The 110374-nt window shown below is 64.5% G+C and carries 109 protein-coding genes, 2 tRNA genes and 2 pseudogenes (2 of these 113 cut by a window edge); 52 read left to right on the top strand and 61 right to left on the bottom strand.

The window, feature by feature from the left end:
• Nucleotides 1-523, top strand: partial view of an amino acid kinase family protein gene (locus tag CS1GBM3_RS05430; RefSeq protein WP_072392428.1) — the 3' portion only. It extends 158 nt beyond the left edge of the window; only the last 523 of its 681 coding nucleotides appear in the window; its start codon lies beyond the left edge, outside the window; its stop codon occupies nt 521-523.
• A 17-nt stretch (nt 524-540) separates the two neighbouring features.
• Complete coding sequence (locus tag CS1GBM3_RS05425; RefSeq protein ID WP_072392425.1) at nt 541-1125, top strand: DUF447 domain-containing protein; 585 nt, start codon at nt 541-543, stop codon at nt 1123-1125.
• A 6-nt stretch (nt 1126-1131) separates the two neighbouring features.
• Here the strand turns inward: CS1GBM3_RS05425 and CS1GBM3_RS19745 are convergent, their stop codons facing one another.
• On the bottom strand, nt 1132-1269 hold the full coding sequence (locus CS1GBM3_RS19745) for a hypothetical protein (protein WP_171946427.1): 138 nt from the start codon (nt 1267-1269) through the stop codon (nt 1132-1134).
• Between the two features lie 175 nt (nt 1270-1444).
• A complete protein-coding gene (locus CS1GBM3_RS05420; protein WP_072392422.1) occupies nt 1445-2470 on the bottom strand; it encodes a hydantoinase/oxoprolinase family protein in 1026 nt (341 codons plus the stop codon).
• A 78-nt stretch (nt 2471-2548) separates the two neighbouring features.
• On the opposite strand from CS1GBM3_RS05420, the gene CS1GBM3_RS05415 reads away from it, so the two are divergent.
• Nucleotides 2549-3217 (top strand): HisA/HisF-related TIM barrel protein, encoded by a 669-nt coding sequence (locus CS1GBM3_RS05415; RefSeq protein WP_072392419.1) that lies wholly within the window; start codon nt 2549-2551, stop codon nt 3215-3217.
• Between the two features lie 202 nt (nt 3218-3419).
• Here the strand turns inward: CS1GBM3_RS05415 and fae are convergent, their stop codons facing one another.
• The 7 genes from fae to CS1GBM3_RS05380 all read right to left on the bottom strand — a co-directional run bounded on the left by fae (nt 3420) and on the right by CS1GBM3_RS05380 (nt 10096).
• Entirely contained in the window at nt 3420-3932 is a 513-nt protein-coding gene (gene fae / locus CS1GBM3_RS05410) for a formaldehyde-activating enzyme (RefSeq protein ID WP_072392417.1), read from the bottom strand.
• 224 nt (nt 3933-4156) lie between these two features.
• Nucleotides 4157-5026, bottom strand: coding sequence for a triphosphoribosyl-dephospho-CoA synthase (locus tag CS1GBM3_RS05405; RefSeq protein WP_072392414.1), 870 nt, complete (start codon nt 5024-5026; stop codon nt 4157-4159).
• Nucleotides 5026-5967: an ATP-grasp domain-containing protein gene (locus CS1GBM3_RS05400; RefSeq protein ID WP_072392411.1), complete on the bottom strand. Its 942-nt coding sequence runs from the start codon at nt 5965-5967 to the stop codon at nt 5026-5028. Before CS1GBM3_RS05400 ends, CS1GBM3_RS05405 begins: the two co-directional genes overlap by 1 nt.
• A gap of 90 nt (nt 5968-6057) precedes the next feature.
• Nucleotides 6058-7026 carry a methenyltetrahydromethanopterin cyclohydrolase gene (gene mch, locus CS1GBM3_RS05395; protein ID WP_072392408.1) on the bottom strand — a complete coding sequence of 323 codons (969 nt, stop codon included), beginning with the start codon at nt 7024-7026 and terminating at the stop codon, nt 6058-6060.
• A complete protein-coding gene (locus CS1GBM3_RS05390; RefSeq protein ID WP_072392406.1) occupies nt 7023-8174 on the bottom strand; it encodes an ATP-grasp domain-containing protein in 1152 nt (383 codons plus the stop codon). The genes mch and CS1GBM3_RS05390 overlap by 4 nt, the downstream gene beginning before the upstream one ends.
• Entirely contained in the window at nt 8171-9070 is a 900-nt protein-coding gene (locus CS1GBM3_RS05385) for an NAD(P)-dependent methylenetetrahydromethanopterin dehydrogenase (RefSeq protein WP_072392403.1), read from the bottom strand. Before CS1GBM3_RS05385 ends, CS1GBM3_RS05390 begins: the two co-directional genes overlap by 4 nt.
• Nucleotides 9071-9127: 57 nt before the next feature.
• The gene (locus CS1GBM3_RS05380; RefSeq protein WP_072392400.1) at nt 9128-10096 is read right to left on the bottom strand and encodes a beta-ribofuranosylaminobenzene 5'-phosphate synthase family protein; all 969 of its coding nucleotides are present in this window, start codon (nt 10094-10096) and stop codon (nt 9128-9130) included.
• Nucleotides 10097-10215: 119 nt separating this feature from the next.
• On the opposite strand from CS1GBM3_RS05380, the gene CS1GBM3_RS05375 reads away from it, so the two are divergent.
• Together CS1GBM3_RS05375 and folK are read left to right on the top strand one after the other, a co-directional pair.
• Nucleotides 10216-10590 (top strand): 4a-hydroxytetrahydrobiopterin dehydratase, encoded by a 375-nt coding sequence (locus tag CS1GBM3_RS05375; RefSeq protein ID WP_072392397.1) that lies wholly within the window; start codon nt 10216-10218, stop codon nt 10588-10590.
• Nucleotides 10583-11092, top strand: a complete 510-nt coding sequence (folK, locus tag CS1GBM3_RS05370) for a 2-amino-4-hydroxy-6-hydroxymethyldihydropteridine diphosphokinase (protein WP_072392394.1) — start codon at nt 10583-10585, stop codon at nt 11090-11092. The genes CS1GBM3_RS05375 and folK overlap by 8 nt, the downstream gene beginning before the upstream one ends.
• 55 nt (nt 11093-11147) lie before the next feature.
• Here the strand turns inward: folK and CS1GBM3_RS05365 are convergent, their stop codons facing one another.
• From CS1GBM3_RS05365 to pqqA, 6 genes are all read right to left on the bottom strand, one after another.
• Nucleotides 11148-11522, bottom strand: a complete 375-nt coding sequence (locus CS1GBM3_RS05365) for a c-type cytochrome (protein ID WP_072392391.1) — start codon at nt 11520-11522, stop codon at nt 11148-11150.
• Nucleotides 11523-11694: 172 nt separating this feature from the next.
• Entirely contained in the window at nt 11695-12918 is a 1224-nt protein-coding gene (gene pqqE, locus CS1GBM3_RS05360; protein WP_083567101.1) for a pyrroloquinoline quinone biosynthesis protein PqqE, read from the bottom strand.
• Nucleotides 12919-12926: 8 nt separating this feature from the next.
• Entirely contained in the window at nt 12927-13253 is a 327-nt protein-coding gene (gene pqqD / locus CS1GBM3_RS05355) for a pyrroloquinoline quinone biosynthesis peptide chaperone PqqD (RefSeq protein ID WP_072392388.1), read from the bottom strand.
• Nucleotides 13246-14013, bottom strand: a complete 768-nt coding sequence (pqqC, locus tag CS1GBM3_RS05350; protein ID WP_072392386.1) for a pyrroloquinoline-quinone synthase PqqC — start codon at nt 14011-14013, stop codon at nt 13246-13248. Before pqqC ends, pqqD begins: the two co-directional genes overlap by 8 nt.
• Nucleotides 14010-14942 carry a pyrroloquinoline quinone biosynthesis protein PqqB gene (gene pqqB / locus CS1GBM3_RS05345; RefSeq protein WP_072392383.1) on the bottom strand — a complete coding sequence of 311 codons (933 nt, stop codon included), beginning with the start codon at nt 14940-14942 and terminating at the stop codon, nt 14010-14012. The genes pqqC and pqqB overlap by 4 nt, the downstream gene beginning before the upstream one ends.
• Nucleotides 14943-15108: 166 nt before the next feature.
• A complete protein-coding gene (gene pqqA / locus CS1GBM3_RS05340; RefSeq protein WP_072392380.1) occupies nt 15109-15198 on the bottom strand; it encodes a pyrroloquinoline quinone precursor peptide PqqA in 90 nt (29 codons plus the stop codon).
• 190 nt (nt 15199-15388) lie between these two features.
• Between pqqA and CS1GBM3_RS19455 the strand changes: the two genes are divergently transcribed.
• The 3 genes from CS1GBM3_RS19455 (at nt 15389) to CS1GBM3_RS05330 (ending at nt 19339) form a co-directional block, all read left to right on the top strand.
• The gene (locus tag CS1GBM3_RS19455; RefSeq protein WP_139247799.1) at nt 15389-15652 is read left to right on the top strand and encodes a hypothetical protein; all 264 of its coding nucleotides are present in this window, start codon (nt 15389-15391) and stop codon (nt 15650-15652) included.
• A 62-nt stretch (nt 15653-15714) separates the two neighbouring features.
• Nucleotides 15715-17502 (top strand): diflavin oxidoreductase, encoded by a 1788-nt coding sequence (locus CS1GBM3_RS05335; RefSeq protein WP_083567266.1) that lies wholly within the window; start codon nt 15715-15717, stop codon nt 17500-17502.
• Between the two features lie 118 nt (nt 17503-17620).
• Entirely contained in the window at nt 17621-19339 is a 1719-nt protein-coding gene (locus CS1GBM3_RS05330) for an NADPH-dependent assimilatory sulfite reductase hemoprotein subunit (RefSeq protein ID WP_072392375.1), read from the top strand.
• Nucleotides 19340-19400: 61 nt separating this feature from the next.
• Here the strand turns inward: CS1GBM3_RS05330 and CS1GBM3_RS05325 are convergent, their stop codons facing one another.
• From CS1GBM3_RS05325 to CS1GBM3_RS05305, 5 genes are all read right to left on the bottom strand, one after another.
• Nucleotides 19401-20147, bottom strand: coding sequence for a sulfite exporter TauE/SafE family protein (locus CS1GBM3_RS05325; protein ID WP_072392372.1), 747 nt, complete (start codon nt 20145-20147; stop codon nt 19401-19403).
• Nucleotides 20148-20198: 51 nt separating this feature from the next.
• Nucleotides 20199-21755, bottom strand: a complete 1557-nt coding sequence (locus tag CS1GBM3_RS05320) for a sulfate adenylyltransferase subunit 1 (RefSeq protein WP_072392369.1) — start codon at nt 21753-21755, stop codon at nt 20199-20201.
• Entirely contained in the window at nt 21755-22660 is a 906-nt protein-coding gene (gene cysD / locus CS1GBM3_RS05315; protein WP_072392366.1) for a sulfate adenylyltransferase subunit CysD, read from the bottom strand. The genes CS1GBM3_RS05320 and cysD overlap by 1 nt, the downstream gene beginning before the upstream one ends.
• Entirely contained in the window at nt 22657-23460 is an 804-nt protein-coding gene (locus tag CS1GBM3_RS05310) for a phosphoadenylyl-sulfate reductase (protein WP_083567098.1), read from the bottom strand. The genes cysD and CS1GBM3_RS05310 overlap by 4 nt, the downstream gene beginning before the upstream one ends.
• Before the next feature lie 202 nt (nt 23461-23662).
• Entirely contained in the window at nt 23663-24103 is a 441-nt protein-coding gene (locus CS1GBM3_RS05305; RefSeq protein ID WP_072392363.1) for a VOC family protein, read from the bottom strand.
• A gap of 553 nt (nt 24104-24656) precedes the next feature.
• Here CS1GBM3_RS05305 and CS1GBM3_RS05300 point away from each other — a divergent pair.
• The 4 genes from CS1GBM3_RS05300 (at nt 24657) to CS1GBM3_RS19740 (ending at nt 26650) form a co-directional block, all read left to right on the top strand.
• Nucleotides 24657-25259, top strand: a complete 603-nt coding sequence (locus tag CS1GBM3_RS05300; protein WP_072392360.1) for a cold-shock protein — start codon at nt 24657-24659, stop codon at nt 25257-25259.
• 64 nt (nt 25260-25323) lie between these two features.
• Nucleotides 25324-25842, top strand: coding sequence for a DUF192 domain-containing protein (locus CS1GBM3_RS05295; protein WP_072392357.1), 519 nt, complete (start codon nt 25324-25326; stop codon nt 25840-25842).
• 116 nt (nt 25843-25958) lie between these two features.
• Nucleotides 25959-26035, top strand: a tRNA-Pro gene (locus CS1GBM3_RS05290).
• Nucleotides 26036-26377: 342 nt separating this feature from the next.
• Nucleotides 26378-26650, top strand: a complete 273-nt coding sequence (locus tag CS1GBM3_RS19740; RefSeq protein WP_072392354.1) for a hypothetical protein — start codon at nt 26378-26380, stop codon at nt 26648-26650.
• A gap of 46 nt (nt 26651-26696) precedes the next feature.
• Here the strand turns inward: CS1GBM3_RS19740 and CS1GBM3_RS20040 are convergent.
• Nucleotides 26697-26870 (bottom strand): annotated as a pseudogene (locus CS1GBM3_RS20040) (LLM class flavin-dependent oxidoreductase); the annotation flags it as partial.
• Between the two features lie 223 nt (nt 26871-27093).
• On the opposite strand from CS1GBM3_RS20040, the gene CS1GBM3_RS05280 reads away from it, so the two are divergent.
• From CS1GBM3_RS05280 to mbfA, 3 genes are all read left to right on the top strand, one after another.
• Nucleotides 27094-27441 (top strand): c-type cytochrome, encoded by a 348-nt coding sequence (locus CS1GBM3_RS05280; protein ID WP_072392351.1) that lies wholly within the window; start codon nt 27094-27096, stop codon nt 27439-27441.
• A gap of 48 nt (nt 27442-27489) precedes the next feature.
• Entirely contained in the window at nt 27490-27726 is a 237-nt protein-coding gene (locus tag CS1GBM3_RS05275; RefSeq protein WP_072392348.1) for a YdcH family protein, read from the top strand.
• 71 nt (nt 27727-27797) lie between these two features.
• Entirely contained in the window at nt 27798-28778 is a 981-nt protein-coding gene (mbfA, locus tag CS1GBM3_RS05270) for an iron exporter MbfA (RefSeq protein ID WP_072392345.1), read from the top strand.
• Nucleotides 28779-28812: 34 nt separating this feature from the next.
• On the opposite strand, the gene CS1GBM3_RS05265 is transcribed toward mbfA, so the two are convergent.
• The 4 genes from CS1GBM3_RS05265 to CS1GBM3_RS05250 form a co-directional block, all read right to left on the bottom strand.
• On the bottom strand, nt 28813-30822 hold the full coding sequence (locus CS1GBM3_RS05265; RefSeq protein ID WP_072392342.1) for a protein-L-isoaspartate(D-aspartate) O-methyltransferase: 2010 nt from the start codon (nt 30820-30822) through the stop codon (nt 28813-28815).
• A gap of 17 nt (nt 30823-30839) precedes the next feature.
• Nucleotides 30840-31286, bottom strand: a complete 447-nt coding sequence (locus tag CS1GBM3_RS05260) for a DUF2267 domain-containing protein (RefSeq protein ID WP_072392339.1) — start codon at nt 31284-31286, stop codon at nt 30840-30842.
• 81 nt (nt 31287-31367) lie between these two features.
• Nucleotides 31368-31787 (bottom strand): CBS domain-containing protein, encoded by a 420-nt coding sequence (locus CS1GBM3_RS05255; RefSeq protein WP_072392336.1) that lies wholly within the window; start codon nt 31785-31787, stop codon nt 31368-31370.
• Between the two features lie 472 nt (nt 31788-32259).
• Nucleotides 32260-32709 carry a host attachment protein gene (locus CS1GBM3_RS05250; protein WP_072392333.1) on the bottom strand — a complete coding sequence of 150 codons (450 nt, stop codon included), beginning with the start codon at nt 32707-32709 and terminating at the stop codon, nt 32260-32262.
• 820 nt (nt 32710-33529) lie between these two features.
• On the opposite strand from CS1GBM3_RS05250, the gene CS1GBM3_RS05245 reads away from it, so the two are divergent.
• Complete coding sequence (locus tag CS1GBM3_RS05245; protein ID WP_171946426.1) at nt 33530-36109, top strand: autotransporter outer membrane beta-barrel domain-containing protein; 2580 nt, start codon at nt 33530-33532, stop codon at nt 36107-36109.
• Between the two features lie 34 nt (nt 36110-36143).
• On the opposite strand, the gene CS1GBM3_RS05240 is transcribed toward CS1GBM3_RS05245, so the two are convergent.
• The 4 genes from CS1GBM3_RS05240 to CS1GBM3_RS05225 are packed head-to-tail and all read right to left on the bottom strand — an operon-like array spanning nt 36144 to nt 41671.
• Entirely contained in the window at nt 36144-37154 is a 1011-nt protein-coding gene (locus CS1GBM3_RS05240) for an NAD-dependent epimerase (protein WP_072392328.1), read from the bottom strand.
• 38 nt (nt 37155-37192) lie between these two features.
• Nucleotides 37193-37387, bottom strand: coding sequence for a hypothetical protein (locus CS1GBM3_RS05235; protein WP_072392324.1), 195 nt, complete (start codon nt 37385-37387; stop codon nt 37193-37195).
• Nucleotides 37388-37402: 15 nt separating this feature from the next.
• Complete coding sequence (locus CS1GBM3_RS05230) at nt 37403-40537, bottom strand: efflux RND transporter permease subunit (protein ID WP_072392321.1); 3135 nt, start codon at nt 40535-40537, stop codon at nt 37403-37405.
• Nucleotides 40538-40546: 9 nt separating this feature from the next.
• Nucleotides 40547-41671 carry an efflux RND transporter periplasmic adaptor subunit gene (locus CS1GBM3_RS05225; RefSeq protein WP_072392318.1) on the bottom strand — a complete coding sequence of 375 codons (1125 nt, stop codon included), beginning with the start codon at nt 41669-41671 and terminating at the stop codon, nt 40547-40549.
• Nucleotides 41672-42030: 359 nt separating this feature from the next.
• Here CS1GBM3_RS05225 and CS1GBM3_RS05220 point away from each other — a divergent pair, with 359 nt between their 5' ends.
• The gene (locus CS1GBM3_RS05220; RefSeq protein ID WP_139247798.1) at nt 42031-42297 is read left to right on the top strand and encodes a hypothetical protein; all 267 of its coding nucleotides are present in this window, start codon (nt 42031-42033) and stop codon (nt 42295-42297) included.
• A gap of 9 nt (nt 42298-42306) precedes the next feature.
• Here CS1GBM3_RS05220 and CS1GBM3_RS05215 read toward each other — a convergent pair whose 3' ends face one another.
• The 4 genes from CS1GBM3_RS05215 to CS1GBM3_RS05200 all read right to left on the bottom strand — a co-directional run bounded on the left by CS1GBM3_RS05215 (nt 42307) and on the right by CS1GBM3_RS05200 (nt 45446).
• Nucleotides 42307-43212: a dienelactone hydrolase family protein gene (locus CS1GBM3_RS05215; RefSeq protein ID WP_171946425.1), complete on the bottom strand. Its 906-nt coding sequence runs from the start codon at nt 43210-43212 to the stop codon at nt 42307-42309.
• Nucleotides 43213-43301: 89 nt separating this feature from the next.
• Complete coding sequence (locus CS1GBM3_RS05210) at nt 43302-43526, bottom strand: hypothetical protein (protein WP_139247797.1); 225 nt, start codon at nt 43524-43526, stop codon at nt 43302-43304.
• Nucleotides 43527-43695: 169 nt separating this feature from the next.
• Complete coding sequence (locus CS1GBM3_RS05205) at nt 43696-44454, bottom strand: cyclase family protein (protein ID WP_072392309.1); 759 nt, start codon at nt 44452-44454, stop codon at nt 43696-43698.
• Complete coding sequence (locus tag CS1GBM3_RS05200; protein ID WP_072392306.1) at nt 44451-45446, bottom strand: fumarylacetoacetate hydrolase family protein; 996 nt, start codon at nt 45444-45446, stop codon at nt 44451-44453. The genes CS1GBM3_RS05205 and CS1GBM3_RS05200 overlap by 4 nt, the downstream gene beginning before the upstream one ends.
• A gap of 174 nt (nt 45447-45620) precedes the next feature.
• On the opposite strand from CS1GBM3_RS05200, the gene cobT reads away from it, so the two are divergent.
• The 4 genes from cobT (at nt 45621) to cbiB (ending at nt 49048) form a co-directional block, all read left to right on the top strand.
• A complete protein-coding gene (gene cobT, locus CS1GBM3_RS05195; protein ID WP_072392304.1) occupies nt 45621-46676 on the top strand; it encodes a nicotinate-nucleotide--dimethylbenzimidazole phosphoribosyltransferase in 1056 nt (351 codons plus the stop codon).
• Nucleotides 46673-47269 carry a histidine phosphatase family protein gene (locus CS1GBM3_RS05190; protein ID WP_244534556.1) on the top strand — a complete coding sequence of 199 codons (597 nt, stop codon included), beginning with the start codon at nt 46673-46675 and terminating at the stop codon, nt 47267-47269. Before cobT ends, CS1GBM3_RS05190 begins: the two co-directional genes overlap by 4 nt.
• Nucleotides 47266-47991 carry an adenosylcobinamide-GDP ribazoletransferase gene (locus tag CS1GBM3_RS05185; RefSeq protein WP_072392301.1) on the top strand — a complete coding sequence of 242 codons (726 nt, stop codon included), beginning with the start codon at nt 47266-47268 and terminating at the stop codon, nt 47989-47991. The genes CS1GBM3_RS05190 and CS1GBM3_RS05185 overlap by 4 nt, the downstream gene beginning before the upstream one ends.
• A gap of 70 nt (nt 47992-48061) precedes the next feature.
• Nucleotides 48062-49048, top strand: coding sequence for an adenosylcobinamide-phosphate synthase CbiB (gene cbiB, locus CS1GBM3_RS05180; RefSeq protein ID WP_072392298.1), 987 nt, complete (start codon nt 48062-48064; stop codon nt 49046-49048).
• A gap of 21 nt (nt 49049-49069) precedes the next feature.
• Here cbiB and cobU read toward each other — a convergent pair whose 3' ends face one another.
• Entirely contained in the window at nt 49070-49591 is a 522-nt protein-coding gene (cobU, locus tag CS1GBM3_RS05175; RefSeq protein WP_072392295.1) for a bifunctional adenosylcobinamide kinase/adenosylcobinamide-phosphate guanylyltransferase, read from the bottom strand.
• 173 nt (nt 49592-49764) lie between these two features.
• On the opposite strand from cobU, the gene cobA reads away from it, so the two are divergent.
• The 6 genes from cobA (at nt 49765) to CS1GBM3_RS05145 (ending at nt 52766) form a co-directional block, all read left to right on the top strand.
• The gene (cobA, locus tag CS1GBM3_RS05170) at nt 49765-50553 is read left to right on the top strand and encodes a uroporphyrinogen-III C-methyltransferase (RefSeq protein WP_072392292.1); all 789 of its coding nucleotides are present in this window, start codon (nt 49765-49767) and stop codon (nt 50551-50553) included.
• Nucleotides 50550-51200, top strand: coding sequence for a 5,6-dimethylbenzimidazole synthase (gene bluB / locus CS1GBM3_RS05165; RefSeq protein ID WP_072392289.1), 651 nt, complete (start codon nt 50550-50552; stop codon nt 51198-51200). The genes cobA and bluB overlap by 4 nt, the downstream gene beginning before the upstream one ends.
• 89 nt (nt 51201-51289) lie before the next feature.
• Nucleotides 51290-51595 carry an ETC complex I subunit gene (locus CS1GBM3_RS05160; RefSeq protein ID WP_072392286.1) on the top strand — a complete coding sequence of 102 codons (306 nt, stop codon included), beginning with the start codon at nt 51290-51292 and terminating at the stop codon, nt 51593-51595.
• Nucleotides 51596-51684: 89 nt separating this feature from the next.
• Entirely contained in the window at nt 51685-51930 is a 246-nt protein-coding gene (locus CS1GBM3_RS05155; protein WP_072392284.1) for a (2Fe-2S)-binding protein, read from the top strand.
• A gap of 3 nt (nt 51931-51933) precedes the next feature.
• Nucleotides 51934-52569 carry an Isoquinoline 1-oxidoreductase subunit gene (locus CS1GBM3_RS05150; protein WP_072392281.1) on the top strand — a complete coding sequence of 212 codons (636 nt, stop codon included), beginning with the start codon at nt 51934-51936 and terminating at the stop codon, nt 52567-52569.
• A 120-nt stretch (nt 52570-52689) separates the two neighbouring features.
• Nucleotides 52690-52766 (top strand) — tRNA-Arg (locus CS1GBM3_RS05145).
• A gap of 72 nt (nt 52767-52838) precedes the next feature.
• Here the strand turns inward: CS1GBM3_RS05145 and CS1GBM3_RS05140 are convergent.
• Together CS1GBM3_RS05140 and CS1GBM3_RS05135 are read right to left on the bottom strand one after the other, a co-directional pair.
• Nucleotides 52839-56282 carry a mechanosensitive ion channel domain-containing protein gene (locus tag CS1GBM3_RS05140; protein WP_083567090.1) on the bottom strand — a complete coding sequence of 1148 codons (3444 nt, stop codon included), beginning with the start codon at nt 56280-56282 and terminating at the stop codon, nt 52839-52841.
• Between the two features lie 207 nt (nt 56283-56489).
• Nucleotides 56490-57374: a diacylglycerol/lipid kinase family protein gene (locus tag CS1GBM3_RS05135; RefSeq protein WP_072392275.1), complete on the bottom strand. Its 885-nt coding sequence runs from the start codon at nt 57372-57374 to the stop codon at nt 56490-56492.
• 184 nt (nt 57375-57558) lie between these two features.
• On the opposite strand from CS1GBM3_RS05135, the gene CS1GBM3_RS05130 reads away from it, so the two are divergent.
• A complete protein-coding gene (locus tag CS1GBM3_RS05130; protein ID WP_072392272.1) occupies nt 57559-58290 on the top strand; it encodes a phosphatase PAP2 family protein in 732 nt (243 codons plus the stop codon).
• 19 nt (nt 58291-58309) lie between these two features.
• On the opposite strand, the gene CS1GBM3_RS05125 is transcribed toward CS1GBM3_RS05130, so the two are convergent.
• Nucleotides 58310-59692 carry an L-serine ammonia-lyase gene (locus CS1GBM3_RS05125; protein ID WP_072392269.1) on the bottom strand — a complete coding sequence of 461 codons (1383 nt, stop codon included), beginning with the start codon at nt 59690-59692 and terminating at the stop codon, nt 58310-58312.
• A 105-nt stretch (nt 59693-59797) separates the two neighbouring features.
• Nucleotides 59798-60871, bottom strand: coding sequence for a DUF1963 domain-containing protein (locus CS1GBM3_RS05120; RefSeq protein ID WP_072392266.1), 1074 nt, complete (start codon nt 60869-60871; stop codon nt 59798-59800).
• Between the two features lie 321 nt (nt 60872-61192).
• On the opposite strand from CS1GBM3_RS05120, the gene CS1GBM3_RS05115 reads away from it, so the two are divergent.
• On the top strand, nt 61193-61330 hold the full coding sequence (locus CS1GBM3_RS05115) for an aa3-type cytochrome c oxidase subunit IV (protein WP_139247796.1): 138 nt from the start codon (nt 61193-61195) through the stop codon (nt 61328-61330).
• A gap of 32 nt (nt 61331-61362) precedes the next feature.
• Here the strand turns inward: CS1GBM3_RS05115 and hemN are convergent, their stop codons facing one another.
• Nucleotides 61363-62712, bottom strand: a complete 1350-nt coding sequence (gene hemN, locus CS1GBM3_RS05110; RefSeq protein ID WP_072392263.1) for an oxygen-independent coproporphyrinogen III oxidase — start codon at nt 62710-62712, stop codon at nt 61363-61365.
• A 141-nt stretch (nt 62713-62853) separates the two neighbouring features.
• On the opposite strand from hemN, the gene ccoN reads away from it, so the two are divergent.
• Genes ccoN through ccoS form a run of 8 tightly spaced genes read left to right on the top strand, consistent with a single transcriptional unit; the run spans nt 62854 to nt 70771 of the window.
• On the top strand, nt 62854-64518 hold the full coding sequence (gene ccoN / locus CS1GBM3_RS05105) for a cytochrome-c oxidase, cbb3-type subunit I (protein ID WP_072392261.1): 1665 nt from the start codon (nt 62854-62856) through the stop codon (nt 64516-64518).
• Between the two features lie 15 nt (nt 64519-64533).
• The gene (gene ccoO / locus CS1GBM3_RS05100) at nt 64534-65268 is read left to right on the top strand and encodes a cytochrome-c oxidase, cbb3-type subunit II (protein ID WP_072392258.1); all 735 of its coding nucleotides are present in this window, start codon (nt 64534-64536) and stop codon (nt 65266-65268) included.
• Nucleotides 65269-65280: 12 nt separating this feature from the next.
• Entirely contained in the window at nt 65281-65460 is a 180-nt protein-coding gene (locus CS1GBM3_RS05095) for a cbb3-type cytochrome c oxidase subunit 3 (RefSeq protein WP_072392255.1), read from the top strand.
• Nucleotides 65447-66325 (top strand): cytochrome-c oxidase, cbb3-type subunit III, encoded by an 879-nt coding sequence (gene ccoP / locus CS1GBM3_RS05090; protein ID WP_072392253.1) that lies wholly within the window; start codon nt 65447-65449, stop codon nt 66323-66325. The genes CS1GBM3_RS05095 and ccoP overlap by 14 nt, the downstream gene beginning before the upstream one ends.
• Nucleotides 66326-66367: 42 nt before the next feature.
• Nucleotides 66368-67870: a cytochrome c oxidase accessory protein CcoG gene (gene ccoG, locus CS1GBM3_RS05085; RefSeq protein ID WP_072392250.1), complete on the top strand. Its 1503-nt coding sequence runs from the start codon at nt 66368-66370 to the stop codon at nt 67868-67870.
• Nucleotides 67867-68382, top strand: a complete 516-nt coding sequence (locus CS1GBM3_RS05080) for a FixH family protein (protein WP_083567084.1) — start codon at nt 67867-67869, stop codon at nt 68380-68382. The genes ccoG and CS1GBM3_RS05080 overlap by 4 nt, the downstream gene beginning before the upstream one ends.
• Nucleotides 68367-70589 (top strand): heavy metal translocating P-type ATPase, encoded by a 2223-nt coding sequence (locus CS1GBM3_RS05075; RefSeq protein ID WP_072392244.1) that lies wholly within the window; start codon nt 68367-68369, stop codon nt 70587-70589. Before CS1GBM3_RS05080 ends, CS1GBM3_RS05075 begins: the two co-directional genes overlap by 16 nt.
• A complete protein-coding gene (gene ccoS / locus CS1GBM3_RS05070; protein ID WP_072392241.1) occupies nt 70586-70771 on the top strand; it encodes a cbb3-type cytochrome oxidase assembly protein CcoS in 186 nt (61 codons plus the stop codon). The genes CS1GBM3_RS05075 and ccoS overlap by 4 nt, the downstream gene beginning before the upstream one ends.
• Before the next feature lie 3 nt (nt 70772-70774).
• On the opposite strand, the gene CS1GBM3_RS05065 is transcribed toward ccoS, so the two are convergent.
• Nucleotides 70775-73453: a bifunctional acetate--CoA ligase family protein/GNAT family N-acetyltransferase gene (locus tag CS1GBM3_RS05065; protein ID WP_072392238.1), complete on the bottom strand. Its 2679-nt coding sequence runs from the start codon at nt 73451-73453 to the stop codon at nt 70775-70777.
• A 200-nt stretch (nt 73454-73653) separates the two neighbouring features.
• Nucleotides 73654-74250, bottom strand: a complete 597-nt coding sequence (locus CS1GBM3_RS05060; RefSeq protein WP_072392235.1) for a hypothetical protein — start codon at nt 74248-74250, stop codon at nt 73654-73656.
• 276 nt (nt 74251-74526) lie between these two features.
• Here CS1GBM3_RS05060 and CS1GBM3_RS05055 point away from each other — a divergent pair, with 276 nt between their 5' ends.
• A complete protein-coding gene (locus CS1GBM3_RS05055; RefSeq protein WP_072392232.1) occupies nt 74527-75252 on the top strand; it encodes a response regulator in 726 nt (241 codons plus the stop codon).
• A gap of 7 nt (nt 75253-75259) precedes the next feature.
• Here the strand turns inward: CS1GBM3_RS05055 and CS1GBM3_RS05050 are convergent, their stop codons facing one another.
• Nucleotides 75260-76903, bottom strand: coding sequence for a hybrid sensor histidine kinase/response regulator (locus CS1GBM3_RS05050; protein ID WP_072392229.1), 1644 nt, complete (start codon nt 76901-76903; stop codon nt 75260-75262).
• 131 nt (nt 76904-77034) lie between these two features.
• On the opposite strand from CS1GBM3_RS05050, the gene CS1GBM3_RS05045 reads away from it, so the two are divergent.
• Nucleotides 77035-77406, top strand: coding sequence for a hypothetical protein (locus CS1GBM3_RS05045; RefSeq protein WP_072393710.1), 372 nt, complete (start codon nt 77035-77037; stop codon nt 77404-77406).
• Nucleotides 77407-77432: 26 nt separating this feature from the next.
• Here the strand turns inward: CS1GBM3_RS05045 and CS1GBM3_RS05040 are convergent, their stop codons facing one another.
• From CS1GBM3_RS05040 to CS1GBM3_RS05025, 4 genes are read right to left on the bottom strand one after another with little or no spacing between them, the layout of a single operon-like run.
• The gene (locus CS1GBM3_RS05040; protein ID WP_072392226.1) at nt 77433-77756 is read right to left on the bottom strand and encodes a c-type cytochrome; all 324 of its coding nucleotides are present in this window, start codon (nt 77754-77756) and stop codon (nt 77433-77435) included.
• Nucleotides 77753-78085, bottom strand: a complete 333-nt coding sequence (locus CS1GBM3_RS05035; protein ID WP_083567080.1) for a c-type cytochrome — start codon at nt 78083-78085, stop codon at nt 77753-77755. Before CS1GBM3_RS05035 ends, CS1GBM3_RS05040 begins: the two co-directional genes overlap by 4 nt.
• Before the next feature lie 45 nt (nt 78086-78130).
• Nucleotides 78131-78880: a sulfite exporter TauE/SafE family protein gene (locus CS1GBM3_RS05030; protein ID WP_072392221.1), complete on the bottom strand. Its 750-nt coding sequence runs from the start codon at nt 78878-78880 to the stop codon at nt 78131-78133.
• Nucleotides 78880-79311 carry a DUF805 domain-containing protein gene (locus tag CS1GBM3_RS05025; protein ID WP_072392218.1) on the bottom strand — a complete coding sequence of 144 codons (432 nt, stop codon included), beginning with the start codon at nt 79309-79311 and terminating at the stop codon, nt 78880-78882. Before CS1GBM3_RS05025 ends, CS1GBM3_RS05030 begins: the two co-directional genes overlap by 1 nt.
• Nucleotides 79312-79460: 149 nt before the next feature.
• On the opposite strand from CS1GBM3_RS05025, the gene CS1GBM3_RS05020 reads away from it, so the two are divergent.
• Nucleotides 79461-79763, top strand: coding sequence for a hypothetical protein (locus CS1GBM3_RS05020; protein ID WP_139247795.1), 303 nt, complete (start codon nt 79461-79463; stop codon nt 79761-79763).
• 30 nt (nt 79764-79793) lie between these two features.
• Here the strand turns inward: CS1GBM3_RS05020 and CS1GBM3_RS05015 are convergent, their stop codons facing one another.
• Nucleotides 79794-80312, bottom strand: coding sequence for a hypothetical protein (locus tag CS1GBM3_RS05015; RefSeq protein WP_139247794.1), 519 nt, complete (start codon nt 80310-80312; stop codon nt 79794-79796).
• Between the two features lie 251 nt (nt 80313-80563).
• On the opposite strand from CS1GBM3_RS05015, the gene CS1GBM3_RS05010 reads away from it, so the two are divergent.
• Both CS1GBM3_RS05010 and CS1GBM3_RS05005 read left to right on the top strand, forming a co-directional pair.
• Nucleotides 80564-81256, top strand: coding sequence for a Crp/Fnr family transcriptional regulator (locus CS1GBM3_RS05010; RefSeq protein ID WP_072392209.1), 693 nt, complete (start codon nt 80564-80566; stop codon nt 81254-81256).
• A gap of 277 nt (nt 81257-81533) precedes the next feature.
• A complete protein-coding gene (locus CS1GBM3_RS05005) occupies nt 81534-82163 on the top strand; it encodes a hypothetical protein (RefSeq protein ID WP_244534555.1) in 630 nt (209 codons plus the stop codon).
• A gap of 63 nt (nt 82164-82226) precedes the next feature.
• Here the strand turns inward: CS1GBM3_RS05005 and CS1GBM3_RS05000 are convergent, their stop codons facing one another.
• The 4 genes from CS1GBM3_RS05000 to CS1GBM3_RS04985 form a co-directional block, all read right to left on the bottom strand.
• A complete protein-coding gene (locus CS1GBM3_RS05000) occupies nt 82227-84125 on the bottom strand; it encodes a sulfatase-like hydrolase/transferase (RefSeq protein ID WP_244534554.1) in 1899 nt (632 codons plus the stop codon).
• A gap of 79 nt (nt 84126-84204) precedes the next feature.
• A complete protein-coding gene (locus tag CS1GBM3_RS04995; protein WP_072392206.1) occupies nt 84205-85149 on the bottom strand; it encodes a cation diffusion facilitator family transporter in 945 nt (314 codons plus the stop codon).
• A gap of 57 nt (nt 85150-85206) precedes the next feature.
• Entirely contained in the window at nt 85207-87477 is a 2271-nt protein-coding gene (locus tag CS1GBM3_RS04990) for an NADP-dependent malic enzyme (RefSeq protein ID WP_171946424.1), read from the bottom strand.
• Nucleotides 87478-87680: 203 nt separating this feature from the next.
• Entirely contained in the window at nt 87681-89090 is a 1410-nt protein-coding gene (locus tag CS1GBM3_RS04985; protein ID WP_083567076.1) for a pilus assembly protein, read from the bottom strand.
• Between the two features lie 261 nt (nt 89091-89351).
• Here CS1GBM3_RS04985 and CS1GBM3_RS04980 point away from each other — a divergent pair, with 261 nt between their 5' ends.
• The 7 genes and pseudogenes from CS1GBM3_RS04980 to CS1GBM3_RS04950 all read left to right on the top strand — a co-directional run bounded on the left by CS1GBM3_RS04980 (nt 89352) and on the right by CS1GBM3_RS04950 (nt 97085).
• Nucleotides 89352-90260 (top strand): LysR family transcriptional regulator, encoded by a 909-nt coding sequence (locus CS1GBM3_RS04980; RefSeq protein ID WP_072392203.1) that lies wholly within the window; start codon nt 89352-89354, stop codon nt 90258-90260.
• A gap of 124 nt (nt 90261-90384) precedes the next feature.
• Nucleotides 90385-90858: a formate dehydrogenase subunit gamma gene (locus CS1GBM3_RS04975; protein WP_072392200.1), complete on the top strand. Its 474-nt coding sequence runs from the start codon at nt 90385-90387 to the stop codon at nt 90856-90858.
• Nucleotides 90855-92432 (top strand): formate dehydrogenase beta subunit, encoded by a 1578-nt coding sequence (locus CS1GBM3_RS04970; protein WP_072392197.1) that lies wholly within the window; start codon nt 90855-90857, stop codon nt 92430-92432. The genes CS1GBM3_RS04975 and CS1GBM3_RS04970 overlap by 4 nt, the downstream gene beginning before the upstream one ends.
• 3 nt (nt 92433-92435) lie before the next feature.
• Nucleotides 92436-95318, top strand: coding sequence for a formate dehydrogenase subunit alpha (gene fdhF / locus CS1GBM3_RS04965; RefSeq protein WP_072392195.1), 2883 nt, complete (start codon nt 92436-92438; stop codon nt 95316-95318).
• Nucleotides 95319-95324: 6 nt separating this feature from the next.
• A complete protein-coding gene (gene fdhD, locus CS1GBM3_RS04960) occupies nt 95325-96182 on the top strand; it encodes a formate dehydrogenase accessory sulfurtransferase FdhD (RefSeq protein WP_072392193.1) in 858 nt (285 codons plus the stop codon).
• Nucleotides 96166-96375: pseudogene (locus CS1GBM3_RS04955) on the top strand (formate dehydrogenase subunit delta); the annotation flags it as partial. The gene fdhD and the pseudogene CS1GBM3_RS04955, both read left to right, overlap by 17 nt.
• A 239-nt stretch (nt 96376-96614) precedes the next feature.
• Entirely contained in the window at nt 96615-97085 is a 471-nt protein-coding gene (locus CS1GBM3_RS04950) for a cupredoxin domain-containing protein (protein ID WP_139247793.1), read from the top strand.
• A gap of 13 nt (nt 97086-97098) precedes the next feature.
• On the opposite strand, the gene CS1GBM3_RS04945 is transcribed toward CS1GBM3_RS04950, so the two are convergent.
• From CS1GBM3_RS04945 to adh, 5 genes are all read right to left on the bottom strand, one after another.
• Complete coding sequence (locus tag CS1GBM3_RS04945) at nt 97099-97419, bottom strand: hypothetical protein (RefSeq protein ID WP_072392186.1); 321 nt, start codon at nt 97417-97419, stop codon at nt 97099-97101.
• Between the two features lie 56 nt (nt 97420-97475).
• Complete coding sequence (locus CS1GBM3_RS04940; protein ID WP_072392183.1) at nt 97476-98711, bottom strand: ParA family protein; 1236 nt, start codon at nt 98709-98711, stop codon at nt 97476-97478.
• 93 nt (nt 98712-98804) lie between these two features.
• The gene (locus tag CS1GBM3_RS04935) at nt 98805-99203 is read right to left on the bottom strand and encodes a DUF779 domain-containing protein (protein WP_072392181.1); all 399 of its coding nucleotides are present in this window, start codon (nt 99201-99203) and stop codon (nt 98805-98807) included.
• Nucleotides 99204-99222: 19 nt separating this feature from the next.
• Nucleotides 99223-99825 (bottom strand): cysteine hydrolase family protein, encoded by a 603-nt coding sequence (locus tag CS1GBM3_RS04930; protein WP_072392178.1) that lies wholly within the window; start codon nt 99823-99825, stop codon nt 99223-99225.
• A 233-nt stretch (nt 99826-100058) separates the two neighbouring features.
• Nucleotides 100059-101579: an aldehyde dehydrogenase gene (gene adh, locus CS1GBM3_RS04925; RefSeq protein WP_072392175.1), complete on the bottom strand. Its 1521-nt coding sequence runs from the start codon at nt 101577-101579 to the stop codon at nt 100059-100061.
• A gap of 324 nt (nt 101580-101903) precedes the next feature.
• Here adh and CS1GBM3_RS04920 point away from each other — a divergent pair, with 324 nt between their 5' ends.
• Nucleotides 101904-103442 carry a peptide MFS transporter gene (locus CS1GBM3_RS04920; protein WP_072393692.1) on the top strand — a complete coding sequence of 513 codons (1539 nt, stop codon included), beginning with the start codon at nt 101904-101906 and terminating at the stop codon, nt 103440-103442.
• Nucleotides 103443-103489: 47 nt separating this feature from the next.
• Here the strand turns inward: CS1GBM3_RS04920 and CS1GBM3_RS04915 are convergent, their stop codons facing one another.
• The 3 genes from CS1GBM3_RS04915 to metC form a co-directional block, all read right to left on the bottom strand.
• Complete coding sequence (locus tag CS1GBM3_RS04915) at nt 103490-104695, bottom strand: patatin-like phospholipase family protein (protein ID WP_072392172.1); 1206 nt, start codon at nt 104693-104695, stop codon at nt 103490-103492.
• A complete protein-coding gene (locus CS1GBM3_RS04910; RefSeq protein WP_072392169.1) occupies nt 104695-105327 on the bottom strand; it encodes a TetR/AcrR family transcriptional regulator in 633 nt (210 codons plus the stop codon). The genes CS1GBM3_RS04915 and CS1GBM3_RS04910 overlap by 1 nt, the downstream gene beginning before the upstream one ends.
• 100 nt (nt 105328-105427) lie before the next feature.
• A complete protein-coding gene (gene metC / locus CS1GBM3_RS04905; protein ID WP_072392166.1) occupies nt 105428-106618 on the bottom strand; it encodes a cystathionine beta-lyase in 1191 nt (396 codons plus the stop codon).
• A 322-nt stretch (nt 106619-106940) separates the two neighbouring features.
• Between metC and CS1GBM3_RS04900 the strand changes: the two genes are divergently transcribed.
• Both CS1GBM3_RS04900 and CS1GBM3_RS04895 read left to right on the top strand, forming a co-directional pair.
• Nucleotides 106941-107981, top strand: coding sequence for an amino acid ABC transporter substrate-binding protein (locus tag CS1GBM3_RS04900; RefSeq protein ID WP_072392163.1), 1041 nt, complete (start codon nt 106941-106943; stop codon nt 107979-107981).
• A gap of 40 nt (nt 107982-108021) precedes the next feature.
• Nucleotides 108022-108636, top strand: a complete 615-nt coding sequence (locus tag CS1GBM3_RS04895) for a hypothetical protein (protein ID WP_072392160.1) — start codon at nt 108022-108024, stop codon at nt 108634-108636.
• Between the two features lie 70 nt (nt 108637-108706).
• Here CS1GBM3_RS04895 and CS1GBM3_RS04890 read toward each other — a convergent pair whose 3' ends face one another.
• Both CS1GBM3_RS04890 and CS1GBM3_RS04885 read right to left on the bottom strand, forming a co-directional pair.
• Nucleotides 108707-109633 carry a hypothetical protein gene (locus CS1GBM3_RS04890; protein WP_072392157.1) on the bottom strand — a complete coding sequence of 309 codons (927 nt, stop codon included), beginning with the start codon at nt 109631-109633 and terminating at the stop codon, nt 108707-108709.
• Between the two features lie 74 nt (nt 109634-109707).
• Nucleotides 109708-110374, bottom strand: the final stretch of a protein-coding gene (locus tag CS1GBM3_RS04885; RefSeq protein ID WP_072392154.1) for a VWA domain-containing protein. It continues 1292 nt past the right edge of the window; only the last 667 of its 1959 coding nucleotides appear in the window; its start codon lies beyond the right edge, outside the window; the stop codon is at nt 109708-109710.

Raw genomic sequence — 110374 nt, 5'->3', positions numbered from 1 at the left:
TTTCTCCGATGAGGCCGCGCACGACATGGCGCTGCTGTCCATGCACCAGATGGCGGACGCCATGCTGGCGCTCGAGCCGCGGCTCGTGGGAGCCGAGACGCTGGTCGGCATCGCACGCGCGTGGCATCGTCGGCGCATCCCGATCTGGCTGCCGGCGGCCTTATGCGCCGGGGATCGCCGCATTCCGCGCGATTGGTCGATCACCTCCGACGGCCTCGCTGCCCGCCTCGCAGAGCGGCTGGGCGACGTCGAGCTGGTGCTCGTCAAATCGTGCACCGTCCGGCGCACGATGTCCGCAAAGACCCTGGCGCGGCAAGGCATCGTCGATCCGGTGTTCCCCGTTATCGTCGAGCGGGCGGATCTCGCCTGGCGGGTGCTCGGCCCCGCTGACGATGGTGTGCTAAGCGACATGCTGGATGTGGCGTCCCGCCCCGCGCGTGGGACGGCGCCACGCCGTCGCCGCGCGGCGAGAGCGGCGCCGCGGGCCGCGGCGCGCGATAGGACCGTCGCAAGAACGCGTTAATAGGCTTGGAGACGCGGATGCCCCGCATCGTCGAAACCATCGTGACGACCACGGATGCAGCGGGCACGCCGCACATCGCCCCCCTCGGCCTGATAGAAGACGGCGACGGCTGGATCATCGCGCCCTTCAAGCCCTCGCGCACCCTCGATAATCTCACGGCCAACCCATACGCCGTCGCAAGCCACACGGGCGACGTGCGCGTGATCGCCGGCTGTGTCACCGGCCGTCGCAATTGGCCGACGGTGCCCGCCGATATCGTCAACGGCGTGCGCCTGCGCGATACCGTCTCGCATTGGGAGCTGGCCGTCGAGCGGGTGACCGATGATGCGCAGCGCCCGCGCTTTCATTGCAAAATCGTCCACACCGCGAGCCACGCCGTCTGGAGTGGCTATAACCGGGCGGAGGCGGCGGTGCTGGAACTCGCGGTGCTGTCAACGCGGCTTGCCATGCTGCCGCCGGAAAAAATCGATGCCGAGCTGAAGTACCTCGAGATCGCCATCTCGAAAACGGCCGGTCCCCGCGAGCTTGAGGCCTGGGGCTGGCTCATGGATCGCGTCAACGCTTTCCGTAGCGGCGATGCTGATGCCGCGCGCAAGAAATAGCTGATGTCAGGCGGAGGCGTGCTGCTGCGCGGCTCTGAGGCGGGCGCGATGGCGCGCGAGCAGGAAGGTGGCAAGGGCCACGGCCAGCACGATAAATCCGCCTGGCATGACAATGGCTGCAGCAATTGTGAGCGTCGTTTTCATGGGCCTCCCTCACTGAGGCTAGCTCGCTCATCTTGAGGTGAGTCTACCGAACACGCATGGGGCTTTCTATCCGCAACCACACGTATTGGCGCGTTAAGCCGGTGCAAAGTTCTTTTCGCACCGCACAGCCGCAGAAGAGGAAGAAGCCGAGCCCCGAGCTGTCTTTCGCTGGCCTTTAGCCTTGGTCGAGCAGCAAAGCCACCGCAACGGCCGGCGCGCACCCCGTCGCCCAGGGCACGAGCGCATCGTCCGCGCCGACGAGCGCGCCGAACCGGATCGCCTCGCGCCCAAGCCGGCGTGCGATTTCGCAAATGTCGTCCGCCCCGATCCCCGCCGCGACGACCGGTGCATCCGAAGCCAGCGGCGCGGCGGACAGCACGCGGGCCGCCCCGTCGTGGATCGAGCGCAGCTGCACCTCGCAGATATGCGCCGCAGCCGCACGCCAGTCTTCCGCCGAGCCGTCGCGTGCGTCGCGCCCCAGCATCCGCCCGAGACGTGTCGCGCTCTCGTCGAGTGACTTTCCCTTGCCGTCAGCCGTCGCGTGCTGGTCGACGCCTGAGAGGTCCGCGCCCAGGATGCGGCGCACATCCGCCATCGTCGCAAGATACTCGCGCGCAAGGCCGATAACCCGGCCTTGGAACGGGGCCTCGTTGGCGACGCCCATCACCGCCGTGCGCGTATAGCCCGTATAGACAAGCTCGCCCGTCGCCTGGCGTTCGGCGTCGGTCAGTCCCCGCACGCGAGGCGCACCGCCGGCGATCGGCACGATATCCGCCGTCGTCGATCCGAAATCGATGAGCAAGGCCTCGCGAAGGTGGAGCCCAACGGCCGTTGCGGTGGCGAGGAAGTTGGTCGAGCCGACGTCGGTATGATGCCGCCGTGCTTTGTCCGCCGTGCCGAACCCGCGCGAACCCATCCAGAAGCGCGCCTCACTCCCAAGCGCATCGGAGATCCGCGCGGTCAGCGTCAGCGCCCCCGTCTCGCGATCGGGAAAGAGGTCGGACAGCTCGCCTGTCATGGTGACGGCAAAGCGCTGCGCGTTGCCGAGCAGCGGGCGTGCCTCGGCCAGAGCCGCGTCGAGCTTGTCGAGGCCCTGCCAAAGTGGGCAGGCGATCTGGCGCACCGTGACTGGACGCGCGTCCTCGACCAGTGCCACCTTGAGGTGCGCTCCCCCGACATCGAGGCCTGCCGTCACTACCATGCGTCATCACACTCCAGGGCGCGGGCAGGGCGCCCGCAGTGCCCCTGTGATACATCTCCTGCCAGGAGATGGAAGCGTATGCACGTCATACCGGTTATCGACATTCGCGGTGGCGTCGCGGTGGCGGCTAGTCGCGGCGACCGCGCCCGCTACCGGTCGCTCGAGACGCCGCTCGCCGCATCCGCCGATCCGGTTGCGGTGGCGCTGGGCCTGCGGTCGCTCTTTCCATTCTCAACGCTTTACGTGGCGGATCTCGACGGCATCGAGGGCCGCGGCGCCGATCTCGCGACGCAGCAGCGCGTGTTCGACGCCTGGCCCGGCACCGAGCTTTGGATCGACGACGGGACCACAGACCTAAGGCATCGGGTGATTGGATCAGAAACGTTAAGGTCACTGGTCGACTACGAATCCGCTCGACGGTCCGCCGGCCCTTCAGCTCCGCTCTCCCTCGACTTCCGCGGCGACACGTTCCTCGGCCCGCCGCAGCTGCTCGACGATGCAACGCTTTGGCCCGACCGCGTGATCGTGATGACGCTCGCGCGAGTCGGAAGTGGCGAGGGGCCGGATCTCACGCGCCTGGCGGCGATCGTCGCACGGGCGGGGAACCGTCAAATCTATGCCGCGGGCGGTGTGCGCGATGTCGATGATCTGAAGGCGCTGCGCGATATCGGCGTCGCAGGCGCACTCATCGCCACCGCTCTGCATTCCGGAAAGGTCACCCCGGGCGATCTCGTTACCCTCGCTTGAGAGCGCTCGACACGAAAAGAAAAAGGGCCCGATTGCAAAGCGCAATCGGACCCTGAAGTTTTAGTCCACTTGCGAGTGGATAGTGAAGGTCCACCCGGTAGTGTCAGCCGTTCCAACGGCCAGAGAGTAGTCTTCCCAATCGCTGCAGCAGACCCCCCTTCAAAGGAGGGGCATCATTATCCTGCTGTGGACGGTTTCCGCTTCAAGTCTTCGCACCGAACGGATGCGCGACCGAGTTGCGCTGCGCGGTAGCCTCGGCAGCCGTCGGCTTGCCGGCGATAGCGCGAGCAATGGCCTCCTTGGTAGCGCGGTAGTTGTAGTCCTGGATCTTGGCGTCGTCGGAAGCTTCCCAATGGATGAACACGCCGACGAGAACGTACACGTCGTCAGCCTCGTTCGCCGGGATCACGCCCTCGGCAACCGAGTCCTGCACGGCCTTGGCAACGCCGTACTGAGCCGGGCCGAACATCTGAACGGCCTGACGGGCGTCCTTGATGGTGACCTTGTTGAAAAGGATCGTGTTCGGCTTGCAGGCGAGGTTCGGCGCGATCACGGCGAGCAGCGTCGTGAAGCCGTCCTTGTTGTTGGCGAGCGCGTTGACGAACGCGGTCTCGGCGGCGCTGCCGCGCGGTCCGATCACGAGGTCAATGTGCGCGACTTCGTTGCCGTCGCCGACGAGCGACTCGCCGACCAGTACGCGATTGATCTTGGCCATTAGGGGGTTCCCTTCCTTGATTAAACAAAAACCAACGCGCCCCGAGCGTTCGACGAGCTTCGATTGCTTGGAGCGGCTGCCCGGGGTGTGAAGTGCCGGCTGCAGTGCGAAAAAACTATCCCAGTTGCAGCGAGCGGTGAGTAGATCACCGCACCGGTTGGCCAGATAGTGGCGCTGCGAGCGCCGCCCCTTAATAGCCCTAGGATTATGACTTCGACAAGGGGCTAGGAGCGCCCGGTGGTCGCACTCTGATGAATGAGCATATCAGCAAAAAGCGTGGCCACGACGAAGTCGGCCGTCGTCCCCGGATTGAGGCCCCGAGCCTTGAGGCTGGCGTCGAAGTCAAGCAGCGTCTGGCATGCTTCTGGCCGCGGCGCCGGGTACCAGACTGCCTCAAGATTGCGCGCTTCCTGCTGCACACGCACGGCTACCGCGTCTCCGTGCTTGCGCGCGATGTGACTGTCCGGGAACGAAGCAAGAAGACTCATGTGCAGTGCAGTAATTGCCAAGCTCTCGTTTGCGGCAGTGCGGCGAGCGGCCTCTAGCTCCGGCAGCCCCTTCGCAAAAATGTCGTCGAATCCGGTGATGTAGGCGCGTGCAATCCGGTCACGGACGGCTGCAAGAGCCATGGCCTCGGTCAGCGTCATCGTGGGTGGGCCGGTGACATCGCCTTCCTTAACGCGACCGAGCCCGGCCGGATTGGCGATGACGATAGCCTGAAAAGCCTGATCCGCGTCTGACCGGTCGAGCCCATCGAGCACGGATTGAAGCCGCGTCCGGAGATCGTCTGGACCCTGACGAGCATCGGCTGCTGCGGCGAGCGGAGCGGTGAGCAGCACGATACCGAGATTCGTGTTGAGCCCGGCCGCCGCGACGCTGGCTCCGACCGCGCCGAGAACGCGCGCACCGACTCCCCGCGTGGGATCGGCGATGAAGGGAGCCGCTGCTGCGGCCGCACGTTCGAAGTGGTCGATCTCCATGCCGTGGCCGGCAGCGTGCACATGCACGTTGCCGGGCTTCAGCGCCGAGAGCTCCGCGTGGCACGCAGCGATAAAAGCTTCCTCGATCGCCGTCCGGACGAGCGGAAACCCCATCACACGACGGCCTTCGAGACGGCTGCAAGGAAATCCGAGGCGAGCACGTCGGCGATGTCGGCCGACGTGACGCTCTGCAGACCTTTCCACGCTGGGTTCGAATTGATCTCGAGCACCATGAGCTGTCCGCTCTGATCGCGGATGAGATCGACACCCGCGTAGTCGGCGCCGATGGCAGCGGCCGCGACAAGGGCCATGCGGCTCATCTCATCGCACGGGGCGTGGGCGACGGGCTCGGCACCCTGATGCACATTGGTGATCCAGGTCTTGCCCCGCCGCACCATCGCCGATAGCACGCGCCCAGAGCAGACGAACACGCGCCAGTCCTCGAACAGCGTCGCATCCGGCGCGCGGAGGTAGTGCTGCATATAGTAGACGTCGCCGACGGCTTCGGGCGGCGGTAACTCGTCGGGCGTATGAGCGCGCCGCACGCCGTTGCCTTGGCTGCCGAACAGCGGTTTCAGAACGAACGGCCTCGGATCGGCGGACAGGTGCGCATGCGCGCGCACACGCGTTTCGACCACTCGCGTTGGCGGCGTCGCAAGTCCGGCCTTCTGGAACAGGAATGTCGCCGTCGATTTGTCGACGCATCGTTCGATGGCGCGCGCGTCGTTCCAGACCCGCACGCCGCTTTCGCGCAGCGCATGTAGGATGCCGAGACGGAACGTGATCTGCTCGAGCGTGCCGGTCGAAACCGAGCGCACGAACGCGCCGTCCGGCAGCATTCCATCGAAGCCGGGGATGTCCATGCCGCTTGGACGGGAGGTGTCGAACGCACAGGCGCTGAGCGTCGTCGTTACGACGCTGGCGCCACGCGCCTCCATGGCGCGACGCAGGCGGCGCGCATGCCAATCGCCCGAGCCGTCCTCGACGAACAGCGCGATCCGCGGGCCGCTGGGGCTCGCGTCGCTCAGGTCCGTCGATGTGACCGGCTTGTTCATGCCGTCCGCTACCGTCTCACTTGTTGCTTCACCTCTCCTCATCGTGACGGAGCGTCGCGCGAGCGAGGAGAGTCGAAGTAGAGAAACGTTCTACTTGAAGCTTGCGTCGACGATGTCGGGCGCGAGCCGTCCCGCCTGGAAGCTCGACCCCGTGTCGAGGTTCGAGACCGTCACGAGAGCGGGGCTGAACAGCGAGGCGTCGATCTTGTAGAAGTCGCCGCCGACGCTCGCGAAGATGTCCGCGAAGGGCTCGCCGTAGATCGAGCACGTGTTCGACGGAAGCTTTTCGGCGAGGTCTTTCGCAGCGTCATCCGAGCCGCGCACGAAGAGCTGGATGCGCCCGCCATAGATGATGGCGTCGTTGGTGCGGCCCATCGCCTTGACGAAATCGGGGATCGGCGGCGCGATCGGCGCCACGCCATAGCCGTCGACGATGTTGTTGAGGTCGAAGTGCAGCGAGTGCGCCTTGTGCAGCGCCACCTCGAGCACGCGCGCCGCGATCTGCACCGTGCCGGCAAGGCTGCCCGTCGGCGCGTAGAGAACGGTGAGATCGCTCGTCTTCACGCCGCACGCAGCGGCAACGTTGCTCGCGACGCCCGGCGGCGGCGCGTTGTCGCCCTCGATGACGAGCGCGGCCTTGTGATGGTGATCGACGTAACCGAGCTCCTTGTAGAGCTCCTCGACCCGCGACAGCGCGCGGGCCGGCCCCGAGCCGAGCGCAAAGAAATTGTTGTCACCGGTGATGGTCCAGCCCGCGTACTGGCTGCCGAGGCACGCGACGACCGGGTTCGACGAATGCACGACCACGCCGAGCGGCCAGCGCTCGAGACCGGATGCGGAGGTCAGCGCCACGGTGCCGAGCCCGCCCATGCAGATCTCGCCGAGGCGACGGCCGGCTTCAAGCCCGCCCGGCACCTTCGCGCCAAGGTCGATGCACCGCTCCCCGTCTTTGCCCGTCGTCACCGAGACACGCAGCGCGTCTGCGTTCTTGGCAACCTCATCGACGAGTACGGCCGCGCGCGCGTTGACGCTGGGTGCGAAGCCTGGAGTGCTGCTCATTGTCGAGTTCCTTGTTCGTTTGACGTGTCATACAGCAATGTTTCGAGCATCCCCAAGCGCTCCGCGCAGATGGCCTGGACGGCGTCGAGATCGTGGCCCTCGGCGGTTGCGGTGGCGAGCGGCTGCCCGGCACCGATAACGCTGCCGGGTTGCGGACGGTCGGCGGCCCAGTCCGGCCAGTCCACCGCTCCGGCCGTGAGCGGCCCGCGGTCTGCGTAAAGGAAGGCGGCGGCGCGGGCAACGGGGGGATGCCAATCGGAAGAGAGAAGAGCGGCAGGATCGCCGCCATGGGAGGCCTCGATGTGAGCCTTGAAGAGCGTGCCGGCCGCATCGTCGAACACGTCCACGGTGGCGCCGGGCCGGGGATTGACCTCGAGCAGCAGCGGCTCTCCGGTGTCGACGAGAAAATCGAACGAGATGAGGCCCTTGAGCTTGAGCGCATCGGAAACGGCGAGGCCGGTCTCGATGAGACGCGCTTCGAGATCCTCGTCGAGCAGGAGCGAGCCAGCCGCGCCGCCGTAGCGGAACGGCCGCCGCGGCAGCGGGTTCGTCCACTGACGGCTGGCGGCGAAAGCAGCGCTCTTCTCCGAGACGAGGCCGAGCAGCGAAATCGCCTCGCCTGTCGCTTGGCGTTGAAAGTAGCGCCGCTTGTCCGGGCGCGGCTTTGCGGGACAGCGATGGATGTGCAGCCCGCCGCTGCCGCCGATACGCTTCATGAGCCAGCCCGCGTTGTCGGACGGCGGATCGAGACGCGTCTCGGGATGCGGAATGCCGAGTTCGCCGAGTATCGAGAAGAACTGCTGCGGATCTTTAGCGCCGTGGATAGTTTCTGCGTCGTTGCCGATCAGCGTGAAGTGCTCCGCGAGCTTCGCAACGAGCCGCGGGTTGCACTCGAACCCTGCGCCCAGCACCAGCCCGATCGGCGGCGAAGGGGCTTCAGCGACAAGGCTTTCGAGAGCGGCAAGCAGAGGACGAAAAGTAAAGCCAACCTGCACGCGAGCCGGCAAGCAGCGCGACGCATGCGCAAGTGCAACGGTGTCCTGATCGCCAAAGCAATCGACGACGAGAGGCCGGTATCCGGCCCGCTGCGCGGACGCCGCGAGCGCCCGCGCAGAGAAAGCCGCGATAAGGACAGTCTCGCCCGTCAAGCCACGAGCTGGCGCGCCAGCTCGAACGCGTGACGGAAGTCGAGCATCAGTGGTTCCTTGGCGCCGATCATCTGCTTGAAGAGGCCGGCCTCAGTTTTGTACTTGATGTCGCCGATAGCGAGCGGACCGACGCCGAGCGCATTGCAGCCCGGCAGCGGCTCGCCGTTCATGAACAGGTCCATGCCCTCGACGCCGGCCGGCGGCACGGCGTTGACGTCCGCGACGACGAGCAGGTTGTTCGCAATTTCCTTGTGCTCTTTCGAGATGACCTGCACGCCGGCAGCGGCAGCCGCGAACACGACTTCGGCATTCGCGAGGATCTCGCGCTTCTGCTCCTCGGTCTCGCCTGCGACAGCCTGGAGGTCCACGCCGAAGCGCTCTTTCGAGACGGCGGCAGACTTGATGACGCGATCTACGCCGCGATGCGCGACGAGCTGCACTTCAGCGCCCTCGAGAGCCGAGATGATCGATGAGGCGAAACCGACTACGCCGGTCGCGCCGAACACAGCGACCTTCGTGCCCTTCCAACCGCGGCCGAACTTGAACTTCAAGACGCGCTCGACACAGGCGACCATGGCCGCCGCGGTCGTGAAAGAGCCCGCCGGGTCGGCGAGAACGGAAAGGTGGAACGGAGGCACTTGCGCCTTGCGGGCAGCTTCGAGCATATCGAGCGCCAGGATCGCGTCCTTGCCGCCGATGAAGAAGCCGGTGTGAGAGCCGTAATCCGGCGGACGCGAGAAGATGGCGTCCTGTACCAGCGGCGTTACCTCTTCGAGCGCCACGTTGATATAGGGAACAATGACCTTGTAGCCGGCATCCGCCGCCATGTTCACGTCGAACGGGCTCATGTGCTTCTGCGGCGAAAGCATGTGCAGAATCGGCGTGGCATCACTCATCAGGTCGTCTCCCGTTCACGTATGGCGTAGCCGCTCTTGGTCTCGAAGGCGGTAACCTCAGAAAGTCGCGATCGTGGCGCCGGCATTGCGCCCCCGGACGACCGCGAGTTCGAGGCCCCTCGCTTTAGCGTCTTCGACTAAAGAATGATAGAGGCGGTCTGCCACATCCGGCGAGGGGACAAAAGCAAAGCCGGTAGGGCCCCACGACGTTTGCCCGATGCCGGTGGCACCGAGCTCCGCGGCGCGCTTGAGCAGCTCGCCAACGGCAGGAGACGTCCACGGGCTGCCGCCTTGCGCTGCAGCAAAGTGGCCGCCGACGATGCCCTGGATTTGGGTTAACGCCGCCCCGAAGGCCGCGATGTCCGCCTCCTTGAGGCCAGGGACGAGCTGCATCAGCACAAGACGGCAAAGCCGGTCCGCCAGCGTCTCGGGAAAGGGCGGAAGAGCAGAAAAGGCCTGCGCCTCGCGGTCGCCATGCGCACCCTGGTTTCGAGAATCGAGCACCAGCAGCGCACGCCAGTCTTCCGGGAACGGCGTCTGGATCAGCACCGGCGGCGGCTGGTCGAACGCACCGCGTCCACCGTCGACGATGAACCCGCCGCCCTCGAAGGCGGCCATCCCGATCGCCGAGCGCGCTCCACGTCCGGCAAGATCGCCGACCTGCTGCGGTGTCAGCGACAGCCCTTCGAGGCGCATGAGCGCAAAGCCGATGGCGAGCGCAAGTTGCGTCCCTGATCCCAGCCCGGCGTGGGCGGGGATCGCACGCTCCACCTCGACCTTGTAATGCCCCGTGAGCGCCAGCGCCGCAGTCGTGCGCTCGACGAGGGTGCGAACGCGATCCTGCTCCGGCCCCGAGACGGTGGTCGCTTCGGTCCGCGAGACGATGACGTCAGTTGAAGGTTGATCGAGCGCGAGACCGATCGAGCCGTAGCGGCGTCCCAGCCCGCCGTTGAGGTCGAGAAAGCCCAGGTGCAGGCGCGCGGGCGCGGAAACGCGACAGCCGGTGACCGGGGAAGCTTCGTGCATCGTGCGGAACGTCCTTGGAGGTGCTAGCGGATTGCGTCAGCGGGGGGCGGGGATTAGGGTCGCGCCCAGACGCAGGGGTTGTTGGCCCATTTGTCTACGAAAGGCGAGGAGAGAGCAACATGAGCCCTCGAGAGAAGGCACTTTCCGACGAGGAAGTCACCCAGTGGCTGGCCCAGAATCTCCCGCATTGGCGTCTCGAGAACGGCTGGATCCGCCGTACATACAAGACGTCGGGCTGGAAAAGCACGCTGATGATCATAAACACCGTCGGCCACTTGGCCGAGGCTGCTTGGCACCACCCTGATATCACAGCCTCTTATGCTTGGGTCGAAGTGCGCCTCATCACACACACCGCCAAGGGCGTGACCGAGAAGGACTTCGCGCTGGCCAAGAAGATCGAGGAGGTCATCCATTGGCAGCCGGGCAAGGAGGGCGGCCCGCTCGAAGGCACGCCGTCCGGTGATCAGCGCTTCGCCTACATTAAGTATGATTGATCGCGCGGCGGTTGCGCCGTACGACGCCCTCATAGGGCTCGGCTCGAACATCGGAGACAAGGCGGAGAACATCCGCCAAGCCACCGCCTTGCTTACGCAGCAGGGCGATATTCGTGTCGTCGCCGCCTCCCGCCTTTACCGCACGGCGCCGTGGGGCGTGACGGATCAGGACTGGTTCGTCAACGCCTGCATCGCCGTCGCGACAGGGCTTTCGCCGCAGGCGCTGCTCGCCCGCTGCCAGTCCGTCGAGAACGCGATGAAGCGTGTGCGCCAGGAGCGCTGGGGACCGCGCGTGATTGATGTCGACGTGCTGGTTTACAAAAACGTCTCTCTCGACGATCCCACTCTGACGCTACCGCATCCGCGCATCACGGAGCGCGCCTTCGTGCTCGTGCCGCTCGCCGAGATCGCGCCGGACCTCGTGCTCAATGGCCATCCACTTTCACATTGGCTTTCGCGCGTCGATCTCAGCGAGGTGACGCGCCTCGACGCGCCGAAATGAAAGACGCCGCGGATGGGAGGTCCGCGGCGTCGGAAATTTGAGATGCGCGCAGAGCTTACTGCTTGCACTCGGATTTGATGTAGGCGAGCAGGTTGGCCCTGTCTTCCTCGTTCTTGATGCCGGCCGGGAAGATCATCTTGTTGCCCTTGATGACCGCATCGTCCTTCTCGAACCATTTGAGGAGGTGCTCGTCATCCCACGTGATGTCGGACTCTTTGACAGCCTTCGAGTAGTTGAAATCCTCCAGATGGCCGGCTTTTTGGCCCGCAACGCACTGAAGCGACGGCCCGAGACCGTTCTTCGCATCCGGTCCGATCTGGTGACACGCTGCGCACTTCTTGAATACCGCCTTGCCAGCCTCGGCGTCTTGTGCCGACGCGCTAAAGGGCACGGCCAACACAGCGGCGGCCGCCACAACCCACTTGAGCATCTTCCGATTCCTCCGAATCCTTTTCCAGTCTGGGCTCGCCAGTCGGTCTCCCGAACCTCCTGGCACCCATCGCATACTGGCAAGTTTTGCCTGAACTCGGGGTGAACACGATGCCGCACCCAAGCCCGCCAACCGCCTGCACAGCAACCTGTACTGGAGCGTTCGGTTCCGCTCAAGATACGTTGTGAGTCTCAGGTTTTTTTGCTGCACCGCCCACGCGCCGGTAAATGAACTCCGGTGCGTTAGGATTGTGGCTTTCCACCTCGGCGACCGCCTGCCACTGCGCATGCAGCGGAGAGAGCGAGCAGGCCGGGTCCGTATTCGCGGCGTCTCCCGTCAACGCGAACGCTTGGCAGCGGCATCCGCCGTAGTCGATCTCCTTGCGCGGACAGCTCCGGCAGGGCTCTTTCATCCAGCCCGTGCCGCGGTAAGCGTTGAAGGCCTCGCCGTTGAGCCAGATGTCCGCAAGCGGGCGGTCCTTGATGTTGTCGAACTTGAGCGTCTTGATCGATTCAGCCGCATGGCAGGGCAGCACGCGCCCCGACGGCGTGACGTTGACGATGCCGCGCGCCCAGCCTCCCATGCAGGGTTTCGGGAACTTGGCGTAGTAGTCCGGCACGATGGCGTCGATGACGATGATGCCTTTGTATTTCTCGCGTGCCTCTTCGACCTGCTTGGCTGCCGTAAGGAACGCTTCCTTGGTCGGCATCAGCGACGCGCGGTTGACGAGCGCCCAGGCGTAGTACTGCACGTGCGCGATCTCCACGCGCCCGGCGCCGACCTCGACGGCGAAGTCGATGGTGCGTCCGACGTTGTGAATGTTCTGGCGATGGATCGGCGCGTTGATGGTGAGCGGCAGCCCCAGCTCTTTCACCCAACTCGCGACCTGGATCTTCTTCGCCATGCCGCCCTTGTAGGCGGCGATGCGATCCGCGTTCTCCGGATCGACGTCCTGAATGGAAAGCTGCACATGGTCGAGCCCTACTTCAGCGAGCTTGGCCAATCGCTCACGCGTCAGTGTCACGCCCGCGGTGATGAGGTTGGTATAGAGGCCAACCTCAGCCGCCACCTTGACGATCTCCTCGAGATCCTTGCGCGCCGTCGGCTCGCCGCCCGAAAGATGGATCTGCAGCACGCCGAGCTGTGCCGCCTGCCGCATGACGTCCTGCCACTCGGCCGTCGTAAGCTCGGTGTTGACGCGCTCGAGCTCCACCGGGTTCGAGCAGTAGGGGCACTGCAGCGGGCAACGGTGCGTGAGCTCGCAGAGCATGCCGATCGGCGCCCGCGCGCAGAGCGCGGGATCGGGGCCCGGATCAGCCGCCGGCGCACCGTCCGGCGACCGCGCGCACATCGGCATGGCGGATTCGGTGACGTGGGTCGGTGCGATCTCGTTCATAGTCGCTCCTATCCTGTCTTGGCCTTCATCAGGACGCCCTTGTCGGCAAGGTCCTGGAGCATGGCCAGAATGTCGTTTGTTACAACTTCAAGTGGGGCCTGGTATTCTTGAGACAAGGTTTCCGCGATCGCGTTCACGGAACGTTGTCCGTCCAGGAGCTTGAGCACTTCAACCGCCGTTTCGTCGGGATTGAACACGCGCTCCGGCGCCAGAATGATCCAGCGGCCGCGCCCCGGGTCGTGCCGAAGCTTGATGTGTTTGGGCAGCGCAAGCACTGTTTCCCCGGTGACGATCAACCGGGTGGGCGCGCTGCGGGGCTCGGACGTCTCAACCATTGAGCGTCTCCGGGTTGAAGGCGCCGGGCGGAATCCACCCTGGCGTCACATACGCATGGTGCAGGGCGTCGAGCTGAGCCCAAAGCACGTTGCACTTGAAGCGTACGGCGTCGACGCAAGCCTCCTGCTCGGCCCGCGTCTTGGCGTGCGTCTTAATGTAGGTCAAAGCATAGTCGGCGTCGAATGGCGCCTGCACGAGACGCTTCTTGAAGTACGCCATCACCTTGTCGTCGATGAAGTCGTAGTTCTCGAGCATGCCCGCGATGCGTTCCTTGTGAATCTTGGGCGCGAACAGCTCGGTGAGCGACGAGGCAACGGCCACGACGAGCGGTTCTTCCCGCACGAAGCGAACATAGGCTTCGACAGCGAAGCGCGTGGCCGGAAGCGCGCCCTCCATGCTCTGCACGTAGTCGCGATCGAGACCGAGGCCGTCGGTCAGAACGAGCCAGCGCTCAATGCCGCCGGGGTCGTCGCCATGCCCGTCGTGTTCTAACACGCGGTGGGTCCAGTCGCGTCGCAACTGCCGGTCGAGAACGCGGCTGACAAGGGCAGCATCCTTGCGCGGCACGGCGGATTGATAGCAGTAGCGGTTGAGCGCCCACGCAGCGACCTGGCCCTTGTTGAGCTTGCCGCCGTGCAGCAGCTTATGAAACGGATGCTTGTCATGATAGCGCTCTGCACCCACGGCCTGAATCGCGGCCTCGAACTCCTCCGGGCTCCAAAGGGCGCCCGCATCAGCAGTTGTACGGCGCTCGCTCATACCCTGATCTCCATTCCGTCATAGCCGACCTCCCAGCCGGCGGCTTCCGTCGCGCGGCGCTCGGGCGAGTTGTCGTCGAGCACCGGGTTCGAGTTGTTGATGTGCACGTAGATCTTTCGAGCCACGTTGAGCGGCTCGAACGCCGTGATCGAGCCCTCGGCCCCCGAGATCGAGATATGTCCCATGCGTTGGCCTGTCTTTTTCATGAGGCCCTGCCGGATCATCTCGTCGTCGGTATAGAGTGTGCCGTCGAAGAACACGAGCGGCGCGTCCTTGAGGCGCTCGGCGAGCTCGGCATCGAGGGTCGCGCAGCCCGGTACGTAGAAAAAGTGCTTGCCGGTCTCGGGCGCCGAGATTTTGAGGCCGATCGCATCACCCTCTCGGCTGCCGTAATTATCGGACGCCGCCCCGCTCTCGAGGTAGAGCGCGATCTTGCCGGGCACCGCGAACGCCTCGATGACGAGGCCCGTATCGCCCCCCGCACCATGAATGGCGGTCGCGGATCCGAGGTTGAGTTCGCGCCGTTCCACGACGGAGGGATCGAGCACGTTGAACACGGAGTTATCGGCCAGCGTCGCCAGCACCCGCGACGAGCCATAGACCGTGAACGGCTGCAGCTCGCGCAGGTTGAGCAGCCCCGCGATGAAATCGACGTCGCCGCCTGTCAGCACGGCCGCCTTGATCGGGCTGTTGCGCAGACCACCGTCCGCACGGGCGCCGAGCTCGGGCGTATCGTTGATCTGCTGGCGCAGGTCAGGCGCCGTGTTCAGCAACACCCAGTCGATCCCGTTCGCGGAAACCGCGAGCGAGCACTGCGTGCGGGCCCGGAAGCCCAGCTTTCCAGCTCTGACATCGGCACAGTTGCGGCAACTACAGTTCCATTGAGGAAAGCCGCCGCCAGCAGCTGCCCCCAGGATCCTGATAAGCATGTTTCATTTCGCTTTGACGCGGCGGGCCTCGCCGAAAGCGGCACCGCAGACAGTAATAATGGCCGGAGGCCGTAGAAAACGGTGGCCGGAGGCCGCAAACAGCGACGGCGGCCGAAATGTTCGACCGCCGCGCCAGAATTGCTCAAACGCGTTGCGAGCGGATCGATTAGATGATGTCGATCTCGGCCGGCAGGTACGAAGTAACCTCGAGGCCGACTTCCTGCTCACGAACTGCGGGCTTGATCCAGGTCTTCATGGGTAAATTCCTCCTAAAGCTTCGGCAAGCTGCTTTCCTTGTGGAGCGCCCCGCCGAGGGTCCCCCTGAGCAGTCTTGATTGGACGGCTCAGTCTGCGGATCGAGCCGAGCTTGTCAAGCGCGATCGCCTTGTCCTGACATAACCATAGCGCCCCCCGGATAGTGAAGTAACAGTGCGTCACGAGTTCGTGTGACACGCGCCGAGGAAGGCGTTACCAGAACCCTCATGACGCTCCGCAGTAAACTCCTGAGCGGTCTCCGTCAGGGTTTTGCGGCCGATGGCGGCAATCAGAACCCAAAGTGGAATTATTATCCTAATATACCGTTCACGCAGGGAATAGCGTTGCAATTGCTCGACTACGACCTTAAAGCAATGGAATATTATTCTCCTGTGGTGTATGCCGGGCGCTGGGGTTCCGCGTGGTGGCGTAAACCCCATTTTACCTGGGGGTAAGAGAGACTCTCGCCGGCCGCACGGTCGTCCGGGGAGCCCAGAGGGTAATGGAGGAGTGCGGGGTGACCGCAGTGCCGTTTCTGCCAAAGAACGCGCCGTTTACGGCCGAGGACATCGATGTGCTGAACCAGCTCGTTCAGCGCTCCACGCCGTTGCAGCGTAGCTGGCTGTCGGGCTTCCTGGCCGGCCTCGATGCTGCGCAGGCCCAGGGTGGGGCCGCGATCGCGCCGGTCGCGCAGGCGCCGCGTCCGCGCCAGCCGCTGACCATTCTCTATGGTAGCGAGTCCGGCAACACCGAGGCTCTGGCTATGAAGGCCAAGAAGCTCGCGGCCAAGCTGAGCTTCGATGCCAAGATCGTCGATATGGCGGATGCCGATCTGGCTACCATCACCAAGTCGAAGAACCTGATCGTCTACATCTCGACCTGGGGCGAGGGCGACCCGCCGCAGCGCGCCGCCGATTTCCATGCTGCCCTGATGGCAGATGGCGCCCCGCGCTTCGACGGCGTGCGCTTCGCCGTGCTTGCGCTCGGTGACACGGCCTACGTCAACTTCTGCCAGACAGGCAAACAGATCGACGCCCGTCTCGAGGCGCTGGGCGCAACACGCGTTGCCGACCGCCAGGATCTCGATCTCGATTTCCAGAAGGCCGCTGCCGCTTGGACCGACAAGGCGCTGGAGGTCTTCGCGCCGCCTGCCGACGCGTCCGCGGCGACCGTCGTGCACGTCGACTTCAAGGGCGCGCCCGCGGTCGAAGACGACGAGCCGCGTTATACCTCCGAGAACCCGCTCGAAGCTGAGATCTCGGCGCTGATCAACCTGAACGGCACCGGCTCCACGCGCGAGACCTGGCACGCCGAGTTTGCCTTTGACGACCCGGCTTTCGTCTACAAGCCCGGCGACGCCGTCGGCCTCTATCCCGAGAACGATCCGGACCTAGCCGAGGACATCCTCAAGGCTGTCGGGCTCGCCGGCAACGATGCGCTGAAAGAGAAGCTCGTGAAGAGCTTCGATATCACCACGCTGTCGCGACCGGCTGTCGACAGCTATGCCAAGCTGACAGGTCGCGCGGATATCGCCAAGCTGCTCGAAGGCGACGAGTTCGCGCGCTTTGCGAGCGACCGACAACTCGTCGACTTGTTCGAGAGCTTCCCGGAGAACCTTACGGCCGACCAGTTCGCGAAGCTTTTGCGCCCGCTGCCGGGCCGGCTCTATTCCGTCGCTTCGAGCCTCAAGGCACACCCGGGTGAAGCGCATCTGCTCGTCGGCGCCGTGCGCTGGTCGTCCCACGGGCGCTCGCGCAACGGAGTCACCTCGACCTATCTCGCCGATCGCTGCAAGGTCGGTGGCACCGCGCGCATCTACGTGAAGCCGAACCGCCACTTCAGCCTGCCTGCCGATGCCAACCGGCCGATCATCATGATCGGCGCCGGCACCGGCGTTGCGCCCTACCGCGGCTTCATCGAGGAGCGCGTCGAGACCGGCGCCGCCGGCAAGAGCTGGCTGTTCTTCGGCGAGCGCAATTTCTCGAACGACTTCCTCTACCAGTTGGAATGGCAAGACCACCTCGCCTCCGGCGCGCTGACGCGCATCGATGTCGCCTTCTCACGCGATCAGCCTGAGAAGATCTACGTCCAGCAAAGGCTGTGGGAGCGCCGTGAGGAGCTGCGGAAGTGGCTCGACGAGGGCGCGCACGTCTACGTCTGCGGTGACGAGAAGGGCATGGCCAAGGACGTCGATGCGACGCTGGTCAAGATCCTTGCCGAAACCGCCAAGGGGGACGAGGAGGCGGGCCGCGTGAAGCTCAAGGAGCTCACGAAGACCGGCCGTTACCAACGCGACGTTTACTGACGACGAAGTCTATCTCCCGCGCGCGGGACGAGGGTCAGGCGAGAGGGCAATCTCCCTCTCCCGGTCCTTTCCTCACCCGGCGCAGCAGGGAGAGAAAAAAGACACAAGGCGACCGACCATGACCGACAAACGCGCCCGCAACGAGTTCCTGAAGGAAGAGAGCCACTATCTCCGCGGCACCATCGTCGACGGCCTTTCGCACGTCGAGACCGGAGCCATCTCCGAGGACGATACGCAGCTCATCAAGTTCCACGGCTCCTACATGCAGGACCACCGCGACGTGCGCGGTGAGCGGGCGAAGAAGAAGCTGGAAAAAGCCTACAGCTTCATGATCCGCCTGCGGCTGCCGGGCGGCCTCGTCTCACCCGAGCAATGGCTAAAGCTTGATGACATCGCCGGCACCTACGCCAACGGCACGCTGCGGCTCACGACCCGCGCCACCTTCCAGTATCACGGCGTCATCAAGTCGAACCTGCGGCGCACGATGCAGGCGATCCACGGCGCCTGCCTTGACACCATCGCTGCCTGCGGCGACGTCAACCGCAATGTGATCTGCGCCGGCAATCCGTTTTTCTCGCCGCTGCACGCCGCCTCCGCCGACCTTGCGCGAAAGGTGAGCGATCACCTGCTACCGAAGACCAGCGCTTACCATGAGATCTGGCTCGACGGTGAGAAGGTGGAGGACAAGACGCGCCCGGCCGAACCGGACACTGAACCGCTCTATGGTCGCCACTACCTGCCGCGCAAGTTCAAGACCGTGATCGTCGTGCCGCCGGTGAATGATGGTGACGTCTTGGCGCACGACCTCGGCTACATCGCCATCGCCGACGGGAACGGCGCGCTCGCTGGCTGGAACATCTCAGTCGGCGGCGGCATGGGCATGACACACGGCGACACCAAAACCTTCCCGCGCACTGCCGACCTCCTGGGCTTCTGCGCACCCGAGCAGGCGGTTGACGTGGCCGAGAAGGTGATGCTCGTGCAGCGCGACTGGGGCAACCGCGAGAACCGCGCCAACGCGCGCCTGAAGTACACCATCGAGCGCGTCGGCATCGACAAGTTCCGCGCCGAGGTCGAGAGCCGGCTCGGCTATAAGCTCGGCGCGCCGCGACCTTTCAAATTCACATCCATGGGCGATCCGCTCGGTTGGCATCAGGGCCCAGACAAGAAATGGCACCTCGGGCTCTTTATCGAGAACGGCCGCATCGCCGACAAGCCGGATCATCACTTGCGCACCGCCTTGCGCGAGATCGCCAACTCCGGCGGCGTCACGTTCTCGCTCACCGGCAACCAGAACTTGATCGTCTGCAACGTGGGCACGCGTCAGAAGTCGAAGATCGAAACGATCCTGAAGCAACACGGAATCGACATCGCCATCTCGTCGGGCCTGCGCCGCAACTCGATCTCCTGCGTGGCATTGCCGACCTGCGGCCTTGCGCTGGCTGAGAGCGAGCGCTTCCTGCCCGAGCTGATCACCGCACTTGAGGAGTCGCTCGACAAGGCGGGCCTTAGGAACGACGACATCGTGATCCGCATGACCGGCTGCCCGAACGGCTGCGGCCGACCATACCTCGCCGAGATCGGCTTCGTCGGCCGTGCGCCGGGCCTTTACAACCTGTATCTCGGAGCAGCGTTCGATGGCACACGGTTGAATAAGCTTTACGCGCAGGACGTCGGCAAGGCGCGCATCATCGAGCTCTTGGAGCCGCTGCTGCTGCGCTATGCCAACGAGCGCAACGAAGGCGAGCACTTCGGCGACTTCGTGATCCGCGCCGGCGTCGTGAAGCCGACGCTCGGCGGCAACACGTTCCACGCCGACATCAGCCTCGTGAGCTGATCATAATCTGGAAGGGGTTACACTGCCTCTTCCGGAGTGCTCTATACACGACGCGTCTGCTTCAGCCTGACACGGCATTGATAATGGTGCGCAGGCTCAACAGGACCACCACACCGCCGACCATGGTCATTAGCAGCCTGTCGGGCAGGTGCTTGGCCGCCAGCGCCGCGAACGGCGCTGCTATGACGCCGCCTGCTACGAGGCCCGCGATGATCGTCCAATGGCTGAGGCCGATCGTGAGAATAAACGTCGCCGAAATGGTGAGTGTGACGAAAAATTCGGCGAGGTTCACCGAGCCGATCGCGTAACGCGGCTTGGTGCCCTGACCGAGCAGCGTCGAGGTGACGATAGGTCCCCATCCCCCGCCACCGATCGCGTCCATGAAGCCGCCAACGAATCCCAGGGGTGTCAGATTGTTGGGCGGCTCGTCAACGAATGTCCGCCGCTTGTGCAGGGCCTTCCAGATAATGAAGACGCCGAGCAGTAGGAGATAGCCGCTCACGAAAGGCCTCAGCGCCTCTCCAGGCAGTGACGAGAGCAGCCAGGCGCCAAGTGCCCCGCCGATCATGCCAGGCACGGCAATACGCCAGATGAGCCTGCGGTCAACGTTCCCGATCTTCCAATGGGCGAAGCCCGAGGCGCCTGTCGTAAACGTTTCGGCAGCGTGCACACACGCGCTCGCCGTTGCGGGCGGTACGCCGAAGCTGAGGAGGACCGTAGAGGACGTTATGCCGTAGGCCATGCCTATGGCGCCGTCGATCATCTGGGCCGCGAAGCCGATGGCGACGTAGAGAAGGATGTCATCCATTATGATTGGCAGTGTTTCCGTTATTTGCTGCCAACCGATAGCAGAGAAGACCTAGATCGAATAGTCCGGAGGACTCTCAATCTCGACGTTGATACCGGCCGCCCGCAGGATCAGCGCCACCTCGTTTGCCCGGCGGCGGAACTCGGCCTCCGCCTGCGGCCTGTCGGCGAGGTCGGCGTTGAGGCCGTGCTCGAGCATGGCGCGCGTCAGAATGAACGTGTTTTCATCCGCCGCCGCCGCCTCGGCTTTTGCCGCGACGATGACGCCGCCCGCGACGGAAGCCCCCGTGATCGCGTCGACGAGCATGAAGCTGCCGGTCTCGGGCGCCTCCGCAAACGTGTCGATGGCAGCCGGACGCCCAAGCGCGATGTCACCGATGGCGATGTCGTTGGTCGCGCACGCCTCGGCCGGATGCGTTTCGAGCGTTTCGAGATCGAGCAGCGCCCGGATCTTGAGATTCGAGACGGGCGTGAGGTCGGTGGCCGTGCGCACGAGGTAGGAGCCGCGCGGATCGTAAGGCGTCTCGCTGAGCCACACCATGCGCGTCTCGAGCACGCGCGCCACGACGGGCCGCGTGTCGGCTTTCGAGAGAACGGCGCCGCGCGCCACGTCGATGTCGACGTCGAGCTGGATGGCAACCGCCTGGCCCTGAGCGGCCTGCTCGAGGTCGCCGTCCATGGTCGCGATGCGCAACACCTTCGCGCTACGCTTCGAGAGCGCATCGACGACGGTCTCGCCGACACGAACGCTGCCGCCGCTAACTGTGCCGGCAAGGCCGCGGAAATCGTTGCGGGAGTCGCGCAGCACGGTTTGCACGGGGAAACGGAACGGCCCCGTCGGCTCGGTCACGCGGCTCGGCAGACTCTCGAGATGTTCGAGCAGCGTCGGCCCCGTGTACCATGGCATATGCTCCGAACGGCGCGCGACGCTGTCGCCCGACACGGCGGCCGTAGGGATCACGGTCGCCTCCCAGAATCCGAACCGCCACGAGAAGGTCTCGAAGTCGGCCTCGATCTTGCGGAACGTCGACTCCGACCAGTCGACGAGGTCCATCTTGTTGACCACGAGGATGACGCGCTTCACGCCGACGAGGTCGAGGATCGCCGCGTGCCGCCGCGTCTGCGTCTTGATGCCGTGGCGCGCGTCGATGAGCAGGATGGCGACATCCGCATGCGAGGCGCCCGACGCCATGTTGCGCGTGTACTGCTCGTGGCCGGGGCTGTCGATGACGACGAAGCGACGCGTCGCGGTATCAAAATAGCGCCACGCGATATCGATCGTGATGCCTTGCTCGCGCTCGGCGACGAGGCCGTCCATGAGCAGACTGAAATCCGGGTTGCCGCCGTCGACGGTCTTGCCGCGCTTCAAGGTCTCGCGCTGGTCGTCGTAGAGATCGGTCGCGTCCCAGAGCAGGCGCCCGATGAGGGTCGACTTTCCGTCGTCGACCGAGCCGCAGGTCAAGAGGCGCAGCATGCCGGAAAGCTCGGGCGCGATCTTCGAGAGATCGGCGGTTGCTGTCTGTGAGGTAGTCAGACCCTGGTCTGAGACGACCTTGAAAGGGGCCTTCTTCGTCGTCTTCGCCTTCTGAAGGGCTGTGGGCTGGGACATTAGAAGTACCCTTCCTGCTTTTTCTTCTCCATGGCGCCGGCCTGATCGTGATCGATGAGGCGGCCCTGGCGCTCCGACGTGCGGGCGCCGAGCGTTTCGATGACGACGCTCTCGATGTCGGTGGCGTCGGATTCGACGGCGGCGGTCAGCGGATAGCAGCCGAGCGTGCGGAAGCGTACGCGACGATTGACGACCTCTTCGCCGGGCTTGACCGGCAGGCGGTCGTCGTCACGCATGATGAGCTGGCCGTTGCGCAGGATGGTTGGACGCTCAGCGGCAAAATAGAGCGGCACCACATCGAGCTTCTCGCGCAGGATGTAGCGCCACACGTCGCGCTCGGTCCAGTTCGAGAGCGGGAAGACGCGCACGGTTTCTCCGGCCCCGAGACGGCCGTTCAAAAGATGCCACATCTCGGGGCGTTGCCGGCGCGGATCCCAACGATGTCCTTCGGCGCGGAACGAGAACACACGCTCTTTAGCGCGGCTCGCTTCCTCGTCGCGGCGCGCGCCACCGAACGCAGCATCGAACGCGTATTTGTCGAGGGCCTGCTTGAGCGGCACCGTCTTCATGACGTCGGTGTAGACGGAGGGTGCGTAATCGATCGGGTTGATGCCTTTCGCGGCGCCCTCTTCGTTCGTATGCACAATGAGGTCGAGATCGAAGTCACGCGCCGTCTTGTCGCGAAACGCGATCATGTCGCGGAACTTCCAGCCCGTATCGATGTGCAGTACCGGGAACGGCAGCTTCGCGGGCCAGAACGCTTTGCGCGCGAGATGCAGAAGAACGGTCGAGTCCTTGCCGATTGAATAGAGCAGTACGGGCTTGCGGAACTGCGCCGCCGCTTCCCGGAAGATATGGATGCTCTCGGCTTCGAGCAGGTCGAGATGCGAAATGGGCTGCGTCATGCGTGGGCCTCTTTAGGCTTCGGGCGGTTGTGAAGCCCGCATTCCTTTCCATCGAGATTTTCCCACCACCAGCGGCCCGCGCGGATGTCTTCCCAGGGCTGGATGGCGCGCGTGCACGGCTGGCACCCGATGGAGGGGAAGCCCTGCGCGTGCAGCGGGTTCACGGGAACGTTGTTGGCAGCGATATAGGCTTCGAGCTTCTCGAGGCTCCAGTCGGCGATGGGGTTCAGCTTGATGAGCTGATGCTCCGCATCCCAGACCGCGAACGGAACATGCGCGCGCTCGGCCGACTGCTCGCGGCGTAGGCCCGTGATCCAACCGGCAGCGCCCGCGAGCGCCTTGTTCAAAGGCACCACCTTACGCACGTTGCAGCACGCCTTGCGTGCTTCGACGGACTGGCGAAAGCCCATGATCCCATCGCGGGCGACGAGCGACTCGACGTCCTTCACGTCGGGAAAGACAACGCGGATCTTGAGCCCGTAGCGCAGCTCGCTGGCTTCGATCGTCTCGAGGGTCTCGGGAAAATGCCGGCCAGTGTCGAGCGTAAAGACGTCGAAGCTTCGGCCCGTGGCGGCAATCGCGTGCAGCACGGCTTGATCCTCGAGCCCGAGGCTGGACGAGAAAGTGACCCGTCCCGGGATTGCGTCAGCAATGGCATGAAGCCGGGCTTCGAGGTCGTCGAGCCCGGGAAGTATCGCGTCGAGGTGGCGGGCCAGCGCCTCGCCTGAGTTCTCCGGGGCAGAATGGGTCGCCGCCCCGGCCGCGCGATCGGCGCGCGCCCGAACGTTTGCCTTTATCATGGAGATCCTCCGATAATCGGAAGATAATGAAATGACGTTCTTAGATAAAGGGGATGAGGGAAATAAGAATACAATCGCACTCACTGTTGCCGGAAATAGAGAAAAATTGTTCCATAATCAAGTCTCGTGGAACAGTTTATTGCGGAGCAGCAGATCCTTGTTGCCTCATGCTTTTTCAGGCGGGTATGCGGTTTGCGTCACGCTACCAGGCGCCGGTGTTAGGCATTGATGCCCACGGCTCGACGCGGGGCAGGGCGCCCCCTTTTTGCAGGAGCTCGATCGAAATCAGATCAGGCGAGCGTATGAAAGCCATGCGCCCGTCACGTGGCGGCCGGGCGATGGTGACTCCACCCTCCGCCAGCTTGCTGCACGTCGCGTAGATGTCGTCGACCTCGAACGCCAGGTGGCCGAAGTTGCGGGCCGAGCCATAGTCCTCCGGATCCCAGTTGTAGGTCAGCTCGAGTAGCGGCGCCCATTCTGCGGCTGCCCGTGCCTGATCCAAAGGAGCGGCCAGGAAGACGAGCGTGAAGCGCCCGGCCCGGTTTTCCACCCGCCGGATTTCGACCAGCCCGAGCAGTCCTGAGTAGAAGGCGAGGCTCGCTTCCAGGTCGCGGACGCGAACCATCGTATGCAGGTAGCGCATCTCGCCCTCCTATTGTTGCAGAATAGACACTAAGAACATCCCGGAAACACCAACAGCGCAGCCTTCCAAGTCGGCGGGATCATTCGGATTTCAAGACGACCAAGATTACGCAAGCTTATCCCCAGACCCTCGGAGGGCGAAGCGATCGTCATCAATCCGCAAGCGGAGCATGAGCGAGGGTGTCTAGGACCCGCAGTCTACAAGGGCGAATCACTTGCTCAACCACGACCGGATCTGGGCCAGGAGAGGCCGGAAAATCCGTGCCCTCCATGCTAAGTGTCGAGCCACCCCAGATTTTTTCCGCCGCTTTGGAATACTAAAAATTGGTTAATAGCTTCAAAGATTTAGTGATCACCACTCATGTGGACATGCCTTGCGCTGAGCAGGTCCGAAGGCAGCCGCGAGGGGGCGGGGGCTAGTCTCGATCATCGCAAATGCTATTCTCCGCCCGTTGCCGCAGACACGCACCAGTCGATGTAGAGGGCTGAGACTGAAATGCGGGCCGGGCGACGCATATAAGTTCAACGTAGACCAAGTAAGGCGGGGTAAAATTATGGGGGATACCAAGTTACCTCCGGAGTATCCGGGCGGCGGAGTACTAGCCGAAGGCGATCTTGAGCGCCTGGAAGAGGGCGGCCTCGAAGTATTCGAGATCGCTGGAACCATTAAATGGTTCGATGTCGCCAAGGGATACGGATTTATTGTTCCCGACAATGGCCTGACCGACGTGCTGCTGCACGTCACGTGCCTCCGAGCCGGCGGCTATCAGACCGCCTACGAAGGCGCCCGCATTCACTGCCAGGTCTTGAAGCGGCCGAAGGGCATGCAGGCTTTCCGCATCCTCTCGATGGACGAGTCGACGGCGATCCATCCCTCGCTGTTGCCGCAGCGGACCCACGTCCACGTGCAGCCCGAGAGCGACTGGGAGCGCGTGATCGTGAAGTGGTTCAACCGCGTTCGCGGCTTCGGCTTCCTGACCAAGGGCGAGGGGCATCCGGACATTTTTGTCCATATGGAAACGCTGCGCCGCTTCGGGTTCACCGAGCTGCGTCCGGGCCAGATGGTCCAGGTGCGCTGGGGCATGGGCTCAAAGGGCTGCATGGCCGCCGAGCTGAAGCCCGACGGGACAACTACGGGTATCACTTCGCCCCATTGACGGGCCACTGTCTGACCGGCATCGATATCCGGGAGAGCCCGGGCCGGTCGACAGGGATCCAACAATGAAGGACACGCGCTATTCGGGGAGGGCTGCTGTAGGGGCGGCCCTTCTGCATGTGGCGGCGGCTTGCGCCGTGAGCCTCACGGCGACCGGCACCGCTGTCGCGAAGACTGAGGCGGCCACCTCCGCGCAGGTCGAGCGCTTGCAGCTCGTCACGGCAAACGGCGTCCACGCCCTCGACGTCGAGATTGCCGTGACACCCGAGCAGCAGGCGCTGGGGCTGATGTATCGCACCAGCCTGCCCGACTCGAAGGGCATGCTGTTCACGCACACGACGCCGCGCGAGATCACGATGTGGATGCGCAACACCTACATCCCGCTCGACATGGTGTTCATCCGGGCGGACGGCACCATCCATCGTATCGAGGCGCGCACGGAGCCCCTGTCCGAGCGGATCATTGCCTCCGAAGGCCCGGTTTCCGCCGTGCTCGAGATCGCGGGTGGCGCCGCCGAGCGCATGGGCCTCAAGGCCGGCGACAAGGTTCGGCATCCCGCGTTCGGCTCTGAGGCATCGCCCTGAAAGTCGGGCCGGATGACGCGGCACGAGGCCAGCGCTTGACCCGGAGAGGGCGACGCGGCACATGTTGCGGCCACGGGCAGCATGCTTTGATCGCGTGACCGTCCGTTGGAAAGTTTCGGGGCATAGCTCAGCCTGGTAGAGCGCTTGCTTTGGGAGCAAGAAGTCGCGAGTTCGAATCCCGCTGCCCCGACCATTCATGCGAGACTGCGCTCGCCCGCAACCAGATGCGCCGCCCGAGTTTCCGCCAAGGCGCCGGTCCCATTTCGATTTATTACGCAACGCGTACGCTATTGCCGTCCAAGACACGCGTTTTCGTCGACTTCGGAGCAGAAGCCTTCCGGCGCAATCGCCTGGCAGAGCGCTTTGCCGGCAGCCTGGGTTAGGGCCAAAGCTCATGTTTGGAGCCCAAGATCGCTTGCCCGAAGCTCCATCTTCGCAATGGTTCACTGTGAGCGTATAATGGGGCTCTCACCCGCGGAGTTCGTTCAGCGCAATCCTCCGGCTCCGCAGCGCACATCTTGCTCGGAGTATTGCCATGAGCAACGATCGCCGCTTCGAGGATCAACTGAATAGCTACCTGGATGTCGTGTGCCGGCGCGAGAAGGAGTTCGGCCGGAAGAAATCGCAACTGAGCAGGAAGATCGTAGACGCCAGCACGCGCCACGCAGATGAGAATGCGGAACAGCTCATGGAGCAACTGAGCGAGTCCGAGCTGGTGCATAAGAAGTCGCTCGATACCATCGTCGACCTGATCGACGCACTGCATCCCCACGCGCATCCGGCGGACAAGAAGCGCCCGGAACCGTAGCGATCTTTCGAAGTCGACGCGGCAGGCCCACTGCTGGCTGTAAAGAAAAACGGTTGGGCGGACGCGAGAGGTTCAGGTGCTGCCGCAGCGTGTGGCTCTGATACTCGCGCCGGAAAAGATCGCGTCGCGGCAGCTCCGGCACGACGCGGTCGACGAAGTCTTCCAGCCCCCCGGCAAGCCAGCGAAACATCACATTGAAGCCGTCTGAGCCCTGCGGGATCCGCAGGCCTGCAGACCTTTCCATTTCGTCTCGGTTACGACCGCTGGGCGGGCCTGGACTACTGATCCTGATCAACGCTCGGAAGCGTCAGCAGAGTACTTTCGCACGGTAACGCCGAAGCGGCGTCCCGGAAAGCCGATGCCCTGTCAAACGTCTCGAAAAGAGCGGGCGGACGAGGATTGGGAATCGCCGGCGCGCTAACGCGCAAAAGGGGAGGGCAGCAATGTGGATTTCAAGGGGCCTCGTGCTTTTAGGGCTGTTGATGCTGGCGGCCCCGAGCGTCGCTGGATCCGCGACGCCAAAGCCCGACCCTGAGAAGGGCCGCGCTCTGGCGGAGCGCGTATGCACCGCGTGTCATGTGATTTCGAAGCATCCGGCATCTTCTGTCGCCGCCGACGTTCCGAGCTTTCCTGCCATCGCCAACAAGCCGGGCCAGTCGATGGAGACCATAGCGGGACGTATCGTCATACCGCATCCGCCGATGCCGGCGGTCGCACTGACGCGCGAGGAAATCGTCAATGTTGTCGCCTATATCATGACCTTCAAGGAGCGTTCCGAAACCGGTGAGTGAGAAACCCGCTCCCCAGGTTACAGCCACAGCAGTATATATGGAGCACTAATGTCCAACACACCGCATACCCTCGCCGAAGAGTTCCCTGGCCAGGCAGAGGCCATCCACAAGCTGAAGGTGGCTGATCCGCATTTCGCACGCCTGCTTCAAGAGTACGATGGGGTGAACGACCAGGTGCATCTGGCTGAAACCAACATCCAGCCGATTGATCAATTCGAAGAGGAAAAGCTGCGCAAACGCCGACTTCAGATCAAGGACGAGATTGCAGAAGCCCTCTCGCGCTGAGAGGATTATTGGGCGGCCCCGGCCGGCATGGTGCAGGGAAGTCTCCGGTCTGCCAGGGAAGAGAGCGCTCTATGGTTTCGCTGTTCGCGTCAAGAAAGCGCCGTTTCGCGGACCTTTCGCAAAAGGAGATCTTAGCGCTCGCGATCTCGGCGGAGGAGGAGGATAGCCGGATCTATTCCGCATACGCCTCGAAGCTGAGGCGCGACTATCCGGATAGTGCGGCAATCTTCGACGGGATGGCCGCAGAAGAGGATGAGCACCGCCGCCGGCTCATCGAGCTCTACCGACGTCTGTACGGCGATGTCATCTTTCCCTTGGGCCGGGAGCACGTATCCGACTTTTTCACGCGCAACCCCGTTTGGCTGATCGACAACCTAAGCCTCGACCGCATCCGCCAAGAGGTCTCGGAGATGGAGCAGCAGGCGCAGCATTTCTATGCCCTCGCCGCCGCTCAGGCGACCGATGCGGAAACACGCATGCTTCTCGGTGATCTGGCGCGCGCCGAGACGGTGCACGAAGCTGAAGTGGAAGAGCTTACAAAGGAGCATCTGGGCGGCGGCAAGCGCGAGGCGGAGGATCAGGCCTACCGGCGCCAATTCATCCTGACATGGGTGCAACCCGGCTTGGCCGGCCTGATGGACGGCTCCGTCTCGACGCTGGCACCGATCTTCGCGACGGCATTCGCCACCCAGAATACATGGACCACGTTCCTCGTCGGCCTCTCGGCCTCGGTCGGCGCCGGTATTTCCATGGGCTTCACCGAGGCCGCACATGACGACGGCAAGATCTCGGGCCGTGGATCACCATGGAAACGCGGGCTGGCATCTGGCGTGATGACGACCATCGGCGGACTCGGCCACGCTTTGCCCTACCTGATCCCGAACTTCTGGACGGCAACGGTCATCGCATTGATTGTCGTTTTCATCGAGCTTTGGGCCATCGTCTGGATCCAGAACCGGTACATGGAAACGCCTTTCCTTCGCGCGACGTTTCAAGTGGTGCTGGGCGGATCATTGGTTCTTGCGGCAGGCATCCTGATTGGAGGCGCATAGCGCACGGCTCGCGGAAAAAGCCAAAGCGCACCGCTTAGAGGCCAAAGGGATAGGTATCCGGTAAGCCATCAAGCTGGGCAGTGTCGAACGGCTCGATTGCGCTCGTCCTGTCCACCCAGATGTACTCATCGAATTGGCGTGGGAGAACGGCCTCGAAGTAGTGGCTGGCAAGCTCACTTTCCGGCCGGTAAACGACGCCGATCGCTCGCTCCAGTCGCGGTTTGGCAAGTCGCTCGCACAGATCGTCGCGGCGGCCGCTGCCGCGCAACGGGACAAGAAGGCCGGGTGCATTGGTCAGGTGAAACAATCGCTCGTAGCTTTGTGAATGCGCAGGACGTACGGACATGACCTGCATGGGTTCGTCCCAGGCCGACGACGCTGCAACCGTGCCGTCGTTGGTGCCAAACCCGATATGATACGAGGCGCTATCGAAATGCTCGCGGCAGAGCTGCCCGATGTTATGCTCGCCGCGACGGGCCATTTCTGTCGCAGACGCGTCTCCGATATGCGAATTGTGAGCCCAGACGACAGCCTTCGACGATGGCCCGTGATGGTTCAACAGATTTTGCAGCATCTCGAACATGTGGCTGTCGCGTAGATTCCACGATGATCGCGATCCGTAATACATCGTTCGATAGTAGCGTTCCGCATTGGCGACGAGCCGCGCGTTCTGGGCCGCATCGAAATAGCGCTCGCCGTCTTGGGCGAGATACGCCTGCTCCTTCTCGAAGAGCGTGACGAGCATGTGGGCGACATCGCGCTCGCAGGCACGAAAGCCTTCCGACAGGACGGCGCGTCCATAGGCGGCAGGGTCGGATTCCCAAGGACTGAGGCATCCGTAACGTTCACGGGCGACAGACGCGAGATCCGGGTCGACGGTCTCAAGATAATGGATGACCGATCTTATCGAGCCATAGAGGCTGTAGAGATCCAGGCCATAGACTGCCACGCGGCCGGCTGGAGTAAGCGGCGTGTTGTGATCGTGAAGCCAATCGATAAATCGGCGCGTCTCCTCGTTGCGCCACATCCAGGTCGGGAAGCGTGCGAAAGCGGTCCAATCCGAACGCTTGAGGTGACGATGCCGAACATAGTTGTCAATGCGCGCCGCATCAGGCCAGTCCGCCTCGATGGCCACGAAGGTAAAGCCTTTTCGCTCGATCAACTGTTGGGTGATCCTGGCCCGCATGCGGTAGAATTCCGAGGTGCCATGCGTTGCCTCGCCAATGAGAACGATGCGCGCATCGTCAATGCGTCTCAGGAGCGGCTCGAGATCGGCCTGCTCAAGGGCGACGAAGCTCTCGGCATGCCGGACAATAAGACCCGACGTTGAAATGCTTACGGCGGGACGTGTCTGGATCACCCGTGGTGAACGGGTTTCCCAGTCGCGCTCCCCGCTCTCCCATCCCTCTTTCCCGATGAGCGGAACGAAGCGGACGTCAGCGATGTCCTCGCGTTCGTATTCGTTCTCATCAAGGCGCGTGACGCGGATTAGCTCTTGCGCTCGGGGGTCGCTGCCGACCGGAATGAGCATGCGTCCGCCGATTTTGAGCTGCTGCAGCAGCGATTTAGGAATGTCGGGCGCACCGGCCGAGACCAGAATGGCGTCGAACGGCGCATGGTCGATCCACCCTTCCGTACCATCGGCGTGCCGCACGTGAACGTTTGTGTAGCCCGCGTCCGCGAGATTGCGGGCCGCACACTCGGCAAGCCGGCCGATCCGTTCGACTGTGAAGACCTCATTTGCGATCTCGGCCACGACGGCCGCCGCGTAGCCGGAGCCGGCACCGATCTCCAGAACCGTCTCGTCGCCCTGAAGTGCCAGCGCCTCTACCATGAAGGCCACGATATACGGCTGTGAGATCGTTTGCCCTTGCCCAATCGGCAAAGGACTGTCGGCGTACGCATCGGCCTTCTGATGTTCGGGAACGAAGCGCTCGCGCGGCACCTTGCGCATGGCGGCGAGGACGAGAGGATCGCGAACGCCGCGCGCCTCGATCTGCTCGCGGACGAATCGCTCGCGAAGGGTGTTGTCACCTGACGCCATGGACGCGAGCCCTCCCGCTAGAGCCGCTGCCGAAACGTTCTTGAGCTCACGGGCCACAATTTCTTGATGTCGCCCGGAAGCTGGTCGATGACCTGCGAGATTTCACCGGGGTCGCAATGGTGCGCGACGAGAGCGAACACGTCCTGGACGGCGCGCTCGGGCTGTGGGCGTCGCGGTAGGAGCTTCATCCTGATCTCGTCGAGGAAGGCTTGCCGGGAGCGGATGCGTTCGGGGGTCCGTGAAGGCCGCCAGCCCTCGTAGTAGATCCCGCGAATGATCGTGGGAAGCTGACCGCCAAGCTCGACCGCCTCTTCGGGCGTCAGCCGATCCCGAAGCTGATGCAGCACCACCCGCAGAACGCTGAGCGCCTCGTCCTCGCTTTCAAAATCTGCATTGTCACGGAGCTCTTTAAGCCACTCCTGCGTCTGCTGAACGGTGCGCGCAATCGAAGCTGGAATTGTCATGATGCATCTCCTCTTGACTCACAGACCGAGAAATCTCGGCCTGTGAGTGTTTCTCAAGCAGGGCAAGCATGCAGGACGTTGTTAGCCGTGGTGGGCGGCGACTGCGGTCATGACCTCGCCGGTTAGAGCGCGAGGGCCTGCATGCGAGACGTCACCGACGCTCAAAATACCGACCATCCGTTTGGCGTCGTTGATCACCGCCAGACGGCGCACCTTCTTCTGCTCCATGAGCCGGGCAGCGTCTGTGAGACTTTCATTTTCCTTGCACCAGATGATGCCTTTGGTCATGACATCGCGGGCCGTAAGCTTTGAAGGATCCTTTGAGTTCGCCAACCCGCGACAGGTGATATCGCGATCGGTAACCATTCCAATCAGACGATCGTTTTCGCCGATCGGGATGGCGCCCACATCGTGCTTTTTCATTAGAGCGGCAACTTTTGAAATCGGCGCGTTGGGCTCTGCCCACTCTACGCCTTTGTGCATAGCGTCTTTGACCTTCATGAGACCTACTCCTTCTCAAATGCGCGCGGGGGCGCAGGTCCAGACAAGGAAAGCTGCCAAGAGGGTACTGCGCGCGACCGTGCTCGAAGGACATAAGAACGCACCGTGAGCGCAAAGCGATCCCGGCAACATAAGCCAAAGCTTGAAAAAAATACCCCGAGGTCCACGCAAAACGCATTGACGGCAATCAAGTCAAAAGAACGATCGGATGACTTGCGTCGAGGGCCATGCGCTGCAGCCCTGATCGGCGTTTGTTTGTTGGCGTTTGCACTATTTGTGTGAAGCTGCGGATTTTCGATCCGAAGGGGCGTTAACTTAATCAGGATCAAGGTACGCCAAGGCAGAGCACGTAGCATGTAATTACGGCTCTCTCTTCCCACCCATTCCTCCGAGCCGCTTGACCGGGTGTCTCCCGCATGCCGGTTTTTCAGTCCCGATGTTCCCTCCATCGGGACTGAATTTATTTTAGGATCTATGCACCTTTCGCTTCCGCAAGCCGGCGCGCGATTTCCGTAAGGGGGGCATCCGCGAGATCGAGTCTCAACTCCCGCGTGAGACGGCTCCTGACGGCGTCGGAAAGGAGCGGCCGTAGATCTCCAATCATCTGCGGCGGCGCAACGATGATCAGGTCGTCGTAAGCCTTCTTTGCCAACCCGGCATCGAGAGTGAGCGCAAGCTCCTTCGCGAAATTTTTCTTCTCGGCGCGATGCGGGTCCGATTTCGGCGCGATCGCGTGCCGCCCGGGACCCACTGAGTCGAACGTCCGCGGTAGGGCATCGCGGACCATGTCGCTGGACTTCGCAATGGGATGCTCAATGTCGAGTCCCTCGACGACCGCCAAGCCGCTCTTCTGGCTGGATTGTTCCAGAACGCGGGCGTGGCCCGCATCGGCGACCAGCACCCATGTCTTCTTGCTTTTCATCACGACCTCCACACTCTGAGGCCAGATTCAATACTTCCCCGGTCGGATCGTTCCTTGCGGAAGATCAAGCGCAAGTGCCTCCCAGTGCTGTCCGCCGGCCGCTGTGAACGCGCCTGCAACGTAGGTACGAGAGCGTCTCGCAGCTCACTCGCGTTGGTCGCGAGAGGGTGTTGCGCAATAGCATCTAAGCGCCGCTATTAAGAAACTGGATGAAGGAGGGGCTAGATTATCCGCTAGCTGAGCGTAGTGTCAGCAAAGACTTTATCGTCTTTTGTTCATGCGTGTTGTTATGTGGCGTATCGTGTCGCGGCGTATATTTTCGCGGCTTTGTGCGATCGGCTTAGCCCGTCCGCACTGCCAAAGAGGCATTGGTCTTCTCCTTTCGGTTAAGGCGTTCGCTGCCTTTTGCATCGGCTTAGCCTTTGCAGGCCCGGCGAGCGCGAATGATCCCTGTACAAGCGCCCCGCCAATTCTCACCTGCACAGGCAATCAGGCCGACGGGATTTTTGTTCCCGCTAGCTTCGCAACGCTCAATGTCCATTCGCTGAACCAGCCGATTGCCCCAGCTTCAGACGTACCCGGCATCTATTTCGGAAGGGCCGGCGGTCCGATTGCGATAATCAGCAATACGGGTCCACACGGGATCTCGACGCAAGGGCATACGCTAGGACTCTACGCACCCGGCATTTGGGCGGAGTCTATCCAGGTTCTTGCAGCTATCGGCGATGCCGCGCTTACGAATGGAAACGTTTCCATCGACAGCACCGGGGGCATCCTGACCGACGGGTTCTCCGCGATGGGAATCGCGGCGGAAAGCTTCGTGTCAGTCAAGGCCAGCGGCCAAGCAGACGCGAGCAGCGGCGATATCAGCGTCACGAACAATGGGTCTATCGCGACACAAGGAGATGACTCCTTCGGTATTGGCACCTACACCGTGGCCGAGGCCGTCTCAAGCGCCAGCGATGCCAGCGCGACCAGTGGCGACGTAACCATCACGAGCGCGAGCATCGAAACCCAGAGCACCCGGGCGCACGGCATATCGGCGAACAGCTGGGCTTTCAGCAAGGCCGCTGGATCTGCCGCAGCGACCGCGGGCGATATCGAAATTATCAGCACCGGTACCGTCATCACGCACGGAGAGGGTTCCTACGGCTTGGAGGCTCGACTACTCGCTGAATCCGCAGGCGAGAGCGCAATTGCAACTGGCGGCAACGTGGCGGTGACGAGCGGCGCGGTGAAGGCGACCGGGCCTAAATCGACAGGCATCGTCGTGTATAGCTCCGTGAACAGCGCCACCTCCGGCACCGGTCCCGCCGGATCGACTGGCGGCGATATCGTTGTCACCGCCGGCCCGATAGTAATGGAGGGAGCTGAATCAACCGGACTTTATGTATTTGGTGGCGTCTCAGCGATCTCCGACAACGGAGATGCGACCGCAACCAGCGGCGCGTTGAAGGTAAAGACCGGCGACGTCACGGTTGCGGGCGAGAATGGTGTGGGAATGTTTATTGAGACCTACGCCGACGCATCAGGGGCGGGTACGGCCAGCGCCCAAGCTGGAAATGTCACCATCGACAGTACCGGTTCGATTTCGGCATTGAACACCAACGGGATCGGAATCTTTGCGAGGAGCCTAGCCTTCGGAAGCGGTGCAGAGGCCGGCGACGTCGCCATCAATATCTTGTCCGGCTCCGTGACTGGCGGCTCGGGCTTTGGATACGGCGTCGGCATAGACAATGGTAACGACAATACGATTACCAATCATGGCACGATATCGGCGCTCTCGGGGCTTGCGGTTAGAGGTGCTTTCGGAAACGAAACCCTCGACAATTCGGGCATCATCGTCGGGAACGTCGACCTCGGCGCCGGAGCTAACAGGTTCAACAACAAGGTCGGCGGCACATATCAGTCGGGTGCTTACGCCTACCTCGGCGCGGGAAATACCTTCACCAACGACGGTGACGTGACGCCGGGCGGAACCGGCGCGATCCAGACGTCGCTTCTCTTCGGCGACTTCGTGCAATCGGCAGCGGGAACGTACACGGTTGACGTCGATTGGAGCACGACGAACGCCGACGTGATCGATGTCATGGGAAGCGCCGAGCTTGCCGGAACGGTCGTTGCCGCCCCGATCAACTTCCTGTCCGGCGGAGGGCTGACGCGGCAGTTTCTGATTCTGCAGGCGGCGGGCGGCGCTGTCGACAACGGGATCTCGGTAGCGGACACGGCAGCAGTCGATTACGACGTGGTGTTCGACGCCAACGGGCAGGACGTCTACTTGAAAGTCGCCATCGATTTTCGCGGCAACGGCGCGCTGAATGCCAATCAGACAGCCATCGCCGAGAACATCAATGCCATCCAGACGGCGGGCAACAGCCCCGGCTTTATCCCGGTCGCCACGGCGCTCACCATGCTGCCGACGCAAGCCGCACTGGTGGACGCGCTCGACCAGCTGTCACCCGAGCTCTTCAGCTACGCCAACATCGAGACACTGTTTGCGGCCGAGCAGTTCTCGCAGGACCTTCTGAGCTGTTCCGTCGCGGATGGCAGCGGCGCCGCCTTTATTCGCCAGGGTCAATGCATTTGGGCCCGCGGACGGGCGCGCTTCTTGGATCTCGACGCGACCGCAGACAACGTTGGAGCCGATAGCACGGTGGGGTCGTTCTCGGGCGGCGTGCAGTTGGCGCTGGCAACGGACTGGCGCCTTGCTCTGGCGGCAGGCTATGACAGCATCTCGCTCGACGCAGGGCCCCGGGCTTCCGCCGACGGTGATCGCGCCCACCTCGGCGTGGCCGTCAAATACAACCCTGGCCCACTACTCCTCGCCGCCGCGGCGTCCGGCGGCTGGAGCGCATTCGATACCCGCCGCACGATCGCCTTTGGCGGTTTTAACGACACGGCCACGGGCGACAGTGACGTCAACTACGCGTCCGGGCGGCTCCACGCGGCCGTCCTGCTCGACCAGGGCAGTTGGTACCTGAAGCCTCTGGTCGATGGAACCGTCACCTACATCGATGCCGACGGTGTGGCAGAGCGAGGCGGCAGCGCGGCTTTGACCGTCGGAGGCACGAGCGACACGATATATGCCGTCTCGCCGGCACTCGAAATCGGCGGCGAGATGCGCTTCAGCGAGCTCTCCGTGCTGCGGCCATTCCTGCGCGCCGGCGTCACCTGGCGCGCCGGCGACAGCCTGGATTTGGCGGCGAGCTTTGCAACGGCACCCGCCGGCGTCGGTCCCTTCACCATCGCGACGGCCCTCGACGACGTGCTCGCGGACGTGAGCGCGGGTGTTGATCTCATCAACGCAGGAGGGGCCGTTCTTCGCGTGCAGTACGACGGTCGCTTCGGCGAGGACACAGCCCAGAACAGCGCCAGCCTCAAGGGCAGCGTTCCGTTCTAGGCGTGCGAGGGGCGCGCGTGCGGCTAGCCCTCGTTCACGCAATTCCATAATAGCCTTTGTACCAGGCGACGAAGCGCTGCACGCCGTCCTCGATCGGCGTCTTCGGCTGAAAGCCGATATCCGCCACCAGCGCGTCGATGTCGGCGCAGGTGCGCGGCACGTCGCCCGGCTGCAGCGGCGCCATGACTTTCTCGGCCTTGCGCCCGAGCGCCGTCTCGAGAGTTGCGATGAGATCCATCAGCTCGACTGGCCGGTTGTTGCCGATATTGTAGAGCCGATAAGGTGCGTTCGAGGTGCCGGGATCCGGATCGTCGCCGCTCCAGGCGGGATCAGGCTGCGCGATCCTGTCGAGGGTGCGCACCACGCCCTCCACGATGTCGTCGATGTAGGTGAAGTCGCGCGCGTGCTGGCCGTAGTTGAACACCTCGATCGGCTCGCCCGCCAGAATGCGGCGCGTGAATAGGAACAGCGACATGTCGGGCCGGCCCCACGGCCCGTACACAGTGAAGAAGCGCAGCCCCGTCGTCGGTAGTCCGTAGAGGTGGGAATAGGAGTGGGCCAACAGCTCGTTGGCCTTTTTGGTGGCCGCGTAGAGGCTCAGCGGATGGTCGACGTTGTCGTGCACGCTGAACGGCATGTTGGTGTTGCCACCGTAAACCGACGAGGAGGAGGCATAGACGAGGTGCGCAATGTCATGCTGCCGGCAGCCTTCGAGAATGTGCAGGAAGCCGGTGAGATTGGAATCGACATAGCTGTGCGGATTTTCGAGGCCATATCGAACACCGGCCTGGGCCGCGAGGTGCACGACGCGCTCCGGCTTGTGCACCGCGAACACCTCTTCCATGTCCGCGCGGTCCTTGAGGTCGCATTTGATGAACTGAAAGTTGGGCTGACCTTCGAGCAGCGCTAAACGCGCTCGCTTGAGCGAGACGTCATAGTAGGCGTTGAGATTGTCGAGCCCGACCACGGTATCGCCGCGCGACAGAAGCGCCTGCGCGGTTGCGGCTCCGATGAAGCCGGCCGCGCCTGTAACGAGCACTTTCATGCGTCAAACCAAATCCGTTTCAAGGACACTGCGCCGGCTTACTTCGGCACGCGCCAGCCGCGTAGCCATGCGACGATATTCGTCCAGAACGTGGCGATCGCGACCAGCCCCGTCACCAGCAGGACGGAAATGACGAGCTGGACGACGCCGAAGTTCGCCGAATCCTGCGCCACGAACCATCCGGCGATGATGGCGGCCACGTACATGATCGGTCGAACGAGCCAGTTCAGCATGGTGGGGCACTCTGTCTAGGGACTGGGCGTGACGTCCTTAACCTCGGCATTTCCGCGCCGCCCCTCTGTCAGGCGCTGGAATACCACATAAAGCATTGGAATGAGGAAGATACCGAACAGCGCCGCCGCCAGCATGCCGGCGAGCACGGGCACGCCGACCGCGATCATGCTGTCCGCGCCGGGGCCGTTGGCGATCACCAGGGGAACGAGGCCCATGATGAACGCGAAGCTGGTCATCATGACCGGCCGGAAGCGCAGCCGCGCCCCGTCGACCGCCGACTCGAGCAGCGAGTCGCCTGCCGCGCGCCGCTCGATGGAGAACGCCACGATCAGGATCGCGTTCTTCGCCGCGAGCGCGATCAGCACCACGAGCCCGATCTGTGCGTAGAGGGTGAAGCTCATACCGAGCACCCAAAGTGTCGCGATGGCACCCAACACCGATACGGCCACGGACAGCAGCACAGGTATGGGAATCATCCAGCTCTCATAGAGCGCGACCAAGAACAGATAGGCGAACACCAGCGCCAGGCCGAGCACGATGGTAGTTTGCCCCGCGGATTCGATCTGCTCCAGGGCTTGCCCCGTCCACTCATAGGCATAGCCGTCAGGCAGCGTCTGCGCCGACACTTCCTGCATCGCCTCAATCGCTTCGCCCGGGCCGCGTCCCGGACCGGGACTGCCGTTGATGGAGATTGCGCGATAGTTGTTGTAGCGCGTGATCGTTCGCGGCCCGACGTCGAGGCGAACATCGGCGATGCTCGCGAGCGGCGTCATCTCACCGGCGGCGTTCTTGACGTAGATGGCCGAAATATCGTTGATCGAGCTGCGATATTTGCTTTCCGCCATCATGCGCACCGTCCAGGTGCGGCCGTACAAGTTGAAATCGTTGACGTAGTACCCGCCGAGCGTGGCCTGCAGTGCTGCGAACACGTCCGACAGCGTGATGTTGAGCGCACGCGTCTTGTCACGGTCGATGTCCAGACGGATCTGCGGAGTCTCGGCTTCGAACGTCGAGAACACGGCCGCAAGCTCCGGCCTTTGGTTCGCATTCACCGCAAGCGAGCGCATGACGGCGGCCATGTCGGCCGGGCTTTGCCCCTGCAATGCCTCGAGCACGTACTCGAAACCGCCCACCTGGCCGAGGCCCGAGATCGAGGGCGGATTGAGCGCGATCATGTTGCCGTCGGGCACGCCGGCAAGCGCGCCGGTAAGCCGCCGGGCCACCACGGTCGAGTGCATATTCGCCGCAGTGCGCTCCTCGTACGGCTTGAGGCGCACAAACATGACGCCGCCATTCGAAGCCGAGCCGCCACCGAGGAAGTCGAGGCCAAGCACGGTCGTGACCGTCTCCACGGCCGGATCGTTGCGAACGATAGCCGATGCCTTCGCGGCAGCCTCGGCCGTACGGTTGAGCGAGGCGCCCGCCGGCAAGTTGACGACGGTGATGATGAAGCCCTTGTCCTCGTCGGGGAGGAAGCCGGAGGGCGTGCGCGCGAAGATGAAGTAGGTCGCAGCGCAGATCAGGATGAGCGCCACGATGCTTGCGGATGAAACGGCAACGAGTCGGCGCACGACGCTCGCATAGCCCTCAGCCGTGCGGTCAATGGCGCCGGTGATCCGCTGCATGATGCCGACGGGGTGGCCGGGCTTGAGCAGCATCGCGCAAAGCGCCGGCGAGAGCGTAAGCGCGTTGATGGCCGAGATGACCATGGCCGCCGAGATCGTGATCGCGAACTGGCGGAACAGCACGCCCGACGAGCCGGGCAGGAACGCCACCGGCACGAACACCGAAAGCAGCACGAGCGTGATCGCGATCACGGGCCCCGCGATCTCGGTCATCGCCTTGTGCGTTGCCTCTGCCGGAGTGAGATGTGGCTCCTCGTGCATCACGCGCTCGACGTTCTCCACCACGATGATGGCGTCGTCAACCACGATGCCGATCGCGAGCACGAGTGCGAGCAGGGATATGGTATTCGCCGAGTAGCCCATGGCGTAGAGCACGGCGAGGGCGCCTATGATGGCGACGGGCACGGCGATCAAGGGGATCAGCGTAGGCCGCAATCGCCCGAGGAACACGAAGACAACCAGCGCGACCAGTACGAAGGCCTCGATCAGCGTGTCGATCACCTTGTCGATCATCGCTGAGACGAAGTCGGCGGTGTTGTAGACGTAGGCGAACTCCACGCCGGCCGGGAAGCGCGTCCGGAGCTCATCGAGCCGCTTGGAGACCGCCGTCGCCACGTTGACCGCGTTCGCGCCCGGCGAGAGATAGACACCGACGGGTGCCGCCGGCTTGCCGTTGTAAAGCGCCTCGCTGTCGAACGTCGCTGCTTCGAGCTCGACGCGGGCCACGTCGCGCACGCGCACGAACGAGCCGTCGCTCTGTGCCCGGACGATGATGTTTTCGAACTCCTCGACGCTGGTCAGGCGCCCCTTGGTGGTCACCGTGAGCTGCAGCCGCTGATCGGGCGACAAGGGCGCCGCGCCGATGCGGCCGGCCGCCGCCTGGACGTTCTGGGTCTGGACCGCCGCGATCACGTCCTGCGTCGAGAGGTCGAAGTTCGCGAGCCGCTCCGGATTGATCCAGATGCGCATCGAGTAGTCGCGTGCGCCGAAGATCGAGGCATCGCCGACACCCGGCACGCGCTTGATCTCGTCGAGGATGTTGAGCGTGACGAAGTTCGACAGGAACAGCCCGTCCTTGTCGCCCTCGGGCGAGTAGAACAGGAACACCTGCAGGAGGTCCGTCGAGACCTTGGCGATGGTGAGGCCCGTGCGGCGTACCTCCTCGGGTAGCTTGGCCGTCGCCAGATTGGCGCGGTTCTGCACGTTCACAGTATCGATGTCCGGATCGGTGCCGAGCAGGAACGAGACGGTCAGAGAGTAGGAACCGTCGTTGGCCGACGTCGACTTCATGTAGCGCATGTCGGTGACGCCGTTGATGGCATTCTCGAGCGGCTGCGCGACGCTTTCCTCGACCGTCTCGGCGTCAGCGCCCGCATACGTCGCGCTGACACGCACCGTCGGCGGCGCGATTTCTGGATACTGCGCTACCGGGATGACGCGCATGGCAATGAGGCCGGCCAGCGTGATCACGATGGACACGACCATCGCAAGGCGGGGACGGCGAATGAAAAGGTCGAAGATCATGACGCCGCCCTATTGCTGCTCGAGGCCAGCGCCCGATTGGAATTCACTCGGCTCGACGACGATGCCTGGCCGAACCTTCTGATGTCCGCTGATGATGACGCGATCGCCCTCGGCGAGCCCGCCCTTCACGATGATCAGCGGGCCGCGCTGCTCGCCCACCTCGACGCGGCGGATCTCAACCTTGTTCTCGGGTGTCACCGCCAGCACGTAGGCGCCTTGCTGATCGAGCAGAATAGCCGCCTGAGAGATCATGAGCTTATGATCCGGTTCTTTTGCGACCACGCTGACGCCGACGATCTGCTGGTCCACGAGCAAGCGCTGCGGGTTGGGAATCTCGGCACGCACCGTCACCGTGTCGGTGCCGGTATTGCTTTGCGGCTCCGAAAACTTGATCGTGCCGTCCTGATCGTAGGTGCTGCCGTCAGGCAGTCTGAGCCGCACCACGACGGATTCCGCGGTGAGCCCCTCCTTGCGTACAGCGAGCAACGAGCGCTGCGGCACCGGGAAGGCCACGTACATCGGATCCTGACGCACGAGCGTGAGCAGGGGATTGCTGGATGGGCTCACGTACTCGCCAACTGAGTACGTCGCGCGGCCGGTCCGCCCGTCCATCGGTGCGCGGATTTCAGTGTAGCTGAGATCCAGCTTGGCCTTTGTCAGGGCCGCGTCGCGGTTACGCACTTCGGCGTGCGCCTGAGACAATTTGGAGGTCGCATCATCGAGAGCCGACAGAGAAGCGGTGCCCCGGCCGGCGAGTTCCTTCGTGCGATCGTAAGTGGCCTGAGCGAGCTCGAGAGCGGCGCGAGCGCTGGCGAGGCCCGCTTCGGCCTGAGCGAGAGCCGCCTCGTAGGGCGCGCGCTCGAGCGTGAAAAGGATCTGGTCGCGCTTCACCTCGCTGCCTTCGTCGAAGCCGCGGCTGGCAAGGAAGCCGTCGATACGCGCGCGGATTGAAACCTTGTCGATCGCCTGCACGCGGCCGGTGAACGTCGATTCTTCCGCCACGTCATGGAGCTTCACCGTTTCCACGATCACGCTCGGCGGTGGCGGCGTACCGCCGGGTGCCTGCGCGGCGGCTGCTTGGGCCAAACAGCCAGCGAAAAGGAGCGCTGCAGCGAGACGGGGCAATGTCAGCATGGTGGAGTCCAGTTGTGGGAGGGAAGACCGAAGGGGGCACGGTCGTTTAACGGCAGGACAAGACCAACGTATTACGCGGTAACTATGTTTGAGTAAACTGGTGAGTTTTGCCACGCTTTGCCATGCATCGCCGCGTCTTGATTCACGGGGAGAGACCGACGTGCATCATACAATACGACAACCCCCGGGGGAGGGGGCACCCGGGGGTCAAGGGGAGGGAACGAAACACGGCCGAGGGTGAGCCGTGATGCGAGACGAACGTCCGGCCCGTCCAAATGGTTCCGGACATGCGGCCGAAGCATCAATGGTCTCCGCAACCCTTCTCTTCGCCTTGCGTTACCGAATGCATGGAGGTGCCGATGACTGACAAGTCCGTGACCGTCACAGACGGACCCGACAAGCCGGCCCTGCAATGGGCATTGCTCTATCCCGAGCGCGGCCAGAGCGTCATGTTCCGCACAGAGAATGAAATTGTCGAAGCGCGGATCGCCGAAATGATCGAGATGGGGAACGGCTTCGACTTCGATCTAAAGGGCACATTCTGCTCCGGGCCTCTGTGTGATCAGCCGTTCCACGGAACCTACAGCGTTGAATCGCGGTCAGGTCTGCTGACGGTCGGTCTGTAATTCTTAGGTCTACGAGATGCCGTGCCGCTTGAGCCAATCGAGAAGCCGTGACCAGCCTTCCCTGGCAGGCTCGGCGCGATAGCTCGGTCTGTAGTCGGCGTGGAACGCATGCGGCGCATCTTTGAAGGCGACGATCTCGCAGGTCTTGCCGGCTTTTTCGCAAGCCGCACGCATGGTAGCCACGGTGTCCAGCGGAATGCCCTGATCGGCGCCGCCATAGAGACCGAGCACCGGCGCCTTGAGATCTTCGGCAACGTCGACCGGATGCTTCGGCGTCAACGCTGATGCCTCACCTACGAGGCGCCCATACCAGGCCACGCCGGCTTTGACCTTGGGATTGTGCGCCGCGTAGAGCCATGTGATCCGCCCGCCCCAGCAGAAGCCCGTGATAGCAAGGCGCGCTACGTCACCATTCGAGGTCGCGGTATAGGCAACGGCCGCATCGAGATCGCTCATCACCTGCGCGTCCGGCACCTTCGCCACGACCGCGCGGATCTCGTCGATGCTCTTGAGATTGGAGACGTCTCCCTGGCGCACGTACATCTCCGGCGCGATCGCGAGATACCCGGCTTTCGCAAGCCGGCGGCACACGTCCTTGATGTGCTCGTGAACGCCGAAGATCTCCTGCACGACGAGGACGACCGGGAACGGGCCGCCCGTGGCGGGGTTGGCGCGATAGGCCGGGATCTTGCGATCCGCAGCGTCGATCTGCACCTCGCCCGCCTTGAGGCCTTGGGTATCGGTGGTGATTGTCGTCTCGGCCGCCACCGGCTGCGTCGCGAGCGCAAACCCCGTGGCCAGTGTTGTCAGCACGGCCTCGCGCCGCGACGGCTCAAACTTTGGAAAAAGGCTCTGCATGTCGGCCGCGAGATTGGCGGCATCGGGATCCGCGTCGGAGCGGGTGGAGTGAGCCATATCCGAAAACCTCCCCAATCTGGCTGGCGTCAGGGGAGAGATGGGGCCGCCCGTCACGGGTTCAAGCGTGAGCGCCGTGTGCGCCCCGGTCAGGCCTTGCTCGTCGAGCGCCCCTTGCTACCCGCGCGGGGCTTTTTCACGGTTTTGGCTGCCGGCTTCCCCTTCCCCCAGTCGCGCGGCGCCAGCTCTCCGCTGTTCTCGAGCCGCCGCCGCCGGTGCGCCTCGAGTCGCGACCTCTTGAGTAGGATCGCGTCGTAGTTGGGATGGCTGGGGTCGAGCTGCGTGTGCACGGGTTCGGGCTTAGGGGACTTCATGCAGAGCCTGCGGCGGACTGATTTTTTGTTATGGGATAATATCCCGCATTATAGGGAAAAATTCCCGATCCGCAGCCCCTTTGTTTAGAACCCCAGCCGCGCGAAGGTCTCGGATGTCCCCGAATTTGAGAGCAATTCCTGCATAATCAGTGTGTTGCGAGATAATCTCTCAGCGGACGATCGCGACGACCCGCGCCGGCGCGGCCGACGCCCCGACAATCTTCAACGGAAACACGGCCACCTCGAAGCCGTGTGGCGGCAGGGCGCCGAGGTTCGTCAGCTGCTCCATGTGCCAATAGGGGCGCCGCTGCCCGACGCGGTGTGCCTCCCAGAACAGGGTGGCGTCGTTCGTGGCGCGCGCCTTGGCGATCTGGGCCCGAAACGGCAGATCCCACCCCCACTGGTCGATGCCCATGACGGTGACGCCCCGGTCGAGGAGCCACTCGGTCGCCTCCGCGCTCATGCCCGTGCCCGTCTTCCAGAACGCCTTTGTGTCCATGAGCCGGTCGCGGCCGGTGCGAATGAGAACGATCGTGCGGTCTGTGAGCGTCGCCCCGGATTTGGTGAGGGCCGCTTCCATGTCGGCGACGGTGATCGGATCGTCGTCCGCCTTGTGCGTCAGGTCGAGCACGACGCCGGGACCGAAGCAGCGATCGAGCGGGATCTCGTCGATGGTCTGCGCACGCTCGCCTGCGGAGGTCGGTCCGTAGTGCCACGGCGCATCGATGTGCGTCGTCGCGTGCACACCCATGCTGAACGTATCGTCGGCCCAGCCCACGAAGTCGCGCGGAAACAGCCGGAACGGCAGGCCCAAGAGACGCACGAGCAGCTTTGCGAGCCGGTGCGGCTTGTGCTTGACCTTGACCCGCATGAAGAACGGATCGTCACGGTTGAAGCGCACGGGCTTCGAGAGATCGATGACTTTCATGCTGTGCGTCCATCTTTGTCGACGATGCGATTGGTCAACGTGCCGATGCCCTCGATGCCGATCTCCACCACGTCGCCGACGGCGAGTAGCCGTCCCGTCTCGATGCCGCTGCCGCCGGGAAGTGTCCCCGTCGCGAACAGCTCGCCGGGACGAAGGCGCTCCGAGCGTGAGGCATGCGCGAGCGCTTCGCCGAGAGACCAGGGCGGGTCTGCACTCGACGGCGTGGCAATGAGCTTGCCGTTGATGCGCACGAACCCATTGAGATCGCGCCAGCGCGGCAGGATCTCGTCGGCGCTCACCATGATGGCCGACATGCCGTTGCAGAAGTGCTTGGCCTTTTGTGGCCCGAAGCCGGAGCGCATCTCGTCGTGCTGTACGTCTCGCGCGCTGAAATCGTTGACGACCACGAAGCCGCCGATGGCCGCCTCCGCTTCAGCGGGATCGGCATCGTAGAGTTCGCGAGCAAGTACAAAGCCCAGCTCCAGCTCGTAATCGAGCGCGCGAGTATAGGATGGTAGCACTACATCGCCATCCGACACGAACGCCAGATGATTGCCCATGTAGTAGATCGGCTGCCGGTACCAGAGCCGGTGCGGCTTGAGTGGTGGAAACGGCGGCCCCAGAACGGCCTCGTAGGCCCGCACGATTCCCCACGCACGCGGCAGGAACGAGCGGACGAACCCGCGCGCCGCGTCGATGGCATGGCTCTCGTAGAGCATGAAGTCACGGAACGAGCGCGGCGCGAACGGCAGGGTGGGCGTATGTCCATCGTCCTCGGAGAGGGTAAGGCTCGCGGCTACGGTGGCGAGGCGCGCGCGAACATCGGCTGGCGCAGCGAGGAGCGCAACGACATCCTCGGACCAGCGTCGCGCATTTTCATCGGAGATCTCGGAGCCGAGGCTTTCCAGCGCGCGCGCCATATCCACCCAGCCGTCCGTGACCGCGATCTGCAGCCGGGACGTTGCGCCATTGCTCACCCGCCTGAGCTTCATGGGACTTCCTCGAGGTTAACAGGGCACCGGTCGGCAAAAGATCGGTGCGAGTGTGCTGTCACAACATGGAAAGCCGTTCAACAATCCGTCTGCCGCATGGCCGCAGTTGCTCGCGCCGGCCCGGCGTGCGATTGGCTTGGGCCGCCTCTAGAAAAGATATCCCGCAGAAAGTTCATGTCCTCAACCTGGCTCGAAAAGCAGTGTCCCGAACCGTCCGCTCGCCACGACGCGGCGGCCCGCGCCCGCCAGGCGGCGCTCACCAAGCCTGCGGGCTCGCTCGGCGTCCTTGAAACTCTGGCGATCACGCTAGCGGCTCTGCAGGCAACGGACCGGCCACGCGCCGAGAAGGCGCCCATCATCCTGTTCGCGGGCGATCATGGCGTCTCCGCGCAAGGCATCTCGGCCTATCCCGCGGCGGTTACCGTCGAGATGCTGCGCAACTTCGCCTCCGGCGGCGCAGCGGTCGCGGTGCTGGCGCGCCAGCTCGGCGTGCCGTTGACGGTAATCGACGTCGGCACGAGTGCCGCTGAGCCGATCGCGGGTGTCGTCGTCGATAAACGGCGACCGGGCACGCGCGACTTCACCGTCGAGCCGGCGATGACGGACGAGGAGCTCGACTTCGCGCTCGCCGCCGGGCGTCGCGCCGTCGAAGGGGCGATTCCTGCCGATCTCTTTCTTTTCGGTGAGATGGGCATCGGCAACACGACCGCGGCCGCGGCAGTTGCCGCCGCACTGCTCGCCAGAGCGCCAGCGGAAATTGCCGGCGCCGGAACCGGACTCGATGCCGACGGCATCGCGCACAAGGTCCGCATCATCGAAACCGGGTTAGGGCGCCATGACCTCGCCGGAGCAGGCACGGATCCGCGCCGTGTGCTCGCGGCCGTAGGCGGGTTCGAGATCGCGGCGCTGTCGGGCGCCATCGTCGCCGCGGCTCAGGCCGGCTGCCCCGTGCTTGTCGACGGCTTCATCGTCACCGTGGCAGCGCTCGCCGCGACACGGCTCAACCCGTCCTGCGAACCCTGGCTCATCTATGCGCACCGCTCCGCTGAGCGAGGACACGGCGCCGTGCTCGACGCACTCGCTGCACGCCCTGTCCTGGGTCTCGACTTGAGGCTCGGCGAGGGCTCGGGTGCGGCCGTCGCGCTCTCCGTGCTGCGCCTCGCCTGCGCGCTTCACAACGGCATGGCGACGTTCGAGGAGGCGGCCGTGTCGGGCCGCTCGCCGCCGTGACCGCCGTCGATTTCCTGCGCCACGGTGAGACGGATGCGGGAGGCGTCATGCTTGGCCGCACCGATCTTCCGCTCTCAGACATGGGGCGCGCGGCCGTTGAGCGCCAGATCGCGCAGCGCCGGTGGGTCACCATCGTATCATCGCCGCTCGCACGGGCGCGCGAGACCGCCGCGGTTGCCGCCGTGTCGGGGCAAGTTGTGGAGATCGATCCGGCTTGGCGCGAGATCGACTTCGGCGATTGGGATGGCCAACGTCGCGACAGCCTTGCACAAGATCCGCTGTTCGCGGCGTTCTATGCGAACCCCGACGAGCAGGCGCCACCCAACGGCGAGCCGATGCGCGAGGTTCGCGCGCGCATCACGGAAGCGCTGGATCGCCTTGCGAAGCGGGACGGGCCCGTGCTCGTCGTGACGCACGGAGGTGCCATTCGCATGGCGCTATCGGTGTTGCTCGCCATCCCGCTCGAGCGAGTTTGGGCCATCCGCATCGCTTGCGCAACGCGTATCCGCGTTGAACTGGGCGCGCACCCTAGCCACGGGCTGTGGGGAGAGATCGTCGAGATCGTGCAGCCGCGAACCGAGGGTGGGTCATGACCGGCTTCTTCACCGCGCTGATGTTCCTCACCCGTGTGCCCATCCCACGCAGCAGAGCCGAAGGCGCAGGCGATCTCGCCGGCGCGGCACCCTGGCTTCCGGTCGTCGGTGCATTCATTGGAGCGCTCGTGGCTGCCGCCGTTCTCGCCGGCGCGCTCGTCGACCCCTGGGTCGGCGCGCTGTTGGGCCTGTTGGTCTGGGTGCTCGTAACAGGTGGCTTGCATATCGATGGCCTCGGCGATGTCGCCGACGGCCTCGGCGCGGCCCACGGGAACCCTGAGCGCTTCGTCACCGTCGCGCGCGATCCCCACCTCGGGAGCTTCGGCGCCATCGCCATCGCGCTGCAGATCGCAGCCAAGCTTGTGCTGCTCGGCGTTCTCGCACGAAACGCGTCCGCCGAAACCGTGATCGCGGGACTTATGCTCGCGGCCGCGTGGGCGCGCTGGGGTGCGCTCGCGCTCGGCCGTGCCCTGCCGCCGCTTGCAGAGGGCCTGGCAAGCCGCCTCGCGTTGGGGATCGAAACGCGCACTGTCGCACTGGAGGCCGCCGCGCTGGCCGCACTGACGCTCTACTTCGCGCCGCTGTTGCTCGGCGCGCTGCCGCTGATCGTCGCGTTCGCGCTCTACTGGCGCCTCCGCCTCGGCGGCGTGAGCGGCGATTGCCTGGGCGCCAGCATCGAGGTTCTGGAATCCGCGCTGCTTCTCTTGCTGCTGCTAGCATGACGGCCTTGTTTCGCGTGACGGCCGGCTATGCTAGCACGCGAAACCCGAGAGCCTCGGACGGACACACCTGATGACCTTTGCGCTGGCCTTTCTCGCTCTGCTCGTCGAGGCCGCTGCCGGCTATCCGCAGGCGCTGGTCCAACGCATCGGTCATCCGGTCACATGGATCGGCGCGCTGATCGCGCGCGCCGAGACGGTCTGGAACGAAGGTCACCTGTCGTTTGCCCGAGGGCGTTTGCGCGGCATCCTGGCATTGGCGACGGTGCTGCTCGTGACGCTGTCGGTCACGCTGCTGCTCGGGCATGCGCTGCGCCTCGTCCTGCCGACGCTGGCGGTGCTCGCGATCGAAGCCGTGCTGGCGAGCACCCTGCTCGCCGCGCGCAGTCTCGACGAACACGTAACAGAGGTGGCGGAAGCATTGGAGAGCGGTGGCCTGCCCGCTGGTCGGGTAGCCGTCGCCCGCATCGTCGGGCGTGATCCGCAGACGCTTGACGAGGCCGGCGTCTCACGTGCCGCCATCGAGAGCCTCGCGGAGAACTTCTCCGATGGCGTGGTCGCCCCCGTGTTCTGGCTCCTCGTCGGCGGCCTGCCGGGATGTGCGCTCTACAAGGTGATCAATACCGCCGATAGCATGATTGGCCACAAGTCCGAGCGCTATCTGGCTTTCGGCTGGGCGGCGGCGCGGTTGGATGACCTCGTCAACCTGCCGGCTTCGCGTCTCTCCGCGTTCTGGATCGCGGCCGCGGCGCGCCTGACGCCCGGTGCCGACTGGCGGCAAGCAGTGCTCTGCGCCATTACCGACGCCCCGCGCCACCGCTCCCCGAACGCCGGCTGGCCCGAGGCGGCGATGGCCGGCGCGCTTGGGATCGCGCTCGCAGGTCCGCGCAGCTACGGCGGCAAACGCGTCGACGACGCCTGGATGGGCTCGGGTCGGCGCGATTTGACCGCGGCAGACATCCAGCGCGCGCTGCGCCTCTACCGTATCGCCTACGTGTTGCAGGCAGCGACCATTGGCGTCGGCGCCCTGATCATCGCGCCGTTCGCGCTCTGGATTTGACAGCTCGCCCGCGCCTCAGGGCTACTTGAGGACGAGCGGCAGGCCGGCCGCCATGAGCACGACGTGGTCTGCCGCCGCGGCGACGGCCGCGTTGAGCCGTCCTTGAGCGTCCCGGAACGCACGCGCCAGGGCGTTGTCCGGCACGATGCCGAGGCCGACCTCGTTAGAGACCACGACAATCGGTCCGCCCGCCGCAGCGAGCGCCGCGGCCAAGTGCGTGCTTTCTGTTTCGACGTCGAGACCCGCGAGCATGACGTTGCTGAGCCACAGCGTCAGGCAATCGATCAGAATCGGCTGACCGCCGTTGCCCGTTTCATCAATGAGCTCTGCCAGCTTCAGCGGCACATCCCGCGTCACCCAGCCCGGCCCGCGCCGTGCGACATGGTCCGCGATGCGATCCGTCATCTCCGCGTCGCGGGCCTCTGCCGTGGCGACGTAGAGCCAGGGCGCCGCCAGCGCCGTGACCAGGCTCTCCGCAAAGCGGCTTTTGCCGGAGCGCGCGCCGCCGAGAACGAGGGTCAGACGGGGGAGTGAGGTGGTCATGGTGAACGCCCGGCCTTGAGAAACGGCCCTTGTTTGACAGGACTTCCACCCCAAGGCTATCTCAATCCGCGCCGTCGATGCCAAACCGGCTCTGACGGCCGAGCTTCGGGCGCCACGCCCCGCGCACATCTCCGGGCTTTGGCTTTCCGACCCGGGTCACCTGGACGCCCTTCATGGATTTTCCGCCGGACATCTTTCCGCCGTTTCCGGACATGCGACCGGGTGAGGTTTGGCTCGTCGGCGCCGGCCCCGGCGATCCGCGCTTGCTGACGGTGCTCGCCATCCATGCGCTGCGCTCCGCCAACACCATCGTCTACGACGCCCTCGTCGACCCGCGCATCCTGCGCCTCGCACCGGAAGGCGCCGAGCTGCATTTTGCCGGCAAGCGCGGCGGCAGACCGTCATCGCACCAGCGCGACATCAACGAGTTGATCATCGCCGAGGCGAAGAAGGGGCGCCGCGTGCTGCGTTTGAAGGGCGGCGACCCGTTCGTGTTCGGGCGAGGAGGGGAGGAGGCACACGCACTCGTGCGCGCCGGCGTCCCGTACCGCATCGTCCCCGGCTTGACGTCAGGGCTAGCGGCAACCGCGCTCGCGGGGCTCCCGGCGACGACACGGGAGACCAACCACGCCGTGATCCTCGCCGCCGGCCATCATGCGGAAGGTGACGACAGCCACGCATGGGAGGCTCTTGCGGCCACCGGCCAACCGATCATCCTTTATATGGCGCTGGCTCAGCTTGCGAATATCGTGGCTGCGTTTCGTCGAGCGGGTATGAACCCGGACACGCCCGCCACCATCATTTCGCAGGCAACGAGCGAGGGCGAGAAAGTCATCGACACGCGGCTTGCCGATCTCGTCGTCGATGCAGAGACACACGGCGTCGAGGCCCCCGCGCTGATCGTGGTCGGCGCCACCGCCGGCCTGCGTCCGGCGCTCGCCGCCGGCATGGTGCGTCCGTGACCGGAAAACCCGAGCCGCCGACCTTCGGGCCGGAGTTCTCCGCGGCCTTCCGCGACCTCGTGCTATGGCGCCGCGACGTGCGCCGCTTTGAGGCGCGCCCACTGCCCGATGGTCTTGTCGAGCGTCTGGTTGCCCTCGCGTGCCACGCGCCGTCCGTCGGCAACTCCCAACCGTGGCGCTTCGTGCATGTCGAGGATCCCAGTCGCCGCGCCGCCGTCCGCGCCTCGTTTCAGCGTGCAAACCGGGAGGCGCTTGACGGCTATGACGGCGAAGCGCGCGCGCTTTACGCGCAGCTCAAGCTCGAGGGCCTCGACCTCGCCCCAGTTCAGCTCGCCGTGTTCGCCGACGAGGTGACCGAGCGCGGAGCGGGGCTCGGTCGGCAGACTATGCCCGAGACGCTGCGCTATTCCGTGGTCGGCGCCATCCACACCCTGTGGCTCGCCGCCCGGGCCGAAGGGGTCGGAGTCGGCTGGGTCTCGATTCTGGAGCCCGACGTGGTGACGGCCGCGCTCGACGTGCCCGACAGCTGGACGTTCATCGCCTACCTTTGTCTCGGCTGGCCCGTCGAGGAGCATCTGGACCCCGAGCTCGAGCGTGCCGGCTGGCAGGCGCGGGCGGACAGCGCCGGCTTCGTGTTGCGCCGCTGATTTCGGGGCGCGACGTGGCGCGCTCTTGTCTGGCCGCGCCGGCGAGGGTATGCACGTCACGTGTCCCAATCGCGGATGGGAGGTCTGCTTTGACGGCGCGCATCTACAAACCGGCCAAGACCGCCATGCAGTCTGGCACGGCTCGCACCAAGGAATGGGTGCTCGAGCACGAGGCGGCCGTTCCCCGCCAGATCGATCCCTTGATGGGCTGGACCAGCTCGGCCGACACGCGCACGCAGGTCCGCCTCGAGTTTGCCTCCAAAGAGGAGGCGATTGCCTACGCCGAGCGTGAGGGCATTCCCTATCGGCTGGACGAGCCCAAGCCGCGCAAGCTCGTGCGCAAGTCGTATTCTGACAATTTTAAGTTTGGCCGCCTCGGCGCCTGGACCCATTGATCCTGCGCCGGAATTCCCGGCGGATGAACCATCGCACTTTCCCCGCGTTCTAATGCGTCGAAGACAATCGACGCGACGCGGGGCGAGCCATGGTCAGCTTCACGCTCAACAGCCAACACCTCCGATACGACGGCGAGGCGTATCAGCCTCTGCTCTGGTATCTGCGCGACGAGAAGGGCCTGATCGGAACCAAATTCGGGTGCGGCATCGCCCGGTGCGGAGCCTGCCAATCCGGGCAGATCATGACGGCGGCCGGTCTCCTGCAGCAGACCCCGAAGCCGACCGATGACGACATCGATCTCGCCATGAACGGCAACATCTGCCGGGAGGGCTGAGCCATGCATCGGCCAAGCCATACGCTCGTCTTTGGTTTTTGTAGTCTTGCGGCATGCATCGGCCTCATAGCCTTCGCCGGTTGGTCCGTTTCTTCGGCGGAGCCTGTTAGCAAGCAGCGGCTGAAACCGGTGGAGGCATTCGACGGCATCGGCAACCCGACCGAGCGCGCGCTCGCTCTTTTCGCCGAAGCCGGCAAGGTCATTCAGCACCCTCGTTGCGTCAATTGCCACCCCGCCGGCGATCGGCCCGCGCAAGGCGAGATCAGCCACCCGCATCAGCCGCTCGTTGTCCGTGGTGAAGACGGGATGGGAGCGATCGCCATGCGATGCACCTCGTGCCACGGACAGGCAAACTTCGACTTCGGCAGAGTGCCGGGTCATCCACAATGGCATCTCGCGCCGATCGAGATGGCGTGGCTCGGCAAGTCGCTGGGCGAGATCTGCGAGCAGATCAAGGATCCGGCGCGCAACGGTGGCAAATCCATGGACGAGCTCGTGCATCACATGGCCGAGGATTCGCTTGTCGGCTGGGGCTGGGAGCCGGGCGTGGGGCGGGAGCCGGCCCCCGGAACCCAGAAAGAGTTTGGCGAGCTGATCAAGGCCTGGGTCGAGGCAGGGGCTGCCTGCCCCAAGGCTTGAATTCGAAGCCGCTTTTCCAAGGCGACGCTTTTCCCGATGCGCCGGCTCTGATAAGGAAGGGCGCGTGACGCCTGCGCGGGCGACTTCACGATCCGCGTAGCGAGCCGTATGAACCAATCAGCGCCCGTAGCTCAGCCGGATAGAGCAGCCGCCTTCTAAGCGGCAGGTCACAGGTTCGAATCCTGTCGGGCGCGCCACTGCGTTTTCATAAGCAAGCTTCGACCAAGTTCTTCCCGAAAAATTTAATGACGGGCGCAGGCGCCAGCCCGTCACGTCATGGCAATTTCCTGCTCGCGAAGCGCACGCTCTATGGCGACGTGCAGGTCGTTGATCACAGCCGAGCGGTGGGCGAGCTGCAGCACGAACGCGCGAACTTCGAACTCGAGAGCCGACGGTCCGAAGCCGATGAAGAACACGCTCGGCGCCGGCGAGTCGAGCACCTGTGGTGTTGCCTTTACCGCGTCGAGAATCGCCATCTGCGCCCTAAGCGTATCAGTTCCGTAACGCACCGTGATTTTCAGCGTCACGCGCGTGATGCTGTCCGTCAGGGTCCAGTTGATGACCTTCTCGGTAATGAGCGCCTTGTTAGGAATGATGATCTCGCGGTTCTCGCCATCCGTCATGCTCGTGGCGCGGATATGGATTCGCGAGACTGTTCCGGTCAAATTGCCAATAGTCACCGTATCGCCCACGCGCACGGGCCGTTCGAACAGGATAATCAGGCCGGAAATGAAGTTGGCGACGATCTCTTGCAGGCCGAAACCGACGCCCACGCCAAGCGCGGCGACGATCCACTGCACCTGGCTCCAGTCGAACCCAATGCTGCGAAACGCGAACGCAATGCCCACGATCGCGATCAGATAGCGGCTGACCGCACCTACGGCGTAGCGCGTACCCGCTTCGATACGCAGCCGGTGCAACGCGGTGATCTCCAAAAGGCCCGGCAAGTTGCGCGTGGCGATGAAGGTGATGGCTAGGACCGCGAGCGCAATCATCACGTTCGATACCGTAACAGGCACGTTGCGCGCCGCGCCGTCCACGGTCACGGTTTGCTGCCAAAGCGGCACGTCAAGCAGCGCCAGCGAGGGAAGTGCCTCCCGCCAGAAGAAATAGAGCGCGGCGGCGAGCAAAAGCAGAGCAGCAAGCCGCACGAGGTTGCGCGTTTGCTCGCTGATCGACGCGATGTCGACTTCCGGCTCTTCGATCGGAATCGTCTTTCCTTCGCCGGTATACTCGAGCGCTTCTTGCGCTGCGAGTTGCTCGCGCGCCTTTTCGCGCCGTTCGAGGGCACGTCTGACCTCAAGGCGGCGCCGCGTCACGAGCACCTGACGCATGACGATGCTGTAGGCCAGGAACGCCCCGAAGATGATGGCCACGGTGTAGATGAGGCCGGCCTGGATCTGCGAGGCTCCATCGTAGTAGCCCCAAAGCGCTAGGCCCGCGACGGCCAGTGGCACCAGCGTCAGAAACGCGTGCCAGAGATAGCGCGTCATCCAGATGGCGGTGCCGGGCACCAGACGCTCGGCGAAAATGCCGTGCCGCGGATGCAGCACGCGCCAGACGAAGATCGCGACCGCGATGCCGCCGGCAAGGAATGCAAACCGTCCCAGCCCATCGCGCAGATATTGCGCGCTGGAGACGCTGATCATACCCAGCACGAAGCCGACCGGAATGAGCACGTACTTGAGCCACAGGCTGTTGCGCCAGAGCAGGTTTCTCGCGCGCTCGCTCCATCCGAAATGGGCCGAGAACAATCCCTTCTCGATACAAACGAACTGGACGAAGCGAAGGAAAGTGACGAGAGAGGCAACCGTCAGCAGTCCGGCGCCCACACCGGCCGAGAACTCGGACACCTGCGGCAGCTCGCTCAGCAGCCAACCCGCATAGACGAACAGGATTGGGGAGCGCAGTGCGAGCAGTGCCGATATGAGCAGAGCCTCGGGCGTGCGGAGATAGTTGTCGGTCTTGTAGCGGCCAAGAGCGTTCTCGATCGCTCCAAGCCGGGCGAAGAGGCGGCGCGAGAAGAGCAGCAGCCCGCCGAAAATCAAAAGCACGAGGCCCGTCAGGATGGGCCGTTCGAGGGCCCGCTCGACGAGCAGACGCCCCGTCGCTTTCCAGTCCTCGAGATTGCCCAGCCAGACGAAGCTGGACTGGACCTGCTTGAACCAGCCGGTGCCGATCGGCTCCGCCGTGGGTAGCCACAACAGGCGGCTGTTCAGGAGCGATTGAAGCTGGTTGGTCTGGTTGAGCAGATCGCGCTCGGTCGCATTCAGCTCCGCAAGCTGCGAAATGCGCGTCACCAGCGAATCGTAAAGCTGAACGTAGAGGTCACGCCGCGCGAGGACGAGCTTTTCGAGCGCTGGGCGCACATCGGCCGGAATGGTCTCGCCTTCCTTGGCTGCGCCCGCGAGCACCCGATCCGCCATCCCCCCGGCGTCCTGGAGAGCACGCCGTGCCTCTTCGGATCGGAGGCGCCTTAGGCGCGCGTCGACGATGGTCTGGTCACGGTCGATGATCCTCCTCTGCAGACGCGCGACGGAGGGGAGCTGGGCACGCATGGCGCGCAGCAACTCGCTGAACTCACCGCCGATGCTGCCGATCTCCAGCACCTGCTGCGCCGCAGTTCTCGAGTCGCGCACGCGCGCCAGTTCGGCCTGCACCTCCAGAAGCTTCGCTTTGTTCTCGTCGACGAGCCGGGCCATATCGGCTTCCCGCGCCTTGATGACCTCAGTGTCCTTCACGTAGGCTTCGAGAACAGGATGCTGCGCGGAAAGCTTGCGTGCCTCCTGGGCCGCTTCGCGATCCTTCTTAGCCGTTTCGATCTCGCGAAGAGCACTCACCCGCTGCTCGACAATGGGGATGCGCTTATTGAGCTTCTCGAGCTTCGCCGCTGCGAGATCGCGCCGCGCTGTTGTCGAAGCCTGTCGTGCGGGAAGAGTGATGATCTCCTGCTCGAGCATGTGCAACTTGGCCGTCCGCGCGCGCCGCTCCGCAGCGATTGCGGTGCGGCGGGCTTCCGCAACGACCGGATCGAGATCGGTGTGAGGGGCGGCTTCGGGATTTTCGAGCGCGTCGATCGCCTGCTTCTCGGCCGTCTGTTCTTCGCGGGCTGCCGTTGCGCGGCCGCTCATGTCGCGAAGCCGGTTCTCGAATTGATCGAGTTCCGTCTTGAGTGTTGCGGCTTCGCTGTTGGCTGCATCGAGGGCTTGCTGCGCCTCCGAGAGGTTGAGCGAGCTGGCGCGGCTCGCGAACTCGTTGTCCGCGGTTGAGTTCTGTAGCGCCTCGAGCTGCTGCTTGGCCTCTGCAATACGGTCCGGCGCACGTTGGCTCGACTGCTGGAAGCGGGTGGCGGTTACAGCACTCGCGGCGGCCGCTTCGGCGTGGCCAAGTGCGGTTCTTAGAAGAGTAAGCGCCTCTTCACGCACTGCCGGCGCAACATCCGTCCGCCCCTCGAGCTCCTGAATGCGAGATTTGGCGCGCTCTATTGCTCGCTCAGGCCCGGAAGCGACCGCCTCCGCGTCGGGTGCGTTGGGAGACGCCTCCTTGGAATCTGCCTTAGGGGTGGGTGCAGCGGCGTCTGTCTTGGGCGCCGGAGTGGCCTGCTCGGCCGGCTTCGCGGCAGGCGGTGGGCTTTGCGCCGCCGCGGGCCCCGGCAACAACAGCGAGAGAGCCATGGCGCAGAGTGCGAAACCTGATCGGAGAATTTTCATCATGACGTTGAGCTGGCCACATCGGCGGTGGGGATAAACCCTCACCGGGTCTGAAACAGGAGGGAACGAGTGTGAGAGGGGCTAGATTTTTCTCATTTCAGGCTTTTTCGCGGCACGAGACCCCTTCGTCCTCCCCGGGCGCTTGTTTCAGGCAGATTTTGCTTGGGGCCAATACGCTGTCGGAGCACCCCCAGGCGGCCAACCACGAGACTATGAGCCGTGCTTCATCAGGACCTTCAGCGCGCGCGGCACGATCGCATAGCGGAGGGGAGTGTCGAACTTGAGGAGCTCGCCGTCGTTAGCCAGCCACTTGCTGCGCTTCCTGCTATAGATGGCGAACTCGGAGCCCGTCAGCTTCACCATTTCCGGATCCCCGTGCCAGCGGCCGATCAGCGCCCGGCCAAGCGCAAGGGCGAGGCCGAAGCCGCTACGGTGCTTCGAGACATACATGGTGAGCGTGCCGTTTGCGAGACGCGAGCGGCGGAACCAGCTCATCGTCTCGTCGTAACCGTTGTTGGTGACAGCGACCGATAACGCCCGAATGCGCAGGCGATCCTCACCGTTGTCGACGACGATGGAGAGCTTGCGGCGGCTGGACAGGATCTCCCGCAGGATCAGGAAATAGCGAGGGAGGCGCTCTCGCGCCGGGCGCCCGCGCAGCCTCGCTCGCCCGACGGAAAAGCTCAACGTGGCGCCCATGATCGAATTGCAGAGAAAAATGCTGCCGTTGACCGTCCCCACGTCGACTTTGGACGGCTTCGCATTGGAGAGAAACGCGACCGCTGCGCCGAGCGAATGCGGGATCTCGAGGTCCTTGGCCATGCGGTTCATGGTGCCGAGCGGCAGGATGCCGAGCGCCTTGTCCGTCCCCATCACGTGGCGGGCGCCCGTGCGCACGGTCCCGTCGCCGCCGCCGACAACCAGAACGTCGATATCGCTCGTCGCTGCCCGCGCAACGGCGGCTTCCACCTCTTCCGGAAGAACGCAGAACACCGACACCGCATGTCCGGCGCGCGAGAACGCCTCTGTTACGGTGTGTTCGATCTCAGCTTGCGTGAGGCCGAGCGCCGTTCCGGCCCGCAAGTTGATAACCACATGGACCTTCCAGCGCAGAGGGCCGGCGTCCGAACGCGCGCCGTCCGCATCTCGAGCATCTGGAAAGAGTTCAGCTCCGCTCACACATGACCTCAAGGGGCGGGAATGACCATCGCTTGCATAAACGCACGCGAGGGGAAATAGTTACTGTCCCTACCGACAAACAAAGGCGCCAAGGTCGCGCGTGACACGGGATTCTCAGAACAAGAGAGACGCAGGAACCGGGACGCGCGGCGTCTCCTCGCCGGCCCGGCGATTTGAGCTCAAACCGCTGGTTGCGGTGGCCGCGGCCGGCGCCGCGATCCTCGCCTTCATGCTGTACGCTGGGGCCGTCATGGACGGCGAGCTGCACGCCCTGGACGAGTGGATTTTGCGAGCGCTCCGCGAGCCGGGCAACTTGGCCGAGCCCATAGGTCCGAAATGGTTCGAGGAGGCCGTGCGCGACATCACCGCGCTCGGCAGCACAATCGTTCTCACGCTCGCCGTGATCGTCGTTTCCGTCTACCTGTGGATCGCTAACGCGCCCGCCAAGGCCGCTTTCTTGATCGTGGCGGTCACGCTTGGGTCCATGCTGAACCGCCTGCTCAAGATCGGCTATGCGCGCCCGCGGCCCGATATCGTCGCCCACGGCACGTTCGTCTCCTCCGAGAGCTTTCCGTCAGGGCATACGACAAACTCGACCATCGTCTACCTGATGCTCGGCATGATGCTGGCGCGCGTGGAAGCGAGCTATCCGGTCAAGCTGTTTATCTTCGGCGTCTGCGTTGCCATATCGCTCATGGTGGGCCTGAGTCGCATTTATCTCGGCGTGCATTGGCCAACGGACGTGCTGGCCGGCTGGGCCGTCGGTGCCGCGTGGGTTCTCGTCTGCTGGTATGTGCTGCTTCGGATGCAGCCGGCAGGCACGCGCGAATGAGCCAGCGGGCGCGTGGGTGTCAGCACTCCGGAAGATTGACGGCGAGGCCGCCCAAGCTCGTCTCCTTGAGCTTCGTGCTCATGGCCTCACCGGTCTCGCGCATGGCCGCTATGCAGTTGTCGAGCGGCATGAAGTGCGAGCCGTCGCCGCGCATGGCGATAGAGGCCGCCGTCACCGCCTTGACCGCGCCAAGGCCGTTGCGCTCGATGCAAGGCACCTGAACCAGCCCGGCAACCGGATCGCAGGTCATGCCGAGGTGATGCTCGAGCGCGATCTCGGCGGCATTCTCGACCTCTGCGGGCGTGCCGCCCAGGACTTCACACAGCCCGGCCGCAGCCATCGCAGCCGCCGATCCGACCTCGCCCTGACACCCAGCCTCCGCCCCCGAGATGGAGGCGTTGTGCTTGATGAGCCCGCCGATCGCGGCGGCCGTCAGCAAGAAATCGCCGATCCGCTCTGGATCTGATCCGACGCAATGCTCGACGTAGTAACGAATGACAGCCGGAACGACACCCGCCGCGCCGTTGGTCGGCGCCGTGACCACACGCCCGCCCGCCGCGTTCTCTTCGTTCACGGCCATGGCATAGAGATAGAGCCAATCAGTCGCCGAGTGCGGCTGGCGCTGGTTCAAGCTTTGCTCCGCGCGCATCTGCTTGAACATGCGCGGCGCGCGCCGGTTGACATTGAGCCCGCCGGGCAGAACCCCTTCCGTTGCGAGCCCGCGGTCGATACAGGCCGACATCACCTGCCAAATGTGGGCCGTTCCCTCGCGCACCTCGTCGGGCGTCCGCGTCATCTCCTCGTTGCGCCGCTTCATCTCGCAGATGGCGAGCCCGCTCGCCTTGGCCATCTTCAGCATGGCCGCGGCCGAGGCAAAGGGAAACGCACACTGCTTCCTTTCGTCGGCAACCGTCGGCGGCGGGAAAGGGTCCGCCGCGTTCACCACGAACCCACCTCCGATCGAATAGTAGGTCTCGGTGAGAAGCGTCTCGTCGGCGTCATTGAACGCGAGAAAGATCATGCCATTGGAATGGCCAGGGAGCGGCGGACCATAGTCGAACACGAGATCGGCGACCGGATCGAACGCCAGCGGGGGCAGGCCGGTGATCGTGAGGAATTTGCCCCGCGCGAGGCGGCTCAAGTCGGCTTCCGCCCGCTCCGTATCGAGCGTCGCCGGCTCGTAGCCGAGGAGGCCGAGGCGCACGGCACGGTCGCTGCCATGCCCCTTGCCGGTAAAGGCCAACGATCCGTAGAGGCGCACTTGCAGACGCCGGACGTCTTGGCGAGCCGGCAGGGTGCGCAATCTCTCCAGAAACCGCCGCGCAGCGGTCATAGGCCCCATGGTATGGGAGGACGAGGGGCCGATGCCGATCTTGAAGATGTCGAAGACACTGAGAAACATGCGGGCGCCACATTAGTCTTTCTGCGGCTGGAATCCAGATCAGCAATCGAGCGAGCCGCGCCTAAACACTGTGCAGAGAAGCGCCCGGCATCCCGCCCCGTGCCCTCATGTCTGCTGGTAAACGGCCACGACCTGCTCGAAGCGGCGTTTTGCGAGGTCGTCCTTGCGGATCACGAAATAAACCGTTCCCTCGACAAAGCGCTCTTGCATCCAGTTGCCGAGGTCGACCTGAAGCAACAGCACCCAGTCCTCGGCTTTGCGGAGGATATCAGCCCGACGCGTGTCCCATTCCTCGCGCGAAAGATACTGCTTACCGAATTCGGACACCACCACCGCATCGTAGCGCGGATCGTCCTGCTCCGGCATCGGCGCTCCGAGCAGTTGATTGCGGCGCCACGCGTCTCCTGAATAACCATCGAGATGTGCTTCGAGCGCTTCCTCGTAGGCCGTATGAAAATCCTCAGCGTCATTGCTGCCGCTTCCGCCGCGAGCAGCGACAGCAAGGTCGGACGGAAGCGCGTTGATCTCGAGTGCGGCGGGATGCGGCAGACGAAGGGTCTGACGCAGAAACATCGCACGTCCAGGCGCGCCATAAACGGTGCCCTTCTCCACGCCCTTGTTGCTTTCGCCCTCGCGGTCCGGAAACTGAGCGGCGATCGCATCTCGCGCCGCGCGTTCTTTTGTGGCTGCTGCCGCGAGGTCCTCCGGCATGGAAAGGGACGTAAGATCTGTGGCCGGTGTCCTATCCCAGATCACGCGCGCTGGACGCGTGCCTGTCTCCCACGGCCCGACGGCGTAATCATAGAAGAACAAGAGCCTTCCTTCGGTCGGAATCCCGGATGCGCCGTCCCCCAAGCCAGCCGCTTCCGCGAGGTCGATCTGGGCGACGAAAGCATAAGGCAGCCCGAGCGCCATGTGATCGCGCATCTCGCGCGCCGCATACTCGTTGCCGCGTTTCGCGATTTCCTCGGGGTCGGCGGGGGCGGGTGGGCGAGGCCACACAAAGCCCGCTGGCGCATCGGGCGTGCCGCCGAGCCGCGTCCCGCCAAGCACCATCTTAAGGCCGGAACGGGGCTCCAGCACGATGGCGGGGACCAGAGCCTTCACCACGAGCTCGACGCGCGGTGGGTCGAAATAGGCACGCAAGGCCTGGGCCGCCTCGGCAGGGCTATCGAACATGTTGGGGGTCCTTGAGCATGCATTAGGGGCTGCGGCCGGGGAGACGTGGCAGCAGGCAGGGGCTCTCACAACAGAACGACGGTGTTGTGGCCGGAAATCCGGCATGCATCAGCACCTTATGGCCCGAGCGGACGCCAGAAGGCGCCTCGGTCGGCTCGGCGCGTGCTGCACCCCTTGAAACGATCCGTCGGCGTGCCTTTCTTTCTTAGCGCTGGTCCGCCGTGACATTTGTCGCCCGGCCAGCGAGGCAAAAAAGAGAGCCCCGGATCAGAAACAGCCTGCCGCTCGGGTATGCGAGCGCGCGAAAAGGAGGCTTCCGAAATGGCTACTCACTATCCCGTCGCCGATTCCGACTACGCCGAGCACCTGCAAACCTACCGGTCTTTCGTGCGGGGCGTGATGTTCTTCGTCGCCACCATGGCGACCATCCTGATCCTGCTCGCCTATTTCCTGCTCTAGGATCTCTTCACCCGCGACAGTTCAAAAGGCGCTCACACCCCGACGGCGTGCCGCGCCGGCGACGTGTCAAGATAGGCGTCGAAGCAGGCGCAGATGCTGCGCACGAACGGCCGTCCGCGTTCCGTGACGCGGAAGCCGTCGGAGGTTGCCTCCACGAGTCCGTCGCGGTCGGACTCGACGACGAGCTGCGCGTCCGCAATGAGCGGCTCGGCGGCCGCGCCGAAGCGGGCCTGAAGCGCAGAGGCCGAAAATTCGAGCTCGCACATCAGCCTCTCGATCACGTGCGCGCGCATGCGATCGTCGTCCGAGAGCGCAAGGCCGCGCGCCGTCGCGAGCCGCCGCTTGGCGACACGCTCGTGATAGTCGGCAACCCGCGCCGCATTCTGCGCGTAGCCTTGCGGAAAGCGGCTGATGGCGGAAGCCCCGAACCCGATCAGTGCGTCCGCGCTGTCCGTCGTATAGCCCTGGAAGTTGCGGTTTACGGAAGCGGTCGCGAGCGGATCAGTCGGCTTTGCGAAATGGTCGAGCCCGACACGCACGTAGCCATGCGCCAAAAGCTTGCGCGCGATGCGCTTGGCCTGCCCGAGCCGGTCGACCGGACCGGCGAGCGCGCTGGAATCGATGAGCTTCTGGTGCCGGATCCGCTCCGGCAAGTGCGCGTAGCCGAACACGGCGAGACGATCCGGCTCGACCGACAGCACGAGGTCAAGCGTACGCGCGACACTTGCCTGCGTCTGGCCCGGCAGCCCGTAGACTAGGTCGATGTTGATCGATCCGATGCCCGCTTCGCGCAGGGCCCCGATAACATCCCGCGTCATCTCATACGGCTGGTGCCGGTTGATGGCCGCCTGAACGGCCGGGTCGAAGTCCTGCACGCCGATGGACACCCGGTTGACGCGAGCGCGCCGGAAAGCCGCGACGCGCGCCGCGTCCATGAAGCGCGGGTCGATCTCGACGGCGAACTCGGCGTCGTCATCGACCTCGAACAGCGCCCGCATGCGGCTGGCAAGCGCGACGATCTCCTCGGCCGCGAGCGAGTTGGGCGAGCCGCCGCCCCAATGAATGTGCCGGACGTGGTGCGCGGGTGGCACGAGCGCGGCAACGTGCGAGATCTCGTCGTTCAGCGTTGCAAGATAGGCGGCGACGGGCTGCGGCGTATTGACCACCGTGGTTGCACAGCCGCAGTACCAGCAGAGCGACCGGCAGAACGGGATGTGCACGTAAAGCGAAAGGGCCGCGTTGTGGGGCAGCGAGCTGATCCACGCAGCGGCCTCGCGCGCGCCGATTCCGTCGTTGAAGTACGGCGCTGGTGGATAGCTCGTGTAGCGGGGAACCGGCGCCGCGTAGCGTTCGGCCAGCGTTTTGAGAGCCAAGCTCGACATGGATGGACCGGCCTCCCTTTGCGGGGTCTGTCTCGTCTTACCGGTGCTCCTTTCGCCGCAGCTTGATCGCGATCAAGATCTGTTGCGCAGCCCGTGTTTATCACTCATCCGAACAAATTTTCTGCACCGGTCGAGGGGTCCATGAAAGCAACCAGCGAAGAGGTGATTGCGCTATCGGGGGGCGGTGCGCTGCTGGCCGCTACCGCGGGCGTGCTAGTCGGGGCAATTCTGGCATTTGCCGGCCTTGATGAGGTGATCCGTTTCCACGGCGCGTTGTTCCTGGTCGCGAGCCTTGCGGCCGGCATCTACGTTGCCTCAAATCCGCGCGCGGGAGGCGAGCAAGAGCGGTCCGATTATATGGACGGCCCGGTCAAGTTCGCGACCATCGCCGCCGTGTTCTGGGGCGTGGCAGGCTTTCTAGCCGGCGACATCATTGCCTGGCAGCTCGCCTTTCCCGCCCTTAACCTTGATCTGCCTTGGACCAACTTTGGCCGCTTGCGCCCGCTGCACACCTCGGCGGTGATTTTCGCTTTCGGCGGCAACGTCCTGATCGCCACTTCGCTCTATGTCGTGCAGCGTACCTCGCGCGCGCGTCTGGCCGGCTACTGGACGCCGTGGTTCGTCGTCTATGGCTATCAGGTTTTCATCGTGCTCGCCGCCACCGGATATCTGCTGGGCTCGACGCAGGCCAAGGAATACGCCGAGCCCGAATGGTACGTTGATCTCTGGCTGACCCTCGTCTGGGTCGCCTACCTCTTGGTCTTCCTCGGCACGCTGTGGAAGCGCCGGGAGCCGCACATCTATGTGGCGAACTGGTTCTACCTGGCCTTCATCGTCACCATCGCGATGCTGCACATCGTGAACAATCTCGCGATCCCGGTGTCGCTGCTCGGCTCCAAGAGCTACTCGCTGTTCTCTGGCGTCCAGGATGCGATGACGCAGTGGTGGTACGGACATAACGCTGTCGGCTTCTTCCTGACCGCCGGCTTCCTCGGCATCATGTACTACTTCATCCCGAAGCGGGTGGAGCGTCCGGTCTATTCGTACCGGCTCTCCATCGTGCATTTCTGGAGCCTGATCTTCCTCTACATCTGGGCGGGTCCGCACCACCTGCACTACACGGCGCTGCCGGATTGGGCGCAGACGCTCGGCATGACGTTCTCGATCATGCTGTGGATGCCCTCCTGGGGCGGCATGATCAACGGCATCATGACGCTTTCGGGCGCCTGGGACCGCCTGCGCACCGACCCCGTCGTTCGCATGCTCGTGGTCTCGGTGGCGTTCTACGGCATGTCGACCTTCGAGGGCCCGCTGATGTCGATCAAGGCGGTGAACTCGCTGTCGCACTACACGGACTGGACCATTGGCCACGTGCATTCGGGTGCGCTGGGCTGGGTCGGCATGGTGTCGTTCGGCGCCATCTACTGTCTGGTGCCGTGGCTATGGAGGCGTGAAGGCCTCTACTCACTGCGCCTTGTCGAATGGCACTTCTGGATCTCCACGATCGGCATCGTTCTCTACATCACCTCTATGTGGGTGTCCGGGATCATGCAGGGCCTGATGTGGCGCGCCTACGACAACCTGGGCTTCCTGACCTACTCGTTCGTCGAGACGGTCGAGGCCATGCACTGGCCCTACATCATCCGCGCCGTGGGCGGTGGGCTCTTCGTGATCGGCGGGCTGCTGATGGCTTGGAACGTCTGGAAGACCATTCGTGGCGATCAGCCGGTTGACCTAGCGGAGCAGCCGCGCGTCGCGTCCGCCCCAGAGCTTCGCGTCGGCCCGCTTGCAGCACCTGCAGAGTGACGGAGAACGAACACAATGAAACTCTCTCACGCGTTCTTCGAGAAGAACTCCATGGTGCTTTTGATCGGCATCCTGGTCGTCGTCTCCATCGGCGGCCTGGTCGAGATCGCACCGCTCTTCTTCCTCGGCTCGACCATCGAGAAGGTGCAGGGCATGCGTCCGTACGCACCCCTCGAGCTCGCTGGCCGCAACATCTACATCCGCGAGGGTTGCTACAACTGTCACAGCCAGATGATCCGCTCGTTGCGCGATGAGGTCGAGCGCTACGGCCATTACAGCCTCGCCGCCGAAAGCATGTACGACCATCCCTTCCAGTGGGGATCGAAGCGAACGGGCCCGGATCTGGCGCGCGTGGGTGGCAAGTATTCGGATGCTTGGCACGTCGATCACATGAAGGCCCCGCGTGAGGTGGTGCCGGGATCGGTCATGCCGGGCTACCCGTTCCTTGCCGACCGCAAACTCGATGCAGACGGCATCGCCGCCGATATGAAAGCGCTGCGTCTTGCGGGCGTGCCCTACAGCGACGAGATGATCGAAGCCGCGAACGCCGACCTGCTGGGCCAGGTCTCGCCTGATACGAAGGCCGGTAAGGCCGTCCTTGAGCGCTACCCGAAGGCACAGGTGCGCAAGTTCGACGGCAAGTCGGAAGGGCCGCCGACGGAGATGGACGCGCTCATCGCGTACCTGCAGATGCTCGGCACGCTGGTCGACTTCACGACCTTCGACGCCGCCGGCCCCAACCTGCGCTGACGGAGGCACACGATGACCTATCAGGACGTGGCGGGGTGGTCGCAGATCATCGCCATGGCGATCTTCGGAGCGGTCATGGCCGGCGTGCTCGTCTATGCGCTCCGGCCCGGCAATAAGGCACGGTTCGACGCCGCCGCGCGCATGCCGCTCGACGGCGATGAGAGGGAGGGAGGTCCGCATGGCCGGGCATAAGGAGTTCGACGCCGCCACCGGCGCAGAGACGACCGGTCACGTCTGGGACGGCGACCTCAAGGAACTGAACAAGCCGTTGCCGCGATGGTGGCTCTACGTGCTCTACGCCTCCATCGTCTGGTCGATCGGATACTGGATCCTCTATCCCGCTTGGCCGCTCGTGAACACGTACACCACGGGTGTGCTGGGCTACAGCCAGCGCATCGAGGTCGCAAACGACATCGCAGCCGCGAAAGCGAGCCAGGCAAGCTTCCTAGAAGCCATCGCCGCCAAGCCTGCGTCGGAGATCGCGAAGAGCCCCGACCTGATGGAATTCGTGCTGCGTGGCGGCGGCGCGCAATTTGCAAACAACTGCGCGCCTTGTCATGGCAGAGGCGCCCAGGGCTTCAAGGGCTATCCGAACCTCAACGACGACGACTGGCTCTGGAGCGGCACGCTGGACGGCATAGAGAAGACGATCCGTCACGGCATCCGTTCGGGTCATCCCGAGTCGCAGGAGAGCGCCATGCCGCGCTTCGGCATCGATCAGATCCTGAGCAACGCCCAGGTCTCGGACACCGCAGAGTTCGTACTCTCGCTCTCGGGTGCATCGAGTGATGCAGTCGCCGCCGAGCGCGGAAAGGCGGTCTTCGCGGAGCAATGCGTGGCTTGCCACGGCGAGGCCGGAAAAGGCATTGCCGAGATGGGCGCACCGAACCTGACGGACGGCATCTGGCTTTACGGCGGCAAGAAGACCGACGTCGAGGAGACGATCCGCACGGGACGTGCCGGCGTCGGCGTGATGCCGGCGTGGGAAGGAAAGCTCGATCCCGTGACGATCAAGATGCTCGCCATCTACGTGCACGCATTGGGCGGCGGAAAGTAGCGGCAATCCACGCAGTAGCCGTCGGAGGCGGTCGTGGCTCGAATGGAACCGGCATCGAAGTTTGAGGGCACCGCACCCACGGAGGCAGCGCCTGGCGTCGCGCGTATCGACGTCGACGCCGTCTCCTCAAAGGAGGCGCGCAGCTTGTATGCCGCGCGCCAGCCGATCTATCCGCGTCGCGCCAAGGGAACGTTCCGCACCGCGAAGTGGATGGTGATGGCGGTCACGCTCGGCATCTACTACCTGCTGCCGTGGGTGCGCTGGGACCGTGGCCCCGGCCTCCCGGACCAGGCCTTCCTGCTCGACTTCGCGCACCAGCGTTTGTTCTTCGGCCCCATCGAGATCTGGCCGCAGGAGCTCTACTTCATCACCGGCATCCTGATACTGTCGGCGCTCGGGCTGTTCCTCGTGACGGCACTGCTCGGCCGCATGTGGTGCGGCTACACGTGTCCGCAGACGGTATGGACCGACCTCATGATCGCTGTTGAGCGCTTCTGGCAGGGCGACCGCAGCGCGCGCATGCGGCTCGACAAAGGGCCGTTGAATTTCGAGAAGATCTGGAAGAAGACGGCAACGCACATTACCTGGCTCGCGATCTCGCTCGCGACCGGCGGCGTCCTGGTCTTCTACTTCCGCGATGCGCCGACACTCGCCACCGAGCTCGTGACCGGTGAAGCGCCGATCGTCGCCTACGTGTTCATGGGCGTGTTCACCGCGACGACGTATCTGCTCGGCGGCTTCGCACGTGAGCAGGTTTGCATCTATATGTGCCCCTGGCCGCGCATCCAGGCGGCGATGTTCGACGCCGACTCGCTGCTCGTCTCTTACCGCGGCTGGCGCGGCGAGCCGCGCCAGCCGCACAAGAAGGGCCAGACTTGGATCGGCCGCGGCGACTGCATAGACTGCAAAGCCTGCGTTGCAGTCTGCCCGATGGGGATCGACATTCGCGACGGCGCGCAACTCGAATGCATCCAGTGTGCGCTGTGCATCGATGCTTGCGACGACATCATGGACAAGGTTGGCCGCCCGCACGGCCTCATCGCCTATGAGACCTTCCGCAACATGGACGTTACCTCGGAGGCCGAGCGCAAGCCCGTGCGGCTCGTGCGGCCGCGCACGATCCTCTACTCCGCAATGATCGCCGTCGTGACCGGCATCATGGCCTGGGCTTGGATCGCGCGTGCTCCCGTCGAGATCAGCGTCATAGAGGATCGGAATCCGCTCTTCGTACGTCTCTCGGATGGCGGCATCCGTAACGGCTACACGCTGAAAATCTTGAACAAGACGCATGGGGAGCAGCATTTCGCCATTCGCGCTGACGGCATCGTCGGCAGCCGCATAGCTGTGGTCGGCCATGAGAACGGAGGTGCGGAGGTTCCCGTCGAGCCGAACAGCCTGCGTGCCATTAAGATCTACGTGACGGTACCAACCGAGGCGCGCGCTGCGCTAATCGGCAGTTCGACGCCGTTGCGCTTCGTCGTGACCGATCTTGCAACCGGCAACGACGTCATCCGCGACACGAGCTTCAGGAGCCCATCACCATGAGCCGACTGCAGTCACAAGCCCAGGCCGCACGCGGGTTATCTGGTCGGCAGGTGCTCGCCGCCATGATTTCGTTCTTTGCCGTCATCATCGTGGCCGACTCCATCATGATCTATAAGGCGGTCTCGACCTTCGGCGGCCTCGAAAACACCAACGCCTACCGCGACGGGCTCGCCTACAACGCGCGCATCGTCCGCGCCGATCGCCAGTCCGCCCTCGGCTGGACCGATACGGTCGAGATCCTTGCAGAGCCAGCGCGCCTGCGTGTCTCGCTCGCGAGCGAGACAGGCATCCCGCCCGCGCCTGCACGCATCGAAGCCGTTCTCGGCCGGCCAGCGACCAACCGATCCGACAGTCCGCTGAAACTCGCGCAAGTAGCCCCCGGCGTGTTCGAGGCGCCGATTGCGGCAGATCTCGCCCCCGGCACGTGGATCGCCACCCTGCGCGCGTTTGAAACCGATGCTGCGTCGGAGCCCGTCTTCCAGGCACGGAGGCGTCTATGGCGCGCGCCCTGAGCCTGCCACTCGTCGAAAGCCTGCCGCTCGGCAGCGTCGCGCGCGCTGAGGACTTGCGAACCCTCTCGCTGGCCGTCGAGAACATGCACTGCGGTGCGTGCATCAGTGTTGTGGAGCGCGCCCTGCGCCAGACGGAAGGCGTCCGCGACGCGCGCGTCAACTTGTCGGCAAAGCGCGCCAACGTCACGTATGACGCCCGCGTCACCGGCACGCAGCCTTTGATCGACGCGCTCGCGCGCGAGGGCTACCGTGCCGCGGAATCCGTCGGCTCGGCGGACGAGCAGGACGCAAACCGCGCCAACGATCTCCTGCGCCGTCTCGGCGTTGCAGGTTTCGCGGCGGCCAACGTCATGCTGCTCTCGGTCTCGGTCTGGGCCGGCGCCGTGAGCGACATGGACCAGACGGTTGCCACGCTGTTCCACTGGCTCTCGGCATTGATCGCCATGCCGGCAATCGCCTACGCGGCGCAGCCGTTTTTCCGCTCGGCCGCGGGCGCCCTGAAGGCGCGCCGCCTGAACATGGACGTGCCGATCTCGCTCGGCATCACGCTGGCAACGGCCATGAGCCTGTTCCAGACCATTCGCGGCACGCATCAGGTCTATTTCGACGCCGCGATCATGCTGACGTTTTTCCTCTTGATCGGGCGCTATCTCGACGAGCACGTCCGCATCAAGGCCCGTGGCGCGGCGGAGAACCTGATCGGCCTGAAGGCGCTTACCGCTTCCGTTCTCCGCGAGGACGGAACGATCGAGCGGTGCCCCGCCCGCGCGCTGACGCCCGGCATGAAGATACAGGTCGCAGCCGGTGAGCGCATTCCCGTCGACGGCCGCATCGTCTCGGGCGCGACCGATATCGACGAAAGCCTGATCACGGGTGAGACGCTGCCGCGCGGCGCCGCCAACGGCGCGGATGTCCACGCCGGCACCGTGAATATGACACGCCCCATCATGGTCGAGGCAACAGCCACCGACAGCAACACGCTTCTGGCCGAGATCGCACGCTTGATGCAGGCGGCCGAGCAGGGCAGGGGGCAATACGTGCGCCTCGCCGACCGCGCCGCGCGACAGTACGCACCCGCGGTGCACATACTCGGCGCCGCGACGTTCATGGGCTGGATAATCGCGGGTGCCGGCTGGGAGTTGTCGCTGACCTACGCCATCGCTGTCTTGATCATCACCTGCCCGTGTGCGCTGGCGCTCGCTGTGCCGGCAGTGCAGGTCGCGGCCACGAGCCGGCTCTTCGGTAAGGGCGTCATCGTCAAGGCCGCCGACGGCCTCGAGCGTCTGGCCGAGGTCGACACGATTGTGTTCGACAAGACAGGCACGCTGACCCGCGGCGAGCCCATGCTGCAGAACGGCGCCGAAATCTCGGACGCCACGCTTGCCGCCGCTGCCTCGCTCGCCGTCGCGAGCCGGCATCCCTATTCGAAGGCCGTCGTCAAGGCCGCGCGCGAGCGGGGCCTCGCGGTTGCTGCAGCATCCAACGTGCTTGAGGTGCCAGGATCGGGTCTCGTGGGTTCGACTGGCAACGGAGCGCTGCGCCTCGGCTCCGAGGAGTGGGTGACGGGCGAAGCCGCGGTTGCCGGCGCGGCCGGCACCCTGTGGGTCTCGGATGCGAACGGAAAAACGACCGTGCTTCGCTTCGAGGACGCCTTGCGCCCGGATGCGCCTGCTGTCGTTCAGGCGCTCATCGCTGCAGGCCATGAGGTGCACCTCTTGTCCGGAGACCGCGCACCGGCCGTCGCCGGCGTCGCAAACGCCGTCGGCATTGCGCACTGGTCGGCGGGCGTGAAGCCGGACGGCAAGATCGCGGCCATCGAAGGCATGAAGGCAGCAGGCAAGAAGGTCCTGATGGTCGGCGACGGCCTCAACGACGCGCCCGCGCTGGCGGCCGCTCACGCATCGCTCTCGCCGTCGACGGCGGCAGACATCAGCCAGACCGCGGCGGACGCAGTGTTCCAAGGCCAGGCCCTGGCGCCGATCGTCGAGACGATCACGGTGGCGCAAGCCACGCAGCGCATGTCGCTCGAGAACTTCGCGATCTCCATCGGCTATAACGTGCTGTTCGTGCCGCTCGCCGTAGCCGGCCACGTCACCCCGCTGATTGCGGCCGTGGCCATGTCGCTGTCGTCGATTGCGGTGACGGCAAATGCGCTGCGCCTGCGCCGGCGCAAGTTGGCCTTGGCTGCCACGAGGAGACGCCCATGAGTGCGCTTGCCTGGCTCATCCCCTGTGCGCTGGCCCTTGGTCTCCTCGGGCTCGTGGCCTTCCTGTGGGCGCTCAATTCCGGCCAGTTCGAGGATCTCGACGGCGCCGGCTGGCGCGCCATCCAGGACGACAGTGACGCGCCGCTTTCCCCGGATCGCGATCAGGCTCGGCCGGACCTCTGATCATCAGCCCTTGAGCGTCAGCGTCACATGGCGCAGGCCCGGATCCTCGGAATCGGCCTCGATCGTGAACCCGAGCGAACGGCACATCTCGATCATCGTCGTGTTAGCGGCCAGAACCTCGCCATAGAGCGCCTTGAGCCCTTCCTCGCGCGCATAGGCGATAAGGTGCTGCATCAGGAGCCAGCCGAGGCCCTTCCCCTTGAGGTCCGAGCGCACGAGCACCGCGTACTCCGCGCGCGTGTAGTCCGGATCTGCGATGAGCCGCGCGCTGCCCAGGAGCTCGCCACCCGGCTCCGACAAAGCGACGAACGCCATCTCGCGCGCGTAGTCGATCTGCGTCAGCCGCGCCAGAAACTTATGTGAGCGGTCGGTCTTCGCGGTGAAGAACCGCATGTGCATGTCGTCCAGCGTCACCTTCTCGAAGAATCGCTCGTAGAGCGGCTCGTCCTCGGGCCGCACCGGGCGCACGCGGATAAGCCCGATCCTGTCCAGCACAGTCTCCTTCTCCCACGCCGCGGGATAGGGTCGGATAGACATCGGCCGGCGCGGCGACGTAGCGTCGTCCGCCACCCGCATGCGCGCGTCCAGCGCGATGCACCCCTTGTCGTCGGCGATGAGCGGATTTATGTCGAGCTCGCGCAGCTCGGGCAGGTCGCCGATCATCGTGCTGACTCGCACCAGAACATCGGCGATGGCATCGAGATCGGCCGGCTTCTCGTTGCGATAGCCGACAAGCAGACGGTGGATGCGCGTCTGCCGCATGAGGTCGCGCGCAAGGCCGCGATCGAGCGGCGGCAGCGCATGCGCCGTGTCCTTGATCACCTCGACAGCCGTACCGCCCGCGCCAAACAAAAGCGTCGGCCCGAAGGTGGCGTCCTCGATCATGCCGATGATCAGCTCGTGCGCGCCGGGGCGCTCGATCATCGGCTCCACCACCCAGCCTTCGAGATGCGCATCGGGGCGAATGCGCGCGATTTCCGCCGCCATGGAGCGGGCCGCTTCGCGCGCTTCGTCCGCGCTCATGAGGCCGAGGCGCACGCCGCCCACGTCGGACTTGTGAGAGATGTCGTCGGAGTGGATCTTGATCACGACGGCACGATGCTGCGAGAGGATCTTGCCCGCTGCGGCGGCCACCGCGTCCGGGCTCGCGCAGAACACCGTCTCGGCGACAGGAATGCCGTAAGCCATGAGCACGGCCTTGGCCTCGAACTCCGTCAGCATCGGCTGGCCGCGCTTCAGCGCGCCGGCGATCACCTGCCGCGCGTGATCGCGATCGAAAGTCGCCTCCTGGGGGCTGGCCGGCGGCGTGCGCATCAGCTCGTCCTGGGAGCGCCGGTAGCGCACGAGGTTCATGAAGCCGTCGATGGCGGACGCCGGCGTCGTGAAGGAGGGCAGGCGCGCCTCCGAGAACATGCGCCGGCTTTTCGCCGCCGCGCCGTCGCCGAGCCAGTTTGTCAGCACCGGCTTTCGCGGCCGCCCTTGAGGCACGCCTTGGATCGCCTTCAGCGTGGCGCCGGCTGCGTCTTCGCTCGACGCAAGCGCCGTGGGGCAATTCATGACGAGCACCGCGTCCGTGCCTGGATCTTCGAGCAGCACGTGCATAGCCGCTTCGTAGCGCTCGGGTCCCGCGTCGCCGATGATGTCGACGGGATTGCCCTTTGACCACGTCGGCGGCAGCACGGCGTTGAGTGCCTGGATCGTCGTCGGCGAGAGCTCGGCGAGCGTGCCGTCGTAATCCTCGAGCCGGTCGACGGCGAGCACACCCGCGCCGCCGCCGTTGGTCAGAATGGTGAGGCGCTCGCCGGGCAGATGCGGCGTGAACGACAGCATCTCCGCCGCTTCGAACAGACCGTCGAGATCTCCGACGCGCACGAGGCCCGCCCGCCGGAACGCTGCGTCGTAAACCGCGTCCGAGCCCGAGAGCGAGCCCGTGTGCGAATGCGCGGCCTTGGCACCGGCCTCGTGACGGCCCGATTTCAGCACGATGACCGGCTTGGCGCGCGCGGCGCGCCGTGCCGCCGACATGAACTTCGCCGCATGCGTGACCTGCTCGACATAGAGCAGGATCGCGCGGCTCTCGGGATCGCCCGCCAGATAATCGAGCGTATCGCCGAAGTCGACATCGGCCATCTCGCCCATGGAGACGACCTTCGAAAAGCCGATGCCACGGCCTCCGGCCCAATCGATCACGGCCGTCACCAACGCGCCGGATTGCGAAAGGAACGCCAGGTCGCCCTTGCGCGGCATCATGTGCGCAAAGCTGGCGTTGAGGCCGAGCTTCGGCAGAATGAGCCCGATGCAGTTCGGGCCGAGAACACGCAGGCAGCTGGGGCACGCGGCGTCCAGCATGCGCTGGCGTAGGTCGCGGTCGAGGCCGGCCGTGATGACAACGGCGGCGCGCGTCCCGTGTCGAGCCAGATCCGCAATCACGCCCGGCACCGCGGCGGGCGGTGTCGCAACCACGGCCAGATCCGGTGCAGCCGGCAGCGCGGACACTGAAGCGTAGCACGGCACGCCGTCGATGGCGGCATGGCGCGGGTTGACGAGCCACGCGTTGCCGTTGAAGCCGCCGCTGACAAGGTTGGAGGCAACAATGCGCCCGACGCTTCCGGGCGTGGGGCTCGCCCCGATGAAGGCGACGGAGGAAGGGGAGAACAGCGCCTCGAGATTGCGGATCGTCATGCGGCCAGCCTGTGTGAAGTGCGAAGCGTCAAGAGTGCGTTACGCGCGCCTGGGCGCGCAACGGACGAGAGCGCGAGCCGGATTTCGCTCCCGCGCTGATAGCGGTCCTTGCGCGGCGTGCATAATGCCGTTTTGCGACACGGTTTGTAGCGGGTTACTGTAATCCAGCGGAGGGCATCGAGGGGAGCCGAGCAGCACGATCAAGACGGGGTAGCGGGACGCAGCGTCGCGGTCGCACCGAGGCCGAGCTCGCCCGGCAGCAGCACATCATGTGTCAGAAGAATGTCGCATTGGGCTTCAAGCAAGCCGCGCGAGGCCAGGAGCTGCCGCTCGGCGTCGGGAGCATGCACGATGACAACAACAGCACCCCGTTCCAGATGATGACCAAGTTTGTCGAAGAGCCGTTGTATCCCTGGTCCGGATCGTACCTCACCTGGGGCGGCCTGGAGGCTCGACCCGAGTGCGACGAAGGGCGTCTGATCGGCGAGCATCGCGATGATGCCACCGGCCAACGCGGCCGAGCTGTCAATGTGATGGAACGTCAAGCGTCCGTTGTGTGCAGGTGCGAGCATCGGCCCGGCGCGCGCCGGATCGAAGACCACGAGGACATCGCATCCCTGGGCGGAGAGCGCCACGACCGCTGCGGCCACCTTCGAAGGCACAGCAAACACTCCGACGGCGTACCGATGCCGGCCGGGCTCGGCGAGCGGAGAGGGAGGCGGGATCGCGGGCACAGGCTCGGTCTCGAGCTCCAGAGAGCCCGGTCCGGTGCGCGAATTGCTGGAATCCTCTTGCAAAAAACACCTCGCCGCACTTCTGGCCCCCCGGGAGCGGACTTGGTCACAGATTCCGCAGTTGAATCACGGTAGGGCCCCAGCAACGAAGAAACCCGACCTGCGTGGCTGGCGTATGCTGCGTTTGTGAGATTGTGTGACATGATGTGACAACCTGCCCGCAAGCCCACCTGTTAGAAGAGGTGGAAGCCGAGTGGCTTCTAATATGTGTGCAAATACAATACCAATGCGCTGTCCCGACTATTCTGTGATGTGAGTGCGAGCGACCGACCTTCTGCCATGAGCGAGCCGATCCTGATTGTTGACGATGAGCCCGAGGTCCGGGCCCTGCTGCGTGCCGGCCTGGAGGCCGAGGGCTTTTCTGTTGTCGAAGCCGGAAGCGGCGCCGAGGCTGACGCGCTATTGGCCAGCCGGCCGGTGAGCCTGCTGACCCTGGATCTCAAGCTCGGTGGCGAGGACGGGCTCAGCCTCGCGCGCGATCTTCGGGCGAAGCGCAACACGCCGATCATCATGATCACGGGCAAGAGCGATCCCATCGACCGCGTTGTTGGACTGGAGCTCGGGGCCGACGACTACATCGCCAAGCCTTTTTTGATGCGCGAGGTCGTGGCACGCATCCGCGCCGTGCTGCGCCGCTACCAGGGGATTGAGCCATCCGCTGCGCAAGGGGAGCCAGCTCCGACTGGAAACCGTTACACATTCGACGGCTGGACCATCGACCTCACCCGGCGTGAGGTGCGCGATCCGGGCGGCAAGGCGTGCGAGCTGACGACGGCCGAATTCAACCTGCTGGCAATCCTGGTGCAGCGTCCTGGCCGCGTGCTCTCGCGCGACGAGCTGATGGATCTTTTGAAAGGCCACGAGTGGACGCCGATGGATCGCTCCATCGACGGTCTGGTGGCCCGTCTGCGCCGCAAGATCGAGCCCGAGAGCGAGCGGCCGCAGTTGGTCAAGACGGTGCGCGGTGTGGGCTATGTCTTTGCTGGCAACGCCAAGCGCCTTTAGCGATCAGCTAGCTCTGGAGCGCATCGCGCAGCGCGATGGCGAGGTCTGCGCGCTTGTACGGCTTGCGCAGAATGGGGATTTCCGCAGCGCCTGACTGTGTTTCCTCTGCCGCATAACCGGTGGTCAGCAGCACCTTGATGTGTGGCGTGTTTTCAGAAACCCACCGCGCCACGTCATAGCCTGAGACGCCACCCGCCATCACGACGTCGCTCAGCACGATTTGCACGTCGGCACCGCTTTCGAGCATGCGGATGGCCGCAACGCCGTTCTCGGCTTCGATGGCCACATAGCCGAGCCCTTCGACACGCTGCAGCGTCAGCTCCCGTACCTCGGGATTGTCCTCGACGACGAGCACCGCCTCGGCGTTCTCCGACATCGGCACTTGCTCCGCTGCTCCGACCGTCGCCGTCGGATCCTCCGTCGCCCGCGGCAGGTAGAGGTTGATGGTCGTGCCGCGCCCCGGCGCGCTCTCGATCCCGGCGTGCCCACCGGATTGCTCTGCAAAACCATAGACGGTGCTGAGACCGAGCCCGGTGCCGCGGCCGGGTTCCTTGGTAGTGAAGAAGGGCTCGAAGGCGCGCTCGATCACCTCGGGTGGCATGCCGTGGCCGGTATCGGTCACGGAGATCAACACGAACGCGCCGCTCGAGGGCAGCCCCGCTTCCTCGCCCGTGACGTTACGGCTTTCGATCACGAGATTACCGCCGCCCGGCATGGCATCACGCGCGTTGATGGCGAGGTTCAGGATGGCGTTCTCAAGCTCGCTCGCATCCGTCTGCGTCCGCCACAGGTTGCCGGCGAGCACCGTGGTCAGCGCGATCGGCTCGCCGAGCGCGCGCTGCAGCAGCGCGGTAAGGTTCAGGATCATCTCGTTGACGTCGAGCACCTGCGGCGTGAGCCGCCTGCGGCGCGCGAACGTGAGTAGCCGCTTGGTCAGCGCCGCGCCCATGTCCGCCGCGTCCGCCGCGCGCTTGATGAATGCCGACTGCTCAGTCGTCCCGTGCGGCCCGGTCGCGTTGCCAAGCAGCTCCAGATTGCCGGTGATGATGGTAAGCAAATTGTTGAAGTCGTGCGCGATGCCGCCCGTGAGCTGACCGAACGCCTCCATGCGCTGCGCCTGGATAAGCGCGGCGTGTGCCTCTTCGCGCCTGCGGATCTCGGCCTCGAGCGCGCGGGTGCGGTCGGCGACGCGCGCTTCGAGCTCGCTGTTCGCCAAGGCGAGCGCCCCTTCGGCGGCCTTGCGGTCCGTCACGTCGCGCAGCACGACCATGTAGGCCATGCTCCCGTCGATCTTGTGCTTGGCGATCGAGGCTTCGGCGGGAAACTCCGAGCCGTCCTTGCGCCGCGCGAAGATCTCCCGGCGTTCGCCCATCTTGCGGGCCGCGACTGGGGAGCCCGCGAAATCCGCGACGTGACCTTTGTGCGCGATGCGCATGCGCTCAGGGATCAGGAGGTCGAGCGGCTGGCCGATGATCTCGGACGGCGTATAGCCGAAAATCGCGGACGCGCCGTCGTTGAACAATGTAATCCGCAAGCTGTCGTCGAGCGCTATGATGGCGTCAGCGGCGATGGCGAGAATGGCCGAGATCTGAGATTGCGCAAGCGCCGCGCTCGCTTTCGACGACGGAGAACCTGGAAGATCGTGGGCCATGTCGCTGCCACCTCGGCCGGCTGTCCGGGCGCTGACGATGGGGGCTCCCGCCGGCTGGAGCTCGATTGGCATCAACGTCACACGGGTTCGAGCCTTAGATCAAGAGGATGGGGTCGAACAAGGAGCTTTGCATGACGCTGAGGCATGTGCGCCTGGAGCTTGCGCGCGATCATGAGTTTCCCACGGGCAGCCGCGACCGAGGATACGAGTTCGTGGCGCCTCTTGATGCCGCAGGCTATCTCGACGCGGCCGAATGGCGCAAAACCCGTGACCGCTGCCGCGTCAAGCGCTTCTGGGCCCACGAGTCGAGCCAACTCGGCCATCTCGTGCATCTCCCGGACGGGAATTGGGCCTTTGACTACGACCCCGCACAATCGAGTGATGACGAGCCGGGCTTCAAGCTCGACAAGCATCGCTTCATCCCGGGAGAGTATATTTCGATCAAGGAAAGCGACGGCATTCTCCGTGCCTTCCTCGTACGCGCCGTGACAGACCTCGACTAAAGTCAAAGCCTAGCGGCCCGGTAGGCTTAATTGTCGGAAAGAGTATTGAGGTACGCGACGACGCCATCGATCTCTTCCGGGGCCAGAACGAACTCCGGCATGTCGGGGTGTCCGGATGCGATCCCCTCGGCCAGCGACTCCTCGAGCGCTTCGGGCGGATAGCGCTTCACGACATCGCGGAAAGGTGGCGCCTCGCTATGCGGGCTCGCGCCCTCCGCCCCGATTGCGTGACAGCGGCTGCAACGCGATTCGAGCGCTTGGCGGCCAAGCTCAACCCGGTCGGGCTGCGCCGATGCAGTTTCCGCCATCAGCAGCGCGAGCGCGGCGAAGGCGAAGCTCTGCCCCTTCATGGCTTAGGCGCCTTGAGGCTCATGATGTAGGCGATGACGTCGTCGCGCGCCTCTTCCGGAACAATGAGATTTGGCATCGTCGGGTGCGACGTCTGCAGCCAGACCGCAAGCGCGCGCTCGGTCATGCCGGGTGTATTCGCGACAACAGAGAAATCGGGGGCATCGGCGTTGGGCGAGAAATCCTCCGCCTCACGCTCCACGCCGTGGCATTCGCCACAGTGCGCACGCGCGTAGGCAAGACCCTTCTCCGCGTTCCCGAGCTGCTGGGCCAGCGCCGGGGCCGGGACGGCATAGAGCGCAAACGCTGCGGCGATCATTGCAAGTCGCATGGAACGGGTCTCCGATGAGCAACGAGTCTAACGCCACGAGAAACGCTAGGGTAGCAGCGAAGGGCGTGCGTTGATATCCGTCAACGCAGCCTGCTCGCTCGGTGCGCAGATCGGGCTCAGGTGGTTGTGGGGGATCCAGACCGTAAGGAAGCCCAACGTCGCAATCGCGAGCCCGGCGGCGACACGCCAGTTTCCGCGCGCGCTCCGTACCAGCGCCCCAAAGCCCGCCGTCGTGATCAGGAGGCCCGGCAGAGTGCCAATTCCGAACGCCACCATCACGGCTCCGCCACCGATCGCAGAGCCGCTGAGCATGGCCGTGAAGAGCGCGCCGTAGACCATGGCGCACGGCATGAGGCCCCAGGCGAGGCCGCCGGCGATCGCGGTAACGTATCGGTTTGGAAACGGGCGCGCGGCACGTGCCAGCACGCCGGAGAGCGGCGCCAGCAGGCGGTCCAGTGCCGCGAGCGGCGGTAGCAGGCCGGCAGTCGACAACCCGATCCACATTAGCGCCACCGCGCCCGCCCACTGCGCGAGCCGGAACGCGGTGTCGCGGTCGAGCCATCCGAGCACGGGCGCGCCAAGCGCACCCACAAACGCCCCCGCGGCAATGTAGGAGGTGATCCGTCCTGCGTGGGTCAGCGAGGCGAGCGAGGCGCCTTCCACGGCGTTGCGCGGCGCCCCGAAATGCAGGAGCCCCGACGCAATCCCCCCGCACATGCCAGCGCAATGCAGCGTGCTGGCGAGACCGAGCGCGAACCCGCCCGCTGCGAATGGCCAAAGCAGGCCGAGTTCCATTACGTCGCCTCACTCGTTGGCCGCACGGCGCAGCGGGCAATGGCCGGAAGGGCGATCACCGCCAGAGCGGGGAGTGCGAGAGACGCATCCGCGCGCACGTCGGGGCCAGAGAATGCGCCAAGGCCCCAGCCGATGAGCGCGATCGCGCCTGGAATCCAGAGAGTGTGGACGAGCCAGGCTGAACTGGCCCCATCCCGCAGGCGCTTCACGGAGAGCGCCGTGAACACGAAGAGGCCGAGCGCAACCCAAAGAAAGGCCGCCATGGTCGGCGCCCCGGAAACCGCATTGAGGCTTTCGTCGAAGCCGTCGTCGTTGAAGAGCCAGACGCCGACAACGGCAAGGAACGCAACAACCAGCGTCGAGACGATCCAGTCCCGTCGCCCCACACGGCCTTTCAGTGAAAAGAAGAGATCGATGAGATAGCCGCTCATGTGCGCCTCTCGGCTTGCCGTTGAAAATCTGTTGAGCCGGACGTGACGACCCTAGGCGGGCCTGGCGCGGGCCGGTTTGACATAGGTCAAAGCGCATCGCCCATGAAGTGGCGACTGTCTTCCGGAAACAACGAGTTGGGATGACCTCCATGCCGACGCTTCGCTACGCCGCCATCGTCTCGACGTTCGTGGTTCTGGCTCCGGCCGCGCTTCACGCGGACGATGAGAACCTTCCCGCCGAGCCGCACTGGCGCATTGTCCTCGAGACACAGCTCAAGAGTGAGAGGGCGTGCCAACTCAATGAGGTGATCGCCTACCAGGAGATCCCACTCGGCGACGAGTTCGGCGTCGACGGTCGCATCTCCTGCATCGACGGCCGGGAGTTCAATTTCACGCGCAAGCGCAAGCACCAGAAGTTTTCGATCGAGCTTTGCGCCCCCGCCGTCTGCTGAGTCGCCGATTTTCAATCTGAGTGGCGGACTTCAATCCCAGATATCCAGGATCAGGTTGACCGGGAAACCGACTCCAGCGCGGTTGCGCGTCCAGTGATCGAGCGTGTCGCAATCGGCTTCATCGAGCGCATTCGGAAGCATGAGCGTAAGCGCCGTCTCCGTCGCGTAATGGTTGCGCCGCAGTGCAACGGTCCGGAGCAGGCAGGCGCTGAGGCCGGACTCCACGCCGCGTCGTCCGGCAATGACATTGCCGAGGAACACCGACACATCGCGATGACAGTGGGAGATCTCCTCGTGTTCGTGACTGAGTTGCGCAAGGAGATTGCGCATATCCGTCGCTGCACCATGATATTTGACGACAAGCGGAAACAAAGCGTCGCTCTGGAAGCTCGTATGCTCGAGCCATGCGGGTTCGAGCACGGTCGAGAGCACGCGCGCCAAGCGCTGACGTGTGTTTGCCTCCGCGCCTGCGGCAAGGCTGTCCATACCTTTGTCGAGCTCCATCTGCAGATGGCGATCGGTCGCGATCCGTTGGTTAAGGTCCAGCACGTGCCGGGCGGATCTGGCGTCGTGAGATGGCATTGACTGGCCTGGGTTTGTTTGACGTCGGCCAATCTTAATGTCGCAGCCACCATGCGGGCTTGATTGGGATCATGCGCTTGCGCTCATAACCCCCAAAACGAGGGCGGTTACAAACTCTCACAATTCGTCACGCACTGCGCATACTGCCGGTTCGCAACGCACGTTTAATTCCCCCATCACACCCCGGCCAGCAGGGCCGACGCGGCGGAGGAGAGACGATGCTCGCGACCACCGAATTCAAAACCCGCCCTTATCTGAAGTCTTCCATGTCCCGCTCGGCCGACAGCCAGACGATGCTGGAGGACAGGCTCACCCAGGCGTCCGAGCGCCGGGTCCATCCGAAGGAGCATGTCTACTGCGAGGGCGATCCCCGCACACACGTCTACCGCGTCGAGGAAGGCGTGATCGCCATCTACAAGACGCTCTACGACGGCCGCCGCCGCATCATCGACTTCGCCTATCCCGGCGACTACATCGGCCTCGGCATGATCGGCGAGCACATCATGAGCGCTCAGGCCACTTGCCCCTCTCGCGTCCGCTGCCTCTCGGCTTCGGCCCTTGAGAGCCTCGCGGAGAAGGACGCCTCGCTCGCCCTCAAGCTCTACAAGTCGGTCTGCCAGGATCTTGTCGCCGCGCGCAGCCTCTTGGTCACTGTCGGACAGCGCAGCGCGGTCGAACGCGTCGTCGCGTTCCTGCTTGCCCTTCACCGTCGCTCGGACAACCGCGACAGGGATGAGGTCAAGCTCGCCATGCGGCGCAGCGACATCGCGGATCTGTTGGGACTGACCATAGAAACCGTGAGCCGCACGTTGACCAAGCTGCGCGAGATGGGCGTCATCGAGGTCGAGCAGGGCGGCACCACCGTTCACCTGTGCGACATCGACCGGCTGACAGATCTGGCCAACGAATAAGGATCCGACAGCGGCGCATCCCCCGCCGCCCGGAATGACCGGTTCCAGGCTCGCAAACGTGCCCCGCTCGCCGGAACGTGGCTATGGCGGGCCCGGGGCCGGTCTCCTCTTTCTCTGAAACGCCGCATCCGTAAACGCTGACACGCAAGGCGCCGTCTGAGATCACAAAGGCAAATTGCCCTGGTCGTCGGGAATTTATCCCCGTCCTTTCTGCCATGACATCGCCGTCGCATGGCCGCAGAACCCCAGCAAAAATAACGTGGCTAGGGAGAGTTCTGTGGTCCGCTTTCTGATTGTTCCGGCTTTGATGCTTGGGCTCACTGGCGCGGCAAACGCCAGCTGCAAGGACGAGGTCGATCAGGCCTTCTCCAAACTGCGCAGCGGTAAAGGGTTCCGCCTTGAGACGAAGATCGTCAACGAGCAGCAGGGCTCGCTCAGCATGACCGTCGACTACATCCTGCCCGACCGCATGCACCAGCGCGTGAGCCTCGGCAACTCGCCGGCAAAGATGGAAACCATTGCCATCGGCGACAAGGTTTGGTCCAACCAGGGACAGGGATGGACCGAGGTGCCGGCCAATTTCGCCGAGGTAATCTCCAAGCAGCTGAAGGAAACTGTCGCCCAGCCGTCGAAGAGCACGCTCGAGTACGAGTGCCTGGGCGAAACCACGTTCGAGGGCAAGCCGTACTTGGCTTATAAGGCGAAGCTCCCGGCCGTCGTCGAAGAGAAGGCCAAGGGTGACAACCAGTCTGCCGCCGGGCCCGACAACATTCAGACGCTCTACATCGACAAGGGGACCGGCCTGCCGGCGCGCAACGTGGTGGTAAAGGGGGATGACGCCGAGAAGCGCCTGTTCGACGGCACCTTCAGCCAGCCCGCCGACCTCAACGTCCAGGCCCCGGGCTGACGAAGTCCGGAAAAGTCTCGCTCAGAGCTATCGCTTCCCTAGGGGCGCTTGAGCGAAGCGCCCCTATACCTTCCGGCAGCCGACCTCGCCCGGCACAGGACCGCTCTTCGGCACCAGCCGCTTGCGCGCGCACTGCTCCACGAGCAGTTCGCGGAGTGCGCCTTCACGCTCCTTCCACTCCGGCTTGCCGGCGAGATTCTCGAGCTCCATCGGATCGGCCGTGATGTTGTACATTTCGTACTCGCTCGGCACCGGCTCCGTCTTGACGCGCTCCTCGTAGATGCGCCGCGCGCTACCTTCCTCGTCGCCTTCCCGACCTTTGAACGTGTTGACCACGTCGCGCACGCCCTCCGCGCCGGGCGTGCCGGGCGCGCTCCAGTAGCGGGGATGATCGAAATAACGCGAGTACTTCCAGACTTCGCCGTTGATCTGCGTAATCACCGTCTCGACATGGTTGGGCTGCGCCACGGAATCATACGTGAGCCCGATGAAGTTCTTCTGGTCGAGGCCGCGGCTCGGATCGTCGTCCGTCATGAAGTAGATCGGCTCGGAAATCTTCTCCGCGGCCACCTCGCCACGGATCAGAGGCGAGAGATCGCGCCCCACGAGTGGCAGCGGGTCGGTGAAGCTCGGCGCGATCGCCTCGCGCACGGCATTGTGATCGACGCCGGCAAGACCGAGCAACGTCGGCGCGATGTCGATATGGCTGGTCGGGATCGGCACCGCGCGCGGCGTCTTCTGCTGCGGCAGCACGACGACGAGCGGCACCCGCGTCGCCTCCTCGTAGGCCATGTACCATTTCTGATGCAATCCGCCGTGCGCGCCGAGGATGTCGCCGTGATCGGAGGTGAACACGATGATGGTGTTGCTCGCAAAGCGCGTCGCGTCGAGCGCGGCCAGCACCTGGGCCAGATGCCGGTCAACGTCGGCATGCAGTCGGTAGTAGAAGCGGTAGTATTCACGGCTCGCGAAGGCGGGCTGCATGAACTTGCTGTAGGCGTCCTTGTACGACCTCTGGCACGACGGCTTGTCGTCGAGCTTCTCGAGCCGCGTGCGCCCGAACAGGCTGCGGTCGAACACCTCCTCCGGCACGAAGTCCGGCACGCTGAAGTCGTACGCTGCCTGCTGCTCGGCCGCCAGGTTGGAGAAGAAGCCCCACAACGCGATGTCGTGAGGGTTCGTGAACGAAGCCATCAGGAACCAGGGCGAGTTGTCCTCCGAGGCATGCAAATCCTTGAGGGCCTGGACCACCTGCGCCGCAATCGCCGGGTCGCGCGCCTGCCGCCCCTGGCCCGCGGACGAGCCGGACCGCAGCGGATCAGAGCCATGCGGCTCAGGCCCCACCCAGCCCGAGAACCCGAACGGGTCGAGCGCGTCGGCGTTGAGGTAGATGGCCTCCTTTTCCGGGTCCGTGACGCCGGTCTCGTCGTAGCTGGTGATCACCTGCTCGGTGCCCGGCACCTTGAGGTCGGACTCCGTGACGTGCCACTTGCCCTTCCAGATGGTGCGGTAGCCGGCGTGGCGTAGGTAGTGCCCGAACGTCGGCACGGAGCCCGGCAGCAGCCAGTGCATGTCGGGGTCGTTGGCGGCTTTGGCGGCGCCGTCCGTATTGGCGGCCCCATGCAGCGACGGGTAGTGGCCCGTGTAGAGCGACGTGCGGCTCGGCACGCACGCAACCGACGCCACGTAGTGGCGCTGAAAGCTGACGCCGGATCGGGCGAGGCGCCCTTGTGCGGGCAGGTACTTGGCGCGAAACTCCTTGAGCGCTGCACTTTCGTAGACGGTCGGAAAACGCTGTTCGTCGACGAGCAGGAACAGGATGTTCGGCCTGCGCTTTCCCGTGGTACCTTTGTTGGTGCCCCCCGCTGCGGCCTCAGCCCCCTTGAGCCCCGCCGCCCCAGCGGCTCCGGCAAGCCCAAGTTTCAAGGCATTTCTTCGGGTTAACCCCGCGTCTTTGGCCATTACGTCCCCCCTCCTGGTCCGGGAAAGGAGTATGGCGGGCCCGCTCGCACGTGCAATAGGGAACGCTGCGTAGTGTTCCTTACCGTCGGTTCCGAGGGGCCGGGCCGTGCCGGGCGTTGCCGGTATCCGCGCAGTGCTCGAACTCCAGTTCCACTGTGGCGTGGCCGACGCCGTATCGCTCTCTCAGGTGGGCCTTGATCGCCGCCGTGATCCGCTCCGGGGCCTCGCCGTTGTCCGACACGCGCGCATGCAACGTAACGATCGGCCGCTCCTGGCTGAGCGACCAAGCGTGCACGTGATGGACATCGTGCACGGCCGGGACGGACTCCGCAATGGAGGCGGCGATCTCCTTTGGGTCGAGCCCGATGGGCGTTCCCTGAAGCAGAATATGGCCCGCGTCGCGCACGATACGGGCCGCCGAGCCAAGGATCAGCAGTGAGACAAACACCGACAGGATGGGGTCGATCGGAGTCCATCCCGTGGCCAGGATGACGACGGCGGCGGCGATTGCGGCCACCGATCCCAACAAGTCGCCGACAACATGCAACGCAGCGGCGCGCATGTTGAGATTGTCGTGGTTGCCACTGAGGAGCCAGAACGCGACCAGGTTTATGGCGAGGCCTGCCAACGCGACCCACAGCATGACGCCGCCGAGCACGGGCGAGGGGACGCGGAAGCGATGCACGGCCTCGACTACGATCCAGCCCGCGATCGCAAACAGGATGAGGCCATTGGCGAAGGCCACCAGCACGCCGAAGCGATCATAGCCGTAGGAGCGCTTCCAATCGGCGGGTCTGCGAGCGAGCCTAAAACCGAGCCAAGCCAGCGTCAGGCCGGCCGTGTCCGTGAGCATATGTCCGGCATCGGCGATCAGCGCCAGCGAGCCTGAAATGATGCCGCCGGCGAACTCGGCCACCATGAACCCGCCGGTCAGAATAGCCGCCCAGCCGATCCGCCGCTCGCTGGCCCCTGCGCCATGCGCGTGGCCATGAGAATGCGCGTGCGGATGAGCGTGCGTATGCATGGTCTCCGGTCGCTTGCTTAAGCCGGCGTCCACATAGGCGGTTGAAGGAGGGGAGGGTCAACCCCCGAAATCGTAAGCCGCCAGCGCCGCGAGATTGAGGATGTCTGCCTCCTTCGCGCCAAGGGTTGAGATTTGCACGCTTTTCTCGAGCCCCACGAGCAGGGGGCCGATCAGCGTCGCGCCAGCGAGCTCCTTCAGCATCTTTGTAGAGATCGAGGCCGCGTGCACGGCCGGCATTACGAGTACATTGGCAGGCCCTGTGAGACGGCAGAACGGGTAGATCTTCATGAGGTCGGGCGACAGGGCCACGTCCGCGGCGATGTCGCCGTCGAACTCGAAATCGACCGCCCGCTCCACGAGGATGTCGGCTGCGTGGCGCATCTGCTGGGCGCGCTCGTTCGGCGGCTGGCCGAAGGTCGAGTAGGTGAGCAGTGCCACCCTGGGTTCCATGCCGAACTTGCGCGCCGCATGCGCCGCCTCGATCGCGATGTCCGCGATCTGCTCGGCGGTTGGCGCTTCGTGCACGTTGGTGTCCGCGACCAGCACGCCGCGGCCGCGGCAAAGCGCGAGCGTCACGCCGACCGCATGCCGCCCTGGGCGCGGATCGATGACACGGAGCACGTCCTGATAGACGCTGGCCCAGTTGCGCGTCACGCCCGCGACCATGCCGTCGGCGAGCCCGTGCGCAACGAGTAGCGCGGCGAACACGTTGCGCTCGTTCATGACCAGGCGCAGGCAGTCTCGTTTCAGAAAGCCGTGCCGCTGCAGGCGTGCATAGAGGAACTCGGTGAGCTCCTCGCTGGCCGACGAGCTGCGCGCGTCGACGATTTCGAACGCGTCGCGCAGCCGGATACCGGCCTCGCGGAACCGCTCGCGCACGACCGATTCCGTGCCGACCAGCACCGCCGTTCCGAAGCCCTGCGAGACGTAGCTGTTGGCGGCGCGGATGACGGCCGGATCCTCGCCCTCGGCGAACACGATGCGCTTGGGCTCCGACCGGAGCCGCTCGAAGATCGAGTGCAGCCAGTCGGAGACGGGATCGAGCCGCGCGTTGAGGCGTGACACGTATCCGTCCATGTCCACGATCGGGCGACGCGCAACGCCCGAGTCCATCGCGGCCTGAGCCACGGCCGGAGGAACGCGGCTGATGAGCCTAGGATCGAATGGCGCCGGGATGATGTACTCGGGCCCGAATGTCGGGCGCCGGCCGAGAAACGCCGCCATCACCACGTCCGGTACGTCCTCGCGTGCGAGCGCGGCCAGGGCCTGCGCGGCGGCGATCTTCATCTCGTCGTTGATCGTGCGTGCCTGCACGTCGAGCGCGCCGCGGAAGATGAACGGGAAACCGAGCACGTTGTTGATTTGGTTCGGATAGTCCGAGCGCCCAGTGGCGACAATGGCGTCGTCACGCACGAGCGCGACCTCTTCCGGCGTGATCTCCGGATCAGGGTTCGCCATCGCGAAGATGATCGGCTTCGGCGCCATCGAGGCCACCATCTCGCGCGTCACCGCACCCTTGGCGGAAAGCCCGAAGAAGATGTCGGCTCCGTCGAGCGCATCCGCCAGCGTGCGCGCCTTCGTCTTCGCCGCGTAGGCCGACTTCCACTGGTTCATCCCGTCCTTGCGGCCCTGGTAGATGACGCCCTTGGTGTCGCAAAGCGTGATGTTCTTGACCGGCAAGCCGAGCGCGACGACGAGCCCGATGCACGCGATGCCGGCAGCGCCGGCCCCGTTCACCACCAGCCGGCAGTCGGCGATGTCGCGGCCCGTAAGCTCGAGCGCATTGAGCAGTCCGGCTGCGGCGATGATCGCCGTCCCGTGCTGATCGTCGTGGAATACAGGAATGTCGAGCAGCTCCTTGAGCCGCTCCTCTATGACGAAACAGTCAGGGGCCTTGATGTCTTCGAGGTTGATGCCACCGAACGACGGCCCGAGGTAGCGCACCGAGCCGATGAACGCATCCACGTCCTTGGTGTCGACGAGAAGGTCGATGGCGTCGATGTCGGCGAAGCGCTTGAACAGGGCGCCCTTGCCCTCCATCACCGGCTTTGCCGCCAATGCGCCAAGGTCGCCGAGGCCGAGGATCGCCGTGCCGTTCGAGACCACAGCCACCAGGTTGCCCTTGTTGGTGTAGTCGTAGGCCAGCGACGGGTTCTCGGCGATGGCCTCGACGGGAACGGCCACGCCCGGCGAGTAGGCGAGCGACAGGTCACGCTGCGTGACGAGCGGCTTCGTGGGCGTGATCTCGAGCTTGCCCGGTTTGCCCTGGGCGTGAAACTGCAACGCCTCCTGGGCGGTGATGCGCGTGCGTTGGGATTTGTTTGCCATGATAGGATGGGTGCGAGGGGGCTCGGCTGGCGGCCATTGAAGGGCGCCAAGCCTACGAGCCCGTTCCATGACGGACAACAGCTCATTCTTCCGACTTTCGGCTGCGACCGGAATGGCCGTGTACCGAAGGTCGGCAGGGGCATCGTCAGCGCCGTGCAGAGTGCCGACGCTTGCGATAGAGACGTCTCTCGCGTTCCGGAGCCTTAGTGCGTGAGGTAGAGCTGGTTGATCTTGAGCGCGATGTTGCGGAACGTTTCGCGCAGCTCTTCGCCGTTCTCCGGCGTGTAGGCCTTTGACGGATCCGTGGCGCAATGATTGAGCGTGTTGACAGCCGTCGAGTTACGGCCAAGGGCAAAACCGATCGTGTAGACGGTGATGCCTTTGGCCTTTATCGCCGTGCAGAGAGCACGCGCCTGATCGGTCGACGACCCGTTCACAGCCGACCCGGCCCCTGTCGAACCCGTCGAGATACCGTTGGTATCGTATTGAAGATTGTACTCGCCGTCGGTCATCAGGATGGCGATTTTCTCGGTTTCCTCGCCATGCGCAGCAGCCTTGTTGGCCGTGTTCCAAAGCGCGTTCCAGTTCGGCGAGAGCACATACCACGCCCACGCCGTGCCGATGTGTCCGGCCGTCGTGTTTGAGAGTACGAGACCGTTGATCCTGGATTTGAGCAGCGTCTTGTCTTTGGTGAGCGGGACAATCTCGTCAGCGGCGGGCAGGCCGCAGCGTCCGGAGCTGTTGTACATCGTCATCACGTACGTGTTCGTGCCTGGAGCCGCGTCCGTATATTTCTCGTTGCCCTTGCGCTCCACCACGCACTCCGCCCGGTAATACGTAGCCTTGTTCCAGCCGCTGCCGACCGTCACGGAGCTGGCCGGCGATCCGCGAGCCACCGACAATGCACTTTGCGGAAGCCGCACGCCCTCCGCGAACGGCACCAGCGCGACGCGCACGGGCTTCGCGCGGCTGCTGTCCGAGATCACGATGTTGACCAGGTCCTCGGCGGCAAGCTTGAGGTCTGTGATCTTGCTGCCCGACATCGAACCCGTAACGTCGAGCATCAGCGAGATCTCGATGCTGCTGTCACCCTGGGAGCCGCCGGTGCTGACGAGATCGACTTTCGAGAAATGAGATTCGGAGAGGTTGAGCAGCGGCAGCCGCGAGATGCGCGCCAGGTTGAGGAATGTGGTCGGCATGTAGGCGTTGCCCATCGCGGCGAAGGCAGTGTTGTCCTCGATGGCGTCGAACGTGATCGTGTCCTCGACCAAGGGGGTCCGCCCCTTGATATTCTCGGAGTAGTAGCGATAGGCGGTGGCCCGCGCGCCGGTCACGTCCTTATCGTCGAGCTGCAGCACGCGTCCGCCCGCCAGCACCGCCGCGTCCATGGCCGCGATCGTCTGGTGACGTGCCTGCAACCAGCGACCAAGGTCCACCGCCGCACCGACGAACAGGCCCAACGCAACGAACATCAACGCGAAGATGATCGCGACGCTGCCGCTGTCCTCGCGCCGGAACCGCGCCAGGTGGGCGATGAAGGGGCCGCTGCGCGGGCGTGTTTGCGAGGGGCAAGGGGGCGTGAAGGCGGGAGACGAAGCCTTGCGCAAAACCATGTCTGAGGGCTCCAGGAACTGGGCCCCCAGAGTTCACCGCCGGCCGCTTAGGATTGGTAAATTCCCCCGGTGGGCGCACGACCGAACCCTGAATTGTCGGTATTGAGGTAAACCGTGCGGTAAGAAACGCCGTACAGATAGAGTTGGGAACATCCAAAAGAGATCCCGTCCGTGCCCGGTTCGCGTGCGCCCCGGAGCCCCCTGGTCTATAGTGTGCCAACAATTCCGGCACCTCCGGTCGACGATCGGCCCCTTGAGATCATGATCGATAAACTCGAACTGCTTCTGGCTCTGGCTCGTGAACGTCATTTTGGGCGTGCAGCGGAGGCCGCCGGCGTCACGCAGCCGACACTCTCGTCGGCGCTGAAAAGCCTTGAAGACCAATTGGGTGTCCTGATTGTCGAGCGCGGCTCGCGTTTTCGATGCTTCACGCCGGAAGGTGAGCGGATCCTGGATTGGTCGCGCCGCATGGTGGGCGACGCGCGCGCCATGCGCCAGGAGATCGAGGCCCTGAAAAAAGGACTTTCCGGCCATTTACGGCTGGCCGCGATTCCGACCTCGCTGCCGTTTCTGACCGAGCTGACGGTGCCAATGCGCCGGCGCTACCCCGACGTCAACCTGACGGTGCTGTCGACGACCTCCGACGCCATCCTCGCCATGCTTGAGAACCTCGAGGTGGATATCGGCATCTCATACGTCGATACCGAGCCGCCACCCCGCTTCGAAAGCATCCGCATATACGACGAACGCTATGTGCTTCTGGTGGCTCCAGAAAGCCCGCTGGCCGACCGTGAGACGGTGACCTGGGCAGAGGCTGGCGAGTTGCCGCTGTGCCTGTTGACGCCCGATATGCAGAACCGTCGACTGATCGATCGCCACCTGAAGGAGGCCGGTGTCACCCAGACGCCGACTTTGGAAAGCAACTCAATGCTCATGCTGTACGCCCACGTACGATCGGGCGAGTGGGCTAGCATTCTGCCATCTCGGCTTGCGGAAACCCTGGACCGGCCGAGCAATCTGCGCCCAATCTCCCTGGTCGAGCCGACGGTGACCCATCGAATCGGGCTGGTTGTCGCCAAGAGGGAACCTCATTCTCCGCTGGTTGCAGCATTCATTGCGCATGCAAAGCGTGTGAGGCTAGACGCGAAGCAGAAGGCTGTACTGGCCTAAAGCAAGGCAAGTGCGACATTTTTGATAGATGTCATCTATCGTCGCACGGAACAGCGATATTGATCTTACGGCCTCCGGGGTCATTCTAGTTTCTAATAACTATAAACTAAGGAGGAGGCTGCCGATGAGCCGCTTCGAGCCGTGGAGCGAAGAGCGCACGGTGGAGATTGTTGCCGAGCATATGGTGCTCGAGGGGCCGTTGATGCCCATTCTGCACGCCCACCAGCACGCGTTCGGCCATGTTCCGGAGGAAGCGATTCCCGTTATCGCACGGGAACTTAACCTCTCGCGTGCCGAGGTCCACGGCGTCGTCACCTTCTACCATGATTTCCGTCACGAGCTGCCCGGTAAGCACATCCTGAAGCTGTGCCGCGCCGAGGCCTGCCAGTCCATGGGCTGCGAGCGCCTCGTCTCGCGCGCCGAGGAGCGACTCGGTGTCGAGTGCGGCGGCACCAGCGCCGACGGCCGCGTGACGCTGGAAGCAGTTTATTGCCTCGGCCTCTGTGCTACGGCGCCCTCGGCCATGCTCGACGGGCGCATCGTCGGCCGGCTGGACAACAATCGGCTCGATCAGCTCCTGAAAGAGGCCCAGGCATGACGTTGCGGGTATTTGTGCCGCGCGACGCGGCAGCCATTGCAGTGGGAGCGGATGAGGTTGCGGCGGCGCTTGCCGCCGCGGCGAAGAAGAGTGGCGCCAAGGTCCAGATCGTGCGCAATGGCTCGCGCGGCATGCTGTGGCTCGAGCCTCTAGTCGAGATCGAGCGCGACGGCACCCGCTATGGCTTCGGTCCAGTGTCCGTCGCCGATGTCGACAGCCTCGTGAAGGCGGGCCTTTTCGAGGGCCGTCCTGTCTCCGACATCAAGCACCCGCTGTCGATCGGCGTCGTCGACGAGCACCCTTACATGACACGCCAGACGCGCCTGACGTTCGCGCGCTGCGGCATCACCGATCCGGTTTCCCTCGACGATTACCGCGCCCACGACGGCTACAAGGGTCTCGAGCGCGCACTCGCCATGAAGCCCATCGAGGTTGTCGACGAGGTGGCCAAGTCCGGCCTGCGTGGCCGCGGCGGCGCAGGCTTCCCGACCGGCATCAAGTGGAAGACCGTCCACGACACGGCCGGCCCGCAGAAGTACATCGTCTGCAACGCCGACGAGGGCGACAGCGGCACCTTCGCCGACCGCATGATCATGGAAGGCGATCCTTTCCTGCTCGTCGAGGGCATGACCATCGCGGGCATCGCCGTCGGCGCCACTCGGGGCTACATCTACCTGCGCTCGGAGTATCCGCACGCCCAGAAGGCGCTCAATGAGGCCATCGCCGCCGCCAAGAAGGCCGGCTATCTCGGCCCGAACGTCGCCGGTTCCGGACACGCTTTCGAGCTCGAAGTTCGTATGGGCGCCGGCGCCTACGTCTGCGGCGAGGAAACCTCGCTACTCGAGAGCCTCGAGGGCAAACGCGGCCTTGTGCGCGCCAAGCCGCCGCTTCCGGCACACAAGGGCCTGTTCGGCAAGCCGACCGTTATCAACAACGTGCTGTCGCTGTGCGCCGTGCCGTACATCCTGACCGAGGGCGCCAAGGCTTATGCCGACTACGGCATGGGCCGCTCGCGTGGCACCATGCCGATCCAGCTCGCCGGCAACCTGAAGTTCGGCGGCCTGTTCGAGACGGCCTTCGGCATTACGCTGGGCGAGTTGGTCGACGACGTCGGCGGCGGCACGATCAGCGGTCGGCCGGTAAAGGCCGTCCAGGTCGGCGGCCCGCTCGGCGCCTACTTCCCGCGCGCCTACTTCGATACTCCATTCGATTACGAGGCGTTCGCCGCGCGCGACGGCTTGATCGGTCACGCCGGTGTCGTCGTGTTCGACGAAACGGCCAACATGGCCAAGCAGGCTCGTTTCGCGTTCGAGTTCTGTGCCGTGGAAAGCTGCGGCAAGTGCACGCCCTGCCGCATCGGCTCCACCCGTGGCGTCGAGACCATGGACAAGGTCATGGCAGGCGACAATCGGGAGCAGAACCTCGCCGTTGTCGAGGATCTCTGCAACACGATGAAGTTCGGTTCGCTTTGCGCACTGGGTGGGTTCACCCCATATCCTGTGATGAGCGCATTGACGCATTTCCCTGAGGATTTCGGCCGGCCCGCACGTAAGCTGGCCGAGGCAGCGGAGTAGCAAATGGCCCTGATCAAAGAGACCGACTACGGTACGCCCGCGTCCAAGTCCGAGAAGACCGTGACGCTGACGATCGATGGCGTCGAGGTCACGGTGCCGGAAGGCACGTCCATCATGCGCGCCGCCATGGATATGGGGACTGCGATCCCTAAGCTATGCGCAACCGACATGCTTGAGAGCTTCGGCTCCTGCCGCCTGTGCCTCGTCGAGATCGAGGGCCGCAACGGCACGCCCGCCTCGTGTACGACCCCGGTTGCACCCGGCATCTCCGTCAAGACCCAAACCCCGCGCCTCGCTGCCCTGCGCAAAGGCGTGATGGAACTCTACATCTCCGATCATCCGCTGGACTGCCTGACCTGCGCCGCCAACGGCGATTGCGAGCTGCAGGATATGGCCGGTGCCGTTGGTCTGCGCGACGTGCGTTATGGCTACGACGGTGCCAACCACGTCTTCGCCAAGAGCCGCACGGACAGCGCTGCCAACGACCTCTGGATGGCGAAGGACGAGAGCAATCCGTATTTCACCTACGATCCGTCGAAGTGCATCGTCTGCAACCGCTGCGTCCGCGCCTGCGAGGAAGTGCAGGGCACTTTTGCACTGACGATTTCCGGTCGTGGTTTCGACAGCCGCGTGTCGGCAGGCATGAGCGAGGATTTCCTGTCGAGCGAGTGCGTCTCGTGCGGCGCCTGCGTCCAGGCCTGCCCCACCGCCACGCTGACCGAGAAAGCCGTCATTGAGATCGGCCAGCCTGAGCATTCGGCCATAACCACCTGCGCTTACTGCGGCGTCGGCTGCGCCTTCAAGGCCGAGATGCGCGGCGAGGAGGTCGTGCGCATGGTGCCGTGGAAAGACGGCAAGGCCAACCGCGGCCACTCCTGCGTCAAGGGCCGCTTCGCCTACGGTTACGCTACCCACCAGGACCGCATCACCAAGCCGATGGTGCGCGACAAGATCACCGATCCCTGGCGCGAGGTCTCCTGGGAGGAGGCCATCGGCCGCGTCGCCTCCGAGTTCCGCCGCATCCAGGGCCAGTACGGCCGCACCGCCGTCGGCGGCATCACGTCCTCGCGCTGCACGAACGAGGAAGCCTACCTCGTCCAGAAGATCATCCGCGCCGGCTTCGGCGTGAACAACGTCGACACTTGCGCTCGCGTCTGCCACTCGCCGACCGGTTACGGTCTGAAGACGGCCTTCGGTGAGAGCTCGGGGACGCAGGATTTTGACTCCGTCGAGCAGTCGGACGTCATCCTCGTCATCGGCGCCAACCCGCCGGACGGACACCCCGTGTTCGCGAGCCGCATGAAGAAGCGCCTGCGCGAGGGCGCCAAGCTGATCGTCGTCGATCCGCGCCGCACCGATCTCGTGAAGTCGCCGCACATCAACGCCGACTACCACCTCGCCCTGCAGCCGGGTACCAACGTCGCTGTCGTCACCGCCATGGCGCACGTCATCGTCACCGAGGGCCTCGTCAACGAGGCATTCGTGCGCGAGCGTTGCGACTGGGATGAGTTCCAGGAGTGGTGCGAGTTCGTCTCGAAGGAAGTGAACTCGCCCGAGGCCATGGAGAAGTACACCGGCGTCGATCCTGAGCTGATCCGCGGCGCGGCGCGCCTCTACGCGACCGGCGGCAACGCGGCCATCTACTACGGCCTCGGCGTGACCGAGCACTCGCAGGGCTCGACGACAGTCATGGCCATCGCCAACCTCGCCATGGCGACCGGCAATCTGTCGCGTCCGGGCGTCGGCGTGAACCCGCTGCGCGGCCAGAACAACGTGCAGGGCTCCTGCGACATGGCCTCGTTCCCGCACGAGCTAACGGGTTACCGCCATATCTCGGATGCTGCCACGCGCGCGCTGTTCGAGAAGGAGTGGAACTGCACGCTCGATCCGGAGCCCGGCCTGCGCATCCCGAACATGCTGGATGCCGCCGTCGAGGGCACCTTCAAGGCCATCTACATCGAAGGCGAGGACATTCTTCAGTCCGACCCCAACACGCATCATGTCGCCGCTGGCCTCGAGGCCATGGAATGCGTCGTCGTGCAGGACCTGTTCCTGAACGAGACGGCCCGCTACGCGCACGTGTTCCTGCCGGGCTGCACCTTCCTCGAGAAGGACGGCACCTTCACGAATGCCGAGCGTCGCATCCAGATGGTGACGAAGGTCATGTCGCCGAAGAACGGCTATGCCGATTGGGAGATCACGCAGTTGATCGCCCAGAAGCTCGGCCTCGGCTGGAACTACAGCGATCCGAGCGAGATCATGGACGAGATCGCGCGTCTCACGCCGACCTTCACCGGCGTATCGTTCGAGAAGATCCGCAAGCTCGGCTCGATCCAATGGCCTTGCAATGACGAGCACCCGGAGGGCACGCCGATCATGCACGTCGGCGAGTTCGTGCGCGGCAAGGGCAAGTTCATGCTCACCGAGTACGTGCCGACCGACGAGCGCACGGGCGCCCGCTTCCCGTTGATCCTCACCACGGGCCGCATCCTGTCGCAGTACAACGTCGGCGCCCAGACACGCCGCACGGCGAACACGGCCTGGCATCCCGAGGACGTGCTCGAGATCAACCCGTTCGATGCCGAGCATCGCGGCATCAAGGACGGCGATTGGGTAACACTGAGGAGCCGCGCCGGCGAGACCGCGCTGCGCGCCGTGATCACCGACCGCGTCGCGACGGGCGTCGTCTACACGACCTTCCATCACCCGACGACGCAGGCCAACGTCATCACCACCGACTTCTCGGACTGGGCAACCAACTGCCCCGAGTACAAGGTGACGGCGGTCGAGGTCGCGCGCTCGAACGGCCCGACGCAGTATCAGGAGGAGTACGAGGAGTTCTCCGATCTGACGCGCCGCATCGTGCCCGCCGAGGCTGCGGAGTAGGACCCGATGGCGGAGACGTCTCTTCGCGTGCCGTCGCGCCGTGTCGCCAAGACCGGCGTCGAGGACACGGGCCGTCTCATTCCGGAAGAGGTGCCGGTTGCGCTCGTCTATGACGGCTCGACACACGCCGTCATGATGGCGACACCGGCCGACCTCGAAGACTTCGCAATCGGCTTCTCGCTGACCGAAGGCATCGTGGCGAGCCGCTCCGAGATCCGCGAGATCGAGGTCGTCGAGCACGAGAATGGCATCGAGGCCCGCATGTGGCTGGTGCCCGTCAGCGGCCGTAAGCATGCCGAGCGCCGCCGCCGCATCACCGGCCCGACCGCCTGCGGTCTCTGCGGCGTCGAAAGCCTGGAAGCGGCCGTGCCCACACCGCGCAAGGTCGGGCACGTCTCGACGACCACGCCTGCCGAGATCAACAAGGCGCTGGCCGCCATGCCGCCCGCGCAGACGTTGAACATCGCGACCCGCGCCGTGCATGCCGCGGCATTCTGGGATGCTGCGGCGGGAACCATTGCATGCGTGCGCGAGGACGTTGGTCGCCACAACGCGCTCGACAAGCTCGTCGGCGCCGTTGCCGTCGCCGGTCTCGATCCGACCAAGGGCTTCGTCGTGCTGACGAGCCGCGTCTCCGTCGAGATGGTGCAGAAGGCGGCCCAACTCGGCGCCGAGATCATCGTTGCCGTCTCCGCGCCGACCGCGCTCGCGCTACGCGTCGCCGAGGAGGCCGGCATCACGCTGGTCGCCATCGCACGTCCCGACGCTTTCGAGATTTTCACCCACCCCGAACGTATCAAGCTAGCCGCGCAGCCTGGCGACGGCGACCGCCAGGAGGCACTACCCCATGTCATCTCCCGCTGACACGCTGGTCCGCATGGCCAACGACATCGGCAAGTTCTTCCGCGCCCAGGGCGAAGAGAAGGCTATCGCCGGCATCTCCGAGCATATGATGAAGTTCTGGGAGCCGCGCATGAAGAAACAGATCTTCGCGCTGCTCGACGCGGGCGGAGCCGGGCTCGATCCGCTGACGCTGAAAGCCGTCGCGAAGCTCAAGGCCGATATGCACGGCATGCCGACCGTCGCCGAAGCGAAGGCCGCCGCTGCAGCTCAATCGCCGCGCGGTAAAGCGAAAGCCAAATCCGCGTGAGATACGCACGCCCGCGGCAAGAAGAACACATCGCGCCCAAACACGTTTCACAAACCGCACCTATTGCCTAGCAGCCAGGAATGTCTGAGACTTCGCCGGGCGCGTTGATGCGCGGGCAGTCTGACCGGCCATATGGAGCGATAGGCATGAAGCGGCTCTCTCAGCGTGCATTTCTGGGCCTCGCGATGGGGGCTCTCGCGGTGCTGTCGGTGACAGATGTCGCCCACGCGGATAAGCGCCACATCATCGTAACGGCCGTCGAGCCCAAGGGCGGCGCCAACGTCGAGAAGGAGCCGTTTCCCTCGCCGCTGCCCGAAGGTGGCGGTTACGTGCTGAAGAAGCCGAACGAGGAAGGCCGCTGGGAAGTCGCGGTCTACGTGTTCGAGCCGCGCCAGATCTTCGTCGACGAGGGTGATGAGGTGACGCTCGAGTTCGTCGGCATCAACGGTGCCAGCCACCCCACCACGATCGAAGCCTACGGGCAGGTGTTCGAGCTGAAGCGCGGCCACATCCACCGCGCCACGTTCACCGCCGACAAGCCGGGCCGCCACAGCATCGTTTGCTCGGCCCATCTTCCGACGATGGTCTCCGAGCTCATCGTGGCCCCGAAGAAGTAAGGGCTTGGGCTATTCAGGCCGCCGAGCGGCCCCCCACTGCCTTTTGCTTTCGCTTGAACGAAAGCAGATTTTGGTGCCGCTTCATTATGCGCTCGACTGCGCTCTTCTTTGTGGAACTCGCGGCCATGGGAGAGACGAACTTACTGGCGATGGCGACCAGTTCAGCCACCGCGGCGCTATTGAGTTCATCAATGATCGGCAAAAACTTGTCGTTATCGCCGACCGCCTGCTCTAAGCGAGCAACGTAATCGGAAATCTGATCCTCGGTCATCTTCGGCTTCCGCGGCTTTTTCGGTTTTCCCGTTTTGGACGCAGACGCAACCTTCTTGCCCATACCAACCTCCTTCCAAGTTAGTATAGGAACACACTGATTCTACGGCAACTCTTGGCTTAGTTACCGCCAGTGACTCCGTTACGCGAAGCCGCAATACGGCGGTCAATCTCATCACCGAGCCGATCGAACGACTGGCGAATTTCCTGCAGAACCGTAGAGTTACTTGACGAAGCGTATGCGATTCCGTGTCCGGCAAGTCGCCCGAGTTCCGCCTTGCTGGGGATAAAGCAATCCAACGGCATTATGTTCGCTTCCCGCAGTGGCCTGGAGGCCTCTTCTAGGGCGACCCCGAGCGCATCGCGGACAGAAACGTGAGCCAGGGCTTCAAAGTCCCTGAGCGGTTCGTCTCGCAGCGCTCCATCTTTGACGGTGTTTGCCTCCGTCATGGTCCCAACGACGCCGACGATGCGCAAGTGTGGCCAGATTCCCTGATGAACGCGGAGTTGATTGGCAAACGAACCAACGGCTTCAGCGGACATTTCGTCTAGGACAGTAGGGATCAATACGTGCGTGCAAGCGGCAAGCGCTTGGATGCATCCTGTGGTCAGGCGCGGTGGCGCATCGATAATGATGATGTCGAATTTTCTCTGGATCTCGTCGTCATGCAGCACGTTCGTCAGATGGTATCGGATATCCTCTTGCCGCTGCCCGATCAGCCATTCGACCATGACGCGGTTTTCGGTGCTGGCCAGCGAATAGTACGTCGGAACAATCCTGGCTTTAGGAAGGTCCTTGACGTTTTCCGTCACGTTGCGGAGCCAAAACGCATCCTTATCGTCAATGAGGTGAGCGGACTTGCTGAGTCCACCCTCGATTTCTACCTCGAGTGTGTTGTCACGGTCGGCCTTCGACATGGCGGTCGCGGTCAAGGAACCTTGAAAGTCGAGGTCGATCGCCAGTACGCGCCTATCCTTCTTCCTGGCGTAATGCGCAATGAGATTTGCTGCTGTCGTTGTCTTCCCCACTCCGCCTTTGAGGTTACCGATCACCAGGATGGGAATGCTGCGCCGAATCTTGGCGGCATAGTCGGGCGGTGGGGCGAACGGAATAGATCTCGCTAGCCACAAGCCCTGTCCCTCGGGAGCCACTGCCGACCTGGCACGCTCGATCTTCGTGGCGTTCGCGATCAGCGCTCTGCCCCAAGGCGCCGCCTTCCGATAGAGCTTTCTTAGCCCAACGATCAGAAGTCCCACTAGGACAGCGGCAGCTAGCTTGACCGTCCAGTCAACAACACCACCGCCAACAAGAATTTGAATGAGCTGATCGATAAAATGATCGAAAGCGTCCCCCATCATCCTCCCCCGAGGTCGGATTATCTCTAATCTGACCAAAGGGTATCAGACGGAATAGTAAGGGCAACTCTTGCGTGAGGGCGAGACCCCAGCCTAAACCGCCGGCGCGTGCTCGGCGCCAGTCGGCGGCGGGCCGAGCCTGTCGAGCTCGGCGTACTCATCGTCGGTATAAACGCGCGAGCGGGTGAGGAAGCGCACGCCCTCGGGCGCTTCGAGCGAGAAGCCCGACCCGCGTCCCGGCACCACGTCGATGATCAGGTGCGTGTGCTGCCAGTAATCGAACTGCGACGCGCCCATGTAGAACGGTTGTCCGCCGATCTCGCCGAGATAGACGTCCTGCGCGCCGACGCGGAACTCTCCGCGCGGATAGCACATGGGCGCGCTGCCGTCGCAGCATCCGCCGGACTGGTGGAACAGGAGCGGGCCGTGCTGCGCGGCGAGTTTGTCGATCATCTCCAGGGCAGCCGGCGTCGCCGTCACGCGCTCAACCATCGCCTTCTCCTCCAGCAGCTTAGGTCGGGACCTTGTCGCCCGACGGTACCACAATTGCGAAGATGTCCGCCAAGGCCGTAAGTGCGCCGTTGTGCAAGGCCTCGGCCGGCAGCACGCCGCCGTTGGGATTTGGCAACGAGCGCGTCGCCGTCGCGTTCCCGACCACGGTCGTGCTGTAGCCATGGTTGAACGCGGCGCGCGCGGTCGAGTTCACGCACACGTGCGTCATGAAGCCGGCGAGCACCAGATTGTTGACGCCGAGCCGCTTCAGCTCCTCGTCGAGGTCGGTCTTCTCGAACGAACTTGGATACGCCTTGGTTATGACCTTCTCGCCTGCAGCCGGCGCCACAACGTCCGCAATGGCGCCGATCGGCGCCCGGACGTCGTAGGGCGTGCCGGGGCCGGCGTCGTGCTGGATGTGGATCACAGGGGCGCCTGCGTCGCGGGCCCGCTTCAAGAGCTTGGCGCATTCGGCAAGCGCCGGCTCCACGCCTTCGAGCTGCATGACGCCTTCTCGGTAGGTGTTCTGGCAATCGATCAGCACGAGCGCCGATTGCGAGAGCGGCGCCGGCGTATCGGGAAGGGCCAGAAGAGAGCGGAGCGTGGGCCGGGCATCGGTCATGGTGAGAGAAATCCTGGACGTGACGTGCGCAGGTGCCAGGGGCGCCTATGGGCGCTCCAGCCGCGCGAGGCTTTGGGAACGGAAACAGCGCGGCCTTGCGGCCGCGCTGCTCGGAGGGAACCGGACGTGAGCGACCTGGCCGGGCCGCACGCATCCAGGACCATGATCGCTTCGGTCTCTATCAGACCGAAGCGTGAATCATCGGTCCACCAAAAATCTAGAGCGCAGGCGCTCTAGAAGAAGCCCAAAGCCTTCGGGCTGTAGGAAACCAGCATGTTCTTGGTCTGCTGGTAATGATCGAGCATCATCTTGTGCGTTTCGCGACCGATGCCCGACTGCTTGTAGCCACCGAACGCGGCGTGTGCCGGATAGAGGTGGTAGCAGTTCGTCCACACGCGGCCTGCCTGGATGGCGCGGCCGAAGCGATAGGCGCGCGTGCCGTTGCGCGTCCACACACCGGCGCCGAGGCCGTACAGCGTGTCGTTGGCGATGGCGAGTGCCTCTTCGTCGTCCTTGAACGTGGTCACCGAGACCACCGGTCCAAAGATCTCTTCCTGGAACACGCGCATCTTGTTGTGGCCCGCGAGCACGGTCGGCTGCACGTAGTAGCCTTCCGCCGTCTCGCCGGAGATCACGGCACGTTCGCCGCCAGTGAGCACCTGGGCACCCTCGTCACGGCCGATCTTGATGTACGACAGGATCTTCTCGAGCTGGTCGTTCGAGGCCTGCGCGCCGATCATCGTCGAGGCATCCAGCGGATGGCCCTGCTTGATCTTCTGCACGCGGGCGACGGCGCGCTCTATGAAGCGGTCGTAGATCTTCTCGTGCACCAGCGCGCGCGACGGGCAGGTGCAGACTTCGCCCTGGTTCAGCGCGAACATGGCGAAGCCTTCGAGAGCCTTGTCGAAGAACTCATCGTCGGCATCGGCAACGTCGGCGAAGAAGATATTCGGGCTCTTGCCGCCGAGCTCGAGCGTGCACGGGATGATGTTCTCCGACGCGTACTGCATGATGAGACGGCCGGTCGTTGTCTCGCCCGTGAAGGCGATCTTCGAGATGCGCTTGTTCTGCGCCAGCGGCTTGCCGGCCTCGATGCCGAAACCGTTGACGACGTTGAGCACGCCCGGCGGCAGCAGGTCGCCGACAAGATCCATGAGAACCAAGATGCTCATGGGCGTCTGCTCGGCGGGCTTTAGCACCACGCAGTTGCCGGCGGCCAGCGCCGGAGCGAGCTTCCAGCAGGCCATCAGGAGCGGGAAGTTCCAGGGGATGATCTGGCCGACCACACCCAGCGGCTCATGGAAGTGGTAGGCGACGGTGTCGTGGTCGATCTCTGCGATCGAGCCTTCTTGGGCGCGGATGCAGCCCGCGAAGTAGCGGAAGTGATCGACGGCGAGCGGCAGGTCGGCAGCCGTTGTCTCGCGGATGGGCTTGCCATTGTCGAGCGTCTCGACCATGGCGAGCAGCTTGAGGCTCGTCTCCATCTTGTCGGCGATCTTGTTCAGGATCTGCGCGCGCTCGGCAGCCGAGGTCTTGCCCCAGGCATCCTTGGCCTTGTGCGCGGCGTCGAGCGCAAGCTCGATGTCCTCGGCCGAGGAACGCGCAACGTCGCAAAGCGGCTTGCCCGTAACCGGCGTCAGATTGGTGAAGTATTGCCCTTTGACCGGCGCGACCCACTGCCCGCCGATGAAATTGTCATAGCGGGGGCGGATGCGGATCTGCTGGGAAACTTCGTTTAGGGCTTGTTGAATCATGCGAATTTCCTCCTTGGGGGATGGAGATGTCCTGCTTTGGGCCTCGCGCGCCCGCAGGATCGTTCTTCTGATGAGGATATGGTGTTGCTTAATTAGTGAGCCATGTTTGGCGCGTCTATACGCCAAAGGTCCTAGACCGCCAGGAGCCGCCGAGCCTTGAGCAGGCGCAATAGCGAAAGTTAACGGCCAATTATGCGGACAAGGCGGCACGCGGCCACGCCGCTTTCCCGGCCGGACCCCGTCGGTGGTTTCGTCGTTGAGCTCGGCGTTGCTGCCGAAATGTTGCGCTTGCGGCCCGTGCGGCCCTCGCAGACACTCAAAAGTATGACCATCCAAAGAGAACTGGCCACTCGTCGTTCCGATCTAACGCTGTTCGCTGGCCATCCGAACGGCCTGGGCGTGTTGTTTTTCGCCGAGATGTGGGAGCGGTTCTCCTACTACGGGATGCGCGCTCTGCTGGTGCTGTTCATGGTGGCGCCTCAGAGCGAAGGAGGGCTCGGCTTTACGCCCGCCGAGGCGGCGCTGATCTACGGCAACTACACGATGGCCGTCTATCTGCTGTCGATCCCCGGCGGCGTCGCGGCGGACGTCAGCCTCGGCCTCTGGCGCGCCGTCCTGATTGGCGGTCTGATCATCGCCTCGGGGCATTTCACGCTTGCCATTGGCGAAACCGCGACGTTCTACGTCGGCCTTGTGCTCGTGGTGATCGGCACGGGCCTGTTCAAGCCGGCAGTGAGCGCTCTCGTCGGCACCCTCTACGCACGCGACGACAGTCGTCGCGACGCGGGCTTCTCCATCTTCTATATGGGCATCAATATTGGCGGCTTCCTCGCGCCACTGGCGACGGGCTTCCTGGCCCAGAGCCCCGTCATGAAGACGTGGCTTGCCGACAGTGGCTTTGATCCCGCCGGGAGCTGGCACTGGGGCTTTGCGGCCGCGGGCGTTGGGATGCTGGCGGGCTTGGCCGTGCTGCTGATCTTCGGCCGCGACGTTGCCAAGGCGGAGGCGCGTACCGCGATCGAGGCGCAGGCCGCGCTCGAAGAGCAGGGTAGGGCGAAGGAGAGCTTGAGCCCGCTGCTCAAGCTGGTCACGGTGGTTGCGGGCACGCTTGGCGCGCTGGCCCTGCTCGTGCTGTCGGACCGGCCGGGCTTCGAGCCGTTGCGCTGGGCCTACGTCCTGGTGCCGGCCGCGCTCGCCGTCTGGCTCGGCTTCTCCAAAGACGAGGAGAAGCGTCGCTACGGTGCCATGTTCGTGCTCCTCATCGGCGCCATTCTGTTCTGGGGCATCTTCGAGCAGGCAGGCCTCACCATCGCGCTGTTCGCAGACCAGCTGACGCGCTCCGAATTTGCCGGCTGGAGCTTTCCCTCCGCCTGGTTCCAGTCCTTGAACCCGCTGTTCGTCATCCTGCTCGCACCCCTCTTCGCAGCGCTCTGGATGCGGCTCGGCGACCGCCAGCCATCGACGCCGGTCAAATTCGGCGCCGGACTGGTCTTCCTCGCGCTCTCGTTCCTGCTCATGGTGCCGGCGGCGACGTTGACGGCGGAGGGACGCATCAGTCCGCTGTGGCTCGTCGGCCTCTTCTTCCTGCAGACGGTCGGCGAGATGTTCCTAAGCCCGGTGGGCTTGAGCACGATGACCAAGCTCGCCCCAAGGCGCGCTGTGGCCTTCGTGCTCGGCATCTGGCTGCTCGGCTTTGCGCTGGGCAGCAAGCTCGCCGGCGTGCTCGGCAGCAACTTCACGGCCACCAATCCCGATGCACTGGCCTGGAGCTTCCTCTGGCAGGCGGGGCTTGCCGCGGCCATGGCCGTTCTGTTTTTCGTGCTGACGCCCTGGGTGAAACGGCTTATGGGCGGCGTGCGCTGAGCGCCCATCGAGACGTGGCGCGCTTGCTCCGAGAGTGACGCGGCGCTCTAGTCGTGCTGTGCCGCGTTGAGTCCGGGCGGCGCCTTCAGCCAGCGATAACCGGTACGGCCCAGCTTCTGGCCCAATGCGAAGAGCGGCACCATGTAGGCGCGATCGAACGGCCCGCTGCTTTTGCCGGTGAAGTCGGCCGGGATGGCCGCGAGATTGTAGTCGATCCCGTCGCGTCGGGTCGCCGCGTACATGCGGTAAAGGTCGCCGATGCCTTGGTGTTTGGTCAGCGTCGAGATCGACCGCTGCGCGATCGGCAGAACGCGCTCCTCAACGGGCTGCCACTCGGGCGTCACCTTGCCGTTGCGGATGATGTAGAGGCGGCGCGCTGCGGTCGGCACGCCGAACCGCCGATCGATCTTCCTGAACGCCAACGCGCTCGGCGCCAGGAACACCTGCTGCGTGATGCCGCCGTCGACGTGCATCTCCTCGTAGGTCTGCCCTTGCGCGCCTACCTTGAAGCGCACCGGCGGAAAGGCGCCAGGGATCGAGGCCGATGCCAGCAGCACTTTGCGGAACAGCGACAACGCCTCGGGATGCTCGCTCATGGCGATGCGTCCCATGTCCCACACCACCGGCCGCTGCGCGTCGATGTTCGTCGTGCCGATCAGCAGCATGCGACCGTTCCTGCGCTCGCGCGCGATCTCGCGAAGAAACGCGCGGTCGGCATATTTTTCGATCAGCCGCGCCAGCGGCTTGCTATCGGCCACGGCCGAGCCGCCGAACAGGCCGGGCAGAACGTTGGCGGTCAGAATGTCGGACTGCCCATATTGCGTGAAGATCTCCCTCAGCGCCTTGTCGCCCTTGGCGCCGAGGAACGCGAACGGCGCGATCAGCGCGCCCGCGCTGACACCGGTCACGTAATCGAACCGGGGACGCGTGCCGGAGGCGCCCCAGCCGACCAGCAGCCCGGCGCCGAAGGCACCGTCCTCGGCGCCTCCGGAAATCGCCAGCATGTTGGAGATCTGGCGCCCTTTCTGCGCCGCCTCGCCGCGCGAGGAGGCGGAGGCGAGCACCACTTCGAGTTCGCGCTCGGTCGCGTCGCCCCAGACGCGGATCCCCGGCATGTTGATCAGCTCCGCCTCGTCGACGAGTGCTTCGGGCAATACGTTGCGCGGCGGAAGCGTCGCGCAGCCGGAGATCGCCACGACCACGAACAGCGCCATGAGCCAGCGGAAAAGGCGCGCAGTCAGCGGGGGGCGCATTACGAGCGCGCCCCGTTGGCGAAGATTTCGACCGCACGCGCGATGGCCACCCGATCCTCGTCGCCGAGACCCGGTTTGGACTGAAACAGCACGGCGCGCCGCAGCGGCGGCAGCACGATCATTGCCAGAAAGAGCTCGGCATCGAGGCGGACGGCGGCCGCAGAGCGATGCCCCATGGGCTCGAAGTGCATGATCAGATCTATAAGAACGTCGACAATATAGATCCTGAAGCGCTCATGCAGGCGCCCGGCCAGCTCCGGAAACTGCGCCGCTTCGCCGGTCACCACCCGTTCGACAGCAACCACGTCGGAAGCGAGCACGATCTCCATCAGATTGGTGGCGAACTCGAGCAGGGCATCCTGCAACGTTGCGAGAGCGGTCGGACTTTCCTTGAAAGAACGGACGCTGCGCTCGAGCACGGAATTGACGACGGCTTCGAACAGCTCCGCCTTGCTGGGAAAGCGAGAATAAAGCGTGCGCTTCGAGATCCCGGCCTTTGCGGCCACGGCATCCATGCTGGTCTTCTCGTAGCCGTGGCGCAGGAAGAGATGCGCGCCGGCTTTGAGCAGCTTCGAGGTGATTTGATCGGACACGACGCGGGACGGCCTGCCCCCGGCAACGGCGTTCGTCATGTCCCTTCCCCCCTTCGCACGCGACATCGCGAGAAAACTATACAGTGTAGTTTCATCCGGCAACCGAAAAATCGGGTGAGGGAACCGCGGGGCTCGCGGCCTATCGCGCCGCGTTGAGGCGAGCAAAACCGGCTTCGAGGTCGGCAATCAGGTCGCCCACGTCGTCGAGGCCGATGTGAAGCCTCAACGCTTGCCCCTCCGAGGTCCACGCTGTCGCCGTCCGATAGTGCTTCGGGTTGAACGGCACGATCAGGCTCTCGTAGCCGCCCCACGAATAGCCCATTCCGAACAGCGATAGCCCGTCCAGCATGGCCGCCAGCGCCTTGCGCGGGGTCGGCTTCAGGATGATCGAGAACAGCCCCGAGGCGCCCGTGAACTGCGCCTTCCAAAGCGCGTGGCCGGGATCATCGGGCAGGGCCGGGTGCAGGATCCGGTCGACCTCGGGCCGCGTTGCCAGCCACCGCGCCACCTCCAGCGCCGAGCGCTGATGCCGCTCGAGCCGCACGGCAAGCGTTCTGAGGCCGCGCAAGCCGAGGTACGTCTCCTCGGAGCCCGGGCAGCCGCCAAGCACCGCCCGCGCGGTCTCCACCGCTTCCGCCGTGCGCGCGTTTGCCGTGATTGCGCCGAGCATCGCGTCAGCGTGACCGACGATATACTTGGTGCAGGCGCTGATAGAGACGTCGACGCCGTGCGCGAGCGGACGGAAATAGAGCGGGCTCGCCCAGGTATTGTCCATCAGCACGGTGACGTCTCGCGCTTTCGCGGCCTTCGCGATGGCCCCGACATCCTGCACCTCGAAAGTGAGCGAACCGGGGCTCTCCAGAAACACGACACGTGTGTTCGGCTGGATCAGCTCGGCGATGCCGCCGCCGATCAAGGGATCGTAGTACGTGGTTGTCACGCCGAGCCGCGCCAGGATCGTGTCGCAGAACCTGCGCGTCGGTTGATAAACGCTGTCCACCATCAGCACATGGTCGCCGGCGTTGACGAAGGCCAGGATGGCGGTCGTCACGGCCTGGTAGCCGGAGGCGGTCAGAAATGTGCGCGCGCCACCTTCGAGTTCGGTCAGCGCCGTCTCGAGCGCGGTCGTCGTCGGCGTTCCGTGACGGCCATAGCGGTAGGGCTGCTTGTCATAGGCATCTAGCGCTTCGAGCGTGGGAAAGAGCACGGTTGAGCCCCGGTAGACGGGGGTATTGACGAAGCCGTGTTGCCCGGCGGGGTCGCGGCCACTGTGCAGGATGGCGGTTGCCGGATGGCGGACCTTGCGGGCGCCCTTTTGCGGTTTCGTCATGACAGTTGAATCCTTGCCTTTGCGAGGCTCTGGACGCCAGCTCCAACCGAGCGCCGTTTGACGCAACTTCCAACGCTGGTCAAGGGCTTGACCCCCAGCACGCAACGCGGGATGTGTGACAAGTGGGAGCGGGGGGACCGCCCTTCGTGGCGCGACAAAATACGATGTCGCAAGACACGGCAAGCACGAACGTCGCGCCGGTAGCGGCTGAGGAAACGCAGGTATGAAACGAGCGCCGGGCCCCGGCCGCGGACATTGGCGTCCGGTCGGGTCCGCAGATGAGGCCTCCCCACCGGAGGCTCCCCGTTCCGCGAGGACGGGCGTGAGGTATTGCCGGCGACGTCTTGCGGCGGCGGGCGCGGCGGTGCTGGCCGTGTTTGGGCTCGCCTTGGCGGCCGCGACAGCCGGTCACGCCGCCACGCTCGACGATGTGCGCGCCCGTGGTCATGTGGTGTGCGGCGTGACCGAGGACGCCCCGGGCTTTGCGACCGCTTCTGATGACGGCACCTGGAGCGGCCTCGACATCGATTTCTGCAAGGCCGTCGCGACGGCCGTCTTCGGCGACAAGACCGCCGTCAAATACAGGGTCGTTACCCCGGCGAACCGCTACCATGCGCTGACCGCTCGCGAGGTCGACCTTCTGCCACGCGCCGGCGGACGCACGCTTTCGCGCGACACCGAGCTTGGCGTGCGCTTCACTGATACGCTTTTTCACGATGGCCAAGGCGTCCTGATCCGCCGCGGTTATGCCGTAGCCAGCGTGCTCGAGCTTTCTGGCACTACCATTTGCGTGATGAAGGATACGCCGGCCGCGCAGGCCGTCGAGACGTTCTTCCAGTCGCGCAAGATGCGCTATCAGATCGTCGCCGCCGAGAAGTGGACGGATGTCGTCAAAGCCTACGCCGACGGTGCCTGCACGGTGCTGACTGGTGACGTCGCGATGCTCGCTGCTGAGCGCAGCCGGCTTGCGGTGCCCGCCGATCACGTGCTGATGCAGGAGCTGATCAGCAAGGAAATGCTCGGCCCCGTCGTGCGCCAGGGCGACGATCAGTGGTTTTCCATCGTGCGCTGGACGCTTTCAGCTCTGATCGCGGCCGAGGAACTGGGCATCAGCAGCCAGAACGTCGAGGCGCAGCGCGGCTCCGCCAATGCTGACATCCGCCATTTCCTGGGCGTCGAGGCGGATCTTGGCCAGGGTATGGGGCTGGCGCGCGACTGGAGCTATCAGCTCGTGCGGCAGGTTGGAAATTACGGCGAGGTCTTCGAGCGCAACGTGGGCCTGAAGTCGCCGTTGGCATTGGAACGGGGCGTCAATAATCTTTGGACGCGCGGCGGCCTCATGTCTGCGGGCGCGTTGCGCTGATGAGGACGGCGCGCGATCGATTGGCCGGGGAGGGCGACGCATGATCGAAGACAGCGGCGGGGCGTTGGTCGAGTTCCTTGCCCCGCTCGCACTGCTGGTGCCTTTCGCGCTCCTGATCGTCGCCGTCATTCTGCTGCGCCGGCAGACAACGCGGCCGCAGGAATTTCCCACCGAGACGAAGCCCCACGAAACGCAGGTGTTCCGAGCCATCCCGACAGACACGCCGCCATCCGTCGCCGAGCCCGCCCCCGTTTTACCGAAGCCGGGCCGGCCCGATGCACCTGAGCCGGTCATCGATTGGGCCAGCCGCATTGCGGCAGCCGAGACCGCCGCCGATCACGCGGCTCTCGGCGAGCTGTATCTTGCGAGTGCCCGCGCGGAAATTGCGAAGGGAAGCGCCGAGCAGGCGGCCGAGCACCTGCGGGCGAGCCTTCGCGCCGCGACAAAAAGCAAGAACCTGCCGGTGCAGGCGGAGGCGCGTCTCGAACTGGCCGAACTGGCCCGCTTGGCTGGCGATCTCACCACGGCGTGCGAGCACTGGCAGATCGCACGCGGACTGTTTCACAAGCTGAGCGACGCAGCGCGCCTCGACGAGACCGAGCGCCAAATGCGGACGCACCGCTGTCCCACGGACTGGGTCCTGACCGACTTCTAGAGCCTGATCGGTTGAGTAGCGAGCGCCGTGTCGGAGGCAAGCCCACGGGTGAGCGCGCTCCAACGCCGCCTCATTTCATCACCAGCTCGACCTGCGCCGTCTCCCCGTTGGCGAGCGTGATATCGCGCTGGAACTCGCGTCCCTGCGACTTTGCGACCACCGTGTAGGAGCCCGGCGCCAGGATGTGCGTCGGCAATGCGCCGACGCTCTCCTTGATCTCTTCGCCCTGCACCGTCTGGATGCTCCATTGCGTGTCGGGCAGGGCCTCGCCGCCGGCCCGATGCACGAGCTTGAACGTCGCCTTGGCTGCCGAATGCGTCACCGTTGCCTCGGTGAGCTTGCCGGCTTCGACGGTGACGTCGCTCTGCACCACCGCGTTGCAGTCACCATAGGTCGAGACGATGTGGTAGATGCCGGCGTTGAGACGGATGACGAGGTTGGGCCGCGCAGCCGAGATCACGAGCCTGCGGCTGTCCGTCTGGTCGCGATCGGAGTGGATCGCGTAGCTCACGCTGTTGCTCGGCGCTTCGAGGCCGGAGACGAGCGCCTTGACGCGCAGGCCGCCGGCGTTGAGCACGAACTCCTCGACGGCTGGCTCGGCTGCTTCCCCCTTGACCGAGATCCGCCGCGTGAGATTGGCACGCCCGAGCGCGGCGTTGACGACATAGTCGCCGACCCCGAGCTTGAAAGTGGGTTTCGCGTCCTGCTTGGTCGCGATCAGCGACGGGCGGCCTGCGCCGGGCGGATGCCAGAACACGCGCCAGACGAGATTTTCCTCGATCTCCTCGCCATCGGCTGTGAGCCGCGCGACCATGTGCACCTGCGCCGTTTCGGCGACCGCCTTTTCGTCGGACTTTTTCGAATCCGCCGGGCCGCCCGTCAGCCAATCGGCCGCCGACTGCGCGTGCGCGACCTCCGCAAACGTGCCGACGAGCACGGCCAGTGCCGCGCTGCACGCGATCTCGCCAAGCGTCTTGTGCGCCGCTCTGATGATCATAGGCCCCGGTCTAGGAATTTGAGAAAGAGTTGTCCGCCGGATGTCGCCGCCAGACCGTGGTCGAAGTAAGGCAATCACGGGCTTCCCACAGTCAGCTGGCGCCGTTCTCCAGCCTTGATCTCGAACGGCTGCTCGACGCGTTTGTCGGCGGCATCCCAGAGCAACACGTAGCGGCCGGGGGCGAGCTGCGTCGTGCCCCCGTTGGCGCGCCCCGCGTGCAGCACCGTCCGCCCCGTACCGTCCTTGATCCGCCAGTGCCGCCCGCCCGTGCCGCGCGCATCGATCGAGACTTCCCCCTGCTCGAGCTTAAGCTGCACGCTACCGCCACGGCCGCTCGTGAGATCCACGATGCCTGCGGCAGCGACGTTGCGGCCCATCACCTCCGCCTCGACGCGATAGCGCCCTGGCGGCAGCTGGAACGTGCCACTCGCGCCGTGCGCGCGGGCGATCTCCGGCGGCCGCCCATCCGCGCCGAGCACGCGAATGACGATCGGCTGAGCCGGTGCGGCGCCCGCGCCATCAGCCTGTGCGCCCGCGTTCGTGACCACGGTGATTGGCACGAGGTTCAGCGTCATGGCGTGATTGATCGTGGCGCCGCTGCCGAGCGCAACGCGCTCATGAGCCACGGCCGCGCCGGAACGCGCCGTCACGTAGTAGGTCCCGGCCGGTAGCGTGAAACTTGCCGTCGGATCCGCCGAGCGCACGACCTCGCGCCGGCCCTCCGGCGAATCCGGATCGTCC

Source organism: Hyphomicrobium sp. CS1GBMeth3, from assembly GCF_900117455.1.
Taxonomy (GTDB): domain Bacteria; phylum Pseudomonadota; class Alphaproteobacteria; order Rhizobiales; family Hyphomicrobiaceae; genus Hyphomicrobium_C.
The sequence above is the reverse complement of the archived record's forward strand: the minus strand, read 5'-3'. Positions and strand labels throughout refer to the sequence as shown.

Excerpts from the sequence above, each read along its gene's own strand:
- CS1GBM3_RS05425 (WP_072392425.1), top strand. The coding sequence starts at position 541 with ATGCCCCGCATCGTCGAAACCATCGTGACGACCACGGATGCAGCGGGC.
- CS1GBM3_RS19745 (WP_171946427.1), bottom strand. The coding sequence starts at position 1,269 with ATGAAAACGACGCTCACAATTGCTGCAGCCATTGTCATGCCAGGCGGA.
- CS1GBM3_RS05420 (WP_072392422.1), bottom strand. The coding sequence starts at position 2,470 with ATGGTAGTGACGGCAGGCCTCGATGTCGGGGGAGCGCACCTCAAGGTG.
- CS1GBM3_RS05415 (WP_072392419.1), top strand. The coding sequence starts at position 2,549 with ATGCACGTCATACCGGTTATCGACATTCGCGGTGGCGTCGCGGTGGCG.
- fae (WP_072392417.1), bottom strand. The coding sequence starts at position 3,932 with ATGGCCAAGATCAATCGCGTACTGGTCGGCGAGTCGCTCGTCGGCGAC.
- CS1GBM3_RS05405 (WP_072392414.1), bottom strand. The coding sequence starts at position 5,026 with ATGGGGTTTCCGCTCGTCCGGACGGCGATCGAGGAAGCTTTTATCGCT.
- CS1GBM3_RS05400 (WP_072392411.1), bottom strand. The coding sequence starts at position 5,967 with ATGAACAAGCCGGTCACATCGACGGACCTGAGCGACGCGAGCCCCAGC.
- mch (WP_072392408.1), bottom strand. The coding sequence starts at position 7,026 with ATGAGCAGCACTCCAGGCTTCGCACCCAGCGTCAACGCGCGCGCGGCC.
- CS1GBM3_RS05385 (WP_072392403.1), bottom strand. The coding sequence starts at position 9,070 with ATGAGTGATGCCACGCCGATTCTGCACATGCTTTCGCCGCAGAAGCAC.
- CS1GBM3_RS05380 (WP_072392400.1), bottom strand. The coding sequence starts at position 10,096 with ATGCACGAAGCTTCCCCGGTCACCGGCTGTCGCGTTTCCGCGCCCGCG.
- CS1GBM3_RS05375 (WP_072392397.1), top strand. The coding sequence starts at position 10,216 with ATGAGCCCTCGAGAGAAGGCACTTTCCGACGAGGAAGTCACCCAGTGG.
- folK (WP_072392394.1), top strand. The coding sequence starts at position 10,583 with ATGATTGATCGCGCGGCGGTTGCGCCGTACGACGCCCTCATAGGGCTC.
- CS1GBM3_RS05365 (WP_072392391.1), bottom strand. The coding sequence starts at position 11,522 with ATGCTCAAGTGGGTTGTGGCGGCCGCCGCTGTGTTGGCCGTGCCCTTT.
- pqqE (WP_083567101.1), bottom strand. The coding sequence starts at position 12,918 with ATGAACGAGATCGCACCGACCCACGTCACCGAATCCGCCATGCCGATG.
- pqqD (WP_072392388.1), bottom strand. The coding sequence starts at position 13,253 with ATGGTTGAGACGTCCGAGCCCCGCAGCGCGCCCACCCGGTTGATCGTC.
- pqqC (WP_072392386.1), bottom strand. The coding sequence starts at position 14,013 with ATGAGCGAGCGCCGTACAACTGCTGATGCGGGCGCCCTTTGGAGCCCG.
- pqqB (WP_072392383.1), bottom strand. The coding sequence starts at position 14,942 with ATGCTTATCAGGATCCTGGGGGCAGCTGCTGGCGGCGGCTTTCCTCAA.
- pqqA (WP_072392380.1), bottom strand. The coding sequence starts at position 15,198 with ATGAAGACCTGGATCAAGCCCGCAGTTCGTGAGCAGGAAGTCGGCCTC.
- CS1GBM3_RS05330 (WP_072392375.1), top strand. The coding sequence starts at position 17,621 with ATGACCGACAAACGCGCCCGCAACGAGTTCCTGAAGGAAGAGAGCCAC.
- CS1GBM3_RS05325 (WP_072392372.1), bottom strand. The coding sequence starts at position 20,147 with ATGGATGACATCCTTCTCTACGTCGCCATCGGCTTCGCGGCCCAGATG.
- CS1GBM3_RS05320 (WP_072392369.1), bottom strand. The coding sequence starts at position 21,755 with ATGTCCCAGCCCACAGCCCTTCAGAAGGCGAAGACGACGAAGAAGGCC.
- cysD (WP_072392366.1), bottom strand. The coding sequence starts at position 22,660 with ATGACGCAGCCCATTTCGCATCTCGACCTGCTCGAAGCCGAGAGCATC.
- CS1GBM3_RS05310 (WP_083567098.1), bottom strand. The coding sequence starts at position 23,460 with ATGATAAAGGCAAACGTTCGGGCGCGCGCCGATCGCGCGGCCGGGGCG.
- CS1GBM3_RS05305 (WP_072392363.1), bottom strand. The coding sequence starts at position 24,103 with ATGCGCTACCTGCATACGATGGTTCGCGTCCGCGACCTGGAAGCGAGC.
- CS1GBM3_RS05300 (WP_072392360.1), top strand. The coding sequence starts at position 24,657 with ATGGGGGATACCAAGTTACCTCCGGAGTATCCGGGCGGCGGAGTACTA.
- CS1GBM3_RS05295 (WP_072392357.1), top strand. The coding sequence starts at position 25,324 with ATGAAGGACACGCGCTATTCGGGGAGGGCTGCTGTAGGGGCGGCCCTT.
- CS1GBM3_RS19740 (WP_072392354.1), top strand. The coding sequence starts at position 26,378 with ATGAGCAACGATCGCCGCTTCGAGGATCAACTGAATAGCTACCTGGAT.
- CS1GBM3_RS05280 (WP_072392351.1), top strand. The coding sequence starts at position 27,094 with ATGTGGATTTCAAGGGGCCTCGTGCTTTTAGGGCTGTTGATGCTGGCG.
- CS1GBM3_RS05275 (WP_072392348.1), top strand. The coding sequence starts at position 27,490 with ATGTCCAACACACCGCATACCCTCGCCGAAGAGTTCCCTGGCCAGGCA.
- mbfA (WP_072392345.1), top strand. The coding sequence starts at position 27,798 with ATGGTTTCGCTGTTCGCGTCAAGAAAGCGCCGTTTCGCGGACCTTTCG.
- CS1GBM3_RS05265 (WP_072392342.1), bottom strand. The coding sequence starts at position 30,822 with ATGGCGTCAGGTGACAACACCCTTCGCGAGCGATTCGTCCGCGAGCAG.
- CS1GBM3_RS05260 (WP_072392339.1), bottom strand. The coding sequence starts at position 31,286 with ATGACAATTCCAGCTTCGATTGCGCGCACCGTTCAGCAGACGCAGGAG.
- CS1GBM3_RS05255 (WP_072392336.1), bottom strand. The coding sequence starts at position 31,787 with ATGAAGGTCAAAGACGCTATGCACAAAGGCGTAGAGTGGGCAGAGCCC.
- CS1GBM3_RS05250 (WP_072392333.1), bottom strand. The coding sequence starts at position 32,709 with ATGAAAAGCAAGAAGACATGGGTGCTGGTCGCCGATGCGGGCCACGCC.
- CS1GBM3_RS05240 (WP_072392328.1), bottom strand. The coding sequence starts at position 37,154 with ATGAAAGTGCTCGTTACAGGCGCGGCCGGCTTCATCGGAGCCGCAACC.
- CS1GBM3_RS05235 (WP_072392324.1), bottom strand. The coding sequence starts at position 37,387 with ATGCTGAACTGGCTCGTTCGACCGATCATGTACGTGGCCGCCATCATC.
- CS1GBM3_RS05230 (WP_072392321.1), bottom strand. The coding sequence starts at position 40,537 with ATGATCTTCGACCTTTTCATTCGCCGTCCCCGCCTTGCGATGGTCGTG.
- CS1GBM3_RS05225 (WP_072392318.1), bottom strand. The coding sequence starts at position 41,671 with ATGCTGACATTGCCCCGTCTCGCTGCAGCGCTCCTTTTCGCTGGCTGT.
- CS1GBM3_RS05220 (WP_139247798.1), top strand. The coding sequence starts at position 42,031 with ATGACTGACAAGTCCGTGACCGTCACAGACGGACCCGACAAGCCGGCC.
- CS1GBM3_RS05215 (WP_171946425.1), bottom strand. The coding sequence starts at position 43,212 with ATGGCTCACTCCACCCGCTCCGACGCGGATCCCGATGCCGCCAATCTC.
- CS1GBM3_RS05210 (WP_139247797.1), bottom strand. The coding sequence starts at position 43,526 with ATGAAGTCCCCTAAGCCCGAACCCGTGCACACGCAGCTCGACCCCAGC.
- CS1GBM3_RS05205 (WP_072392309.1), bottom strand. The coding sequence starts at position 44,454 with ATGAAAGTCATCGATCTCTCGAAGCCCGTGCGCTTCAACCGTGACGAT.
- CS1GBM3_RS05200 (WP_072392306.1), bottom strand. The coding sequence starts at position 45,446 with ATGAAGCTCAGGCGGGTGAGCAATGGCGCAACGTCCCGGCTGCAGATC.
- cobT (WP_072392304.1), top strand. The coding sequence starts at position 45,621 with ATGTCCTCAACCTGGCTCGAAAAGCAGTGTCCCGAACCGTCCGCTCGC.
- CS1GBM3_RS05185 (WP_072392301.1), top strand. The coding sequence starts at position 47,266 with ATGACCGGCTTCTTCACCGCGCTGATGTTCCTCACCCGTGTGCCCATC.
- cbiB (WP_072392298.1), top strand. The coding sequence starts at position 48,062 with ATGACCTTTGCGCTGGCCTTTCTCGCTCTGCTCGTCGAGGCCGCTGCC.
- cobU (WP_072392295.1), bottom strand. The coding sequence starts at position 49,591 with ATGACCACCTCACTCCCCCGTCTGACCCTCGTTCTCGGCGGCGCGCGC.
- cobA (WP_072392292.1), top strand. The coding sequence starts at position 49,765 with ATGGATTTTCCGCCGGACATCTTTCCGCCGTTTCCGGACATGCGACCG.
- CS1GBM3_RS05155 (WP_072392284.1), top strand. The coding sequence starts at position 51,685 with ATGGTCAGCTTCACGCTCAACAGCCAACACCTCCGATACGACGGCGAG.
- CS1GBM3_RS05150 (WP_072392281.1), top strand. The coding sequence starts at position 51,934 with ATGCATCGGCCAAGCCATACGCTCGTCTTTGGTTTTTGTAGTCTTGCG.
- CS1GBM3_RS05140 (WP_083567090.1), bottom strand. The coding sequence starts at position 56,282 with ATGATGAAAATTCTCCGATCAGGTTTCGCACTCTGCGCCATGGCTCTC.
- CS1GBM3_RS05125 (WP_072392269.1), bottom strand. The coding sequence starts at position 59,692 with ATGTTTCTCAGTGTCTTCGACATCTTCAAGATCGGCATCGGCCCCTCG.
- CS1GBM3_RS05120 (WP_072392266.1), bottom strand. The coding sequence starts at position 60,871 with ATGTTCGATAGCCCTGCCGAGGCGGCCCAGGCCTTGCGTGCCTATTTC.
- CS1GBM3_RS05115 (WP_139247796.1), top strand. The coding sequence starts at position 61,193 with ATGGCTACTCACTATCCCGTCGCCGATTCCGACTACGCCGAGCACCTG.
- hemN (WP_072392263.1), bottom strand. The coding sequence starts at position 62,712 with ATGTCGAGCTTGGCTCTCAAAACGCTGGCCGAACGCTACGCGGCGCCG.
- ccoN (WP_072392261.1), top strand. The coding sequence starts at position 62,854 with ATGAAAGCAACCAGCGAAGAGGTGATTGCGCTATCGGGGGGCGGTGCG.
- ccoO (WP_072392258.1), top strand. The coding sequence starts at position 64,534 with ATGAAACTCTCTCACGCGTTCTTCGAGAAGAACTCCATGGTGCTTTTG.
- CS1GBM3_RS05095 (WP_072392255.1), top strand. The coding sequence starts at position 65,281 with ATGACCTATCAGGACGTGGCGGGGTGGTCGCAGATCATCGCCATGGCG.
- ccoP (WP_072392253.1), top strand. The coding sequence starts at position 65,447 with ATGGCCGGGCATAAGGAGTTCGACGCCGCCACCGGCGCAGAGACGACC.
- ccoG (WP_072392250.1), top strand. The coding sequence starts at position 66,368 with ATGGAACCGGCATCGAAGTTTGAGGGCACCGCACCCACGGAGGCAGCG.
- CS1GBM3_RS05080 (WP_083567084.1), top strand. The coding sequence starts at position 67,867 with ATGAGCCGACTGCAGTCACAAGCCCAGGCCGCACGCGGGTTATCTGGT.
- CS1GBM3_RS05075 (WP_072392244.1), top strand. The coding sequence starts at position 68,367 with ATGGCGCGCGCCCTGAGCCTGCCACTCGTCGAAAGCCTGCCGCTCGGC.
- ccoS (WP_072392241.1), top strand. The coding sequence starts at position 70,586 with ATGAGTGCGCTTGCCTGGCTCATCCCCTGTGCGCTGGCCCTTGGTCTC.
- CS1GBM3_RS05065 (WP_072392238.1), bottom strand. The coding sequence starts at position 73,453 with ATGACGATCCGCAATCTCGAGGCGCTGTTCTCCCCTTCCTCCGTCGCC.
- CS1GBM3_RS05055 (WP_072392232.1), top strand. The coding sequence starts at position 74,527 with ATGAGCGAGCCGATCCTGATTGTTGACGATGAGCCCGAGGTCCGGGCC.
- CS1GBM3_RS05050 (WP_072392229.1), bottom strand. The coding sequence starts at position 76,903 with ATGGCCCACGATCTTCCAGGTTCTCCGTCGTCGAAAGCGAGCGCGGCG.
- CS1GBM3_RS05045 (WP_072393710.1), top strand. The coding sequence starts at position 77,035 with ATGACGCTGAGGCATGTGCGCCTGGAGCTTGCGCGCGATCATGAGTTT.
- CS1GBM3_RS05040 (WP_072392226.1), bottom strand. The coding sequence starts at position 77,756 with ATGAAGGGGCAGAGCTTCGCCTTCGCCGCGCTCGCGCTGCTGATGGCG.
- CS1GBM3_RS05035 (WP_083567080.1), bottom strand. The coding sequence starts at position 78,085 with ATGCGACTTGCAATGATCGCCGCAGCGTTTGCGCTCTATGCCGTCCCG.
- CS1GBM3_RS05030 (WP_072392221.1), bottom strand. The coding sequence starts at position 78,880 with ATGGAACTCGGCCTGCTTTGGCCATTCGCAGCGGGCGGGTTCGCGCTC.
- CS1GBM3_RS05025 (WP_072392218.1), bottom strand. The coding sequence starts at position 79,311 with ATGAGCGGCTATCTCATCGATCTCTTCTTTTCACTGAAAGGCCGTGTG.
- CS1GBM3_RS05020 (WP_139247795.1), top strand. The coding sequence starts at position 79,461 with ATGCCGACGCTTCGCTACGCCGCCATCGTCTCGACGTTCGTGGTTCTG.
- CS1GBM3_RS05010 (WP_072392209.1), top strand. The coding sequence starts at position 80,564 with ATGCTCGCGACCACCGAATTCAAAACCCGCCCTTATCTGAAGTCTTCC.
- CS1GBM3_RS05000 (WP_244534554.1), bottom strand. The coding sequence starts at position 84,125 with ATGGCCAAAGACGCGGGGTTAACCCGAAGAAATGCCTTGAAACTTGGG.
- CS1GBM3_RS04995 (WP_072392206.1), bottom strand. The coding sequence starts at position 85,149 with ATGCATACGCACGCTCATCCGCACGCGCATTCTCATGGCCACGCGCAT.
- CS1GBM3_RS04990 (WP_171946424.1), bottom strand. The coding sequence starts at position 87,477 with ATGGCAAACAAATCCCAACGCACGCGCATCACCGCCCAGGAGGCGTTG.
- CS1GBM3_RS04985 (WP_083567076.1), bottom strand. The coding sequence starts at position 89,090 with ATGGTTTTGCGCAAGGCTTCGTCTCCCGCCTTCACGCCCCCTTGCCCC.
- CS1GBM3_RS04980 (WP_072392203.1), top strand. The coding sequence starts at position 89,352 with ATGATCGATAAACTCGAACTGCTTCTGGCTCTGGCTCGTGAACGTCAT.
- CS1GBM3_RS04975 (WP_072392200.1), top strand. The coding sequence starts at position 90,385 with ATGAGCCGCTTCGAGCCGTGGAGCGAAGAGCGCACGGTGGAGATTGTT.
- CS1GBM3_RS04970 (WP_072392197.1), top strand. The coding sequence starts at position 90,855 with ATGACGTTGCGGGTATTTGTGCCGCGCGACGCGGCAGCCATTGCAGTG.
- fdhF (WP_072392195.1), top strand. The coding sequence starts at position 92,436 with ATGGCCCTGATCAAAGAGACCGACTACGGTACGCCCGCGTCCAAGTCC.
- fdhD (WP_072392193.1), top strand. The coding sequence starts at position 95,325 with ATGGCGGAGACGTCTCTTCGCGTGCCGTCGCGCCGTGTCGCCAAGACC.
- CS1GBM3_RS04950 (WP_139247793.1), top strand. The coding sequence starts at position 96,615 with ATGAAGCGGCTCTCTCAGCGTGCATTTCTGGGCCTCGCGATGGGGGCT.
- CS1GBM3_RS04945 (WP_072392186.1), bottom strand. The coding sequence starts at position 97,419 with ATGGGCAAGAAGGTTGCGTCTGCGTCCAAAACGGGAAAACCGAAAAAG.
- CS1GBM3_RS04940 (WP_072392183.1), bottom strand. The coding sequence starts at position 98,711 with ATGGGGGACGCTTTCGATCATTTTATCGATCAGCTCATTCAAATTCTT.
- CS1GBM3_RS04935 (WP_072392181.1), bottom strand. The coding sequence starts at position 99,203 with ATGGTTGAGCGCGTGACGGCGACGCCGGCTGCCCTGGAGATGATCGAC.
- CS1GBM3_RS04930 (WP_072392178.1), bottom strand. The coding sequence starts at position 99,825 with ATGACCGATGCCCGGCCCACGCTCCGCTCTCTTCTGGCCCTTCCCGAT.
- adh (WP_072392175.1), bottom strand. The coding sequence starts at position 101,579 with ATGATTCAACAAGCCCTAAACGAAGTTTCCCAGCAGATCCGCATCCGC.
- CS1GBM3_RS04920 (WP_072393692.1), top strand. The coding sequence starts at position 101,904 with ATGACCATCCAAAGAGAACTGGCCACTCGTCGTTCCGATCTAACGCTG.
- CS1GBM3_RS04915 (WP_072392172.1), bottom strand. The coding sequence starts at position 104,695 with ATGCGCCCCCCGCTGACTGCGCGCCTTTTCCGCTGGCTCATGGCGCTG.
- CS1GBM3_RS04910 (WP_072392169.1), bottom strand. The coding sequence starts at position 105,327 with ATGACGAACGCCGTTGCCGGGGGCAGGCCGTCCCGCGTCGTGTCCGAT.
- metC (WP_072392166.1), bottom strand. The coding sequence starts at position 106,618 with ATGACGAAACCGCAAAAGGGCGCCCGCAAGGTCCGCCATCCGGCAACC.
- CS1GBM3_RS04895 (WP_072392160.1), top strand. The coding sequence starts at position 108,022 with ATGATCGAAGACAGCGGCGGGGCGTTGGTCGAGTTCCTTGCCCCGCTC.
- CS1GBM3_RS04890 (WP_072392157.1), bottom strand. The coding sequence starts at position 109,633 with ATGATCATCAGAGCGGCGCACAAGACGCTTGGCGAGATCGCGTGCAGC.